Raw genomic sequence first — 115,343 nt, forward strand, 5'->3', positions numbered from 1 at the left:
TAGCTGATACCATCTGCGAGATGGTACTGCATTTGGAGAGCGTAGAGTCGTTGCCTTTTTTATTCTAAACTCGATTTAGAATTGTAAATCCTCAACATTCATTTGTTGAGGATTTTTTTTGCTCTGAATTGAAATAAAGCCCTTATAAATATTGACTTTATATATGCTGGAATTTAGAGAGCTCAAATTTATGCTCAAACCTCTGCTATATTTTAAAACCTAAGCTTTTATTGGAACTTTAGCTGAGTTAAAAGTACAAGGCTTTCTGAATATTTGGCTTTGTGAATCAAGAACCTTTGATTATGTTTTTTGATGCTAAAAATAAATGATAAGTTTTTTGCATTATAAAATATAATAAGGTCAGTCGTCAATTTTATCTACATGGAGCACAATCTTCCTTATGCTCATAATCATGAACAATTAAATTTTATCGAAGCAATTAAATCAATTAAACCTCAGGTGCTAATTGGAGCTACTGGAGCTCCGGGAACATTTACCAAAGATGTTATTCAGCAAATGGATATTATCAATGACCGACCGATAATATTTGCTTTATCTAATCCAACTTCAAGAGCAGAGTGTACAGCTGAGCAGGCATACAGATGGAGTAAAGGCAATGCCATTTTCGCAAGTGTAAGCCCTTTTGATAAGGTAAGCCTCAATGGTAAAAAATATTATCCAGGACAAGGTAATAATGCTTATGTTTTTCCAGGGATTGGATTGGGAGTTATAGCCACTAAAGCTCGAATTATTCCTGACGAATTTTTTTTAGTTGCTGCCAAAACCCTTGCCGAATTGGTTAAAGAAGATGATATCAATGTGGGTTCACTATATCCAAAATTGTCAGAAATTAGAAATTTATCGTTAGAAATTGCTGTTGCAGTGGCCGAAAAAGCCTTTGAGTTTGATTTAGCTCAAATAGATAAACATCAGGATTTAAGGCAATTGATTTCCGACTATATGTATGAACCACATTACTAAAAAAGATTAAGCTTAAACAAATAAACATATTCTTCGCAGGTAAAGTTGAGGCTACTAGATTAACTTTTAACTCTAACCAAATTGGGACATATGAAATTCATTATTTGTATGATTTTCTAAGAAAAGGGTAGGTATTTGATTTGACCATATTTAAGAGCATTGTGCTAAGGCACTAAAAAATACTGCCATAATTTGTTGGCTTGGCATAGATATAATGAGGTGCTAATAGGAACTGAGCTTATTAAGATGTTTCAAGTTTATCTGTAGTCTATAAAAAATGAGGGAGTTTTAATTTGGATTTTGTAGAATGATGTCAATTTTATATCTATTTAAGGTTAAATATTTTCAATAATCTGAAAACTTCAAACTGTATGCGTTTTTGTATATGCTTCTATAATTTTATGCCTTGTGAACCCAGTAAAAGTGTTAAAAATAACTTAAACACAAAACTTATACCCCTAAGACAACTGGTTCGAGTCCAGTTCCAGCTGCTAAAACTTCTTTTGAAATCAAGAGGTTTTATTTCCAAATCTAACATGTAAAACAATAAATCACTTCACAAACGCCTACCACATAAAAACCCCCGCCCTTGTTTTCGTTTTTTGGGTACGGGGCGTCAATTCAATAATCCAAAAAGAGAGTCTTTTTAAACCTAGAGTAAATTAGTTCCAAAGCTATCTTTACATAACGATCTGTTATAATACATTCATTCACTTTCTGTAATATCTAATATCAAAGATCAGTAAAAAACAGGCCTATTTAAGTGACGAAATTTTCGATGAACATATTAAAGACTATGAAAGTTAACTGTTTAGTGAAATTGAAAAAAACAAGGATGGAATTAATTTACATGAATCAATAATTGATAAAATATCAAAACTGGAGCTGGAATGTCAAAAAAGATATAAGAAAATTGCACATCTAAAAGGAGAAATTGAAGCTTTAGAAGCTGAGGTATTTGATTTAAAAAAAGAAATTGGAATTTATTATTAAAAAATACTAGACTTTTCCTGGTTTGTTCAAGAGGATAATAAAAAATTACTTTTAATCTAATCAGCACCCTAATTAACACCCTATAAAACAAAAAATCCCTTAAACATTAAAGTTTCGGGATTTTTTTGTGGTACCTCCAGGAATCGAACCAGGGACACAAGGATTTTCAGTCCTTTGCTCTACCAACTGAGCTAAGGTACCTCGCCAAAGCGGTTGCAAATATATATTCATTTTTGGTATTCGCCAAAATAAAAATACAAAAAATAAATGTTTTATATCAATAAGTCTTTAAAGAGGTATTCACACTATAATAATATAGAATAATTAATAATTAAATTGTTAGGTGTTTTGTAAATTTACAGCTTTAAGAAAATATGAATTTAATTATAGATGTAGGTAATTCTTTTGTAAAGCTAGCTGTTTTTAAAGGTGGAAAGCTTAAGTATAAAGAACGTGTTAAGTTAGAGGATGTTTTGGTTCATGTTAGAGCTTTAAATAAAAAACACGATTCTATTAAAAAGGCTATTATAGCATCTGTTGGACGTCTAAAAAGCGTTGATGTTAAGGCCATTTCCAAACTTTTTGATGTATTGGTTTTAGATTCTAAAACAAAGTTGCCTTTTAAGAATAAGTATAAAACACCTAAAACTTTAGGCGTGGATAGAATCGCTTTGGTTTGTGGTTCTATTAATCGGTTCCCTCATGAAAATGCACTCATTATTGATGCAGGAACCTGTATAACCTATGATTTTATAACGTCCAATAATGCGTATTTAGGTGGCGCTATTTCGCCGGGCTTAGGCATGCGTTACAAATCGTTAAATAATTTAACAGCTAACTTACCGTTATTAGAATCAGAAGTGCCAAATGATATCATTGGAAATTCCACAAATGACTCCATACATTCGGGGGTTGTTAATGGTATTTTAAAAGAAATAGATGGCGTAATAAACACATATAAAATCAAATATCCAGATTTAACAGTAATTTTAACAGGAGGCGATGCTAAATTCTTGTCTAAACAATTAAAAAGTAGCATATTTGCCAATTCTAATTTTCTTTTAGAGGGATTGAACTATATTTTACAATTTAACACAAACGCATGATAAAAAAACTTGTATTAGTTTTTATTGCAGTATTAGCAATTCACAGTTACGGTCAAGAAGGAACAGCTTCACCTTATTCTTTTTATGGAATAGGAAGTCTTAAGTTTAAAGGTACTGTAGAGAACAGAAGTATGGGGGGCTTAAGTATTTATACCGATAGTATTCATGTTAATTTACGTAATCCGGCTTCATATGCTGGTCAAAATTTAGCTGTTTGGGGTAATGAAAGCAGACCTGTTAAATTTACAGTAGGAGGCAGCTATACGAGTACAGAATTAGAAAGCAATATAAGTAAAGATGATGCATCATCTTCAACGTTTGATTATTTAGCGTTATCGATACCAGTGGGCAAATTCGGTTTTGGTTTTGGATTATTGCCATACACGGCGGTTGGTTATAAATTAGAGTCTTTAACTGATGATGGTGAAAATATTGAAAATAAGTTTAATGGAGAAGGCGGACTAAATAAAGTATTTCTTGGGTTAGGATATCAAGTGGCAGATGGTTTATCCATTGGCGTTGATTTTCAGTATAACTTTGGGAATATACAAAATAGTACGATTGAATATCAATATGATAATGGAGAACCAGTTTTTTATCAGTCTCGAGAAAACAATAGGTCAGATTTAAGTGGTTTAAATTTGAATATAGGTCTATCCTATAAAACCATGATAAATGATAAATTAGAATTAGTTTCTGGTGTAACATATACTCCACAAAGTAACCTAACATCAAAAAATGAAAGGTCTTTTTCTACCATACGAATATTTGCATCTGGTAACGAACTAGAATTAAATACAATAGAAACTAATTTAGAAGCTCTTGGTTTGTTGGAAACCGATTTGATTTTACCTTCAAAGTTTTCCATAGGAGCAGGTATAGGAAAACCAAGAAGCTGGTTTTTAGGTGCTGAATATGTATCTGAAAAAACCAGTAATTTTTCTAACGATTTATATAGTAGTGGTCTTGCTACTTACGAAGATGGTTCTATATTTTCATTAGGTGGATTTTATATACCTAAATACAACTCGTTTTCAGGCTACTTAAAACGAGCTGTTTATAGAGCTGGAATGCGTTTTGAAAAAACAGGATTAATTTTAAGTAATGAATCCATAAAAGAGTTTGGCATATCTTTTGGTGTAGGTTTACCAGTTGGGAATCTTTTCTCTAATGCAAATTTAGGTTTCGAGATAGGAAAACGCGGAACAACCAATAGCAATTTAGTACAGGAGAATTTTGTTAATTTCCAATTAAGCTTATCTTTGAACGATAGATGGTTCAATAAACGAAAGTATGACTAAAAGAACAGCATAAAATTATTATTATGAAAACAAAAATTACATTATTATTAACAGTATTATTTATAGGATTAAATGTTGGTTTTGCCCAGCAAGATGAGGAGTGTATGACCAAGCTTTCTATATTCCATGAATATACCAAAGCAAAAAATTACGATGCAGCTTACGAACCATGGATGGCTGTAAGAAATAAATGCCCAAAATTTAACAATGCTATATATGTTGATGGTGAGAAAATTTTAAAGCACAAAATCAAGAATGCTACAGGTGCAGATAAAGTGTCATTTATTGAAGATCTTTTAAAACTTTGGGATCAACGTGGTGAACATTTTGCAAGCAAAACTCCAAAAGGCGAATATTTAGCAAAAGGATGTCAATTAATATATGATAACAAAAAAGAATTAAATAAAACAAACGCAGAATTATACGAGTGTTTTGATCAAGCTTATCACTTTGATAAAGATACGTTTACAAACCCTAAAAGTTTATATACCTATTTTTCTTTAATGGTAGATTTGTATGATGCAGGAGAAAAACCAGCTAAAGATTTATTTAATAAATACGATGATGTTGTAGAGAAAGTAGAAGAAGAAGTTAAAAACTATTCAGGAAAACTTAATAAACTTATTGAAAAAGAAGATGGAGGTACTGCTTTAACAAAAAAAGAAGGCAGTTACAAAAGATTTTATGAAAGCTATTTAAAAGCTTATGATCAAATTTCAGGAAGTATTGACAGTAAATTAGGTGAACGAGCAAACTGTGAAAACCTTATTCCTTTATATACTAAGGATTATGAAGCGAATAAAACTAATGGAATTTGGTTAAAACGTGCAGTAAGTAGAATGTATTACAAAGAGTGTACTGATGACCCTTTATATGAAAAATTAGTAAAGTCTTATGATGAGGCTGTACCTTCTGCAGATACTAAATACTTTGTTGGAACCATTTTATTGAAAAATGGTAAAGAAAACGAAGCGATTGGTTATTTTAAAGAATCTTTTGATTTAGAAGAGGATACATTTAAAAAAGCAAAATTAGCTAATAGAATTGGGTTAATTCTTAAAAAGAAAGGAAGATACGGACAAGCGAGAGGCTATTTTAGAGATGCTTTAAAGTTAAATCCTTCAAATGGGCGCCCTTATTTATCAATAGCGGCTATGTATGCAGCTAGTGCAAATAAATGTGGAGATACTAACTTTAATAAAAGAGCCGTTTATTGGTTAGCAGCATCCGAAGCTCAAAAGGCTGCTAGAGTAGATCCAACGCAAAAGAAAAATGCAGCAAAATCCGTTGCTAATTATACAGCTAAAGCGCCTAATAAATCTGAAATTTTTACCTGCGGTTGTTCAGGGCAAGTCATAAAAATTGGGTGTTGGATTGGAGCATCGGTTACAGTGCCAAGTATTTAATGAAAACACAATTAATATATAATAATATACTAAACATAGTCACAGTAATTACTGTGACTATGTTTTTTTCATGCAACGACAGCTTTAAGCAAGTTCAGAAAATGGGCATATCAGAAAATGAGCCCATTGGTATAGATTATAATATTAATTTAAAATATACTGATTCCGGTAGAGTAACTGCAAATTTAATAAGTACTAAAGCTTTGGATTATTCCAATAGGGATTTTCCGTTTAATGAGTTTCTAGATGGCGTTACGTTATATGTATATGACAAAGACAATAAAAAAAGTACAGTAGTGGCAGATTACGCTATTGTTTATAGCAATACCGATTTGATTGATATGCAAAACAATGTCGTTATTACTACGTATGACAATAAGGTTCTAAAAACTGAACAACTATTTTATGATAAAAAGAAAGAATGGTTATATACCAACGAGCCAGTTTCTTTCAAAACAGAAACAGATATTATACATGGTAATGGTTTTGACTCGAATTCAAAATTCACAAATGCCGAAGTACTAGAAGTTACAGGGATTATCACTCTAGAAGATTAAAGAGTTTTACGAGGAGTTTTTTCGACGTGGTATCCTCTATAATGTATACTAATTATTAATTTGAAAAATAGTTTTAAATCTAACAGCTATAAGTTTGGTTTTATTTTAAGCACTCATCTAAAATGGATTCTCCAAAAACCAGATTTTAAATATGTTCACCTCTCTCTCAATTTTAAGTATCTTTGCTCTTAAATTATTTAATCATAAAACATCTGTGACTGAAAAACTAGTTACAAAAAAATGATAACAGGGATGTTGTACTTGACTATTGGAAGGTAGTTGTGTTCATAGAAAAATAACAAATATATACACATGAAATATTCTAAAATCTTTCTATACGCTTACATAATTTTTGCAGTCTATTTTGCTTACACAGCCATTACTAGATATACAAATACCGGTGTTATTGATTATCCATCAATATTACTTTCCGCAACCGCTATTTTTGTGTTTTTCTTTAGAAAAAACTTTATGAAAAAATTTGATAATAAAGATAATTCAAAGTAAATGAGCATTTATGTCATTATCATAATTGCATCATTAATCCTTTCGGCCTTTTTCTCGGGTATGGAGATTGCTTATGTGTCTTCAAACAAAATCCATATAGAAATTGAAAAAAAGCAAGAAGGTATTGTAGCCAAGGCATTAAGAAAGCTTACAGCAAAACCATCAAAATTTATAACCACTATGCTTATTGGTAACAATATAGCTTTAGTTGTTTATGGGTTTTTTATGGGTGATTTATTAGTAAATTGGTTTCAGTCATTAGTACCAACACCATACGGTTTTGTTGATTATGCACTTACCGATTTAAGTTTATTGTCACAAACCATTATATCTACGTTTGTTATTTTAATAACAGCAGAATTTTTGCCAAAAGTATTTTTCCAAATATATTCAAATACCTTGATTAAGGCATTAGCCATTCCCGCCTATATCTTTTATCTGCTATTTACTTTTGTTTCAGACTTTGTTATTTGGATCTCCGATTTTGTGTTGAAAGTTTTTTTTAAAACCGAAGGCGATCAAATTCAATTGGCGTTCACAAAAGTGGAACTTGGAAATTATATAAGTGAACAAATGGAATCTGTTGAAGCTCATGATGATGTAGATACCGAAATACAGATTTTTAAAAATGCACTAGAGTTTTCCGATGTTAAAGCTCGAGAAGTCATGGTGCCACGTACCGAGATCATTGCGGTAGAAATTACCGTTTCCGTAAAAGCCCTAAATACCCTTTTTACAGAAACAGGGCGTACCAAAATACTGGTTTATAATGATACTATTGATGATATTGTAGGTTATGTACACTCTTTTGAATTGTTCAAAAAAATGAAAAGTATTAAATCTATGATGATGCCTGTAGAATTTGTTCCAGAAACAGTACTTATTAAAGATGTGCTTAATGTACTCATAAAAAAAAGAAAAAGTATAGCTGTAGTTTTAGATGAATATGGAGGAACATCTGGAATTATGACCGTTGAAGATATTGTAGAAGAACTATTTGGGGAAATTGAAGACGAACATGATTCAATAGATTTAATAGAAGAGACCATTGAAGAAGATACCTATAAATTTTCAGCACGATTAGAGGTCGATTATATTAACGAAACATATAAAATTAATCTTCCAGATAGCGAAAACTATGAAACCCTGGGCGGACTGATTGTAAATCATACTGAAGAGATTCCTGCACAAAATGATATTGTAAAAATCGATGCCTTTCAATTTACAATTTTAGAAGTGTCAAATACTAAAATTGATATGGTAGAACTTAAAGTATTAGAGGAAGATTAAAATACGTCGTTCTACTTTTATTATTGAATAGAAAATGGTATTTTCGCGCACGATATTTTGGTCAATTATCATATATTGGCACTAACCTAAACAGCAAATCCAAACTAAACGGATTATTAAAAATTAAATTTACAGATGGCAGTTTTAAATAAGATAAGACAACGTTCACTATTCTTAATATTGATTATAGCATTAGCGCTATTTTCTTTTGTATTAGCAGATTTGTTTAAAAACAGTGATGCCCTTACATCAAAATCACAAAACATAGTTGCAACCATAAATGGTAAAGATATTACTCGAGAAGACTTTTTGCAAAAAGTAGAAGCGGCACAAAGGCAAATGGGACCTGGTGCGACCAATACACAAGTTATGAATAGAGTTTGGGATCAAGAAGTTAGGTTAGCCGTTATGGAAACCCAATATGAAGCTTTAGGAATCTCTGTTGAAAAAGATCAAATGCGAGATTTGCTTAAAACATCTTTAGCTACTAGTCCTGAGTTTTTAAACGAAGCTGGGTTGTTTGATGAAAACAAACTAAACGAATATATAGCTAATTTAAAAGAAACATCACCTCAAGGTTTTGAAGCTTGGGTAAATTATGAAAAACAAGTAGCCGCAAATGCTTTAAGCCAGAACTATTTTAATATGGTTAAAGCAGGTTTAACTGGTACATTGGCAGAAGGTGAATTAGAGCATAAATTAGAAGGTAATAAAGTAGATACTAAATACGTACAAGTAGCCTATACCTCAATTCCAGATAGTATAGTAGAAGTGTCCAAATCTGATATTTCAAGTTATATCAGCGCAAACAAAAAACAATACGAAGTGGATGCTTCTAGAGATATTCGTTTTGTAGAGTTTAAAGAAGTGGCTTCTATAGAAGATGAAAACGCTATAAAAACAGAACTCAATACCTATATTAATGGTCGATTGGTTGATGAAACAGGCAGAAAAGATACCATTATAGCATTTACTAAAGTTAAGAATAACGAAGACTATATAAATTCAATCGCAGCATCCGATGTTAAATTCGATAAGCGCTTTGTTTTCAAATCTAGCTTGCCAACAGAAGTAGCCGATGCTATTTATAACTTGAATGAAGGTGAGGTTTATGGGCCATATAAGGATAATGATGCTTTTAAAATTTCAAAAGTAATAGCTGTTAAACAAATTCCGGATTCAGCAAAAGTAAGACACATTTTAATTCCTTATATAGGTGCGCAAAGTGCAGCCCCAGAAGTAACTCAGACTGAAACAGAAGCTAAAGTGACAGCAGACAGCTTATTAACAATATTGAAATCCAACCGTTCAAAATTCCCAGAATTTGTAAAAGCATTTTCTTCAGATCAAGGAAGTGTTGCCAAAGAAGGACGTTACGATTGGCACCCATACAATACAATGGTAACTGAGTTTAATGATTTTGAATTTGAAGGAAAAATAGGGGATTTAGATGTTGTTAAAACTATTTTCGGATTTCACATTATAGAAATTGAAGGGCAAAAAAATAAAACAAAAGCCATTCAAATAGGTACCATAGCAAGAAAAATAGAGCCATCTGAAGCTACAAGCGATAAAGTATTTAGAGATGCCTCTAATTTTGAAATAAATGCTGGTAAAAGTGATTTTGATGCCATAGCTAAAGAAAATAATTATGTAGTGCGTCCTGTAAATGGAATTAAAGTTTTAGATGAAACTATTCCAGGTATAGGAAACCAAAGACCAATAGTACGTTGGGCTTTTGAAGACGATGCAGAAGTAGGCGATATAAAGCGTTTCAATACACCTGGCGGTTATGTTATAGCACAATTGGTAGCACAGCACGAAGAAGGATTAATGTCTGTTGAAGATGCCACTGCTAAAGTATTACCAATTATTAGAAAAGAAAAGAAAGCTAAACTTATAAGAGAGCGAGTATCTGCAAAAACTATAGAAGATTTAGCAGTAGCTGAAAAAACCACAGTAAGAACAGCCAATGGAATCAATATGAAAAACCCAACCATTTCAGGAGCAGGAAGAGAGCCTTTAGTTGTCGGTGCTGCTTTTGGTTTAAAGACTGGAGAAACATCAAAATTAATTGATGGTGATAAAGGTGTTTACATGATACAAGTTGTTAAAGAAATACCAGCTGTAGCATTGGATAATTATCAAGCTGCCGCTAATAGAGTAGAGCAACAAAAATCGAGTACAGTGACTTCAAAATTATATAACGCGTTAAAAGAAGCGGCAGATATTGAGGATAATAGAGCTAAAACACAAGTTCAATAAGAACAGTATGTATTATATAAAAAAAGCCTCGATAGTCGAGGCTTTTTTTATATAATTTAAAATTATTTTCTTATAGAAACTGTTGATAACTTAACTGTAAGTTCTCTAGCAAAAAACCTACTTTTGTTATGACAAAAAGATAATATTATGTCTGATACAATAGAAAAAATAAAATGCTTAATAATAGGTTCTGGACCTGCTGGTTATACAGCGGCAATATATGCAGCCAGAGCGAATATGAAACCGGTGTTGTACCAAGGAACACAACCTGGTGGACAATTAACAACCACAAATGAAGTTGAAAACTTCCCTGGGTACCCAGAAGGTGTTACGGGGCCAGAAATGATGATGCAACTGCAAGCTCAGGCGCAACGTTTTGAAACTGATGTTCGAGACGGTTGGATTACAAAAGTTGATTTCTCGGGAGATGTTCATAAAGTATGGGTTAACGATATTAAAGAAATTCATGCCGATACCATTATTATTTCTACAGGAGCTTCAGCAAAATACTTAGGTTTGGATTCTGAACAGAAGTATTTAAAACTAGGTGGAGGGGTATCTGCCTGTGCCGTATGTGATGGGTTTTTCTATAGAAATCAAGAAGTTGTTATTGTAGGTGCTGGCGATTCTGCTTGCGAAGAAGCACACTATCTATCCAAGCTTTGTAAAAAAGTAACTATGTTGGTTAGACGTGATGAATTTAGAGCGTCTAAAATTATGGCAGCAAGAGTTAAAAATACTGAAAATATAGAAATTTTGTTTAATACTGAAACAGATGAGGTTTTAGGCGATGGACAAGTGGTAACAGGTGTTCGTGTGTTCAATAATCAAACCAATGAAAAGCACGAGATTCCAGCTACAGGTTTTTTTGTAGCCATAGGACACAAACCCAACACCGATATTTTTAAAGGCTTTTTGGATTTAGATGAAACGGGATATATAATCAATGTACCTGGTACATCAAAAACAAATGTAGAAGGTGTTTTTGTATCTGGGGATGCCGCAGACCATGTGTATAGACAAGCAGTAACAGCAGCAGGCACAGGGTGTATGGCCGCTTTAGATGCGGAACGTTATTTAGCAGCAAAAGATTCCACTTTTGAAGTGTCTACATCTACTTATAATTAAAGTATAATAGTAAAATATAAAAGCCAAAGTTTAGTGCTTTGGCTTTTTTGCTTTGTAATTATTTAAAAATGTGTTTTCTTTGAAAACCGTTTTTAAAAACGGGATGTGGCGCAGTCCGGTTAGCGTACACGGCTGGGGGTCGTGTGGTCGCAGGTTCAAATCCTGTCATCCCGACTGAATGACAAGGTGGTTTCGCTTGTGTGAAACCACCTTGTCTGTTTCTAGAAGCACCAAAAACAAGGGGTTATTAGGGTTATGTAAATCTTGCCACCCCTGTAAAAGTTAACTAATTCAATGACAAAATTATAAACAGAAATATAAAACTAAAAAAGCCTAAGCTTTAGCTCGAGATCGCATCCCAAACAACAAAAACAAAACACCATCCATTTTATCGCCAACGGTTTTTCTTAAAATAGTAAATGCTTTTGTAATATGTGCCTCAACAGACTTTATGGAGACATCCAAGTATTCTGCAATCTCAATATTTGTTAGACCTTCTTGTTTACTTAGTAAAAATGTGCGTTTGCATTTAGGAGGCAAGTTTTCAATTTCTCTCTTTACAATAATTATGAGCTTACCTATAGAGCTTTCATCTTCTTCCTCTACAATATAATTCAATGCATCAATATATTTCTTTTCTATAGACAAAACAGCTTTCTTCTTTCTATACTAATCAATGAATTCATTATAAACAGATCTATGTAAATAATTCTTCACAGAAAAACTATCCTTTAGCTTTAACCTGTTCTTCCACAAATAAACAAAAATATTCTGAACGATATCTTCAGAAAGGTTATGGTCGTTAGTTAACCCTAACGCGTATATACATAATTTATGATGATTTTTTTAGTTATAGTAGTTAAAGGTTTTGACGCTCTATTAGATAGGTGCTATTTCGTTTTGTTATCTCTGACCCAATAGAGTTTTGTTTTTTTCACTACCTCGAGTGTAAACAAAATAAAAACAATTTTTAAAATGTGTACGCATGGTAGTTTTTTGGCAGGGAAGAAAGAGTGGTTTAAAAAACATGAAGTAAGCAAAAAGTTAAAAAAGAGACTGCTTTTTTAAAATAGTCTCTTTTTTGGTTAAAGGTTTTGTATTGGTGTTTTTATTGCTGTCTGATGCTTCCAGAAGAACTATCGCTTTTATCCACTTTTTCTGGATTTCCATAATATTTCACATCACCACCACTGGTTGCTCTAGCTGTTAAATCTTTAGAGGTGTTTACCGTAATATTTGCCCCACTCGTTGCTTTTACTTCACTAGATTCGGCAATTAAATCAGCAGCTATAATACCACTTCCGCTAGTGGCTTGAGCAATTAATTTAGATGTTTTTCCAGATAATCTTAAATGGCTACCGCTAGTTGATTGACAATGTAAGGCTTTTGTGTTTACATCTAGCTTCATATTGCTTCCACTAGTTGATTTTAACTCTAAATTTTCAACAGTAATAGTATTTGTAGAATGTACATTGCTGCCACTAGTCGATACAATACTTGAAATACCCTTAAAACTTACCATAACTTTTTTTGATGATGCTCTACCAATATTTTCTTTAGTGTGGATTTTTAATACACCACCTTCAATTTCAGTTAAAATAAGCTCGTGTAAATTTTCATCGGCTTCAACGCTTACTTGTTCTCTATCACTTAGTGTTATATAGACATCCAAACCTTCTGTAGCTTTTATGGTTGAAAAAGGTCTGTTAATAGTTCGCTCTTGGATTATTACGTCTCCGTTTCCTGTAACTCCAGAGTTCAGGTTCATATCAAAGTTGCAAGAAAAAAGCGTTAAGCTTAATATGGTTGCTACAATGAATTTAATTAGTGTTGTCATAATTGTTCGTTTTTTGATGATTAATTTATTGTTCAAATATCTTTTAAAATGTTGTTGATTAGCAACTTAAATATCTGAATTGTCATTTTATAATGATGAGCTGTTTTTATACCATTTACTAATTGATATTACTCCGATTCTATTTTTATACCTTCAGAATTTATGTTGACTTTTACATCATCCGACTCGGCTTTAAGACCATCCCTATCTATTTTTAAATGGGTTTCGTCGGCATTAATTTCCAAACCAGTATCATCGATTTTTAGTTCAGATGTGTTAACTTTAACTTTAAAGTCATCATCCTCTTCTTCAATAGGGCAGTCTAAACATTCAGCATTGTCATCAAGAATTTTTAAATAATGGTTGGTGTCATCCCTTGAAACAACATTTCCATTATATCTTCCATAGTGTAAATAGTCTTTTGTACTATTATTAAAATAAACAATGGTGTTTTCTGGTAGATATAAAATTACATCAACCTCTTGATCGCTAAACTTATTTTCAGGATTTGTAGTTAAATAAGAATCTAATAATAAGGTACGGTTTTTAAGTTCAAAATTATAGTTTATGCTTTTTGCACGTTCAATGGCTTTATCATAATCTCTTCCGTCAGCACTTCTTTCAATAGCAATTTTAGCTATAGAATCTGTTGTAGATTTAACGATAATATCAATATCGGATGAGTAGATGGTTTTATTGCCATTTGCATCATTGGCCAATTTAAAACCATGATGGCGTCGGTGCACATTGGAATTATAATTATCATTACTAACCATTTTAATGTTTAATGTATCTGTAGCTGTAATAGGTAATTCTGTTTTTTCAATATACGTTTCGTCAAAGGCATGCTCACTAGCTTGTCTAATACCAACAACTATTAAGGCTATGATTGACATTAACCATAATCCCAATAAGGTGAATTTAGCAATATTACCAATTGATTTTAAGTTGTTAATTAGAATCTTTAAACCCAAGTAGAATAGGAAAAAGAATGGAATGCCAATGGTGAAAAATGTTAATAAGGACACTAACCAAATCGGTGTGTTTCCAGCATTAACAATATCCACTAAATCTAATCCTGGAATGTGGACAAAATTAGCTACACCCAAAGAAAATAGACCAATAATTAGCCCTATTAAAGCAGAGGCACCAATAATAATAAGCAATACACCAATAAATTTGGCAAACACTTTAAAGAAAAACATAATAATATTTCCAATCGTATCAAAAAATGTTTTTGAAGATGATTTTATCGAATGGGTTTGCTTTTTTATATCTACATTTTTAGCAACATTTGAAACAGAATCAGAAACATTTTTAGCAACATCACTTACTGTTTCCGTTACGCTGTCTAATCCGTCTTTGATTTTTTTTTCGATGTTACTAATGTTAACTGGTTCACCCGTCATCATTATTTTTTCAGCAGTAGTTTTAGCTTCTGGAACTAAAATCCATAATAAAATGTAAAGTAGAATACCTGTACCTGCTCCAAAAATTAAAAGAATCCAAGCTAAGCGAATCCAAATTGCATCAATACCAAAATAATGACCTAATCCAGAAGATACACCACTTATATAGGAGTTGTCCGTATCTCTAAAGAATTTTCTAGAAGAAGAAGATGATTTTTTGCTATAAGATGCTTGTGGTTCATCTTCAAAAATTTCATCATCGACTAAGTAGTCTTCTGGTTGTCCCATAATAGATATAACGTCGTCTACCTCTTTAATTCTAATGACTTGCTTATCGTTTTGCACACGTTCATTAAAAAGTTCGGCAATACGAGCTTCAATATCTGATATGATTTCAGAACGTCCTTGAGAATCTGTAAATGAACGTTTTATAGCCTCAAGATAGCGCTGTAATTTTAAGTACGCATCTTCATCTATATGAAAAAATATACCTGCTAAATTTATGTTGACTGTTTTATTCATTTTTTTGTTGTTTTTTGGCTTGTTACTATAGTTACTGCATTGTGTAATTCGCTCCAAGTGGTGTCTAATTCCTTTAAAAAGAGTTTACCCGTTTCGGTTAAACCGTAATATTTTCTCGGAGGTCCAGAGGTTGATTCTTCCCATCTGTAATTTAAAAGTCCTGCGTTTTTAAGTCGTGTTAATAGCGGGTAAATTGTACCCTCTACTACCAGCAACTTGGCATCTTTCAAGGTGTCTAGAATTTCTGCAACATAGGCATCATCGTCTTTTAAGACTGAGAGTATGCAGAATTCTAATACGCCTTTACGCATTTGCGCTTTTGTGTTTTCTATCTTCATATTCTAAAGCATTTTAATATTATAAAACTGTTCATTTTTTGATTGATTAGATGGATGATTAGATGGATGAAATTATTTTAAAAAATTAATTGTAAATGGATAGTTGTATACTTGTCCATCACGAGCTTTTAAACTAGCAATAACAATTAAAGCCAGTTCAATAATAAAACCGATAACTGCTAAAGCCCCTAAAGCACCTCCTATATAAAGTAAAGGGGATGGTTTGCCAATATTTAAATGAAAATCATGAAACCCATGAAAATCTATAAAGTCAATACCGTTGAATATTTTAAAAATAAAAAACGGAATAGTTAGTGTTCCTAATATAATAGCATACAAAAAAATGCTAATTTGAAAATTAATGGCTTGCTTGCCGTGCGTATCTATAAATTCCGATTTGTCTTTATTAATACTCCATAATACAATGGGACCAATAAAGTTTCCAAACGGAATAAAGAATCTACTAAAGGTAGATAAATGGATAAAAGTGGCGATGTTTTTTTTATGATTGTCTAACATGATTTTAAAACATATAATAGTTTCTTATGCAAATATATGTCTAAAAACAGGTACTTTGTTACGCATAGTACTAAAAATTAACAAAATTTTAACATTTTTAAGTGTGAAATTATTTCATAACTTAGTGAAAAAATAATTTTTGATAATGACGTTAACACCAAGAAAACTAAATGCTTACACAATGTTCAAGTTGCCTGCAGCTTACTTATGTGGTGTAAGGACTAAATATATTGATAATGATAAGTCGGTAGTAGGCGTAACTTATAAATGGATAAACCAAAATCCGTTTAAATCTATGTTTTGGGCGGTACAAGGTATGGCTGCAGAGTTTTCAACAGGGGCTTTAATGATTGGAAAAATCCAAGAATCTGGTAAACGCATATCCATGTTGGTAACCTCTAATAATGCAACATTTACAAAAAAGGCAACAGGGAAAATTAAGTTTACATGTAAAGATGGAAAAACCATTGATGCCGTATTAAAAAGAGCTATTGAAACCGGAGAAGGTCAAACCATATGGATGCAATCTGTTGGTGTAAATCAAGATGGAGATGTCGTTTCTACTTTTAATTTTGAATGGAGTGTTAAGGTAAAATAGTAGATAGTAGGCATTAGGTGGTAAACAGTAAGCAGTAGACAGTTATCAGTTTGGAATTTACTTTTTGGAATTTTAGAATTGTTTGTAACAAAACCATAAACAAATCAACATATAAACGAATCAACAAAAAATAGTAAAAAATGACAGCTCACGAAATTGACTATAGAATCTACGGCGAAGAAATGCAATACGTAGAAATTGAATTAGATCCACAAGAAGGCGTTGTAGCCGAAGCGGGAAGCTTTATGATGATGGATGATGGTATTAAAATGGAAACCATTTTTGGAGATGGTTCACAAAAAGACACAGGCTTTTTAGGAAAGATATTAGGTGCAGGGAAACGAATTCTTACTGGTGAGAGCTTATTTATGACTGCTTTCTATAACGACTTAGTAGGAAAACGTAAGGTCTCTTTTGCATCACCATATCCTGGTAAAATCATACCAATAGATTTGACTGCATTTGGCGGTAAATTTATATGCCAAAAAGATGCTTTTCTTTGTGCGGCAAAAGGTGTAAGTGTTGGTATCGAGTTTTCTAAAAAACTTGGGCGCGGGCTTTTTGGAGGCGAGGGCTTTATTATGCAAAAATTAGAAGGCGATGGTATGGCCTTTGTCCATGCCGGAGGAACAATGGCTAAAAAGGAATTATTAGCAGGCGAAACTTTAAGGGTAGATACAGGATGTATTGTCGGGTTTGATCAAACGGTGGATTATGACATAGAGTTTATAGGTGGTATAAAAAATACCGTATTTGGAGGCGAAGGCTTGTTTTTTGCAAAACTTCAAGGACCAGGAACCGTATATATACAATCATTGCCATTTAGTAGGTTGGCAGGCCGTGTTTTAGCAAGTGCCCCAAGAGGTGGTGGTAAAGATAAAGGAGAGGGTAGTATCCTTGGTGGTTTAGGTGATTTATTGGATGGCGATAATCGATTTTAAATGTTAATTTCGCCTAAAAATATAGAAAATATATAATTTTTCATTATTTTTAGAGTTCATTTGTATATATTAACAGCCTATTAATCAAATCTACATTAATTTCACAAACCTAAAATCCTTAACAAAACTATGGCAAGAGCAATGCTAGAGTACACAAAAACTATACTTAACAAAGTTAGTTTTGATACCACGTTGTTTTGCAAAGAAGTACAAAAGGCATTAGCCCGTTTATTACCTTATGAGATTGAAGAGCTTAAAATTTTTATTCAATCTTTAGTACAGCAAAACCCTGATTTAAATCAATGTTTAATTTATTTAAAACCATAAAAAAAGCGACCATAAGGTCGCTTTTTTAATAGAATCAAATTTATCTAGGTTTCAAGATATTCTTTATTGGGTATTATTTTGGTAGCGGACTGATAATTTTTACATTCTGAAAAGCAATTGCACCTCTTATAATGCCAGAAATAACATCCTGTAAAGCTTCTATAATCTGCATTTTTAATTCGCTTTTATGATAAATGATACTAACCTCTCTTGCAGGAGATGGTTCATTAAAATAATGCAAGTTTTCTTTTTCTCTGTTATTAATATCTAAAGTATGCAAATAGGGTAGAAGTGTCATTCCCAAACCTTCATTGGAGAGTTTAATAAGTGTTTCAATACTACCGCTTTCAAGTTGAAATTGATCATCTGTATGACTTTTAAACACTTTACATAAATTAATGACACCATCACGAAAACAATGGCCATCCTCAAGCAATAACATATCATTAATATCTAAATCAGAAACATCAATTTTAGTATTGGTATGTAAACGATGTCCCTTGGGTATATAGCTTACAAAAGGTTCGAAATAAAGAACACGCTCTTTAATACTGTCATCTTCTAAAGGTGTAGCAGCAATAGCAGCATCTAAATGGCCATCTTTAATTCTAGTAATAATTTCTTCAGTTGTTAACTCCTCAATTTTTAATTTAATTTTTGGATGTTTTTTAATAAAGCTTTTCAAAAACATAGGCAACAACGTTGGCATAACCGTAGGTATGATGCCTAATTTAAATTCGCCACCAATAAAACCTTTTTGCTGATCTACAATATCTTGAATTCTATAGGATTCATTAACAATGTTTCTGGCTTGAGTTACAATTTTTCTGCCAACATCAGTGAGCTCAATAGGTTTTTTACTTCGGTCAAAAATCAATACATCCAATTGATCTTCAAGCTTTTGTATTTGCATGCTTAATGTCGGTTGTGTAACAAAACATTTTTCTGCAGCTTTTGTGAAATTTTGGTTTTCGGCAACAGCCAAAACATAATATAATTGGGTTATTGTCATCTTTATCAATTTAGACTATAAAAATATAAAAACTATCAATAAAATCTATATAAAAACAGGTTTATTATAAATTAAATTTGTTGTTAACTTACAAAAAGAGATAAAAAACAGTATGGTTTTAGGAACCAAAAAATAGTTTGGATGATAAAAGCTTGGTTAAACGACGATATATAGTTGGTTAAAAAAATAGTATGGTAAACACTAAAGGAAAATTTCGATTTACATATTTTACTGATAAATATAAAGAAACATACAATTTCTATAAGAACACATTAGAATTTGATTTAGGGCACTCTTGGGATAGAAATGATCATGATAAAGGTGCGCTTTTTAAAGCAGGCGAGGGCTTGATTGAAATACTGCACCGTCGAAACGATGAAGCATATAAAAACCCAGGTTTAGACTACCGAATACCACAGGGTGTTTTTATGTGCATTCAAGTATGGAATATTGATGCATTATATAAAACCTATAAATTAATGGCAATCCCATTCAAACAGGAGATAGTAGACCAATCATGGGGACATAGAAGTTTTTCTATTCTGGAACCGAATGGATTAGTGCTCTTTTTTTTTCAAGAGCAATTTTAAATAACTGTTTTATAATAAATCGTAAAAAACAATAAAAATGGAATTTAGAAACGCAAGACATACAAATGATTTAAAACCTATAATTGAATTTTATTCAAATATTCTTGGATTGGAGGTTTTGTTCTCCTTTGAGAATCATAATGACTACAGTGGCGTATTTTTAGGTAAACCAGATCACCAATGGCATTTAGAGTTTACAGCCTCAGTTGGTAAAGCTGAACATAGTTTTGATGATGACGATGTATTGGTGTTTTATCCAACCGAGCATCGTGAATATGATGAAATTGTTGAGAGAATCCACGAGAAAAAAATTGAAAAACTAAAAGCAAAAAATCCCTTTTGGAATGATAACGGTATTACAATTAAAGACCCAGATGGATTTCATGTTATAATAAGTAATATGAAAATAAAAGGTTAATTTATCCCGTTAATTAAGTTTTTTTTAAAGTAAGAATCATCTAAGGTTTTAAAAGTTGGTGTAACCAAAAATAAGGTTTTGGTGTGTCATATGTGGTTTTAAGTTAGCATATTTGTGAAAATAATGAGCTTATGAAAAGGATTTAATTTTAAATATTGGTATTACCTTTATGTTGAATTTAGTTCAGTATAAACGTTGGACTTTAGTCGGTCGTATTTTTTGTTGCATAAAAGCAGCTAACAACACTATTTTAAAAGAATAAAGAAACCATGTTCTACATCATAGATATTTTAGGAACTATAGCTTTTGCTATTTCAGGCGTACTAGTTGCCATTCACAAAAAAATGGATTTATTTGGAATATTAATCATTGCTTTTGTTACAGCAGTAGGAGGTGGTACCTTACGCGATTTACTTATTGGCGACACCCCAGTAAGTTGGATGAAAGACATTACCTATACATATATAATTTTAGCCACTGCCGTATTTGCTATTATTTTTAGAAGTAAGATTAATTATTTAAGAACCTCATTGTTTTTGTTCGATACCATTGGTATTGGATTATATACTTTGGTAGGTATCGAAAAAGGACTTCATGCAGAATTACACCCAATTATTTGTATAGCATTAGGGACTATGACAGCTAGTTTTGGAGGCGTTATTCGAGATATTTTATGTAATGAAATCCCCGTTATTTTTAGAAAAGAAATTTATGCTACAGCATGTATACTAGGTGGAATCACTTATTTTCTTTTAAGAGAATTTCCAATACAAAACAATGTTGTTTTTATAATAGCAGGAATAGTTGTTATCGCAATACGGTTGTTAGCAGTAAAATATAAAATAGCTTTACCAACGATTTATTCGGAAAAGAAGAGATAGTTTTTAGTCACAATCTCAGAGTTTAGTTATGTTTCTCTTTAAATTTGGACCTTTGCAAGAGAAAATATTAAACCCTATATAACTGAATTTTAAAATTGCAAATTTCTAACCTCTATTATTCAATAATCTCAACATTCTTTATGAAAATATTGACTAATGGCCAATCACCTTCCTCGGTTTCAACGGCTGCAATTTTATCAACGACATCCATACCTCGAATTACACGGCCAAAAATGGTGTAATCGCCATCTAAAAAATGAGCGCCACCCTTTTGGCAGACAATAAAAAACTCAAAAGGAGATGCTAATTTGTGAGGATTATCAATATCGCTACTGGGCATGGAAATTACGCCTCTATCATGCTTAAATCCACGTTTAGTATCCGCAGGCAATAAATATTTACCTATGTACGCCCGTTTTCTAGCCGTTTTTTTATCATCGCTATTACCAGCTTGGACTATAAAATTATCAATGACTCGATAAAACTGTGTATCATTAAAATACTTCTGTTTGGTTAAAAAAATAAAATTAGAACGATGGAATCTAGTTTCATTATATAGTAAAATATCAATCGCTCCAAAGTCTGTAGTAATACGTACTTTATTCTCTTTGTGGTGTTTGTCATATTCCAAAAAGAATTCCATAGCACTTTTAGAATTTAGCTTTGGGAATTCGCGTTTAGGCTCTTCATAGGTTACTTTAGAAGCTTCTTTTTTAGTTGATTTTTGTACTTCAAAATTAGGTATGGTTTTCTTCTTAGATTGTTTATCTTCACAATTCAAAAACAAGAGAAAGAAACACAAAAGCAATACAATACGCATATCAATGAATTTTGATGAATTTTTAAAATCGCTATCAAAAATAAAAAATATACCGCTTCCAGCCGAGACATCTCACTTTAAAATGGTGCCACCGTTTCGTCAAAAACTTTTAAACCAGCAACAAAAAGCCATAAAAAAAGCTAAGCATGCTGGTGTTTTGGCATTGTTTTACCCTGATAGTAACCAGCAAACCAAGTTTGTATTGATTCTTAGAAAAACCTATAAAGGTGTACATTCTGCACAAGTGGCTTTTCCTGGGGGCAAATTAGAAGCCCAAGATATTTCGCTAGAAGTAGCGGCATTAAGAGAAACTTTTGAGGAAGTTGGCGTGCCTATAAAGACTATTGAGGTTGTTAGAAAAATATCGCAAGTGTACATACCACCAAGTAATTTTTATGTGCAACCATTTGTTGGAATTGTAAAAAGTACACCAAAGTTTGTTAAGCAAGATGATGAGGTTGAAGCCATTATAGAAGTAAATTTGCATCATTTTTTAGACGACAAATCTCTAGTTGTTAAAAAGGTAAAAACATCATATAGTTCTGAGGTTGAGGTGCCTGCGTTTAAATTAAATGACCATGTCGTTTGGGGGGCAACAGCTATGATGCTAAGTGAAATTAAAGACTTGATAAAACAACTTGTGTAATTTATAGATTTATTACATTTGTAGCAACTAACCAATTTGACGCGTGATTTATGGGATTGTTTAAAAGAAATCCATTCGGACATATACTAATTGTAAAAAAATGGCTTATTAGGGTCTTTGGAGCCCTAACACATAGGCGTTTTAGAGGGTTTAATGAATTACAAATAGAAGGTTCTGAAATTATTAAAGATTTACCAGATACCCATGTGCTTTTTATATCGAATCACCAAACCTATTTTGCCGATGTGGTTTCTATGTTTCATGTATTTAATGCCAGTTTAAGCGGTCGTACAGATTCTATAAAAAATATAGGCTACTTATGGAATCCTAAGTTAAATATTTATTACGTTGCCGCTAAAGAAACCATGAAAGCAGGGTTATTGCCAAAAATACTGGCCTATATGGGCTCAATTAGTATAGAGCGTACATGGAGGTCTGAAGGGAAAGATGTAAACAGACAGGTTAAAATGAGCGATATATCCAGTATAGGAAAGGCTTTGGATGATGGCTGGGTCATTACATTCCCACAAGGAACCACCACACCATTTAAGCCTATTAGAAAAGGAACAGCACATATTATAAAACGTTATAAACCCATTGTAGTGCCAATAGTTATTGATGGTTTTCGTAGGTCGTTTGATAAAAAAGGACTGCGTATAAAAAAGAAAAATATTCTTCAATCCTTTGAAATAAAAGCGCCTTTAGAGATTGACTACGATAACGAAACTACAGAAGAGATTGTAAAAAGAATCGAGTATGCTATCGAACAACATCCATCGTTCTTAAAAGTTATTCCACAAAAAGAATTGGAAGCCTTGGAAGAGCTTAATAAAAAACGTGAGTGGTAATTATATACTAAGACCATTGTTAAGTTCCTCACCAAATTAATTGTATATTTATTCGAGTATACGAGATATATTATTGTATGTAGTGATGGGGCAAATTATAGCTTCCTTAGATGTGTCCTTTAAATGCCATCATATTGTATGTTATAAACAACAGATACAAAAAAACAAAAGATAAATGGAAAGTACATCAAAAAAAGACCTATTACCAAAATTGATATTCTTGGTTGTTCTCATTTGGGCTCTATCAGCAGTATTGATTATGGTTTTTCTATCGAATTGGTCGGATAGAGGAACCTTTGGGGATTTATTTGGTGCCGTAAACGCCTTGTTTTCGGCACTTGCATTTGCAGTTCTTATTTATACAATTGTACTTCAAAGGGATGAAATTAAACAGAACAGAGAAGAAATTGTTTTAAATAGAAAGGAGCTGGCTAAAGGGTCAAAACTACAGCAAAAGGCACAGCAGGTTTTGATTCAACAAGTTGAGCAAATGCATTTAAGCGCAAAAATGAATGCAATGCGAACCCTTGTGGACTATTATAATAATCAAATATCGAACCCAAAAAGTACCGAAGAAATAATTGAAAAAGCGAAACAAAAAAGAAAGCAAATTATAATTCAAATTGACGAACTAATTGATGGGTTAAATGATTCAAACGTTGACTAAAAGTCTCAAAGAAACATATGTCTGAACATTTAACGATCATATTTTTTATTTTTACTGTTGTCGACCCGATTGGTTTTATTCCTGTGTACCTTGAAGCAATAAAAGAGTTTGACTTAATTCACAAGAAAAAAATCGGAAACTAAGGAATTACAGCTATAAGTAAAATTATGGGATTGATTTTAGCTTCATATGCTGTACAAAGTATGTTAAGTGGAATTAGCCACTTTTTTGTAAATGGTTAAAAAAATCACACTTATTTTCTCTTTATAATCCGTTAATAACTCCTAGCAATTCCTAATTAAAAACCACAACAAAATTCCTATTTTGCGTTTTAAAATCTAAACGCATATAAGTGAAAGTCTGCATAGCTGAGAAACCAAGTGTTGCCCGCGAAATTGCTACAGTATTAGGAGCTAATACAAAACGTGATGGCTATTATGAAGGTAATGGTTATGCGGTAACCTACACATTTGGACATTTGTGCACGCTAAAAGAACCTAATGATTATAAACCCTATTGGAAAAGTTGGGATTTAAATAATTTACCTATGCTTCCAGAAAAGTTTGAAACTAAAGTGGTGGCAAATTCGGGCATTCAAAAACAATTTAATATTGTGAAAAGCTTATTTGATAAAGCCGATGTGGTTATAAACTGCGGGGATGCTGGGCAAGAAGGGGAGCTTATTCAGCGTTGGGTGATGAACGAGGCTAATTATAAGGGTAAAGTACAACGTTTATGGATATCCTCATTAACGACCGAAGCTATTAAAGAAGGTTTTCAAAATTTAAAACCGTCAAAAGATTACGATAATTTATACTATGCTGGCTTTTCAAGAGCTATTGGCGATTGGTTGTTAGGTATGAACGCGACCAGATTATACACCGTAAAGCATGGTGGTTACAAGCAAGTGTTATCTGTTGGTCGTGTGCAAACGCCAACTTTAGCTATGGTTGTAAATCGTTTTAAAAGCATAGAAAATTTTAAGCCACAACCGTATTGGGAACTCCAAACATTATATCGAGATACGCTTTTTAGTTATGAAGACGGTCGTTTTCTTAAAAAAGAAGATGGAGAAGCTTTAGCAAATAAAGTAAAGGAAAGTGATTTTGAAATAGAATCCATTACCAAAAAGAAAGGCAAGGAATATGCGCCAAAGTTATTTGATTTAACAGGCTTGCAAGTCTATTGTAATACCAAGTTTGGGTTTTCGGCAGATGAAACCTTAAAGATTGTTCAAAAATTATACGAACAAAAAGTAGTGACCTACCCGAGAGTAGATACCACATTTTTACCTAATGATGTGTATCCTAAAGTTTCTGGAATACTCCAAAAACTAACAAATTACTCAAAATTAACGCAGCCGCTTTTAGGAAAGAAAATAAAAAAATCGAGCAGGGTTTTTAACGATAAGAAAGTCACCGATCACCATGCTATTATTCCAACGGGTATTCAAATAAATTTGCAATACAATCAGCAACGCGTTTACGATATTATTGTAAAACGTTTTATAGCTGTATTTTATGATGATTGTGCAGTATCAAACACCACGGTTTTAGGAAGTGCGGCTAAAGTGGTTTTTAAAACTACAGGTAAAGAAATATTAGAAAAGGGCTGGCGTATTGTATTTGAAAACCCCAATGCCAAAGAAAAAGAATCAGGGATTTTGCTGACGTTTGAAAAAGGTGAAAAAGGCCCGCACGTACCTTCGTTTTTAGAAAAGGAAACCAAACCGCAAAATCAGTTTACTGAAGCATCGTTGTTGCGAGCAATGGAAACCGCAGGAAAGCAAGTTGATGATGAAGAATTACGCGATCTAATGAAGGAAAATGGTATTGGACGACCATCTACACGAGCCAATATTATAGAAACCCTTTTTAAACGAAAGTATATAAAACGTAATAAAAAACAAGTCTTGCCAACGGTAACAGGTGTGCAATTAATTGATACTATTCAAAATAATTTGCTAAAATCTGCAGAACTCACGGGATCTTGGGAAAAGCAGTTAAAAGATATTGAAAAAGGTGAATTCAGTGCGGGAGCATTTATAAAAAACATGAAACGTATGGTAGATGCTTTGGTGTACGAAGTACGAAGTGAAACCAAACGAGCTAACATATCGCAGGACACTGTCATTAAAAATAGAGAAGCAAAAGCAACAATAAAACAAGCTGGACTTACTGTTGAGGTTTGTCCAAAATGTAAAAAAGGTCACCTTATAAAAGGAAAAAGTGCTTTTGGCTGTAGTGTATTTAAATCCGGCTGCGATTTTGTGTTACCGTTTAAATTTAGTGGTAAAAAAATATCAGAAAAGCAGTTTGTTAGATTGCTTAAAAAAGGATCAACCGTTAATTTAAAGGGCTTTAAGACTGAAAAGGGAACAGTTGAAGGGTTTTTGCGTTTTGACGAAGGTTTTAAGCTCAAATTAGAGCCTAAAAACACATCTGCGACTGCCTCGTCTGCAGGCAGTAAAGCGACACTAGACACGTTAGTTTGCCCTAAATGTAAAAAAGGAACAGTTATAAAAGGAAAAGCGGCTTATGGATGTAGTGCTTACAAAACAGGTTGCGATTTTAAAATGACTTTTGATATGCTTCGATCTAAAATGAACGGACAAAAACCGACCAAGGCATTGGTATATCGTATTTTGAATGGAAGTATTTAAAACAGAGCATAGGCATTTTATAATCTACAAACCTTATGGGTATTTAAGTCAGTTTTATAGTAATTCCAAACAGCAAAAATCTAAATTTTTTTTAGGAACACTTTATGATTTCCCTCAGAGTATCATGGCGATAGGGCGATTAGACGAAAAATCAGAAGGGCTGTTATTGCTCACTACCGATGGTATGATGAGTAATTATATAAATAGTCAAAAAGTTGAAAAAGAATATTATGCGCAAGTGGATGGTGATATTTCCCTGAAAGCAATAGAGACCCTAAAAGCTGGTGTTGAAATTGGTTTTGAAGGTAAAAAGTACATAACAAAACCATGTAAGGTATTTAAATTAGGAGCTGTTCCAGATTTACCCGTTCGCCAACAAAAAATAAGGGATGATAGGCATGGTCCAACATCATGGGTTTCGATTGTTTTAAATGAGGGGAAGTTTCGTCAAGTTCGAAAAATGACTTCCGCAGTTGGGTATCCAACGTTACGCTTAGTTCGGGTTAGAGTAGGAGCTATTGAAATTGGAAGTATGAGAAGTGGTGATGTTATTGAGGTTGAGGAGTTTTTGGGTTGAATAGTAAAGTGTTTGTTGAATATTTATTGTTAGAGAATAATTGTTAAAATAATTTAAGCTTCTAGCTTTTTTAATTCTTTATAATTACGGTTTAAACGCCTTAAAAGTAAACCGTAAATAAGTCTATAAAACAACCATATTAAAACCATAAAAACCCCAATAATTACAATAGAAACCACTGTAAAAACAGTCAATTGTTTATCGTTAAAATTAGAGATATCAGCAAGCTTTGGGTCATGGTTAATGGCGTAAATCACAGCTAATGCTGAGGATATGAAGACCATAACAAGGTTGTAAATAACATAATACCTGATAATTTTTCTTGTGTTGATAATGCTTTGCATTAATTTTTTAGCATTATCGGTCACAGAAACCGTTTTGTAAGATTTAAAAAGAAGATAAATAAAAAGCAGAATAACAACATAGCTAAAAATGGTTAAACCAGTAAGCATATCTTCATTAAAAATGGAATTTAAGCGATCCCTGTATTCAGTGGAAGAGAAATAAGGAATGGTATTTATTAAAATCCAAAAAACAAGCTCAGCGATACTGATGTAAAACAATATTTTTACAATAGACGATGATTTCTTATGTAGCATGGGGTAAATGTCATTTACCGATAGCTTTTTGTTTTCTGGTTGCTTGTTCCAGTCTTTCTTTAATAAATCTAATTCATCCATAATGTTACGGATTTAGTATGGTTCTAAGTTTCGTTTTAATTCTATTCATTTTCACGCGAGCATTCACTTCACTAATTCCCAGGGTTTCACTAATTTCTCTATAGTCCTTGTCTTCTAAATATAAAAACACAAGAGCTTTTTCAATATCATTTAATTGATGCACCGCTTTGTATAGCATTTTCAATTGTTGTTCTTCAGTATCGTCATAATCTTCCGCTTTCATTTTAAAAGCAACGCCTTCAAAATCTTGTGTATTAATGGTTCGTTTAGATTTTCTGTATAAGGTAATTGCGGTATTTAAACCAACACGATACATCCATGTACTGAACTTGGCATCGCCTCTAAATTTTGGATAAGCGCGCCAAAGCTGAATGGTTATTTCTTGAAATAAATCGTTATGTGCATCGTAATTATTGGTATACAAACGGCAAACTTTGTGTACAATATTTTGATGCTTTTCTAGCAATTCAACAAAACGATGTTCTAGCTCTTTATTCAATGTGATGGTTTAGTTATAATGTAAGTAGCTTAATATTTTAAAACGTTACAAGAATGTGGAAATAATATTTAGAAACCAAAATATAAATGAAGAAGGTTGTTGTTGAAATTCATTTTATTTTGTTCCTTTTCTATAGATTAGTTAAAAATACGCCTAAAAATCTGTTCTGTTCTAATTGTTAAAGTTTTGGATTAATTGAAGTTTTTTATATTTTGATTATTAATTACTTAAACAGTCACTATAGATAATGTCTATGATGCTTTTTAGCTTAAAAAAAACCATTTAAACGCGTTTGTTTCCTCTAATATATAAAAAAATAAATTACTGAAGAATAGCAAAAATTAATTTGATTTTAATTCTATTTTGAATGCTTGCTCATTTGATTTTTACTGTTGTTTTAAGTCCGTTTATTTTGTTTGACTTGAATTTGTTTTTTGTTTTAAATTTTCAATTCATCATGTATATTTTACAGTTCGGTATTTAAGAATTTTTACAGCCACCCTTCTGTTGCAAATTTGCATCATCAATTAATTTATTATTAACTCATGTTGAAAAAAACACAAGAAAAATAAGCAAATGAAATATTTACTAGCCATTATTATCGTCCTCATTTCAATTCAAATTAATGCACAAACCACCATTAGCGGAAAAGTTTTTAATACAAAAAACACACCGATTGTTGGAGCAAATATTTATTTAGAAGGCACCTACGATGGAAGCACATCTGATGACAATGGAGCCTTTTCGTTTACAACTACAGAAACAGGAACGCAAACTTTAATAGTTTCTTATTTGTCATATGAAACATTTACTATGGTGGGTGATATATCATATATGAAAGATCTTGAAGTCAAAATGCGAGAAGATGTCAATACTTTAGATGCGGTAGTACTATCTGCAGGAACATTTTCTGCAGGCGATAATAGTAAAGTAAATGCATTAAAACCTCTAGATGTCGTTACAACGGCAAGTGCTTTGGGCGATTTTGTTGGGGCACTGCAAACCTTGCCAGGAACAACTACAGTTGCTGAAGATGGACGATTATTTGTACGTGGAGGAGATGCTAATGAAACACAAATCTTTATTGATGGTATTCGAGTGTTTACACCATATACACCAACAACCAATAATGCACCAACACGAGGACGTTACTCGCCATTCTTATTTGATGGTATTACCTTTTCAACAGGTGGGTATTCGGCAGAGTTTGGTCAGGCTTTGTCTAGTGTATTACTTTTAAATACTATTGATGAACCCGACCAGGAAAAAACTGATATTGGTATTATGAGTGTTGGTGCAACGCTTGGTAATACACAAAAATGGAAAAAAAGTTCATTAAGTGTTAACGCCTCTTACATTAATTTAGCGCCTTATAATGCGGTTTTTACTAATAGAAATGATTGGATAAAGCCTTTTGAAACCGCTTCTGGTGAAACGGTTTTCAGAAAAAAAACCGATTCGGGCTTATTTAAACTATATGGCGCGTTTGATACTACAAAGTTTGAGTTAACCCAAGAAGATATTAATAACCCTGAGGGCATGTATTTTAAACTGAATAACAATAACGTTTATGTGAATGGCTCATATCAAGGTGTTTTGAGTGATACTTGGAAGTTTTTTGGAGGATTAAGTTATACACATGCTAAAAACAAGCTTAACATAGCTGATAGCGCTATTAAAGGAACTGAAAACTCTATGCATGCCAAATTGAAGTTTAGAAACAGAATCAATAACCGTTTTAAACTGTATTTTGGAGCTGAATATTTTGTAACAAACTTTAAAGAGAATTATATTGATGATACTACAGATAATACCGATTATGGTTTCGATAATAATATAGCAGCCGTATTTGCTGAGGCTGATATTTTTATATCTAAAAGTTTGGCGTTTAAAACAGGCATGCGAGCGGAGTATAGCCAGTTGTTTAAAGATTTCACACTAGCACCTAGGATGTCTTTGGCTTATAAAACATCAAGTAAAAGCCAAGTATCATTAGCTTATGGTAATTTTTATCAAAACCCTTCTAGTAATATTTTAAAGTTCAATCAAGATTTAAAAGCTCAAAATACGTCGCACTATATTTTTAATTACCAGCATAATGGCGATCGAAGATTGTTTAGGGCAGAAGCTTACTATAAAAAATATGATGATTTGGTAAAGTATGATACAGATTTCGCAAACTTTGATAGTACGTATAACAGTAATGGAAATGGTTTTGCGAAAGGTGTTGATTTCTTTTGGCGTGATAGTAAGAGTATCAAGAATTTCGATTATTGGTTAAGCTATTCCTTGTTAGATACTGAGCGTGATTATAATAATTATGAAACTAAATCACAACCTGATTTTGCGAATACGCACAACCTGTCGGTTGTTGGTAAATACTGGATTAACGATTGGAGAAGTCAAGTAGGCTTTAGTTATGCCTTTGCATCTGGTAGAACGTATACTAATCCAAACGAACCTGGTTTTTTAAATAATAAAACCAAAAGTTTTAATAGTTTGAGCATCAATTGGGCATATTTAATAAGTCCACAAAAAATATTGTATGCTTCGGTAAATAATGTTTTAGGGTTTAAAAATATTAATGGTTATCAGTACGCTGATACACCAGATTTAAATGGAAGTTTTAATAGGCGTGCCCTGCAACCGGCAACGGACCAGTTCTTTTTTGTAGGGTTCTTTTGGACGATTAGCGAGGATAAAAAGAGTAATCAGTTGGATAATTTGTAGAAGTAATAATAAACACTTTTACTTAAACAAGAAACACCATAGAGGTTGAGACTACTATGGGGTTTCTTAAATAAAACTTTAATTATTTAAAAACAACATCATCAAAATAAATATCATGGTTAACACCGGAACCACTTGAGAAAACAACCAATCCAGAACGGATACAGCTCATATCTAATTTTTTAAGCTTAATGGTGTATTGCTTCCATTTAGTGGATAATTTAACTTCTATAGATTTTTTAGCGGTATCTGGATAAGGCTTGTTTTTGCCAATTAATCCAAAACCTATGGTGGCTGTGACGTTTTTAGCACTGGCTTTTGCCCAAAAACTAAAGGTTTCTGCACCTCTAATATCATAACCTCCTAAAGTTTCTCCCCAGTCATCTGCTGGGTCAACCAATCCAAGTCCATACCAATCATATACCTGATTATAGCTAATTTTTAAAGAAGCTTCACCCGAATATACATCGGTTTTACTTTTAGTGTCTACATCTAATTTTTTGTAATTACCCATATATGCTGATGGGAAATAGGGCATGTCTTTACCATCTTTATAAACATAAAAAGGTAACGTAGCCTTTGGTACTAAATATTTTTGCTTTTTCTCTGTGCCATTATCTATGGCTATAGATGTTGAAGCGATACCCACATTGTTATAAGTGTCTTTAGCATTCACATACACTTTTATGGCTGAATCTACATTTGGTAATTGAATTAGGTAATTACCGTTAGCATTAGTTCTAAAATTAAGTGGCGTTAGTTGGTCTCGGAGTTTACGGCTTCCCATACGTTGGTTGTAATAAAAACTAATGTCTGTTTTTTCATTTTCAATATCTGAGACCTTTAATGTTACTGGAACCCAAATACCACTTTTATACTTAGATTCTGGCAATTCAAAAGTTTCAATTACAGGTACGTGGTTTATTGGTTTTGCTCCAGTAAAAGCTTCTCTAATAGCCCAATATTGTGGGCGAGTTAAACCGTCATGATGGGTTAGTAACCAAGGTGAAACAAAATTGTTTTCATTCCCATAATGGAATACATAAACACCTAAACAAGCAGGTTTGTTTTTAATCCAATCATGATACCCTTTGGCTATGGCATCATATTTTTGTTGGTCGTTAGGTTCTACTTTTATGCCGTTCTTTTTAAAATCGATATCCCATTCACCAGTCACACCAAATTCAGTAATCATATAAGGTTTATCAATACCTCTTTTTTCTAATTCAGCATCTAATATCCTTGCGCCAGCACCATAACTGTTTAGTCCGTAAATATCAATAGAAGGTACTAATTTATGCCACCAGTCCATTCCAAAAGTCCATGCTTCTACAGAAGTTATAGGATGATTTGGGTCTAATGCTTTAATTTTACTACAAATACGTTCCAGAAGCTTAGAATAGGCTTCTTTTTCAGGGTCTGTAGCAATGTTTAAGTATACTTCGTTACCAACACCCCATGATAGTACTGCCGGATGGTTTTTGTGTTTTTCGACAACTTCAATAGCGCCATTATACATATCTTCCATGCCCTTAGTATCTTCAAGGTAATTAAAATTATCATCACCCTCCATACCAGGTCTGCCGTGTCGCATCCAAATGCCCATAAGTATTTTAATATTATACTTATGAGCAGCGTCTAGTAATTTCATTGTATTATCATTGGTGCCCCAAAGCCTAATGGTGTTAACACCTAAAAACTGTAAGTCTTTAAAATAGGCATCATAGTTTTCTATATCATTGTCATAGCCAAATGTGGCGCCTTTAACCTCAAAAGGCTTTCCTTCAACCATCAAGGTCCAGGCATTATTTATTTTTTGTACAGTTACCTGTGCTTGTGTGTTAATGGCTAATAACCCAAAAACTAGCAGTGTTAGGATACTTTGCTTTTTAATTGATTTCATGCTAAAAAGTTTTAATTTTTAAGGTTGAACTTGTATGGTTTGTATAGCATTGGAATGCTTAGTTTTGTTTTTATCATAATGGAGATATTTTAGTGGGTTGGTTTTATAACTCTGTTTCTTTGTAAACTCTAACATAATCAACTTCCATAGTTTGAGGGAAGTAGGTGTTGTGTGCTGGTGAGCCTACATAGTTGCCACCAATAGCAATGTTTAGGATAATAAAAAAAGGTTTATTAAATACCCATTCACCAACGTCGTTTGATGTTATGCGTTGATAAACTTCACCATCAACAAAATAGTCTATATAATCCTGTCCCCATTCTATGGCAAAGACATGGAAGTCTTTATCAAATCGATCCTGTTCTAAAGTAAAACTTCTTGACAATGGTGAACCTCCATAGTTCCCTGGGCCATGTAAACTTCCGTGAGCTACTTGAGGTTCTTGACCTCTTAGTTCCATAATGTCTATTTCGCCACATTGTGGCCAACCAACAGTTTCTATGTTTTCTCCCAAAAGCCAGAATGCAGGCCAAATACCTTTACCAAAAGGTGTTTTTATTCTAGCTTCAAAACGTCCGTAAGTCTGACTAAAAAGCCCCTGAGTTTTTATTCGGGCAGAAGTATAAGGACTATTTCTTGCTTTAAGTTTTAAAACACCATTTTCAACGATTGAGTTGTCAGAATTAGCAGTATAACTTTGTAATTCATTGTTGCCCCAACCTGGGATACCTTGATCGCTACCATCACCAATTTCATGAGTCCATTTGGTGTCATCTACAGCACCATCTAGATCAAATTCATCTGACCACACTAGGTTCCATTCTGTACCTCTTGCTTCTAAATCGTCAACCGATTCTTCACAAGAGTAAAAGCACCCAATACTTATGGCTAAAAGACTGTATAATGATGCGTTGTTTTTTATTTTTTGTAATGATTTCATTTTATTATTGCTTTTATACTAGCATAAAACGCAGATGGTAGTATTAAACTGCCATCTACGTTTTTATGAACTATTTAATTTGTATAAAAATATATATTGTCAATGAAAAGTGTTCCCGTAAAATCAGGAGTACTCGCACCATTTTGAATTATAATTCTACCTATATGGCTCCTTTCTGGCGACCCGTTAAAATCAGTCAATGGAATATCATAGCTTTTCCATTGGTTTTGTTCTAGACCTTCTAAAACAATAGAAGCTTCAGAAAAAGAAGATCCATCTGCGCCATAATCCTTTAAAGTAATCCTCATGTCGTTATCAACTGGAGACCAAACATCAATATGCATCATGTCTGCCATTGAAGCGTCTATAGTGTTTGGTGCAAATTCTTGCTCAATAAAGTTGAGGTTTAAGTATTTTAAAACATTATTGCTTGCTATATTTTCTATTGTTAAAGTAGCTCCAAGAGGTGTAAAGTTTAATGATTCATTAGGTATATCTGTATACGCATCACTAAAGATTGAAATTACATTATTTGTAACCTCGTCTTCAGTTGGTGCTTCAGGTGCATCTTCAGGCACTAGCTTAGGGCCAACTACACCGTTGTCATAAAAATAAATATTGTCTAAGTAAAAATTTTCTAATTGCGAGCCATTTGTGTTTTCATAAATAATCAATGCCATATTTCTTCTATCACCTAAAGTTATAGGAATTTCTAGTGTACTCCATGTATTAGCTTCAAAATCTGATGCCTTAAAGGATATTCGTTGTCTAGTATCATCACCTCCGCCATCAACGCCATCTGGGCCAAAATTTATAATTGAAATTAAAAAGTCTAAATTTGAAGGGACTTCTCCAGGAATGTACATATTAAGATGCAAATTAGAGTAATTAGTGGCATCTATACTTGGGTTTGCAAATTGTGTGCCTACAAAATTAAAATTGGTATAATTGAGTACATTATCACCATTAACTACAAAATCGGCAGATTCTGTGGTTTGCCAAGGTTGCCAATAACCGTTATAAAAATCTACTGGAGCATTTGTATAATGATCGCTATAAATAGAAATGACCTTGCTAGCATCTCTTGTTGGTGTTGGAGCATGTACAAAGTCCCCTGACGAATTGATTATTAATGACCCTTTTGCATCTATTCCATTAAGGGTAGCTGTTATGATAGTTGTGCCTGTTCCAATAACATTTATTTTACCAAACTCATTTACTGTTGCAATACTAGGGTTTGAAGATGTGAAATCATAATAACCAGGAGCTACATTTAGCGTTTGCTCGATTCCAGATGTTAGGTTAAATGCTACTTTTAAGCCTTTTACTTCAAGTTCTACTCCAATAAAGGTGTCGATAACAAGATCTTGGCCTTCTGATAAAAATGGTCTTGGTTGGGATATTGTTCCAAGTTTTTCAAATTTGATCTCATCAAACCAAAGGGTATATGCAAAACCTCCAGTGCCTTGTGTACCTGCAGAATACCAGAACACTCCAAGTTCTTCTATTAGTTTTGATGCAACTGGGATAGGGATTGTGTATTTTGCCCATGCTGTTCCAATGCTCAAATCATTAGCATTAGCTTGGTGTTTGTCTTGCAAAAAGTCTAAGCCAAATCCAACTGACACATCACCCACACCTTGAGAAGCTTTCGCCCAAAAGGTCAGTGCGTCATAATTGGATAAGTCTCTCGGAGAACCGTCTATACGTAATATGGCTCCTGCATAATTGCCTGTTGGGTCATCAACATTGGGCACGTCAACACGGTAAGATTTAGAACCTTTATAGCCTGTACTGGTGTCGACCGAAAACGCATCTAATTTTGAATTTGCAAAAGGAAGGTAAAAATCACTTCCCATATCTACAAAAGTATTATTTGCAAACACCTCTGCTGTAGTTGGGAAAGATGCAGGAATAGCATCTTCCGACAAGTCTCTTTCGCAACTAAAAACTGTTATAAAAACCATACTTAAAATCAGTAGGGCTTTATTGTGTAAATTATCTATATTTTTCATTTCTTTTTTATTTTCCTATGTTAATATGAATGTAGGTTCTTATTTCCCACTCATTTCCATTTCCGAAGCCTATAGCGTCAGGGTCTGGAACAAGTTCGCCAAATACTGTTTTGTATGTTGGGGCATATCGTGCTGAATTGCTGTCTAAGGTCCTGTAAGTTCCTCTAATACCAATTTTTGTGTCTGGTAAAATAAACCAATCCGGTTTGCCTAATGACGTTGAAACATCCAACATAAATTGTTCTGGGAAGGTTAAGTTAAAATCTCTGTGATAATCAAAAGGGCCCCAATCATTTATTTTGGCTTGTGCGGTAACTTTAATTTTGTTGTAAATCATTCTTATATCGGCTCCAAAACGTTTTATAACACGCTCATCGTTACCGTTAGCTTGCCCGTTACCATAATGGAAGCGTCCTATAAATCCAAAATTAGGACTGAATTTAGAAACCATTCTAGAATGAACTTCCCATAGATCTTCAGCTTTTACTGAAGTATCAAAGGCAAAAGGTGTACGGTCTGCTAAAAATCCAATTGAAGCATCCATGGTATTTGGATGATGACGATAAACAAAACCAAGATTCATTGCAAACTTAGCGTCTTCAGCTCTGTCATTATCCCATTCGTACATCCATGTACCAGGTGTTGGGTCATAGGTAAAAAGAATTTCACCGGCTGTAGTTTCTCTATTTCCTCTAACAGCAAACGGGTCATCTTGTATATTTCTTAAAGGAACAGATATAGTGCGCCCCTCATCATTAACATAGCTAAAGTTGTTTGGTATGGCGTCAACTATAGGTTTTTGCCACAAAAAGTTTGGAGCAATTTGAAAATCGCCAATATTCATTGAAAACCCAGATAAGAAATTGGTTTGGTTTCCACTTCCTGAATCTTTAAGTTTCCAGCCTGTAAAGGTTTGGGTTAAATCTGCACCACCATTAGCAGCTAAGCCTTGTATAGCACCTTGAGCATACCAATTAAAAAGTCCTTTTTGGAATGTTATTTTGGTTTTTCCGCCCCAGTTATCTTCAGATTTAATTCTGTCAATGTAACCTCTGTTATTTTCTACTACATTGAATGTTCTCCCATTTAACGGTTGGCCTCCCCAAATGCCCCCAATTTCAAATCCTAAAGCACCAAGTTTTCTTTTAAAGTGAAGTGTAGCTCTTCTTGTTTTTGGTAAAGGAATAGCAATAGAGGTGACAGCTTGCCCAATGTCATCGACATCTTCATGATAAACACCAGTAACATCCCAGTGTCCTAGTTTAGTAGAGTATTTTAAAAGAATTGCTGGATTTGCTCCCCACCATAGTTGTGGTCCAAAAGCGGCTTTTAATCCATTTAGAGTTCCTTTTCCATCTAGTTCTAAACCTAAAATCTCTCCGTTATATATGTCTAAGTTAGGGCCATAATTGGCTTCTGGGTATAAACCAAAGAAATCGCCTTCATATCCCCAATGGTAGTGCCCTTTTCTGTAAAAACCTCGCGCATCTGCTACTTTGCCTTTCCATTCAAATTCTGCATTATAAACTTGTACTCTATTAGGGTCGCTAAGGATTATTTCATCTTCTTGGCCATTAACGGTTACTGGACGACCGCGGTTTTCATAGAAAATTTCATTAATCGGGTTGCCTGCAATATTTCCTAATATGTTAAAATTAATATTAGCACTCATGTTTGGAGCTGGGTTAGCGCCTACGCCTATAAAGTAGGACTGCATGTGGTCAAAACCAAGTTGATTCGGAAAATCATTTTTATCTGGATCTGCTGTATTTGGTATATCAACATACTTGCCACCAGTATTAAAGGTTGTAAATTCTGCTCTTAAATTACTAAGGCTTAATTTTTCGGTACCTCCCATGGCTGCTTTGTCTCCTCTAGCTCTTAAGACGGCATCCATTAAATTTAGGTTTTTAAAATAGTTTTTAATAAAACCTTCATCGATACCTGTTTCATACGGATTAAGATTATGAACTTCTTTCAAAGCATAATAGGCTGCTCTTGGGTATGAGGTATAAAGTCCTCTTGAATTACTAGGGCCTTTTGCACAGATACCAAACCACTCTTCGTTCATGTTGTTTTGACCTGGTTTATAGTCTAGGTAATAGCCACCATTGCTCCAAGATGCATTGTTGTCGTGAACTTCTAGATTTTTTGTTTGACCATATTTCCACCAACCATCGCTAAACTGGAATGTAAAACCACCTATAGCATTTTCTGCTTTGCCCAAGCCAGCAGCATTTTCGTAAATATCTTTCCAGTTATTCACCATATAGAATGCTTGTGCTTTTTGATCTTCCTGATTTTCAATAGCATTAAAGGCGTCAGAGCCAAACTCTGTTAATATTATTGGTTTATTGTATTTTTCTTTTACTGTGTCAAATAAATCTGTGAATGTTACGCCTCGGTAGGCATTTATACCTAGGATATCAACATCTTTACATTCTTCAGCTATTAAATCAATAAATAGAACATCTCCGTTACAAATCGCAACAGGGTGTGATGAATCGATGCTTTTCATTTTTACAGCAGCATCATTCATTAAGCTATACATTGGTCTGCCACGTGACTCTCCTATAAAATTTCGTTTTTCGTCGTCGTCAGGAAAATCTTCAGTTTCGGCACCAGCCCAAAAAAGACCATAGTTGTTTTCGTTGCCTAATAAGTAAAGTAGCAAGCCTGGTGTGTCTTTGTAGTTCTCGGCTAGTTTTGTTGCTTCAGATAATAGTAATGTTTTGGTGTCTTCGCCTCTATAATCTGTAACTGGTACCCAAGCGCCGTTAATGGTTAAACCATAGCGTCCAAAGGAATGGTTTAGCATGGTGTAAATGCCATAATTTTCATAGATGTATTTTATCCACTTAGGTTGTACACCTGTATACATTCTAACGGTATTTACCCCCATGTTTTGTAGTAATCCCATTTCGGCATCTAGAGCAGATTTGATGACATCATCTGACTGATTCCATAGACTGTATGAGTAATTGGTTCCTATTGGAAAGTAGTCCCAATTCATACCATTAATCATAAAGTCATTATCATTAATAGTCAATTTCATGCCTTGATTGTCCTTTTTTACAGCAACCACATCAGACTGAGCTGATAATGTTATTGCACATAAAAAAAGAAAGAGCCTTAATAGTGCTTTTTTCATTTTTTTTTTGTCTTAAAAAGATAGTTAGTAGTAGTTATAAATTTTGAAAGACAAACCTAGAGCTAGAGGTTTTAATATTTGAAAAAAACATGCCTACAAATAGTCTACATGAAAAAAAAGATTGTTATATATGCTATACATTGAGTAACTTCGATACTTCTTGTAATTTAATACTTTTTATTTGTGCAGAATTTAATTTTAAGCAGTATGCGTAAGCTATTTTTTGTGTTATTTCTTCTAATGAGTTGGTCTTATACTTTTTCTCAAAAAGGTTTACCAAATGGTATTAATTATGATAAGAATGACTATGGTGCAGGAAGGCAGAATTGGGATATTGATATTGATGAAGATGGCATAGTTTATTTTGGAAATTCTAACGGGTTGCTTTATAATGTTTTTGGCGATTGGGGACTAAAAACGATGACCGAGCCTGGGGATGTTAGGGCAGTTTTTGTGCATAACGACACCATATGGTGTGGGGGTAATGAGATTGGTTATTTTACGAAATTAAATGGAGACTACAAGTTTACAAGTCTTGGAAAAACGACTGGAGGACCAGTTTGGAATATTGAAGCTCTTGAAGATCATATTGTTTATCAATGTGAAAATCAAATTATTTACTACAACACAAATAATCAATCATTACATTACGAAAACTATTCAAAAATAGGTTCTATAGCAAAATGGGATACTGTTATTTGGATGGTTTTGAATGACGGTATATTAGGTTATTTAGAAAATTTGAGGTTTATATCTATAGGCACATTTAGTGAACTTAAGAATAGAGAGGTTAGAAAAATGTTTATTTATAATGACCTCTTGTATTTTGTCATGCTAGATGGCGAATTACTTAATTTTAATGGAACAAACATAAATAATGTTTTGCTTTCTGAAACCTTGCGAGGTAAGAGCTTGTTTACTGGAAACATATATAGCGACTCTTCATTTTGTTTAGGAACAGTTGCTGATGGCTTTGTGCAGATTGATGATAATGGTACTATTTTAAAGCATATAAATTCTGAAGTGGGGTTATTAGATGACACTGTTTTATCTATGATGACTGACAAAGAGGGCAATATATGGTTGGGGTTAGATTACGGTATTGCTAAAATAGATATTGAAAGCCCCATAAATTCTATTTTTAATAGTGCAGCTACTTATGATTTAATAGATTATAAAAACCATACTTATTTAGCAACCAACAAAGGGCTTTTTGTTTCGTCTAAAGATGGATTTAAGTTTGTAGAGAATACTGGTGGACAAGTATGGAAATTAAGAGTGATTAATAATGATTTATATGTTTGTCATAATAATGGCCTGTTTAAATTAGAAAATGACCAACTTAAGCAAGTAGAGTTCTTTACTGGTTTTATTGATATAGCTCATTTTGAAGCTACAGATTATTACCTTTTTTCAACATATATTGGTCTCATTTTGGTTAAAAGAGAAGGCGATCAGTTTATTAGTTTAAGGAAACTTAATCTTTGGTATCCGAAATTAGTATATGATAAGACTAATAATTGTATATGGGCTGAGATAAAAGATGATAAAATTTATAAATTATCTTTAAAAGAGAATTTTGAAATACTTCAGCAAGATTTTCCAGATATAAAAAAGGTTTTTGATACTGATAAAGGCGTGTTTTTTAGCAATGACAAAGAGATTTTAAAATATAAAAACCATCAATTTTCAAAAGTAACACAAAGCTTATTAGATGAGGTTGAAGGAGTGATTAAAAGCTTGAATATCAGTACTGACGGGAGGGCGATAGCTTATGTGCAAAATGATAAAATTAGGCATCAGGTATTACTGTCAGATGGTAATGTTCATTCTTTTGATGCGTCTTTGGAAATATTAAGTGATAATTTAATTAAGAATTCAGAATTTATAAAAATTAAAAATGATAAGCTGTTTATTGCTGAGGATAGAGGTGTTAAAACTTTCGATTATAATTATAAATACAACTTCAAGAAAAATAATAATCCTATAATATCTACGGCTACCATACTTAATGATAGTAATAAAAAATACTATTTTCCGTACTCAAAAGGCGGTATTTTTTTAAATTCTGGAAACAAAGACATTAATTTTAATTTCAATATTAATAAAACTGCTTTTGATTATGTAGAATATCGTTATCGTTTATTGCCTAAAGAAGAAACATGGACAAAGTGGGATGCAAACGCGCAAAGTGCATTATACACACAGCTAAAAGGAGGGAGGTATACTTTGCAACTTCAAAGTCGTTTGAATGGTGGGGAAACTAAGGAAACATTTTTAAAATTTACAATAGAAAAACTTTGGCATCAAACGGGGTTAATTATTATCCCAATTGCTCTCATTGTCTTGGTTTGGCTATTTGGAGTTGTAATTATTATGTCTCGAATTAATCGTAAAAAGCTAATTAAACAAGAGCGTGTATATAAGCAACAAAATATGCAAAAAACATTAGCAATGAAAAATGAACAATTGCTACAGTATACAGAAATTATAAGTCATAAAAATGAGTTTTTAAATAGAATTAAATTAGGCTTAGAAAAGATAAACGACCCAAAAATTAAAAGGTGGGTTAATACAATATCTAAGGAAGTAAATAATGAAAAGAAAGAATTTTTGTTTCATAAATTGTTTTCAGAAGTCCATCAAGATTTTATCTCAAGAATAACTAAAACCTACCCTTCTATTACATCCAATGATGTGCGTATGTTATCTTATATACGTATTAATTTGGACAAAATAGAAATTTCTAATCTCATGAACATCTCTCCAAGGAGTATAGATATGAGTAGGTATCGAATTAGAAAGAAGTTAAAGCTAGCAAAAGGAACAGATTTAAATCAATTTGTTAGAGAGTTTTAAAGTATAAATAGCTGTAATTTTATATTTGGTAGTAAAGGCTTAATGTATCCTATGGATAATGGATATAGGTAAGTTGTGATCGATCTTTTGCTTTTCGTTATATATACTAACTATTCTCAATATTACTAATATGATACTCTAAAGCTTTAACCAAGATTTGATTTTCTTTTATTAAAAGGGCTAATGAAATAATCAATAAAATAAGTGCTAATCCAAAAATCTAATCGCGATGATGAGTTGTTGTGTATAAATTAACAACAACCCGTAAGTGTTTTAATTTCATGCTTATGAGCAGCATTTAGTAAATTCATAGTATTCTTAACATTGGTACCCCAAAACCTAATAGTGTTAACACTTGAAACTAAAATAGGTGTTATGGTTTTGTATATCATAATCATGTCCAAATGTCGCTACTTTAATCTCAAAGGGATTCCCATTCATTAGTAATGCCCAAGTATTATCTGTTTTTTTACAGTTATTTGCGCTTGTATACTAAGGTTAACAAAACCTAGATAAACAGGGTTTTTAATCTAATTGTTTTTTTTATTCTAAATTTCTATTTTCTTAATTTGTGTAAAAGTATATGTTGTCAACAAAAAGTGTTCCCGTAAAATCAGGAGTGCTAGCACCGTTTTCAATTATAATTCTACCTATATGGCTTCTCTGTGGCGCACCGTTAAAATCGGCCAATGGAATATCATAGCTCTTCCATTGGTTTTGTTCTAGACCTTCTAAAACAATAGAAGATTCAGCAAAAGTAGATCCATTTTCACCATAATCCTTTAAAGTAATTCTCATGTCATTATTAACAGGAGACCAAACATCGATATGCATCGTGTCTGCCATTGAAATGTCTAAAGTGTTAGGTGCAAATTCTTGTTCAATAAAGTTTAAATTTAAGTATTCTAAAACATTATTATCCGCTATGTTTTTTATGGTTAAAGTAGCGCCAAGAGGTGTAAAGTTTAATGATTCATTAGGTACATCTGTATACGCATCACTAAAAATTGAAATCACATTATTTGTAACTTCATCTTCAGTTGGTGCCTCAGGTGCATCTTCAGGCGCTGCTTTAGGGCCTTCTATGCCATTATCATAAAAATAAATATTGTCTAAGTAAAAATTTCCTAGTTGAGAATCATTTACGTTTTCATAAATAATCAATGCCATATTGCTTCTGTCACCTAGAGTTATAGGAATATCTAGTGTGCTCCATGTGTTAGCCTCAAAATCTGAAGCTTTAAAGAATGCTCGTTGTCTAGTGTCATCACCTCCTCCATTAACGCCATCTGGGCCAAAGCTTACGAGCGAAACTAAAAAATCTAAATTTGAAGGAATTTCACCAGGAATGAACATGTTAAAGTGTAAATTGGAGTAATTAGTGGCATCTATAGTTGGGTTTGCAAATTGATTCCCCACAAAATTGAAATTGGTGTAATTGAGGATATTGTCACCATTAACAGAAAAGTCATCAGATTCCGTTGTTTGCCAAGGTTCCCAATAGCCATTATAGAAATCTACTGGAGCATTTGTGTAATAATCGCTAAAAACAGAAATGACACTGTCTGGATCTCTTGTTGGAGTAGGGGCAAATAAGAAGTCGCCTTCAGCCTCAATAGTTAGAGATCCTTGAGCTTCAAAAGTTCCTAAAGATGCTGTAATCACAGCTGATCCTTCGCTATTTATGGTAGCTACACCAAGATCGTTAACAGAGGCAACAACATCATCCGAAGAACTGAATGTAAAATAAGCTGGCGTTAAGCCAATAGTTTGACTCGTTCCATTAGGAAGGCTATATGATGCTCCTAGTCCTGTAAGTGCTATTTCAACAGCATTAAACCCTGTAGTGGTTTCATCATTCCCATTTAATATTAAGGGTTGGCCATGAGCAATGGTTCCCAATTTTTCAAACTGCAGTTCATCTATCCAAAACGTATAACCCTCGCCTTCTTCAGCACCTTCAAAATAATAGAATAAACCTTGTTCCGCTGTTAATTTTGATGCGTCAGGAATAGGAATATAATATTTTTTCCAATTTGAATTAACGGCTACATTTTTTAACGATACTCTGTATACACTGCCTTGATCTGGGTTTAAACCAAAACCAACTTCATCAATTTCTGCTGATTGTGAAGCTTTAGCCCAAAATGTTAATGCGTCAAATCCAGATAAATCACGACCGCCAGCATAAAAAGAAGATCCATCAGCATTTTGCCCGCCAGTATAAAAGTTGCCACCAGCAAAACTACCAGTTTCACCTTCAGCAGGAACGGCAAACCTCATAGAGGCCGTTCCTTTATATGTAACCTGATTATCAACTTCAAAATTAAAAATATCTCCAAAAGCGTCGAATTGCATCCCGCCGCTAAAGCCATCAAGAAATACTTCTGATGTGGCAGGAAATGAAGCTGGCACTGCATCGTCTGAAATATCTCTTTCACAGCTTAAGACTATCATAAAACCGATACTTAACAAGCCTATCGTTTTTGCGTAATTATTTTTTATATTTTTCATTTTCCAATATTAATGTCAATAAAATTTTGAATAAAAATAGCCTTTTAAAAACTCCAAGTCAATATATGCACCTCAACAAAAAATATACAAGGCATAACGGTCTTGCTTGTTTTAAAAGTATTTGATTGTTAACTGGTATTAATAGTGATGTTTTTTTTTTATTAAGTTGGCCAAAAATTGAGCCTATTCATCTGCATTTAGTGGTATTGTATAGGTGGGAAAAGGGTGTTTTGTGTAAAAAAAATTAAAACCATCACAAGCAGTGTGTTTATTTTGGAAATTCTAATAAGTTACTTTATGGTGTTTACGAAGATTGGGGTTTTAAAGTATAATGTAAAAAACATTAATTGAGTTGTTAACAATAATTAGTTTTTTATGCTCAGAGAATTGCTTGTTGTTATACCTATTAGTTATTTTCAATATCACTAATATGATGCTCTAAAGCTTTTACAGAAATTTGTATTTCCCAAACTAATAATATTAAGGACATAATTAATAAAATAAGTGCTAAGCCAAATACCCAAACCGCAATGGCATGCTGTTCTATATAAATTAAAAACATCGTAAAAACACAGAGTAGCAAGCTGGAAATTCCAAAAACTTGCATGGAACGTGTTAGGTAAAGGCGTTGTTTAATGTTTTTTATTTGAGCAATTAAAACGCTATCTTTTTTTTGAAGATATTTGTCATGCAAATTTCTAATAACCGCCGCATAGGCCAAAAACCTATTGGTGTATGCTAGCATAATTAATGATATTGCTGAAAATAAAAGTGCTGGTGTTGTAAGGGTAAGTTCTTCCATGAAGTTTTATCTTTTAATTAGGCTAAATTATAAATTCTGTTTTGGAATTTGGTATTTTTAAATTGAAATTTTATCTTTCAGCTATGCAAGAAGACTTCCTACATTATATTTGGAAATATAAAAAATTTGAGATTGCTAATTTAAAAACAACAACAGGGCAGTCCATTTTGGTTAACCATGTTGGGCAACATAATTTTAATTCAGGACCAGATTTTTTTAATGCAAAGCTTAAAATAGAAGAACAGCTTTGGGCTGGAAACGTAGAAATTCATGTGAAAGCTTCTGATTGGTTTTTGCATAACCATGAACAAGATAAAGCTTATGATAACATCATTTTACATGTGGTTTGGGAACATGACACCGATGTTTTTAGAAAAAATAATACATCAATACCAACATTACAGCTTAAAGATTTTATAGAAGAGACACTTTTTAATAATTACGAAAAGTTGTTTTCTAAACAAAGCAAATGGATTAATTGCGAAAATGATTTTGCTTTAGTAGACAATTTTGTTTTAAGTAATTGGTTAGAACGCTTATATTTTGAGCGTTTAGAACGAAAATCGAAGACTATAGAAACGCTTTTACAAGAATCAAAAAACGATTGGGAAGCCGTTTTGTTTATAATGCTGGCTAAAAATTTTGGATTAAATGTAAATGGCGAATCCTTTTTTAGTTTAGCAAAATCCATCGATTTTTCAATCCTAAGAAAAACACAATCCGATCAGCAAATTTTAGAAGCTTTATTGTTTGGACAAGCAGGTTTCTTGGATCAAGATATAGAAGAAACATATTATCTAAGTTTAGTAAACGAGTATTCATTTTTAAAACAAAAATTCAAACTAGAAAACCATCAAGTGCTACCCATTCAGTTTTTTAGATTACGACCACCAAATTTTCCAACAATCAGATTATCGCAATTGGCGAGTTTATACTATGAGCACCAAAACCTGTTTTCAAGAGTTATTGAAACCAATGCCTTAGATGATTTTTATGAACTTTTCAAGGTGTCGACTTCAGCGTTTTGGAAAACACACTACACCTTTCAAAAGGAATCAAAGGCATCAGTAAAAACAACTACAAAACCATTTGTGGGCTTATTACTAATAAATACGATACTTCCTATAAAGTTTTGTTATGCCAAACAAAAAGGAGAAGATGTAAATATCGATATCATAAAATTAGCATACGCGATTCATTCAGAAAAAAACAGCATTATCAAAGCGTTTAATGATTTAAAGAAAGTGTCTAAATCGGCATTAGATTCGCAGGCGCTCATTCAACTAAAAACAGAATACTGTGATAAAAATAAATGCCTACAATGTACAATAGGTAATACCGTTCTAAACAAACAAATTATATAGTTTATTTTGAATGATTATTAGTATAAGCTTTTAAACTAAAAAAGGAAATGTTAAATTGCAACATGAAAACGATTTACAAGCCATTATTATTTTTTCAAAAACACGGGTATTATGTATGTCAGCGTATTGCCGATCGTTTAGGTATACGCGCTAAAGTGGTGCGTACATCGTTTATGTACTTAACGTTTGTAACCGTGGGTTTTGGTTTTGCACTATATCTGTTTTTGGCTTTCTGGATGCGTATAAAAGATTTGGTTTACACAAAACGCTCATCTGTTTTTGATTTATGAATCCATTAATAAAATTTTTTAGAACCAAAATTTATACAGCCGTTTTTCTGTTGGTTGTTATTATGCTTATTGGTGTTTCAGGGTATAAAATGATTGCTGGTTATTCATGGGTTGATGCCTTTTATATGACTGTTATTACTATGACAACAGTTGGTTTTGGTGAAGTGGTTCCGCTTGATGATCAATCTAAAATTTTCACCATATTTTTAATTTTGGCAAGTGTAGTTATTGTGGGTTACGCACTTTCTATAATAACAGAGTATATTTTAAGTAAAGACCATATTGAAGAATTAAAACATAAGAAGATGCAAAAACAAATAGATAGTTTTAAAGACCATATCGTTATTTGTGGTTATGGTAGAAATGGTAAGCAGGCGGTAAAAAAACTAATGGCTTACAATAAACAATTTGTTGTTATTGAGAAAAACAAAGAAATGGAAGAGCGTTTCCAGATTGATGGTGTACCGTATGTTATTGGAAATGCTAATGAAGATGAAACGCTAGTTCAAGCTGGTGTAGACCGTGCATCATGTTTTATTTCGGCATTACCAAATGACGCTGACAATTTATTCGTGGTGCTTTCTGCAAGACAATTAAGTAAATCAATTAATATTATTAGCCGTGCATCTCAAGAATCATCATATAAAAAATTAAAATTTGCTGGAGCCAACAATGTTATTTTGCCGGATAATATAGGTGGAGACCACATGGCATCTTTAGTAGTCGTTCCTGGGTTAATGGAATTTATAGATAATTTATCAATAGTTGGTAAATCAAATATCAATATTGAGGAAGTTGCTGTTGAAAAACTATTTAATACAAATAAAGGCAGGACTATTAAGGATTTAGATTTACGTAAAAAAACGGGCTGCTCGGTTATTGGTTATAAAAATGAAAATGGGGAATATCTTGTAAATCCAGGGGCAGAATTAGAGTTGGCACCAAATTCAAGAATCATTGTTTTGGGAAGACCAGAACAAATAGAAGCCTTAAATTCTGAATACGATATCGATTAAGTAATCTGCTATTTTAACAAGCTTTGTTTTAAAAAATCAATTATTTTTAGCATCTTGCTAGCTTTTAATACGAATCTTTCAACAAACACTAACCAATAGAATTTCTTATGAGGAAATATGTTCTTTCAATTTTAGCTTTAATAATGCCATTTTTAACTTTTGCTCAAGAAGCAGCAGAAATGGGAATCGATGAAAAAATAGATAAAGTTTTTGGAGATGCAACAGGATGGTTTGTAAGTGCTATTTTTTATCAAATACCATTTACAGACGAAATAAGTGTGTATTGGGTGCTGTTTCCCCTAATTATTGGAGCTACCTATTTTACATTTTATTTCAATCTTATAAATTTTAGAGGCTTTTGGACATCCATTAATATTGTTAGAGGAAAGTATGATGATTTGGAAGACAGAGTAGATCATAAAGTAGAGATTTCAAAATCAGAATTTACAGATGAAGAAGATAATCCAGATACCATAAGAATAGAAGGACATGAAGGGGAAGTTACGCATTTTCAGGCCTTAACAGCGGCTTTGTCTGCAACAGTTGGTTTAGGGAATATAGCAGGTGTTGCTATAGCGGTTTCTATAGGTGGAGCAGGCGCTACATTTTGGATGATTGTAGCCGGTCTTATAGGTATGGCGTCTAAATTTGTAGAATGTACTTTAGGTGTAAAATACAGAGATATTGAAGCAGATGGAACCGTTTACGGTGGCCCAATGTACTACTTAACAAAAGGGTTAAAGTCGAAAGGTTTAGAAGGGCTAGGGAAAATTTTAGCTGTTTTATTCGCCATTTTTGTTATTGGAGGTTCCTTTGGTGGAGGTAATATGTTTCAGGTAAATCAAGCCTTTCAATTGGTTGAGAATATAACAGGAGGATCAGAATCCTTTATACATGGAAAAGGCTGGCTATTTGGATTAGTAATGGCTATTCTGGTTGGTATTGTTATTATTGGCGGCATTAAAAAAATAGCTAAAGTTACAGATAAGATTGTGCCATTTATGGTTGTTATTTATGTTGCAGCTTCCTTATTCGTAATATTTGCAAATTACACAATGATTGGCGATGCGTTTGTTCAAATTTTTAATGGTGCATTTAGTCCAGAAGGTGTTGCAGGTGGAGCAATGGGAGTTTTGGTGCAAGGATTTAGGCGTGCGGCATTTTCGAATGAAGCAGGCGTTGGTTCAGCATCAATAGCACATTCGGCTGTAAAAACTAAATACGCTGCAAGTGAGGGTATGGTGGCATTATTAGAGCCATTCATTGATACGGTTGTGGTTTGTACTATGACAGCTTTAGTGCTTATTATTACTGGGAATGTTACTGCGGAAAACGCCTCTTTAAACGATGCACAAGCTATTTTATTAACATCTGGTGCTTTTGAATCGGTTATTTCCTGGTTTCCATATGTGCTTACAATTGCCGTAGTGCTATTTGCTTTTAGTACCATGATTTCTTGGTCATATTATGGTTTTCAAGGATGGGCATATTTATTTGGAAGAACTAAAAAAATGGAATACGCATACAAATTATTGTTCTGTATATTCGTAGTTATTGGTGCAGCGGCAAGTTTAGGCTCTGTTATTGGTTTTTCTGATGCCATGATATTTGCCATGATGGTTCCAAATATGATAGGATTGGTGTTATTAGCACCAAAAGTTAAAAAGGAACTAAAGAAGTATATGGATGCCATAAAAAGCCTTAAAGAATAAGAAAAAGTAATGAAAAATTTTAAATCCCATGTTACGTTTTCTACAGAACAACGACATGGGATTTTTTTATTATTGATATTGATTATTGTATGTCAATGTCTTTGTTTTTTTGTCGTCCCAATTGCTATTGGGACTTCTTCCGAAGATGTTCGAGTTAAAAAAAAAGACTTAGCAAAATTCACTAAAGAAATAGATTCACTTAAATTAGTTGAACTCGAGGCTAGAAAACCAAAAACATATCCTTTCAATCCAAATTATATAACAGATTTTAAAGGGGAGATATTAGGAATGACCAATGAAGAAATTGATAGGTTGTTAACTTATAGAAAACAAGGTAAATGGATTAATACCAGTAAACAATTTCAAGAGGTGACAAAAGTGTCAGATTCACTTTTAAATGTAATATCCCCTTATTTTAAATTCCCAGAATGGGAAACGCATTCAAAAACTAAAGAAATTTCAAGCTATTCATATATTAATGCGTCAAAGACAATTGAGCAAAAACAAGATTTAAACACAGCTACAGTAAAACAGCTTCAGGGTATAAATGGTATTGGTAAATACTATTCAGAGCGTATTGTAAAATTCAGAAACACATTTAAAGGGGGTTTTATTGCAGATGTTCAGCTTCAAGATGTATATGGTTTGACACCAGAAGTAATTGAAAAAATAACAAATGATTTCACGGTAAAAACGCCAAGAGTTATTCGAAAAATTAATATCAATACAGCTACGGTTGATGAGCTAGTAACCATCCAACACATAGACTACAATTTAGCCCATGATATTATTGAGAAACGACAATTGAGAGAGGGTTATAAATCTTTAGACGAATTAACAAAAGTAAAAGACTTTCCAGTAAATAAATTCAAGATAATTGAATTATATTTGTCACTCAATTGATATATCCTTAAATTTTGATTGATTTCAAGAAGATTAATTGAATAAATAAAGAGAAAAACGTTGCGTTTATGAATAATATGTACTTCACAGAAGAGCATAACCTTTTTAGAGAAAGCCTTCAAGATTTTTTAAAAAAAGAAGTAGTCCCACATATAGAAGAATGGGAGAAAAAAGGAAGCATTGATAGATTTATTTGGAAAAAATTTGGTGATATGGGTTTTTTCGGGATTAATTATCCAGAAGCTTATGGTGGATTAAATCTTGATCTTTTTTACACAGTTATATTGCAAGAAGAACTGCAAAAAATCAATTCAGGTGGATTTGCAGCGGCCATATGGGCGCATGTATATTTGTCAATGACACATCTTAATGCTGAAGGAAACGAAACCATTAAGCAAAACTATTTAGCGCCAAGTATTACTGGCGATAAAATAGGATGTTTGTGTATTACTGAGCCTTCAGGAGGTAGTGATGTTGCAAGTATGCGTACAACAGCTATTAAAAATGATGATGATTATTATATAATAAACGGATCTAAAACATTCATTACCAATGGGGTTTATAGTGATTATTTAGTAGTAGCTGCAAAAACAAATCCAGAATTGGGTAATAAAGGCATGAGTATTTTTGTAGTCGATCGCGATACGCCTGGTATTACAGCTACCAAATTAGATAAATTGGGGTGGCGTGCTTCAGATACCGCAGAGATAGCCTTTGATGATGTTAAAGTTCCTGTTACTAATCTTCTAGGAGAAGAAAACCAAGGATTTGCATATATTATGCAACACTTTTCGTTAGAGCGTTTAGTCATGGGAGTTAATGCCCATGCTAGAGCTGAATACGCTTTAGAGTATGCACTCAACTATATGTCCGAACGTTCCGCTTTTGGAAATGCTTTAGATAAATATCAAGCATTAAGACATAAGTTTGTAGACCTTTTTTCCGATATGGAAATTTGCAAGCAATTCAACTATTCAGTAGCATATCGGTTAAGTAAAGGTGAATATGTAGTGAAAGAGGCGTCCATATCTAAACTAAAGTCTACCAAAATGGCCGATGAGGTTATTTATGAATGTTTACAATTTTTAGGAGGCTATGGTTATATGGAAGATTATCCAATGGCTAGACTGTTACGCGATAGTAGGTTAGGACCTATTGGAGGCGGAACTTCAGAAATTCTTCGCGAAATACTTGCTAAAATGATTATAGATAAAAAAGAATATAAGCCAGCAACATAAGTTACATTTAAACATTTTAGATTTTACAATTAATTAGATGTATTTAATCACGTATTAAAAAAAACGTAAATCGTATTTGTAATTCCAAAATAGTATATATATTCGCATCCTGAAAATTCTAAAAGAGAGGAGGTTAAGATACTATGTTGATAATTCCAGTTAAAGAAGGAGAAAATATAGATAGAGCGTTAAAACGTTACAAACGTAAGTTTGTAAAAACTACAGTTAAAAACCAGTTGCAAGAACGTAAACAATATAACAAGCCTTCAGTTGTGCGTAGAGCAGAAGTTCAAAAAGCACAATATATCCAAACATTAAGAGATGCAGAAGAAGTATAGGTAATTACTTTTTTAAAATTCATACAATCCCGCTTTATGTACTGAACTTGTTTCAGTATCTAGCGGGTTTTTTATTTAGGAATTAGTTATAAATAGCGTTTTGTCATGTCGACAGAGCGAAGCATGAGCAACGAGACATCTAATAAAGATGAGATTCCTCTTCTTACCTCTTTCGGAAGGGCATAGTTCTTTCATCAAAATATTTTAAAATTTGTAACTTAGTACTCTCAAACCCAATTATGTCTTTTCAGCACTTTACAGATTACTTACTACTAGAAAAAAAATATTCAGTATTAACAGTAAAGGCCTATCAAAAGGACTTAGAGGCTTTTTTAGAATTTATTAAAAAAGAATACGAAACAAATTCAATTAATAAGGTTAACTATTCGCAAATAAGAAGCTGGATTGTTCTTTTAGTGGAAAGTGACATCTCAAACCGAAGTATAAATAGAAAAGTATCGGCATTAAATACCTATTATAAATTTCTTTTAAAAGTAGGTGATATTGATGTCAATCCTTTATCAAAACACAAGGCCTTAAAGATAAGTAAGAAAGTTCAAGTGCCATTTTCAGAAATAGAAATTAAAACAGTTTTAGATAATTTAAATTTTGGAGATGATTTCGAAAGTGTTCGAAATAAACTTATTATAGAACTGTTTTATTCAACAGGTATAAGAAGAATAGAACTTGTTGAGCTTAAACTAGCTAGTATTGATTTAGATAATAAAACCTTAAAAGTACTAGGTAAGAGAAATAAAGAGCGCATAGTTCCGTTGTTAGAAACCGTGTTGCAAACCATACGTAAGTATTTTAAAATAAGAGATAAATTAGAACCTGTTTTAGATACCGATTACCTCTTTTTGACGAAAAAAGGCGTTAAAATATACGAAACACTTGTTTACAGAATAATAAATGATTATTTTAGTTTGGCATCTACAAAAGTAAAGAAGAGTCCACATATACTTAGGCACTCTTTTGCAACACATTTGTTAAACCAAGGTGCCGATTTAAATGCTGTTAAAGAACTCCTAGGACATTCAAGTTTAGCTGCTACACAAGTTTATACACACAATAGTATAGCAGAATTAAAAAAAGTACATATAAGTGCACACCCCAGAAGTAAAAAATAGCATAAATTATTGTCTAACCAAAAAACAGAAGTATGAAAGTAAACACACAATCAGTTAATTTTAATGCCGATCAAAAGTTAATAGGTTTCATTCAGCAACGAATGGATAAATTAGATATGTTTTATGATAAAGTTATAAAATCTGATGTTTTTTTAAAAGTTGAAAATACAAGTAATAAAGAAAATAAAATATTTGAAGCAAGAGTGAGTGTTCCTGGAGATAGTTTCATTGTAAAAAAGCAATGTAAAAGTTTTGAAGAAGGAGTAGATATGGCCGTTGCATCATTAGAAAGACAGCTTAAAAAGAGAAAAGAAAAATTAAGAGCACATTTATAGTAAAATTTCTCAAAAAATGTTTTGAATAAAATAAAAAAACTATACATTTGCAGTCCGTTAGAAATAACGGGCTTTTTTTATGTGTCAAAAACATAGAAAAATGCCGATGTAGCTCAGCTGGCTAGAGCAGCTGATTTGTAATCAGCAGGTCGTGGGTTCGAGTCCCTCCATCGGCTCAAGTTCTTTAAAAAATTGAAATAAGTTAATTGGGGAGATACTCAAGCGGCCAACGAGGGCAGACTGTAAATCTGCTGACTACGTCTTCGCAGGTTCGAATCCTGCTCTCCCCACAAACTTTTTTAGTTTTTTTTAAAATATTGAAACCTTATTAAAAATGATAAATCACATTTTTTTTAATTCCATTTTTGGATTTAGAATTTGTTTTTTTGAAATTTTTAATAGAATTGCGAGAGTAGCTCAGTTGGTAGAGCGTCAGCCTTCCAAGCTGAATGTCGCCGGTTCGAACCCGGTCTCTCGCTCTAAAATAATTTACGAATTACGAATTTCGATTTGCGAATCGTAAATCAATTAATCGGCAATCGTAAATTAATTGCCGGTGTAGCTCAGGGGTAGAGCGTTTCCTTGGTAAGGAAGAGGTCACGAGTTCAAATCTCGTCATTGGCTCTATTTAGATACAACAAAAATTAGAATACACTAATATTATTATATAACTAAGATTAAAATTATTTAAAAACATGGCAAAGGCAACTTTCGATCGTTCAAAACCACACTTAAACATTGGTACAATTGGACACGTAGATCACGGTAAAACAACTTTAACTGCTGCTATTACTAAAGTATTAGCTGATGCAGGTTTATCTGAAGCAAGAGATTTCGATCAAATTGATAACGCTCCAGAAGAAAAAGAAAGAGGTATTACAATTAATACTTCACACGTAGAATATCAAACACAAAATCGTCACTATGCACACGTTGACTGTCCAGGTCACGCCGATTATGTAAAGAACATGGTAACTGGTGCAGCACAAATGGATGGTGCTATTTTAGTAGTTGCGGCTACAGATGGTCCAATGCCACAAACGCGTGAGCACATCTTATTAGGACGTCAGGTAGGTATTCCTCGTATCGTTGTATTCATGAACAAAGTGGATATGGTTGATGATGAAGAATTACTTGAATTAGTAGATATGGAAATCAGAGATTTATTATCTTTCTATGAGTACGATGGAGATAATGGACCTGTAATTGCTGGTTCTGCTTTAGGTGCACTTAACGGTGAGCAAAAGTGGGTTGATACAGTAATGGAATTAATGGAAGCATGTGATACTTGGATAGAAGAGCCATTAAGAGAAGTTGACAAAGATTTCTTAATGCCTATCGAGGATGTATTCTCTATTACAGGTCGTGGTACTGTAGCAACTGGTCGTATTGAAACTGGTATTGCTAACACAGGAGATCCTGTAGAGATTATTGGTATGGGTGCTGAGAAATTAACATCTACTATTACAGGTATTGAAATGTTCCGTCAAATATTAGATAGAGGTGAAGCTGGTGATAATGCTGGTATCTTATTAAGAGGTATTGAGAAATCTCAAATCTCTAGAGGTATGGTAATTTGTAAGCCAGGTTCTGTAACACCACATGCTAAATTTAAAGCTGAGGTTTATATCCTTAAAAAAGAAGAAGGTGGACGTCATACGCCATTCCATAATAACTACCGTCCACAGTTCTACGTTCGTACAACTGATGTAACTGGAAACATTGCGCTTCCTGATGGAGTAGAAATGGTTATGCCTGGTGATAACTTAACTATTACTGTTGAGTTAATTAACACTATTGCAATGAACGTAGGTTTACGTTTCGCTATCCGTGAAGGCGGTAGAACAGTAGGAGCAGGTCAGGTAACTGAGATATTAGACTAATATAGTTTAAATAAATAATAAGCTAAGGTATTTCGTTTTTTACGGAATACCTTGACTTATATTTACGGGTTTAGCTCAGTTGGTAGAGCACTGGTCTCCAAAACCAGGTGTCGGGAGTTCGAGTCTCTCAACCCGTGCAATACAAAATTGAGTGTCATTTAGATTTAAAAGAAAATAATAACATGGCTGGAATTGTAAATTATATAAAAGAATCATTCGGAGAACTAAAAAATAATGTGACATGGCCGACTTGGGCAGAAGCACAAAGTTTAACAGTTTTAGTTGCTGTATTTTCAATTATATTTTCCCTAGCTATCTGGGGAGTAGATACAGTATTCAGTAAAGTTATTGCGGCTTACTTTCAATGGATTAACGGTTAAAAAGAAATTTTATGTCTGAGGTAAGTGAAAAAAAATGGTATGTTGTTCGTGCTGTAAGTGGTCAAGAAAACAAAATCAAAGCCTATATAGAGAGAGAAATCGAACGACTAGGTTTACAAGATTATGTTGATCAAGTTTTAGTGCCAACAGAACGTGTCATACAAATCCGTAATGGAAAAAAGATACACAAAGAAAAAGTGTTTTTTCCAGGTTATATTATGGTTCAAGCCAATTTAACAGGTGAAGTTCCGCATATCATAAGATCAGTAACAAATGTTATTGGATTTTTAGGTGAAACTAAAGGCGGCGATCCTGTGCCATTAAGACAATCTGAAGTAAACAGAATGTTAGGTAAGGTTGATGAATTATCTGTAGAAGAAAGTGCCATAGTTGCAATTCCTTTTACTAAAGGAGAAACCGTTAAAGTAATTGATGGGCCTTTCAATGGATTTGATGGAACGATAGAAAAGATAAATGAAGAAAAGCGTAAACTTGAAGTTATGGTTAAGATTTTTGGAAGAAAAACACCATTAGAGTTAAGTTATATGCAAGTAGAAAAAGTATAATAGTGTTACATTAAGATAGATGAATCTTTCGCTTCCAAAAGAAAGATAACATCAAAATTAAATTATTAAAAATGGCAAAAGAATTAGGTAAAGTAGTTAAGTTACAAGTTCGGGGAGGTGCTGCGAATCCATCGCCACCGGTTGGACCCGCTTTAGGAGCTGCAGGTGTTAACATCATGGAGTTCTGTAAGCAATTCAATGCCAGAACCCAAGATAAACCAGGTAAAGTATTACCAGTGGTTATATCTGTTTACAAAGACAAATCATTTGACTTTGTAATCAAAACACCTCCAGCTGCAGTTCAATTATTGGAAGCAGCAAAGGTGAAGAAAGGGTCTGGAGAGCCAAACCGAAAAAAAGTAGCTAAAGTATCTTGGGATCAGGTTAAAACCATCGCAGAAGACAAAATGGTAGATTTAAATGCATTTACTACAGAGTCTGCTATGAGAATGGTTGCCGGTACAGCAAGATCGATGGGAATAACTGTAACAGGAAAATTTCCTTCTTAATCTATAAAAGACATTAGAAAATGGCAAGATTAACAAAAAAGCAAAAAGAGGCTTTAGCAAAAATTGAAAAAGGTAAAATTTATTCTGTTGATGAAGCATCAGCATTAATAAAAGAAATTACCAATACTAAGTTCGATTCATCAATTGATTTAGCAGTACGTTTAGGAGTAGATCCTCGTAAAGCTAATCAAATGGTAAGAGGTGTGGTTTCATTACCACATGGAACTGGTAAGGATATGAAAGTATTAGCATTAGTAACACCAGATAAAGAAGCCGAAGCAAAAGAAGCTGGAGCCGATTACGTAGGTTTAGACGAGTATCTTGATAAAATCAAGAGCGGATGGACAGATGTTGATGTTATTATTACAATGCCTAGTGTTATGGGTAAATTAGGTCCTTTAGGACGTGTATTAGGACCGAGAGGTTTAATGCCTAACCCAAAAACAGGTACGGTAACTATGGATGTTGCTAAAGCTGTAACAGAAGTAAAAGCTGGTAAAATTGACTTTAAAGTTGACAAAACCGGTATTGTACATGCTGCTATAGGAAAAGCATCATTTAGCGCTGATAAAATTGCAGGTAATGCAAATGAATTATTAACAACATTAATGAAACTAAAACCGACAACCGCTAAAGGTGTTTATGTAAAAAGCATATTTATGTCTTCTACAATGAGCCCAAGTTTAGCAATTGATCCTAAAATTGGTTAATTAAGTTAAAACTTTAAATTATGACAAGAGAAGAAAAATCACAAGTAATTGAGGACTTAACTGCAGAATTAGCTAATAATGCAAATATCTATTTAACAGATATTTCAGGATTAAATGCAGGAACTACCTCAGATTTACGTCGTGCTGCTTTTAAAGCAAACGTAAAAATGGCAGTTGTTAAAAATACATTACTTGAAAAAGCAATGGAAGCTTCAGATAGAGAATTTGGAGAGCTTCCTACAGTTTTAAAAGGAAATACATCTGTGATGTATTCTGAAACTGGTAATGTGCCAGCTAAGTTAATTAAAACCTTCCGTAAAAAATCTGAAAAGCCTTTATTAAAAGGAGCATTTATTGAGGAAGCCGTTTATATTGGCGATGAACAATTAGACATGTTAGTAGATATCAAATCTAAAGAAGAATTGATTGGAGAGATTGTTACGTTATTACAATCGCCTGCTAAAAATGTTATTTCAGCACTTAAATCAGGTGGTGGAACAATAGCTGGAATTATTAAAACACTATCCGAAAAAGAAGGATAGAATTAAATAGTACGCACTTTATTACAAATATATTATTACAAAATTATTAAAACGATAGAAAAATGGCAGATTTAAAAGATTTCGCAGAACAATTAGTTAACCTTACTGTAAAAGAAGTAAATGAGTTAGCAACTATATTAAAAGATGAGTACGGTATCGAGCCTGCTGCTGCTGCTGCAGTTGCTGTTGCTGGTCCTGCTGGTGGTGGAGAAGCTGAAGAAGCTCAAACTGAATTTGATGTTATCTTAAAAGCAGCAGGTGGTTCTAAATTAGCTGTTGTAAAATTAGTTAAAGAATTAACTGGTTTAGGTTTAAAAGAAGCTAAAGGTTTAGTTGATGATGCACCAAGTGCTATCAAAGAAGCTGTAACTAAAGATGAAGCTGAGGCTTTAAAAGCATCTTTAGAAGAAGCTGGAGCTGAGGTTGAGCTTAAGTAAGCTTTACTAATCAACAATACAAAGGTTTAGGTCTATCCCGCATTATGGCGGGATAACACCTAGACCATTTTGCGTATATAAACATATACACAAATAAATTGAAAAAACAGCATTCTAAATAGGTTAGAATTTCGCTGTTTACTAGTGTCCAAAGCACTATCAAAATATTTTTTAATCAAAATTCCGTCCATTGATGTTATCAACACAAGCTGAAAGATTAAATTTCTCGTCTATTGTAAATAAGACAGAATACCCAGATTTCTTGGATATTCAGATTAAATCCTTCCAGGATTTTTTCCAATTAGAAACAAAATCTGAAGAAAGAGGAGATGAAGGTTTATATAATACCTTTATGGAAAACTTTCCAATTACAGATTCACGTAATCAATTCGTTTTAGAGTTTTTAGATTACTTCGTCGATCCACCAAGATATGCTATTGAAGAGTGTATTGAAAGAGGATTAACTTATAGCGTTCCGCTAAAAGCAAGGTTAAAGTTATATTGTACAGACCCTGAACATGAGGATTTTGAAACCATTGTTCAAGATGTGTACTTAGGAACGATTCCTTACATGACACCTTCTGGTACATTTTGTATCAACGGTGCTGAGCGCGTTGTTGTTTCTCAATTACACCGTTCACCAGGAGTTTTCTTTGGTCAATCTTTTCATGCCAATGGAACAAAACTATATTCTGCTAGAGTAATTCCTTTTAAAGGATCTTGGATTGAGTTTGCTACAGACATCAATCAAGTGATGTATGCATACATTGATAGAAAAAAGAAGTTACCTGTAACAACCCTTTTCCGTGCTATTGGATTTGAACGTGATAAAGATATTTTAGAGATTTTTGACTTAGCTGAAGAAGTTAAAGTATCAAAATCTGGATTAAAAAAGTACTTAGGAAGAAAGTTAGCAGCACGTGTGTTAAATACATGGCATGAAGATTTTGTTGATGAAGATACTGGTGAGGTTGTATCTATTGAGCGTAATGAAATTGTGCTTGATCGTGATACGGTTTTAGATAAAGAAAATATAGAAGAAATTCTTGAAGTTGATGTTAAAACGATTCTTTTACATAAAGAAAGTACAGAGCAAGGCGATTACGCTATTATTCATAACACACTTCAAAAAGATCCAACAAACTCTGAGAAAGAGGCTGTTGAACATATATACAGACAATTACGTAATGCTGAGCCGCCAGATGAGGAAACAGCGCGTGGAATTATTGATAAATTATTCTTTAGTGACCAACGTTACTCTTTAGGAGAAGTTGGACGTTATAGAATGAACAAGAAATTACAGTTAGATATCGGAATGGATAAGCAAGTGCTTACCAAAGAAGATATCATTACTATCATAAAATATTTAATCGAGCTTATCAATTCAAAAGCAGAGATAGATGATATTGATCACTTATCTAACCGTCGTGTACGTACTGTTGGTGAACAATTGTCATCTCAATTTGGAGTTGGTTTAGCACGTATGGCACGTACCATTCGTGAGCGTATGAACGTTCGTGATAATGAGGTGTTTACACCAATAGATTTGATTAATGCAAAGACCTTATCGTCAGTTATTAATTCATTCTTTGGAACAAACCAGTTATCTCAATTTATGGATCAAACCAATCCATTAGCAGAAATTACGCATAAGCGTCGTTTATCTGCATTAGGACCTGGAGGTTTGTCAAGAGAAAGAGCTGGATTTGAGGTACGTGATGTTCACTATACACACTACGGACGTTTATGTCCTATTGAAACACCAGAAGGACCAAATATTGGTTTAATATCATCACTTTCCGTATTTGCTAAAGTGAATTCCATGGGATTCATCGAAACACCATACAGAAAAGTAACCGATGGTGTTGTTGATATTAAAAACGCACCAACCTATTTAAGTGCAGAAGAAGAGGAAGAAAAGTTAATTGCACAAGCAACGGTTGAAGTTGATGATAGTGGAAAGATTTTACATGATAAGGTAATTGCTAGAATGGAAGGCGACTTCCCTGTAATAGATCCTTCAGGATTACATTATACAGATGTAGCACCAAATCAAATATCATCTATATCAGCATCCTTAATTCCATTCTTAGAGCATGATGATGCCAATAGAGCCTTAATGGGATCAAATATGATGCGTCAAGCAGTTCCATTATTGTTGCCACAAGCACCAATTGTAGGTACAGGTTTAGAGCGTCAAGTTGCTTCAGATTCTCGTGTATTAATTAATGCAGAAGGCGATGGAGAAGTCTTATATGTTGATGCTAACGAAATAAAAATTAAGTACAAACGTACTGAAGATGAAGCAAAAGTAAGTTTTGATAGCGATATTAAAATCTATGAATTAGTAAAATTCAGAAAAACAAACCAAGGAACGTCTATTAATTTAAAGCCAATTGTGGTTAAAGGCGATAAAGTTGCTAAAGGTCAAGTTTTATGTGAAGGTTATGCCACTCAAAAAGGAGAACTTGCTTTAGGTAGAAATATGAAAGTAGCCTTTATGCCTTGGAAAGGATATAACTTTGAGGATGCGATTGTAATTTCTGAAAAAGTAGTTCGTGAAGATATTTTTACATCAATTCATATCGATGAATATTCTCTTGAAGTTAGAGATACAAAATTAGGTAATGAAGAATTAACTAACGACATCCCTAACGTTTCAGAAGAAGCTACTAAAGATTTAGATGAACACGGAATGATTCGTGTTGGTGCCGAGGTTAAGCCTGGCGATATCCTAATTGGTAAAATTACACCAAAAGGAGAATCTGACCCAACACCAGAAGAAAAATTATTACGTGCTATTTTCGGTGATAAAGCAGGAGATGTAAAAGATGCATCATTAAAAGCGTCGCCTTCATTACATGGTGTAGTTATCGAAAAGAAACTCTTTGCAAGAGCCGTAAAAGATAAACGTAAGAGAGCCCAAGATAAAGATGATATCTTACAATTAGAAGGAATCTATGATGCCAAGTTTGATGATTTAAAAGATGTTTTAATCGAAAAGCTTTTTGCTATAGTAAATGGAAAAACAGCTCAAGGTATTTTTAATGATTTAGGAGAAGAAGTTTTGCCAAAAGGTAAAAAATTCACACTTAAAATGTTAAATGCGGTTGATGATTATGCACATTTAGTTTCTGGAAAATGGACAACTGATAACCATACAAATCAACTTGTTGCTGATTTAATTCATAACTATAAAATTAAAGAAAACGATTTACAAGGCGCTTTACGTCGTGAAAAGTTCACCATTTCTGTAGGTGATGAGTTGCCATCAGGAATTATCAAACTAGCTAAAGTTTACATTGCTAAAAAGCGTAAACTTAAAGTAGGTGATAAAATGGCAGGACGTCACGGTAACAAAGGTATTGTTGCTAGAATCGTTCGTCAGGAAGATATGCCATTCTTAGAAGATGGAACGCCTGTAGATATTGTATTAAATCCACTTGGTGTACCATCTCGTATGAATATCGGTCAGATTTATGAAACTGTACTAGGATGGGCCGGACAAAAATTAGATCGTAAATATGCAACCCCTATTTTTGATGGTGCTACGATAGATCAAATTAACGGATTTACAGATGAAGCTGGAATTCCAAGATACGGACATACTTATTTATATGATGGTGGAACAGGTAAGCGTTTCGATCAACCAGCAACTGTTGGTGTGATTTATATGCTTAAACTAGGACACATGGTTGACGATAAAATGCATGCACGTTCTATTGGACCTTACTCATTAATCACACAACAACCTCTTGGTGGTAAAGCACAATTTGGTGGTCAGCGTTTTGGTGAGATGGAAGTATGGGCACTTGAAGCTTATGGAGCATCAAGTACTTTACGTGAGATTTTAACTGTAAAATCTGATGATGTTATTGGTAGAGCCAAAACTTACGAAGCAATCGTAAAAGGAGAACCAATGCCAGATCCAGGATTGCCAGAATCATTCAACGTACTTATGCACGAATTGAAAGGTTTAGGATTGGATATCAGATTAGAAGAGTAGTTAATTAATTAAAATCATTTCAACCATATATTATGGCAAGAAAACAAGATAAGTACACAGTAAAGAGGTTTAATAAAATCTCCATTGGTTTAGCATCTCCAGAATCTATTTTAGCAGAGTCAAGAGGTGAAGTATTAAAGCCAGAAACTATCAATTATCGAACACACAAACCAGAACGTGATGGCTTGTTCTGTGAGCGCATTTTTGGGCCTGTAAAGGATTATGAGTGTGCATGTGGTAAATATAAAAGAATCCGTTACAAAGGTATCGTTTGCGACCGTTGTGGAGTAGAAGTAACCGAAAAGAAAGTACGTCGTGATAGAGTAGGACACATTAACCTTGTTGTTCCAGTTGCTCATATTTGGTATTTCCGTTCGTTACCAAACAAAATTGGTTATTTATTAGGCTTACCATCTAAGAAATTAGATATGATTATTTACTACGAGCGTTACGTAGTTATTCAGCCTGGCAATGCCAAAAATGAAGAAGGCGAACCATTACAAAAAATGGATTTCCTTACGGAAGAAGAATATTTAAATATTCTTGAAACACTTCCTCAAGATAATCAGTATTTAGACGATGAAGATCCAAATAAGTTTTTAGCTAAAATGGGTGCTGAGTGTTTAATTGATTTATTAGCAAGAATTGATTTACAAGCATTGTCTTATGAATTACGTCATAAAGCAAATACAGAAACGTCTAAACAACGTAAAACTGAAGCTTTAAAGCGCTTACAAGTTGTTGAAGCCTTACGTGAATCTAACAATAACAGAGAGAATCGTCCAGAATGGATGATTATGAAAGTTGTGCCAATTATTCCACCAGAATTACGTCCTTTAGTACCGTTAGATGGTGGTCGTTTTGCAACGTCTGATTTAAATGATTTATACCGTCGTGTAATTATCCGTAACAACCGTCTTAAAAGGTTGGTTGAGATAAAAGCACCAGAAGTAATTTTACGTAACGAAAAACGTATGTTACAAGAATCAGTAGATTCATTATTTGATAACACACGTAAATCATCTGCAGTAAAAACAGATTCTAACAGACCGTTAAAATCGTTATCCGATTCACTTAAAGGTAAGCAAGGGCGTTTTCGTCAAAACTTACTTGGTAAGCGTGTTGACTATTCTGCACGATCTGTAATTGTTGTTGGGCCAGAATTGAAATTATTTGAATGTGGATTGCCAAAAAATATGGCAGCTGAGTTATATAAACCTTTCGTTATTAGAAAATTAATAGAAAGAGGTATTGTTAAAACAGTAAAATCTGCAAAAAAGATTATAGATAAAAGAGAACCAGTTGTTTGGGATATATTAGAGAATGTTTTAAAAGGACATCCAGTGCTTTTAAATCGTGCTCCTACGTTACACAGACTTGGTATTCAAGCATTCCAACCAAAATTAATTGAGGGGAAAGCAATTCAATTACACCCATTAGTGTGTACAGCATTTAATGCGGATTTTGATGGTGACCAAATGGCAGTACATTTGCCTTTAGGACCAGAAGCTATTTTAGAATGTCAATTATTAATGTTGGCGTCTCATAATATCTTAAACCCAGCAAACGGATCTCCAGTTACGGTACCTTCGCAAGATATGGTACTTGGTTTATATTATATGACCAAGCTACGTAAGTCTACTCCAGAAGTGCCAATTAAAGGAGAAGGTTTAACATTTTATTCTCCAGAAGAAGTAGAAATTGCTTTTAATGAGCAACGTGTAGATTTAAATGCAGGTATAAAAGTAAGAACAATCGATTTAAATGAAGATGGTAAGCTTGACAGAATGATTGTTGAAACTACTGTTGGTCGTGTGTTGTTTAATCAACATGTTCCTCAAGCAGCAGGGTTCATTAATCAAGTATTAACCAAAAAATCTTTAAGAGATATTATTGGAGATATTTTGAAAGTGACATCTGTACCTGAAACGGCTAATTTCCTTGATAGTATTAGAACTTTAGGGTTCAAGTTTGCATTCCAAGGCGGGTTATCATTTAGTTTAGGAGATATTATCATACCACCAGAAAAGCAAGGTATGATTGATAAAGCTAATGGTTTAGTTGATGGTATTACTGGTAACTATAATATGGGACTTATTACCAATAATGAGCGTTACAACCAAGTAATTGATATCTGGACTTCTACAAATGCTGAATTGACTGAATTGTCAATGAAACGTATTAGAGAAGACCAACAAGGGTTCAACTCGGTGTTTATGATGCTTGATTCTGGAGCTCGTGGATCTAAAGAACAGATTCGTCAGCTTACAGGTATGCGTGGATTAATGGCAAAACCAAAAAAATCGAATGCAGGTGGAGGAGAGATTATTGAAAACCCAATTCTTTCTAACTTTAAAGAAGGGCTTTCAATTTTAGAATACTTTATTTCTACACACGGTGCACGTAAAGGTCTTGCAGATACGGCCCTTAAAACAGCCGATGCAGGTTACTTAACACGTCGTTTAGTAGATGTGTCTCAAGATGTTATTATCAATACAGAAGATTGTGGTACATTAAGAGGGGTTGAAGTTGAGCCATTAAAGAAAAATGATGAAGTTGTTGAAACTTTAGAAGAAAGAATTGTTGGTCGTGTATCACTAAACGATGTACATAACCCACTAACAGATGAGTTACTAGTATCAGCAGGTCAGTTAATTGAAGATGGTATAGCAAAAGCTATTGGAGATTCACCTATCGAAAGCCTAGAAGTGCGTTCAGCATTAACATGTGAGGCCTTAAAAGGTATTTGTTCTAAATGTTACGGACGTAACTTAGCAACAGGTAAGATGGTACAACGTGGTGAAGCTGTAGGTGTAGTTGCTGCACAATCTATTGGTGAACCAGGTACACAGTTAACATTACGTACGTTCCACGTAGGAGGTATTGCTGGTAACATATCTGAAGATAATAAATTAGCTGTTAAATTTGATGGTATTGCAGAAATTGAAGATTTAAAAACAGTTAAGGGTCAAGATAATGACGGTAATAATATTGATATCGTTATTTCTAGAACATCTGAACTTAAACTTATAGATAAGAAAACGGGTATTGTTTTAAGTACCAATAATATACCTTATGGATCGACCATTAATGTAAAGAATGGTGACCAATTAAGTAAAGGTGATGTGGTTTGTACTTGGGATCCATATAATGGTGTTATTATTTCAGAATTTGCGGGTAAAGTAAAATATGAAAACATCGAACAAGGGGTTACTTACCAAGTAGAAATTGATGAGCAAACAGGTTTCCAAGAGAAAGTAATTTCTGAATCTAGAAACAAAAAGCTTATTCCAACACTTCATATTGAAGATGCTAAGGGTGAAACAATTCGTTCTTATAACTTGCCAGTAGGAGCTCATTTAATGATTGATGACGGTGAGAAAATTAGTGTTGGTAAGATCTTAGTTAAGATTCCTCGTAAATCTGCAAAAGCAGGTGATATTACAGGAGGTCTTCCTCGTGTAACCGAGTTGTTTGAAGCGCGTAACCCTTCTAACCCTGCAGTTGTAAGTGCTATTGATGGCGTGGTTTCTTTTGGAAAAATAAAAAGAGGTAACCGCGAGATTATAGTAGAATCTAAATTAGGTGATATTAAGAAATACTTAGTGAAATTATCTAATCAAATTCTTGTACAAGAAAATGATTATGTAAAAGCAGGTATGCCTTTATCAGATGGTTCTATTACGCCAAATGATATCTTAAATATAAAAGGACCTTCAGCAGTTCAACAATACTTAGTTAATGAGGTGCAAGAAGTATATCGTTTACAAGGTGTGAAGATTAATGATAAACACTTTGAGGTTGTTGTAAGACAAATGATGCGTAAAGTTAGAATTATTGATTCTGGTGATACTATTTTCTTAGAAGATCAATTGGCTCATAAAGCTGACTTTATTAAAGAAAATGATGATATTTTTGGAATGAAAGTCATTGAAGATGCTGGAGATTCTACGAATCTTAATGCAGGACAAATTATTTCGCCTCGCGATTTAAGAGATGAAAATTCTATTTTACGTCGTGAAGATAAAAAACTTGTAGTAGCTAGAGATGCTCAACCGGCAACAGCTACACCAATATTACAAGGTATTACAAGAGCATCACTTCAAACTAAGTCATTTATTTCTGCGGCATCGTTCCAAGAAACAACTAAAGTTCTTAATGAAGCAGCAGTAGCTGGTAAAGTAGACTCTTTAGAAGGCTTGAAAGAGAATGTAATTGTTGGACACAGAATTCCAGCAGGAACAGGTATGCGAAATTATACAGACATTATTGTTGGCTCTAAAGAAGAGTTTGATGAAATGATGCAAGTAAAACAAGAATTGAATTATAATTAAATAAGACACAAGTTTTACGAACCTAAGGGGGAGTAAAACTTGTAAGTCGAATTTATCCCAACGCAGGTTGGGATCTGTTTAAAGATAACGAAAAGTCCTGCTAAGCATATAGTAGGGCTTTTTATTTTAAAGTCGATTATTAATAAGACTTCCACCTTCGTGTAAGTTAAAAAATAAAATTTTCAATGGCAGACAAAAAAGATAATAAAAAACAAGGACAAATAAACATTGAATTAGATGAGAAAGTTGCAGAAGGAACATATTCTAACTTAGCTATTATAAATCATTCAGTTTCAGAATTTGTAGTTGATTTTGTAAACATTATGCCCGGAGTCCCAAAAAGTAAGGTGAAATCTAGAATAATTTTAACGCCGCAGCACGCCAAACGTTTATTAAAAGCTTTAACAGATAATGTTAATAGGTTTGAAAATGCTCATGGTGAAATTAAAGATTACGAGCAACCGCCTATTCCATTAAATTTTGGACCTACAGGTCAAGCATAATATAAAAAAGCCTTTAAAAATTATTTTCAAAGGCTTTTTTATATTATAGAAGTTAAGCTTATTAAGCAACATCTTTTTTTACGTTAAACTGTAATGCACCAGAAGGGCATCGTTTTACCTGCTCTATTATTTTTTTGGTTGAAGCACCATCTATATCTACCCAAGGAATAACGGAAGTTCTAAAAACATTGGAAAGTTCCTTTGCACAAGTTTCAGATTGAATACATACACAAGGATCGTAGGTTACTGTAATATCAGCGTTACTGAATTTTTTAGCGTTAATTTTCATAATTTAATCATTTTGGGGTTATGATTCTTAGTTAAATTTAAAAACAGAAAAGTTTAGTATTTAGAATAATCGTTAAAAAGCATTTTTCAAGTCATTAATAGACGAAATACACCTGGTTTTAATCAAACTCAGAAGTAAAATGAAGTTTAATGTTTGGGTACTTTTGCTGAGTCATCTGTAATGAGAATGCCGAATCTGCTAAAAATACAAGCTGATTTTGCTTGTCTTTAGCTAAAAAACGTTGTTTAACTCTAACAAATTCTTTGTATTCATCAGTTTTAGAATTTTTTGGATCTACCCAACATGCTTTATATACATTCAAGTTTTCATAAGTACATTTAGCACCATACTCATGTTCCAACCTGTATTGAATAACCTCATATTGTAAGGCGCCAACAGTACCAATTACTTTTCTACCATTAAGTTCTAAAGTAAATAATTGTGCCACACCTTCATCCATAAGTTGATCGATTCCTTTAAACAATTGTTTAGATTTTAAAGGATCTGCATTATTAATATATCTAAAATGTTCAGGAGAAAAGCTAGGAACACCTTTATAGTTTAATATTTCTCCTTCCGTTAAGGTGTCTCCAATTTTAAAAGTTCCAGTATCTTGTAAACCAACAATATCACCTGGGAATGATATATCAACAATTTCCTTTTTTTCAGCAAAAAAAGCATTTGGACTAGAAAACTTCACTTTTTTCTTATTCCTAACATGCAAATAAGGGGAGTTACGTTTAAATTCTCCAGAAACAATTTTAACAAAAGCCAATCTATTTCTGTGATTTGGATCCATATTAGCATGTATTTTAAATACAAACCCGCTAAAATTAGATTCATCGGGTTTTACTAATCGCTCTTCACTTTGTTTTGGTCTTGGTTTTGGAGCAATATCAACAAAACAGTCCAATAATTCCCTAACCCCAAAATTATTTAAAGCAGAACCAAAGAAAACAGGTTGCTGTTCGCCGTTAAGGTATTTTTCTTTATCAAATTCAGGATAAATACCTTCCACTAATTCAATTTCCTCTCTAAGGGTATTAGCAGCTGTATCGCCAACTAAACTATCTAATTCTGGAGATGATAAATCCGATATTTCTACAGTTTCTTCAATATCTTTTCTACTATCACCACTAAAAAGATTGATGTTTTTCTCCCAAATATTATAAATACCTTTAAAATCATAACCCATACCAATCGGGAAACTTAAAGGCACCACTTTTAAACCTAATTTTTGCTCAACTTCATCCAATAAATCAAAGGCATCCTTTCCTTCTCTATCCATTTTGTTAATGAATACAATCATAGGAATGTTTCGCATACGACAAACTTCTACTAGTTTTTCAGTTTGTTCCTCAACACCTTTTGCCACATCAATGACTACAATAACACTATCAACAGCAGTTAATGTCCTAAAGGTGTCTTCAGCAAAGTCTTTATGACCAGGCGTGTCAAGAATATTGATTTTTATACCATTATATTCAAAAGCCAAAACGGACGTTGCAACCGAAATACCACGTTGACGCTCAATTTCCATAAAGTCACTAGTAGCCCCTTTCTTAATTTTATTACTTTTTACAGCACCTGCTTCTTGAATGGCACCACCGAAAAGAAGTAATTTTTCTGTTAACGTGGTTTTACCAGCATCTGGATGTGATATAATACCAAAAGTTCGTCTGCGTTCTATTTCTTTTAAAAAACTCATATTTGTCTTTGCAAATGGGTTGCAAAGATAATATTTATAACGCCAATAAGAATAGAAGTTTAAGCCACTTTTTAAATTTCTAATTAGAAACATGTTTTTTAAAAATTTACTTGGTATTTTTGTTTAACTATGAAAGAAGAAAAAGTAATTCTTGTTAACGAAAATGATGAACAGATTGGTTTGATGGCTAAATTAGAAGCCCATGAAAAGGCCTTATTACACCGTGCATTTTCTGTTTTTATTTTTAATAATGATAATGAGTTGATGTTGCAACAACGCGCCTTAGATAAATATCACTCACCAGGGCTTTGGACCAATACGTGTTGTAGTCATCAGAGAGATGGGGAAACTAACATTGAAGCAGGTATGAGACGTTTACAAGAAGAAATGGGATTTGTTGTAAATTTGCAAGAATCTATTTCTTTTATATATAAAGCACCGTTTGATAATGGTTTAACCGAGCATGAATATGATCATGTACTACTTGGGAAATACAATGATGAACCCATTATTAATACTGATGAAGTTGCTAGTTGGAAATGGATGCCTTTAGAAGATGTAAAAGTTGATATATCCTTACAGCCTGAACTTTATACAGAATGGTTTAAAGTGATTTTTGATAAATTCTACGAACACATAAATATAGTATCTTAAATGAAAGTAACGGTTAGTAGAAAAGCCCATTTTAATGCAGCCCATAGGCTGTATAGAAAAGATTGGAGCTTCGAAAAAAATGATGGCATCTTTGGAAAATGTAATAACCCTAATTTTCATGGTCATAATTATGAACTTATTGTAAGTGTTACTGGGATTATTGATGAAGAAACAGGTTATGTTATTGATATGAAGATTTTAAAAGATATTATTAAGAGCGAAGTTGAAGATGCTTTTGATCATAAAAATTTAAATGTTGAAGTTCCAGAATTTAAAGATTTAAACCCTACAGCTGAAAATATAGCTGTTGTAATTTTTAATAAAATAAGGCCTAAATTAGATGCCGAATTAGAACTTGAAATTACACTTTTTGAAACCCCTCGTAACTTTGTAACGTATTCTGGAAAATAAAATGAATAACACTTTATACCCAATTAAATTCACGCCTATCTTAAAAGATAAAATTTGGGGTGGACAAAAACTAAAAACACTTCTTAATAAAAAATCGGATTTACCTAATATAGGCGAAAGTTGGGAAATTAGCGATGTTGAAGGCGATACTTCCATCGTTTCAAATGGTCATTTAAAAGGACAATCTTTAAAAGGTTTATTAGAAACTTTAAAAGCCGATCTAATAGGAAGTAAAAATTATAAAACCTTTGGAAATAAATTTCCGCTTTTAATTAAATTTATTGATGCTGAGAAAGATTTGTCAATTCAGTTGCATCCCAATGATGAGCTAGCGGCCAAGCGCCATAATTCTTTTGGAAAAACTGAAATGTGGTATACTTTGCAAGCTGATGATGATGCCAATTTAATTGTTGGATTTAATCAGGATATGACTCCAGAAAAATATTTAAGTCATTTAAAAGCTAAAACACTTACAGACATCGTAAATTTTGATAAAGTAAAAGTTGGCGACACTTATTTTATTGAAGTTGGTCGTATTCATGCTATTGGAGCTGGCGTTATGGTTGCCGAAATACAGCAAACTAGTGATATTACCTATCGTGTTTATGATTGGGATAGAGTAGATGATAAAGGCAATGAAAGAGAATTGCATAACGATTTGGCTATTGATGCTTTCGATTTTAACATGCCAGATAATTTTAGAGTCAATTACTCAAAAGAAGAAAACAAGTCAAACCAAATGGTGAGTTGTCCATATTTTACAACAAGCTACTTAGAGGTAACTAAAACACTTAAAAAAGAGAATAAACAGGATTCCTTTTTCATTTATATGTGTGTTGAAGGTGAAGCAGAAGTTTCTGCAAACGGTGTTACTGAATATGTAAAAAAAGGTGAAACTGTATTGTTGCCTGCAGCAATTAAAGATTATCAAATCACTTCTAAAAAGGCTACATTATTAGAAGTTTATGTATAATCAAAAAATGAATCTTTATTTGAATTAAATACTTATTTTTGTTAAAATTTAAAACACACAAGATGGCAAATGTTAGAGACCTAAAAAAAGACATTAATTATGTTTTAGGCGATATTATAGAGGCAGTTTACGTTTGGGAATATACAAATACAGACAAAGACACTAAAAAGAGCGAAGCAATTATTGACGAAGCAATTGAGACTTTTGATGAATTAATAGCAAAAGTAAACGCTAAGCATGTTGATAGTGCTAAGGCTCATTTTAAAGCTATTAATAATGAGTTGGAAACTAAAGGCAGAGCTTTAATCGAGAAGATTAATAAACTATAATAAAATTTTTAATGGGGTGTTGTAAATATCATTTTTGCTTTTATATTTGCGCCCGTTAAAAGCCGATGTAGCTCAGCTGGCTAGAGCAGCTGATTTGTAATCAGCAGGTCGTGGGTTCGAGTCCCTCCATCGGCTCAAAAACCTCAATTAGTATGAGGTTTTTTTATGCCAATATTTTGTTTAGAAGACTTAAAAATTTTAAATGAGTTTATTAATTGGTTTCCTCGACTTTCTTTATTTTTTCAATAAAAGACTCTAATTCTTTTCCGTATTTGGATGCTTTAACTTTTGGGGTTAGTGAATTATTTATGGTGTCTAATAGTTTTATCTGGGCATTGTATATTTCGGTAAGTGCTAGATAAGGCGCAACTTCACTGTCTTTATTATTTAATGCAAAATTCACAGTGTATAAGTATTTTCGTTTTAAAGCACCATCAGCTTCTTTTTGAATAGTATTAAGTTTAGCTGTATCACCTTCTTTTTGAGCGTCAAACAGTTCTTTAATTAAATCTAGGTTTCTATTATTCAATTTAGAAATAACAGCTTGATATGCTTCTAATATTTTTTGTTGTTCCGAACCTTCAATTTTTGCATCAAAAACAAAGTTTTTAAGTGTTGTATTGATTTCTGTAACACCTCTATCTGCAAAAAAAGCAATCCTATCTTTTTCACTACTATGCTTATCTAAATATAAATAAAACATTTCTGGAGAATCTATAGGACTATACAGTTCAAACATTGAATTTCCATTTATAACTAATGAATCAATAGTTATTAGTGTAGTATCTTTTACTTTTTTAAGATAAACAGTTCCTTTTTTTAATCCTTTTATATTAGTTTTTACAATTAAGTCGTGTTTTTTCTCTCCGCATGCCAATATTAAAAAAGCAATAAGTATGAATGAGATTTTTTTCATGAAGTGGTCTGTTTTTTGAGAAACAAATATCCTATAATTAAATATTAAATACTAATAGGTCTTAATTATTTTTATTCAATTAGTTTTTTGCACTTTTATGTTAAATAAATCACAAAAAAATAGCTGAATTTAGTTTGGCATAAGGATTGCTTTATAAATTACAATTACATTCAAGTAAAAAGTTTATTGAGTGGTTACTTTAAACTTATGAATTGTAATTCATATTTTTGGTTGGTTAGTTAGTAAAAAAGCACCCTTTTTTAGGGTGCTTTTTTTGTGTTTATAGATTTTTATTAAAACCTTTTAAACTAAAAAAAGTGTATTTCATCGATAAAATAAATAAAATCGATTAAAAATGTTAAAATTTAATGTATTTCATCGATTTTAAATGTATTTAATCGTTGACGTAAAATTTATAATTATATATTTGGAGTGTACTAAATAACACACTTTTTAGTTCAATGGATTAATTAATTAATATTTGCATTATGTTGTTAAAAGCGGAAACCCCAAATCTAGCATCATAATATAAAAAGCAAATTGAAGAAAAGCCGAGTTTGAGGGAACTCGGCTTTTTTATGCAATAATTCTAAATGTTAGATTGATTCGCTTCCCAATAGTTTTTCGTGTTTTAGGTATTTGATGTTGCCAGTATGTTTGTGTGCCTCCTTGCATTAATAAAAGGCTTCCATGCTGTAAAATAAGTTTTGTTTTTTGGGTTTTGTCTAACTTATGCTTAAAATGAAATAGACGTTCGGCACCAAAAGAAACGGATGCTATTATTGGGTTTTTACCTAATTCTTTTTCATCATCGGCATGCCAACCATTACTATCTAGTCCATCACGATATAAATTTGCTAAGCAACTGGTGAAATTGATATTTAATCTTGTTTCTATAGCGTTTTTGGTTTTAAGTAAATCACCACTAAAAGCATTTGGGTGCATAATAATGGTACTATATTTATAAGCACTGCTATTGTTGGCATAGAAAGCTGTTAAACGAGGTTGTAAATGTGTTTTTCCGTAAACAGTTATTTTATCTTGTTTCCAGTTTATTTGATTTAACAAACTTGCAAAAAAAGAATCCGCTATATCTCGACTAAAGAAATTTGGGTAATAAACAACATCAGCATCTTTCAGATTTAAATTTATGGGATTTTCAAAAAGCATGTTCTTTTATTTTCTAAATTAGCATAATTCGAAATGAAAATGAAGTATAGTTTGTTTTTTTTAATCTACGTAACCTATGCAAGCGCATTTGCTCAATTGCCTGAAGGTTTTGTTTATGTTGAGCATGCTATTCCAGATTTGAAAGTAGAATTGCGTTATTATACTTCAAATAATTTTGTAGGCTCACCTGTTAAAGGTTATGAGTCCAATAAATTAATATTGACAGAAGCAACTACCAAAGCTTTAAAATTGGTTCATGAAGCCTTACAAAAGCAAAATTTATGTTTAATGGTTTATGATGGTTACCGGCCACAGCAAGCGGTAAATCATTTTGTATTATGGGCTAGAAAATTAAATGATACGATTAACAAACATATATTTTATCCTAATGTTAAAAAACGAAATTTATTCAAAGCAGGTTATATTGCTTCAAAATCAGGGCATAGTCGAGGAAGCACTTTGGATTTAACGATAATAAATGCTAATACAGGCGAACCTTTAGATATGGGAAGTCCATATGATTTTTTTGGAGAAGCGTCTTGGGTTGATTTTGATAGGATTACTGATAAACAAAAAGCAAATAGACAATTATTGCAATCTATAATGCTCAAACATAATTTTAGAAACTACCCTAAGGAATGGTGGCATTTTACACTCAGAAGCGAACCATTTCCTGATACTTATTTTGATTTTCCAATAAAATAAAAAACCTGCCTTCTTAAAAGAAAACAGGTTTTAGTGTTTTTTGATTGATGAATTTAATTGGTGTTATTCCTTATCTAAATCTTTAGTCATTTTAAACCCAATAAATAAACCCACACCTGCCATAAAGAAAATTGTAGCAGGATAGACGGCATCTTCATCTAAACTTGTATAGCTGTCTAATAAAGAGGCCATGAATACACCAAGACCAATGCCCATTAATAAAAGTGCTAAATTTAAAATAAGTACTTTCCAAATAGGTGCTGTTTGACTTTTACCTCTCATAAAAATACTGGCATCTACTCCTTTTTCTATAAGCGCTAAACGTTCTTTGTTTCTTGTTGACAAGTATAAATATACCATTCCGAATACAGCGATAAAAAAAGTGATGGGGATTAAAATTGCTTCCATAATTGTTTGTTTTTAATTGATTATTTTTAATGTGTTCATAACTTATGACGATGCGTTTTTAAATTTGGTTACACTTTTTTTTGGTTTTTTTTTGGATTATGGTGTAACCTTAAATAAAGCATAGTCGTCTTACATTTAAAATGACCATCAACGACCAACATTATATCAATTTAATTATTGAAGGCGATACAAATGCATTTACTGTATTAGTAGAACGTTATCAGGATTTAGTTTTTACTTTAACGTTTAGAATGCTTAAGAATAGAGAAGAAGCCGAAGAAGTGTCGCAAGATACTTTTGTAAAGGTTTATAAATCTTTGAACAAATTTAAGGGTGATTCTAAATTTTCTACGTGGATTTATAGAATAGCGTATAATACAAGCTTAGATAGAATAAAGAAGAATAAAAAGTTTCTTAATGATGTAGCCATTGATGAGTTTACCGAGCACCAAGTAAAAGCTATTGATAATGCCTTAGATAGGTTGGAAAATAAAGAACGTAAACAAACCATTCAAGATTGTATAGCTTTATTACCGGGTGATGATAGTTTTTTGTTAACCTTATATTATTTTGAAGACTTATCATTAGAAGAGATATCAAAGACCATTGGATTGACAGCTAATAATGTAAAGGTGAAATTGTTTAGAAGCAGAAAAAAACTAGCAACCATTTTAAAGGATAAATTAGAACCGGAATTAATCGAATATTATGAAAGAGAACGCAGATAAATATTTAGACGATTTAACAAAAAAAGTGATTAATGAAAGCGCTATCGAAACGCCGTCTTTTAATTTTACCGATGCAGTAATGTCACAAATTGAAGAACTCAATACAAGCCATGTAACAGTATATAAACCTTTAATTTCTAAAACAACTTGGGTTTTAGTTTTTATAGGATTTTTAGCTGTCATACTATATGTTTTATTGACTGGAGCGTCATCTGAAGGCTCGATTTGGTTAAATGAAATGGGTTTTAATGTGCTTTCAAGCCATAGCTTAATAGCGACTTTTACAGGCTTTAAAATGTCAAAAACATTAATGTATGCTGTGCTGCTTTTAGGGATAATGCTGAGTGTTCAAATTTCATTTTTAAAACACCATTTTGATCAAAGACTTCGATAAAAATGATGAGTTAAACCCTAGTAAGTTTTGTTATGATAGTTTTATGTTGCGGGAACTTAGTTATTAATGAAGCTCTTTCAGGAAGTTCGAAATCTTTAAAATCAAACCCAGGAGATACAGTACATCCCACCAAACTATAATCATCAGCGTTTATAACTTCAGCTGCAAACCAATATTTTTTAGGTACCACATACTGCGGTAATTCGCCTTTTTCCAAATCATTACCAATAATGATGGTTGAGTAAACGCCTTCATCAGAAATAATATGAAGTTTTATAGCAGATCCTTTATGGAAATGCCAGATTTCATCTTGATTAATTCTATGAAAAGCAGAAAAAGTATCAGAAGTTAAAAGAAAATAAATAGCAGTTGTATAGTTTCTATTTCCTGAAAAGTTCGAGCCTAGGTGCTTTTCATCAATAACACCAGCGCTTCTGTAGGTTTCCTTAAAATAACCACCTTCAGGATGCGGTTGAAGGCTTAACTGCGATATGATGGTTTGTATTTCTGTTTTCATTTAGTACCAGCGTTTCTTTTTCTTTTTTGAAGCTTCACTTTTACGCCCTTTTCTATGCTTACTTCCAGTTTTTTTTGATTTATGAACAATAGGTTTTGCTTTTGGATCTAGCGGATAAGGGTGATCTTCAATAATATCCAATTGTAACTGAATAAGTTGTTGGATGGTTTGCACATAACTTTTCTCATCTGCAGAACAAAAAGAATAAGCTATACCCTTTTTGCCAGCTCTAGCTGTTCTACCTATTCTATGGACATAAGTTTCGGGTACGTTAGGTAAATCAAAATTAACTACCACATCCAAATCATTAATATCAATGCCTCGAGCAGCCACATCTGTAGCAATTAAAATATTGATCTCGCCTTTTCTAAATTTGTTTAAAGCATCTTGTCTTCCTGTCTGACTTTTGTCACCATGGATACTATCGACTTTATAACCATTTTTCAAGAGTGTTTTTTCAAGTTTATCCACACCAAATTTGGTCCTCCTAAAAATGAGGATATTTCCTTTAATAGTGTTCCGTAATAAATGTAAACACAGTTCTATTTTATTGCGTTTAGGAACATAATATAATAATTGAACAACTTGTTTTGAGGTAGAAGAATTCTGAGCCACTTCAACACGTTCAGGAGCATTTAAAATGGAATTAGCCAATTGTTCTACTTTATATGGAATGGTTGCCGAAAACAAAAGTATTTGTTTCTCTTTGGTGCACAAGCGTTCAATTTTTTTGACATCATCAATAAACCCCATGTCTAACATTAAATCAGCTTCATCTAAAACTAATGTTTCAACATAATCAAGATTGACGATATCCTGTTTGTGTAAATCCAATAAGCGTCCAGGAGTAGCTATTAAAATATCAATACCCTTAGTTAAAATCTCTTTTTGAGGTTCAATAGAAGTGCCTCCATAAACAACAGTTGTTCTAAGGTTTGTATAGCTACTATATGTTTTAAAATTTGCTTCAATTTGAATGGCTAATTCTCTAGTTGGGCTAACAATTAGAGCTTTAATTGTCTTTCCTTTTTTAGGAGCGTCCTGTCGGTCAAATAATAATTGTAAAATAGGAAGCGCAAAAGCTGCAGTTTTTCCGGTACCGGTTTGTGCCGAAACGATAATGTCCTTTTTGTCTAAAACTAAAGGGATGGTTTTTTCTTGAACCAATGTAGGGTTGTTGTATCCAGATTCAGCAATGGCTCTTAATAAAGGTCGGTTTAATTTTAGGTCTTTGAATGACATTTAGAATAATTTGCAACAAAGATATAACAAACCAAATCAAACTTGCTTTATATACTGTTTCAATTTATCCCGCTTTCTTTGAGGTAAAGCATCATTCATTATAGCTTTTTCTATAAGTTCACGATTTTTATTTTTAGCAAAAAGTAAATTAAAAAACTGAGCTGTAGTTAGACTGTTTTCCTTATGTTCAATAAGTTTTATAGTATCTCCGGTTTTTACGAACCCTTCTTCTAAAACACGGACATAAGTGCCTGAAAAACCATGATCAATGAATTCTTTTAAAACACGTTGTGAGCCAAATTTAACACCAAATTTAACGCAAGGTTCTCGAGGTTGAGTAACTTGTACTAAGGTCTCGCCAATTCTATAGATATCACCAATATAAATTTGGGTTTCATCTAAATCAGATACGGTTAGGTTTTCTCCAAACATGCCCCAATTCCAGTCTAAATTTGGGTAAAGGTATTTCCAATATTGATAATGTACTTCTGAAAATAAATAGCAGGCCTTAAATTTACCACCATGTATACTTCGATTTGAAACTTCATCACCTTTTACAGATTCAGTTCCTAAATAAATAGGGCTAGAGGTCGGTTTTTTGTAAATACCTGTAGTAATTTCCTGATCGTTCCAAGTTATGGTTGTTGGCTTTGCTATGTTTGTAGAGATTATCTTCAAGGGTTATTTAAACTATTGTTTTTTTTATTTCTTTTCCTGAAAAGAACTTATTTTAATGGCACGGCAACTTTTATAGCATCCCAAGCCATAGTTAAAAACAGATTGTCTGTAGAGTTATCAAAAGCAATAGTAAACTGCTCTACGGGACCATCTAATTTTTGTACAGGGACTTCAATATTTATAACATCATAGTTGGGGTCCCACATGGGTTTCATTTCGGCATTTACACCCCATGAATATTGTTTTGAGTTAAATATAACCGTCCAAACAGAATCTTTTGGCACCGTCCATAATGTGTATTTTCCAGCAACTAATGGCATACCTTTTACCTCAAGGGTTTTGTTGGTTTCAAAAGTAGTAGCTTCATTAGCGCCAGTACGCCATACTTGGTTAAAAGGGACTAGGGCTCCGAAAATTTCTCTATCTTTTTTGAATGGTCTATTATAAAAGACTTCAAGCTTTAAATCGTTGAGTTTAAATTCGACTGTGTCTTTTGGACTTAATCGTTTTGCAAAAATATTTTCTATAAAAACGGAATATAAAAATAGCCCTAGAGCTATAATGGATAAAAAAATTAAGATGCGTTTTAAAAAGGTATTCATACAGAGCAATTTAATAAGGCATAAAGATAATTTAAAAGGTATAATTACTAAAGTGCAAACGTAGATTTATTTAGCTTTGTTGCGTTGTGAGAAAATGACAGATGATGGATGATTGATTTAAACAGAGGCTGTTACTATAAATAAAACCTATCATTTTCGGACAGACCTGCGTTAGAGGCAGTGTTGTAAAACCCTAAGGAACAAGGACTTGTGACATGTAGTCTGACCCTTGGGTCGTGCCCAAAAAGTAATTATTTTAAAAAAATGTATTTTATTTGCAACACTCTATTTTTTTTACAGTCTTTTAAACGAACTAACTTAAACCAAAAGTAGAATCGGCATGTTTAAAGTTGACATTATTGAACAATGTAAACAGAACAATCGGAAAGCGCAATTGCAGTTATACAACCAGTACTGCGATGGTATGTATATTGTTGCGAAACGATTTTTAAAAGATGCTGCAGATGCTGAAGATGTAGTGCAAGAAGCTTTTGTCAAGGCTTTTACGAAGCTACATCAATACAAAGCGGAGGTTACTTTTGGGGCTTGGTTAAAACGTATTGTTGTTAATAAAAGTATTGACTTTTTAAAATCTAAAAAACATCAACTTGTTGAATTAGATGAGGTGCACCTGAAAGTAGTTGATACTGATAAAAACGACAAATGGTTAGTAGAAGACGCTATTACATTGAATGAAGTAAAAGACGCGATCAATAAATTACCAGATAAGTACCAATACGTGGTGATGTTGTATTTAATAGAAGGATATGATCATCAAGAAATTTCGGAAATTTTAAATATTTCAGAGGTAGCGTCACGTACACAATTATCAAGAGGTAAAGGAAAATTAAAAGAACTGTTAACACTTAGAAAAGATGGCACGAGATATTAGAGAGTTATTTAAGAATGACCAAATAGCGAATGAGAAGATGCCTAAAAATCATCAAGAACGTTTTCTTGATAAGCTGGATGAAGCATTGCCAGTAGCAAAACGCATAACTTTTAGTTGGATGCAAATTGCCGCCAGTGTTGTGTTGCTTCTAGGTTTGAGTCTTGGGGCTTTTAAATATTTTCAACCACAAGTAACAGACTTACCAGTAACGGTTGCAACGAATGATACTGTTGAAACAAAAACTTTGGGCGATGTTTCTCCCGGATTAAAAAAGGTAGAAGATTATTATTTGGCAAGTATCAATTTAGAATTATCTAAAATGAAATATACGCCAGAAACCAAAGATTTGTTTGATGGTTATTTAGCACAATTAGATGCGCTTGATAAGGAGTACAAACGCTTATCGGTTGAATTAACAGAATCTGGACCGTCTGAATTAACGGTTAATGCTCTTATTGATAATTTGAAATTTCGTTTAAATCTGTTATATCGTTTAAGAGCACAATTAAAACAATTAAATACTTCTGATGTTAATGCAGATGGAGTAACACAATCAATCTAAAAAATCAAAAAATGAACACGACAACTATAAAAATGAAATTATTGGCTTTATGCTTTCTTATATCAGGAAGCTTAATAGCACAACAAAAATTGACTAAAGTATTGCAATCCATTAAGGTGGATAAGGATGTGACTATAGATTTAAATACCAGTCATTGCAATATTGTATTTGATACTTGGAATAAAGATACTGTTGAAATAGAAGCGTATATAGAAGGCGAGCAATTAAGTAAAGTCGAACTTGAAAACACTTTAAAATCTTGGGGTGTAGATATTGATGCTTCTAGTGATAACGTTTCAATTAGAACAACAGGAAAGCATTCAAATATATGGACTTATAATATACCTGGTCATGGTGATGATGATGCCGTTCATGCCGTAATAAAAGAGTTGAAGTTTGAATTAGCAGATATGCCAGATATGCCAGAGATGGACTTTGATTTTCATGTTGAAATGCCCGAAATGCCAGAGATGCCTGAATTACCTGAGCTACCAGAAGGTGTTAACAATATTGAATTTGACTATGACGCTTATAAAAAAGATGGTGAAAAGTACTTAGAGAAATATACCGAAAAGTTTGAGTCGCTATATGGTGAAGACTATGCTAAGAAAATGGAAGCCTGGGCTGAAAAGTTTGAAGATAAATGGAATGAAGAGGACTATGTAAAAAAAATGGAAGCTTGGGGAGAGAAATTTGATGAAGAGTGGGGCGAAGAATTTGGAGAGCGCATGGCCGAATGGGGCGAGCATTTTGCTAAAAAAATGGAAGGTCAAGTTGCCCGTATTGAAGCACAGGCTGAACGTATGGCAGCTAAAGCAGAACATGAAAACGCTCGTAAAGCGCATGTTATAAAACATAAAGAGCATATAAAAGAACGTTCTAAACTCGTTGAAGAACGTCAAAAGAAAATTGAAGAATTAGTGCATGGTAAAACCAATTCTAATGTTAAAAAAACTATTAAAATTAAAATGCCTAAAAAGGCAAAATTAAAGGTTAATGTTAGATATGGCGAGATTGAGTTTGCTGCAAATATTGATAATTTAAAAGCAGATCTATCACATACAAAATTCACAGCATATAGCATTAATGGAAGTTCAACTTCCATTAATGCTTCATATTCGCCAGTTTTCGTGACACACTGGAATTTGGGCGAACTAAATTTAAATTATGTTAGAAATGCTGAATTAGAAAATGTATCTCATTTGGTTTTAAATGCGATATCTTCTGAGGTCGACATACAAAACTTAACAGGTAGCGCTGTGGTTGATGGTAATATTGGGGATATAGAAATTTATAAAATAGCAGATTCCTTTAACAATCTGAATATTATTCTTCAGAATAGTAATGCTGTTATTTCATTACCTAAAGTAGATTGTAATATGCAGTATAAAGGTATACGCTCACGTTTGTCCCATCCTAAAAAAGGGTCAAAAGAAAACCCTACTAATTTTTCAACAGGAAATTTAGCTAGTGGTAAAAGTATTGTTGTAAATGCTAAGTACAGCAATGTAGTGATGCAATAAAAATAGTTGTTTCCTTCGGTTCTCTTTAAATAAAGTATAAAGTAGTTTTAGCTACTGACCTTCCAATATTGCATTTCTCTTCTAATTGTAAACCCTAGTTTTTTGTACAAAGCTATGGGGCCCAAATTGTTTTCGTCTACGTGTAAAAAAGGGATTTTGCCATCATCAAATATACGGTTTGCTGTATGTGTTATTAATTGTCTAGCATAACCATTACCTAAAAAATTGGGATGGGTTACAACAGCACTTATTTCAATAAAATTATTGGTTTGCATACGCTCACCTGTTACTGCAACTAGTTTTTGATTTTTGTAAATGCCATAATAACGCCCTAAAGCATTTGTTTTTTCTTTAAAGAACTCTGGGTATACGAGTTTAACTAAAGTTGTTAAATCTTGATAATTCGCTTCATTAAGTTCTATAATAGTTTCTGTAATTGGGTGCTTTATTTTATCATAAATAATCATTTGTAAACCCACATGTTTTATTGGTGGTTTAAAAGAAGCAGGGACTTTAGGTTTGTTGCCAACAATAAAAAAGGCTTTGATTAATTGTGCATACTTTTCAATAGCAAAGGCGGTGTCTTGATTGTTAATAAAAGCTCCAAAAGGAGCATAATCTGTTTGATAAAATTTTACATTGCCATAATCTATACATTGGTCAGAATGAATGTCTGTTAGGGAAAACCAAACAGGATTATCGAGAGCATCTTCGTTTATTTTCATTTTTAAACATTTAAGTGAGGCAGAAGCTGACTAATAATTTTTTCAGATGGTGTTGAATAATCAAACCAAAGCGTGTCTTTATTCTTTTTAAACCAGGTTAGTTGACGTTTTGCAAAACGGCGGGTATTCTTTTTAATTTCTGAAATGGCAAAATCTAATTCCCATTCACTGTTTAAATAATGGAACAATTCTTTATAGCCAACAGTATTTAATGCGTTTAAATCCTTATTAGGAAGTAATGTTATAACTTCGTCTAATAAACCTTCTTGTACCATAATATCAACACGCTGGTTGATGCGCTCGTATATTAATGCCCTTTCGGCAGTTAGTCCAACGGTTATGGTTTTAAAAGGGCGGTTTTCTTTGTCTTTATTTAAAAATGAAGCGTAAGGTTTACCAGTACCAATGCAGATTTCTAAAGCTCGAATAACACGATGTGGATTATCTATGGCAATGGTGTTGTAAGAAACCAAATCTCGCTCTTTTAATAGGTTTTGCAAATATTTCAAGCCTTTAGTCTCTAAATCTTTGTTTAAAGATGCTCTTATACTTTTGTCTACTTTAGGGAAATGGTCAAGGCCTTTGGTAACAGCATCAACATATAAACCTGAACCACCAACCATGATAACAACATCATGGACTTTAAAAAGTGTATTTAAGCATTTTATAGCGTCTTTTTCAAAAGCACCAACATTGTAATGGTCTTTTATGGACTTATGATGAATAAAATGATGTTTAGCTGCTCGTAATTCTTCTGCACTAGGTGCGGCAGTTCCTATTTGCATCTCTTTAAAAAATTGACGAGAATCTGCTGATAGAATCTCAGTATTAAAATGCTGAGCTAGTTTAATACTGAAAGTGGTTTTCCCAATGGCAGTAGGCCCTATTATAGAAATGAGGTATTTAGTTTTTGAATTAATGAGTTGATTTATTTATTGAATTCAAATTTAGTTAAAAGGATGTATTTAATTTTAGCTTTTTGAAAATTTTAACCCGAATTTTAAAAAAATATGACGAATTTAAAGACTAAAAACCTATTGTGAGTGAAATATTAAAATTAACTATAAAGTTTTTCGCCACAGTTATAGCAGTAATCGGCTTTATCTTTATGGTTTTCGGCTAGACAATTTTCACAAGATTGCGAGTTTAGTGATATACTGTCATTAGGTTGAGAATTGTTGTTTTTCTTGTTTTGAGCCGTGTATTCTGCAGATACAATACCAGTTGGCACAGCTATAATCCCATAACCTAAAATCATAATTAGAGAAGCAATAAATTGCCCTAAGGGCGTTTGTGGTGCAATATCTCCAAAACCAACTGTAGTTAGTGTTACAATACACCAATATACACTTTTTGGGATGTTGGAGAATCCATTTTCTTCGCCTTCAACTAAATACATAATGGTGCCTAGGATAATGGCTATGATTATAACTGCAAATAGAAATACAGAAATTTTTGCGCGACTTGCTTTTAATGCCGTTACTAAGTTATTTGACGCACCAAGATACCGCGCCAGTTTTAGTATCCTGAAAATGCGTAACAAACGTAGGGCACGTAAAGCTGCAAGTGCATGTACGCCACCAAATATTAACGAGATATATTTTGGAATGGTTGACAGCAAATCTATAATACCATAAAAGCTTGTAATATACCTTATGGGTTTTTTTACGGTAATAATCCTGGCTATATACTCTATACTAAAAAGGATGGTAATTACCCATTCCGATATATTTAAAAAATTATGGTAATTTTTGTCTATGCTATTAACACTTTCCAGCATAACGAGTAGTATGCTAGCAATAATGACTATAAATAAAACAACATCAAAAAATTTTCCTGCTGGGGTGTCTGCTTCATAAATAATATCATGAAGTTTTGATTTCCAGTTTTTTTTTGATGGGCTGTTCATTTATTCAAAAGTAAGAAAAGATTAATTGTTTTTCCTGAGAAGTATAACTGAATTGGTTTGAATGTTAACAATTTTATTCATAAACTCTTTTAAGTACGGGTAGTACTCTGCATCATATATAGCTTTTTTAAAGTTGATTTTTAGCATGATATTAAGCGTGTTTCCAATTTTTTTAGATGAAAATAATAATCGACCTGATTCGTTTGGAAGACTTACGTTTAAATCTTGAGGCGTTTCAATTATAGTATAGTTGTCGTTAAGGGTTAGTTTAAAAGAATAGAAATAGGTGTCTTTATAACCAAAGTCTATAGGATAGGTTCTTTCTTGAAGTTTAAAAGGATTTTCTTTGAAGAACGTTACAAAAAACGGGTTTAAATACATGTTATTTCCAGCGCTATCATAATTGTATTCGATATTATATGATTCTCTAAAATCCAAACTGTTTATAGCATTACTGGCAACTTCAAAACCTGAAATTTCTAAATATGGATATCTGTTTTCTAACTTTTCCAAAAATTCATTCTCATTTTTGTGATACTTCTTTTTTCTGTTTATAGCATGATAACCAGTTCTTCTTGAATTTACAACCCCTGAAATTATATTGTTTTCATCTATTTGCAAGTCGGCTTTATAATAAATATTTGAGGGTTTACTTGGTTTTAAATTTATCCATTCACTTCCGTTTTTAAAATCTAACAACCTTCCATATTGATTAAGACATCTAAAAGGAATATCGCCAAAGTTTAGATAGCTATCAGTAGCATCCAATAAATATGATTTTTCATTTATTGTAGCTTGCACGATTAAATAATTGAAATCTGAAATAACAGGGAATATTTTAGTCGGAAAGCCATTGTTGCGTGTTGATACTAAAATAGGTTTAGCATTAATATTGCTTTCTTTTAAAAGGTTGTGTAATAAAATATTGATAGAAGAAACATTTCCAGATTTGTTTTTTAAAAGATTTTTTATAGAAACATCTTTAAAAATTCGATAACGATCATTCCAAGTATAAGTGTTTTGGACATACTTATAAATAGCTTGTGCTTTTTTAAAAAGATCTGTTTCATTAATAATATCTGAACTTAGAAGTGTTTCTATTTCTATTGATTTTTTAAGCTGCTTTCCAATTTCCTTATCAGTTCTAAACTCTTTATCAACATCTTTCCATGTTTTTGTATAGTGTTTTATGGTTCCGTCCATGTCTCTAAAGGTTTCTAACTCATATTCTATTCGAGCTAAATAGTTACTTTTGGTAGTCATGTAATCCTCTTCAATAAAAGCAGGGATATCTTTCATGGCAAAGATACTGTTGCCACAATCGGCTGATGCTCCATTGAACATTTGCAAGCACCCCTTTTTTATTTCATAATCATTTATTGTAAGCTTTTTTCCGCCAACAAGCTTAATATGGTATAGCCAGTTTGCAGGTATACTAGTTTTGTATTCACTGTATAGCTTTGGTATTTCATCTTGGAAATCCCATCCTTTGTATTTAAACATAAATGGAGAGATAAGTTTATAGCTATAGGTAATAACTGAGCCTTCTTTTATGTTTGGCAATGTAAATTTTACAAGTGTATAATTCTCGTTGTATTCTTCTCTAAAAATATTTTTTACTGTTAAATTACTTTTAGTAACCTTTCCGTTTACTTTGTTGTAGGTTGTAGCAATAATATCTTCTACTTTTTGTTTTCTGTCTTTTGATTTGTATAGGTATATGGTTACATTGGCATTATCAAAACCTTCTTTATTGAGTATTTTTATTTTATGCTTTATTTCGGTTCTTAGGTCGTATTTCTGTTTGTCTACATAGCTGTTTCCTTGTTCATAAATAACCAAAGCATTTGCCGTAGAGTCTTTTTTAAAAGTATTGGTTTCAATATCTCCTAGTGTCACATTATATGTTTCAGAATTATAATTTTCTTGTGAAAAGCTGGTTAAGGATATTATTAAAAAAAGGATAAGGATAATTTGCTTCATTTTTAGTCTAATTCAACTATTTTTAATCGGTTATTTCTACGGATATAACTTTGGATAATATGTTGGGTATCCCTATTATTTTGCATAGGTGTAATTATAGATTCTAAAACTTCAATAGTGTTTATTTGATAATTTAAGTTGAAGAAGCCTAAGCCTTTAAAAACACCATTTTCTATTAATATAGCGCTGCGTTCATCGACATCGCGACCTCTATCAATAATAACCATGTTTTTATTTGAATAGCTGTTTTTTGTTATTAAAGCTTCTACGCGTTTGTTGTACAATTCTGAAGGCTCTTTTTGTATACAAGCTCCTTCGCAGGTTTTTATATCATAATTAAAACAACTTGTTTTGGTTTTATAAAGCCCTGTTAGTTTTTGACATAAACCATAATCTTCAACCGCTTTGGTTATAAAGCTTTTGCCACTTTGGCGATTACTGAAGGTCGTAATTGGTTTTTTGCGTCCGTCTGTTATATCAATCTTTAAATTTAGATAACCTCCTTCGTCTGTAAAAGAGTATAGGGCATGTGTAAATATGGAACGACGCAAAGCTCTATTGAATATCGGTTTAATACGCTTTATTTCTTCGCTTTCTTTTAAAAGTGCTACAAGTTCACTTCCAGTAGCTTGGTATGTTACAGAAGTTACTTGTGCTTGAATTTTTTTTGACTTTTGATTGGTTCCAGTAAAATGCTGATTGATACGTTTTTTTATATTATTGCTCTTGCCTATATAGATAATCTCGCCATCGGCTTTATGAATATAATACACGCCAGTTATGGAGGGTAATTCAGCAATAATGTCAATATGTCTTGGTTCTAATTGATGTTTTGGATTTAACCTTATGGATTGTTGGATAATACTTTTTGAAGTGTCTTTATCTAACAACATTTTAAACAACTTTACTGTTGCCAAAGCATCACCTGAAGCACGATGCCTATCGGTTACAGGAATTCCAAGGGCACGTACCAATTTGCCCAAACTATATGAGAGTTGATCTGGTATTAAATCTTTTGAAAGTTCGACAGTGCAAAGCGATTTACGTTCAAACTCAAATCCTAGGCGCCTAAATTCCGTACACAAAATACGGTAATCAAATTGAGCGTTATGTGCTACTAAAATACAATCTTCTGTAATTTCAACAATACGTTTTGCTACCTCATAAAATTTAGGAGCGTTGCGCAGCATATTGCTGTTTATACCTGTTAGATTGACTACAAAGGGCTGGATTTCTCGCTCTGGATTTATCAGACTTATAAATTGATCGACAACCTCATGACCATCATATTTATAAATTGCAATTTCTGTAATGCCTTCTTCATTATACTTGCCTCCAGTAGTCTCTATGTCTAAAATTGCGTAAATAATATGCTCTTCTTAGTTTATTGATTTGAATAATTACGTGAACCAAATATACTACTTCCAACGCGAATCATAGTACTTCCACAATCAATTGCTAATGGGTAATCTCCACTCATGCCCATACTTACAGTTTGTAACTCACAGTTTGGGATTTTTAGTTTTTTTAAATCTTCAAAAGTTGATTTTAATAGTTTGAATTCTTGTTTTATTTGACTTTCGTTATCTGTAAAAGTTGCCATTCCCATAACACCAGTAATTCTTATATTCTGAAATTCTGAAAAATCTTTTGATTGAAGTATTTCTAAAGCTTCGTTTGGTGTCATTCCAAATTTTGAATCTTCTGAAGCTATTTTTATTTGAAGTAAGCAATCAATAATTCGATCATGCTTTTTTGCTTGTTTATTTATTTCACTTAATAATTTAAAATTATCAACACCATGAATTAAAGACACAAACCCAGCCATATATTTTACTTTATTGCGCTGTACATGGCCAATCATATGCCATTCAATATCTTTTGGCATAATGTCATGTTTATCTACCATTTCTTGGATTTTATTTTCTCCAAAAACACGTTGATCAGCATGGTAAGCTTCCATTAAATCGCTTACAGGTTTTGTTTTAGAAACGGCCACAAGTGTAACGTGCTCTGGTAATATGGATTTTATGTTGTTGAGGTTTTTTGAAATACTCATTAATAAGTTTATTTGTTTACGCGTTTATTTGTTTAGTTGAAAAGGTATAAACCACTTAACAAATCAACATATTTTCAAAATTCATAAATGGTTATACCGCTTCTTAATTTCGGTAAAATGTAAGTGCTTTTAGGAGGCATTTTTAAACCTTCATCAGCAATATGTTTCATTTGTTTAATATTTGCAGGGCACATTCCAAATCCAACTTTAAATTCACCACTATCTACACTGCTTTTAATGGTAATCATTTCATGCCTGCCATTTACATATTCAATGCGGTTATCGTCACGTAAGTCGTTGATACCCAAAATAGGCTGCAGAATGGTTTTATATAACAAATGCGCATCAAGTTCATCTAGTGCGGTGTTAAATGCATATCTTTTTTTTCTTAAATATAACGAGTAAAACTCGCCATCTAGGTACATACTAAAGTGATGCGGTTTTGATGGGTGATAAGGAATGTTTCCTCTATTTTCAATTCGGTATAAACTGTCTAATTGAATTAAAAAGGCTTCTTTGGTTAAACCATTTAAATCTTTTACTAAACGATTGAATTCGTGAATTACTAAATCTGATTCGGGTATAAGGTAAGACATGAAAAAATTGTACGGTTCACTACCATCATGATTTGCATTTTTAGTTTTTTCATCTGCATATAATAGGTGTGAGGACGCCGATCTGTGATGACCATCTGCTATGTAAATGGTTTCCATGTTATCAAACTCACTTTGAATTGTTGCTATGGTAGCTTCATCATCTACTTTCCATAAATAATGCGTGTCTTTATAGGTCATAGTAAACTCAAATTCAGCATGACTTTTTTGGGTGTCTTTTATTATTGATAAAATAACATCATTATCTGGATAAGTTAACAATACAGGTTCAGCGTTAAAGCCTACTGTTTGTAAATAGGTTTTAAATGTTTTTTCACGTTTTGCAATCGTGTTTTCGTGTTTTTTTATGATATCCTTTTCATAATCCTCGGCACTTGTTGCTGCAATAATACCATTGAATTCTTGACCAAACCGATTGACTATTTTATAGACATAGAATGACGGTTTTTTATCTTGTATGAAAACACCATCTTCTTTAAATTCTAAATAACGATTCCGAACCAGTTTATAACGTTCTTCACCAGTAATTACCTGATCGTATTTATACCCTGGATTTATGATATGAAGAAAGCTATAAGGGTTATAATCCATTCTGGATTCCCGTTCGTTTACGGTATAACTTTGGTATGGACGTGCAGCAACTAAACCAACAATAGCTCTAGTTGGTCTGACTGCTTTAAATGGAATTATTTTTGCCATGAATTAGACGTTAGGTGTTAGGTTTTAGACGCTAGATTTCTATCGGCTAAAGACTAACAACTATTTAAACTGTTTAGAAACTTTTTCAGCTTTTCTGCTTTCTGAGTAATCATAAAAGCCTTCTCCAGATTTAACACCTAGTTTGCCAGCTCTGACCATATTGACCAATAGCGGACATGGTGCGTATTTAGGGTATTTAAAACCGTCGTACATCACATTTAAAATAGATAAACAGACATCTAGCCCTATAAAATCTGCTAATTGTAATGGTCCCATAGGATGCGCCATACCTAGCATCATTACAGTATCGATTTCTTGAACACCAGCAACATCATTATAAAGCGTTTCAATAGATTCATTTATCATGGGCATTAAAATACGATTGGCAACAAACCCAGGATAATCATTAACTTCAACAGGTACTTTCCCTAAAGCTTTAGAAAGCTCCATGATTGTATGTGTAACATCATCTGTGGTATTGTAACCACGAATAATTTCCACTAATTTCATAATTGGAACGGGGTTCATAAAATGCATACCAATAACCTGATCTGGTCTTGAAGTAACAGCAGCAATTTGTGTTATGGATATGGAAGAAGTATTGGTTGCTAAAATAGTATTTTCATCACAAGCTTCATCTAATTGCTTAAAAATATTGAGTTTTAAATCAACGTTTTCTGTCGCTGCTTCAACGACTAAATCAACGTTTTTAACGCCATTATCAATAGATGTATGTGTGTTTATGTTTGCTAAAATTTTAGTTTTTTCTGCTTCAGAAATTTTTTCCTTAACAATCATTCTATCTAAATTTTTAGCAATAGTGGCTACACCACGACTAAGGGATGCTTCACTTATATCAATAAGTTGAACTTGGAATCCACTTTGAGCAAAGGTGTGAGCAATGCCATTTCCCATTGTACCTGCTCCTATAACTGCAATGTTTTTCATTTTAAAAACAATTTATTATTTGAGTAGCTACACGAAGTGCTTCAGTGCCATCATGCAATGTAACAACTGGTGTTGTATTGTTGTTTATTGCATCTGCAAAAGTTTCCAGTTCATCTAAAATAGAATTATTATCTGGTACAGGTGGATTGTCAAAATATATTTGTTTTTTAATACCCTCTGCATTTTGTAAAATCATATCAAAATCGCCAGGGTTTTCTGGGGCATTCTTCATTTTTACAACTTCACATTTTTTAGTTAAAAAGTCAACAGATATATAAGCGTCTTTTTGAAAGAAACGCGCTTTACGCATTTTTTTAAGTGAAATTCTACTAGCTGTTAAATTTGCTACACAGCCATTTTCAAATTCTAATCTGGCATTGGCAATATCCGGTGTGTCGCTAATAACTGCTACACCGCTAGCTGAAACATGTTTCACTTTTGATTTTACTGTACTTAAAACAATATCAATATCATGGATCATTAGATCTAGAATAACGGGTACATCCGTACCTCTTGGATTGAATTCTGCCAGACGATGGGTTTCAATAAACATAGGGGATTTAATATCCTCTTTAACTGCCAAAAATGCTGGGTTAAAACGTTCTACATGCCCTACCTGTCCACGTAAGTTGTTTTCTGCTAAAAGCTCTCTAATGTGTTCAGCTTCTTCTACCGTATTGGTAATCGGTTTTTCAATAAAAATATGTTTACCTTTTGCTATAGCTTGTTTAGCACAATTATAATGGGAAAGTGTTGGTGTTACAATATCAACCATATCCACAGCATCAATAAGCGCTTCAATTGAGTTGAAAAATTTATATCCGAATTCAGATTCAACGTTCTTACCATTAGTTTCGTCGGCATCATAAAATCCAACTAGATCATATTTTTCAGATTGATTTAGAAGTCTTAAATGAATTTTACCTAAGTGACCCGCACCAAGTACTCCAGCTTTTAGCATAATTTTTACATTTTTAACAAAAATAAGATAATTAAAACATGAAGTTAAGTAAATGATACTAAATTTTAGGATAAAGAATATGAAAAATAAATTCTGAATAAATTGTTTCAAGCTTAAAAATGTTTGCCTAATTTTAGCAAACTAAACGCTACCAAAATTGAAAGACACTTTTAAACACCAAGGATTAAGACAACAGCTTGTTAACATAATAAAAAACAAAGGCATAACGGATAATGCTGTTTTGAAAGCCATTGGAAAGATACCAAGACATTTATTTATGGATTCTAGTTTTTTAGACCATGCTTATCAAGACAAAGCATTCCCTATTGCTGCTAACCAAACCATTTCACAGCCATATACTGTGGCTTTTCAAACAGAACTATTGCAGATAAAAAAAGGAGATAAAATTCTTGAAATTGGTACGGGTAGTGGCTATCAAACCGCTGTTTTATGTGAATTAGGAGCCAAAGTTTATAGTATAGAACGCCAAAACGAATTGTTTAAAAAAACCAGTAAGTTTTTACCTAAGTTAGGGTATCGTGCTAAGAAACTTATTTTTGGTGATGGTTATATTGGTCTTGAAGAAGAAGCACCTTTTGATGGTATTATTGTCACTGCTGGTGCACCTTTTGTACCCAAACCTTTATTAAGCCAGTTGAAAATAGGAGGAAGGTTGGTCATTCCTGTTGGCGATGATGTGCAAGTCATGACTATGTTTACTAGAAAAGGACCAAAGTCCTTTGAACAGGAAGAATTTGGCGAGTTTAGGTTTGTGCCCTTGTTGGAGGATAAAAATTAGAGTATTAGTTGTTAGTTGGAAGATATGTTTTAGGAATTGGGTTTTCATCACTCTCTTGCGTCCAATAAATATTAATAATCCACCAACGTTTGCCGTCATTAAGTAATTGAATACTATTAATGCCTCGCATAAAAGGTTTTTCATCTGTTTCACTATGGAAGGATTCATAAGTACTGAATAGTTGTGTTATGTTTCCAAAAGTATCCACTTTTCGATTGATTTCTTTTTCAAAAAAACCATTTTCAACCAGCCATGATCCAGAGCTATTAATATAATCATCTGGAGACATATAACGTACTTGGTAAGTTCCATTTTTATCTTTGCCTGATGGAATTAGTTTAGCATTTGGTTTGAATAAATATCTAAACTGTGCCCAATTGCGTTCTTCTCCTTTTTCACCTGAAATAACAGCATATAAGGTTTTAATCGTACTATCTAACGTTAAAACCGAAGTGCTATCTGTTTTAAATTCAATAACTTCTTTGCTTTCCGCTTTTGGTATGTCTTGGGCTTGAACATTAAAAGAAAAGATACTAATAAATAAAAATGCAAATAGTTTTTTCATCATGGAAGTTTTAAAGTGGTAAATTATAGAATATCAATAAAATAAAGCGTTAAGGAATGCTTAAAGTTATTTATAGGCTTTCTTAATTCTGTCAAGGTCACGTTTATTATCCCTGTCTTTAATGGTTTCACGTTTATCATAAAGCTTTTTACCCTTAGCTAAAGCAATGTCTAGTTTGGCATAGCCTTTGTCATTAATAAACAAGCGTAACGGAATGATGGTCAATCCTGTATTCTGAACTTCTTTATTTAATTTTTTAAGCTCTCTTTTATTTAAAAGTAACTTTCTAGTAGCCTTTGGTTTGTGGTTGTAGTAATTCCCGAACGCATATTCTTGTATGGTCATATTGACTACAAAAAGTTCTCCATTTTCGCTAAATTCACAAAAACTTTCGGCAATTGAGGCTTTGCTACTTCTAATCGATTTTATTTCAGTACCAGTTAATACAATGCCAGCAGTATACTTATCTAAAATTTCGTATTGAAAGCGTGCTTTTTTGTTTTGTATGTTAATGTTCTTTTGCATAAAGCACAAAATTACATAATTTATTATGAGAATTTCATTTAGCGTTGCTTAAAAGTTAAAGAAAGACTAATCCGTTTTAGATTCAATGTAATTACTATTATTTTAGCCAATATGAAGAAACTATTTTGGGTTGTTATTATTTTAATACTGGTATCTTCTTGCCATAGTGTTAAAAAATATAATGAGCAGATTACGGCGTTGCATTCAGTTGAAGATTTACACCATGATATAGATGAATTATACAAGCAATTAAAACGTCATCATCCAAAACTGTATCAATATATTTCAAAATCCGATTTAGAATTTAAATTTGATAGTTTAAAAAAATCGATAACAAAGCCTGCTACTTCAAGAGAATTTTACAAAAAACTAGCTCCCGTGGTAACTAATGTAAAACAGGGTCATATATCTGTAGGTTCAGCAAACAAAGCATTTACAAAAAAAGAACACAAGCAACTTCTTAAAAAAAAATTTGAGTTTTATGATTTAGATTTTGAGTATTTAGAAAACAAGCTTTGGATTAAAAGTACACGAGGAAAGGATTCCACGATCATAGGAAGTGAAGTTGTGAGTATTGACGGAGAACCCGCTTCAAAACTAGTTAACACTTACAAAAAACGGTTTGCTTCTGACGGTTATAATACCACGCTCTATAATAGAGCAGTAGGAAAGGCATTTTCAAATCTATATTATAGAGATAAAGGGTATTTGGACAGTTTGGAAATTACTTTTAAAAATAAAGACTCCATATTTATTAAAACCTTCAGAAGAATTTCAAAAGAAGAAAAGAAAAATAAAGCAGATTCTGTTTCAGTAAAAAAAGCTGAACCTAAAAAGGTGTCAAAAGCTAAAAAAAAGGCGAATAAATTAGCAAAAAAGAAAAAGCGGAAGGCTAATAAAAAGTATGGATTCATATCAAAAAGAAAACATTACACGCGGAATTTTAGCTTTATCGGAAAGGACAGTGCCGTAGCTTTCATGAAGCTAAGAAGTTTTACTAACGGAAAATACAAGAAATTTTATAAAGAAAGTTTTGCAAAATTAGACGCAGTAAAAACCAATTATTTAGTCCTAGATTTAAGAGATAATGGCGGTGGGCGCATTGCTGAAATTGAAAAACTGTATTCCTATTTAACAAATATTGACTATCAGTTCATTACAGAAAGTGAAGTGAATAGCAGAATCCCTTTTTTAAAGTTTTTTATGAGTAATACCACACCTAATAGTTTAAAGGTTTTGGGAGGATTATTATCGCCATTTGTAATTGTCCAGAATGTATTAAAGGTTAAGAAAAAAGACAGGAAGTTTTATTATAAACTTAAAGAAGCTAAAATAAGGCAGCCTAATCCATTAAACTATCAAGGTAAACTATATGTTTTAATAAACGGGAATTCATTTTCGGCATCCTCATTACTTTCCACACATTTAAAAGCCACAAAAAGAGCCACTTTTGTTGGAGAAGAAACTGGTGGTGCTTTTAATGGTTGTGTTGCAGGAATATATAAAGTCTATCAATTACCAAGCTCTAAGCTAAAAATAAGAATGGGTTTAATGCAAATTGAAGCACCATATAGGCAAGAACCCGATGGTTATGGTATAAAACCAGATATAGAACTTGTACCAACAGTAAAAGATAGAAATGAAAATATAGATACCGAATTGGAATGGGTTTTAACTGATATAGATCAAACAAAATGATTTGTTTTAAAAAACTGGAATTCCTATAAACTTCATGAATCTAAATTTGTATTTTTGTTTTTCGATTTTTAAATAGAAAACTTCAAAATTATTATATGAATTCATACGATGTAGCCATTATTGGCTCAGGCCCTGGAGGATATGTGGCAGCTATCCGTTGCGCACAATTAGGCATGAAAACTGCCATTATAGAAAAATATGCCACGCTTGGAGGAACGTGTTTAAATGTAGGGTGTATACCGAGCAAAGCACTTTTAGATTCATCGCATCATTATGAAGATGCTGTAAAACATTTTGAAACCCATGGTATTGAAATCCCAGGTGATATTAAAGTGAATTTGGAGAAAATGATAGCTCGTAAACAATCTGTTGTCGATCAAACAACAGGCGGTATTGATTTTTTAATGAAGAAAAACAATATTGATGTGTATCAAGGCTTAGGAAGTTTTAAAGATGCCACACATATTACGATTGCAGGAGAAGAAACTATTGAAATTGAAGCAAAAAACACCATTATTGCTACTGGAAGTAAACCATCCAACTTACCATTTATTGAGCTTGATAAAGAGCGTATCATAACATCAACAGAAGCTTTGAAACTAAAGGAAATCCCTAAGCATATGATTGTTATTGGAGGTGGTGTTATAGGTTTGGAATTAGGGCAAGTTTATAGACGATTAGGTGCAGAAGTAACCGTTGTTGAGTATATGGATAGAATTATTCCAACAATGGATGCAGGCTTATCTAAAGAATTAAATAAGGTTTTTAAGAAAGCCAAGTTTAAAATGCAAGTGTCTCATAAGGTTAAATCTGTTGAGCGTGTTGGTAACGAGGTTATTGTAAAAGCCGATAATAAAAAAGGCGAAGAAGTAGAATTTAAAGGCGATTATTGTTTAGTGTCAGTGGGGCGTCGTCCATATACCGATGGATTAAATGCGGAGTCTGCCGGAGTAAAATTAGACAATAGAGGTCGAGTAGAAGTTAACGCCCATTTGCAGACATCTACAAGCAATATTTATGCGATTGGTGATGTGGTTAAAGGGGCTATGTTAGCACATAAAGCGGAAGAAGAAGGTGTTTTTGTAGCAGAAACTATAGCAGGACAAAAACCGCATATAGATTATAACTTAATACCAGGCGTGGTTTATACATGGCCAGAAGTTGCTGCTGTTGGTAAAACAGAAGAAGAACTTAAAGAAGCAGGTGTAGCTTATAAAACAGGATCTTTCCCAATGCGTGCATTAGGTAGAAGTAGAGCCAGTATGGATTTAGATGGGTTTGTTAAAATTCTAGCCGATAAAACCACAGATGAAATTTTAGGTGTGCACATGATTGGAGCACGTGCAGCAGATATGATTGCCGAAGCAGTTGTTGCTATGGAATATCGTGCCTCTGCGGAAGATGTATCCAGAATGTCTCATGCGCACCCAACATTTACAGAAGCTATTAAAGAAGCAGCTTTAGCAGCTACTGATGATAGGGCATTGCATATTTAAATTGGTTTATTATAAATCAGGAATCTAATCATATTAAAGCAGCCTAAAAAAGGTTGCTTTTTTTATTCCTGTTTTTAAAACATATAGAATATTCCCATTCCTGTAAGTAGTATTGCTTTAATAGTTTTTATAAGCATTATCATAAATAATGTTTAAATACTGGTTGAATTATTCAGGCTATATAATTAACACATTTAGTCAACCAGTCACTCAGAATCTTTTATTTTGTAGTTTTTGTCTTATTTTTTGTATTGTTTTTGCTGTTTTTTAATATTCCTTATAAGTATTACTGGTTTTATAACTATATTACAATACAACCGCCATCATGCTTAATCTAGTAATTGGATGACTTAAACAATTTTATGATAGAATCTAATTCTAGTTCTGAAGATTCAATTTCTGATCAGTTTCGCCAAAACATAACCAAAACACTTGAGAATTGTATAGTAGATAAAAAAAATTCAAGAGTATAAAAAATTTCCCATTAATACATAGTAAACAATCTATGTACATTATGGATTGGAAACAATCACGAATAACCTTTTCAAGTGGCGTATATGAAATGTTAGGATATAACTCCGAAGAGTTTAATATGTATGCTGCCTTAAGTTTTATTCATCCAGATGATATTAAAATAGTTAACAGAATCATTCAAGGTGTTATTAGCCATAGTGTAAATACAAGTTTGTTGAGTAACAAACAATATTTAAAAATAACCTTTAGAGCTCTAAAAAAAGACGGTACTTATATTAAAGTTTTGAGACAGTCTTCGCCATATCAAATGGATATAGACGGTAAGTTTATTAGCAATTTAACGTTTCTAACAGATATTTCATTTATAAAGTCTCATAGCAATAGGGTTGAATGGACTCTTTTTTCCGAGGATATGGATGTTTCAAAATTTAAAGAAAATATTTATAGAGAATTCATTGGTTTTTTTACATCAAGAGAACTGGAAATCGTATACCTTATCCATAATAATTTCACCAATAAAGAAATAGCATCCCAACTATTCATTAGCGCCCATACCGTGGTGGCTCATCGCAAAAACATTCTTAGAAAAAGTAACTGTCATAACAGTAGAGAGCTATTAGAGTTTTGTCAACTTAATGGTATTACTTATGATGATCAATTTTATTCAGCCTGTGGCCTGGCAACAGGAGGGACAACAGGAACAGCAGATTGTGGTGCTGAACCAGGAACACAATTTTTAAACGACACTTTTGAAAGTAATGGAGCAACATTATCAAATTCAAATTTTGAATTATTAGCAGGTGTAACTTTATATCCAAACCCTGCCAGAGAGGTTATATTCATATCTTCAGACCAAATAATTGAAAAGATAGAACTATATGATATTATAGGTAAACAGATATTAACAACTAAAGAAACCTTAGAAGTGAGAGTAAACTATTTACAAAAAGGTTTGTATTTACTAAAGTTATATTCAGGTAATACCAGTGTAACTAAAAAAATAACTATAGAATAAAAAAATATAAAAAAAATATCATAAGAAAAGCAACCTATCAGGTTGCTTTTTTGTTTTAAAATAACTCATTTAAAACTTTAGCCAAACGAATCCCCGCAATTTGTAACTGACTTCTAACCGTTTTAAAATGGTCATAAGAATAACGATATCTCAAATTCTCATCAGGCTCAGCAGACGCATATACCTTTTTAGTTAATTGATGTGTTTCATTTACCCAATCTATAATAGAACCTTCTCGGATAGATTTAATTTGTTTATTGCTTAAAACATCGGCGTTTTCTGCTAATTCATTGTAGCTCATATCAAACTCATTAATCATTTCTGTATCCCAAACTCTATGTAAATTAGAGTCTTTGTAAAACCATTGCACTTTAAAGTCATTGCCGCCTTTATCTTCTAGTAAGCCAATATGCATGGGCTGATGTAGGTCTCCAATAAGGTGAATTAAAAGCTTTAAATAAAAAGCTTTGTCTTCATCTGAAGCCTTTTTATCTGTTATAACACTTTTACAGTATTCAATTCCAGTAACTAAATCACCTTTACTGTTCTTTTTAGAATCCTCATAATTTTTATCCAAAGGCATATTAATGTAATGCCAACTATAATATTTGTTATAGCGTTTATCTGATTTTATTTCATCAGCAAACGTAGAAACAAAGGCTAATGATTTTCTGTTTAATAATCGTCTAACTTCTCTTTTAGCTTTGCCATATAAATAATTATCTGCTATTTTCCCAACAACACGATGTCCTGTTGCGCCCCAAAAATCATCAGTGGCATGACTTTGAAAAGGCATAATAAAAAGAATCGTAATCAGAAAGATGTATAGTGATTTCATAAATTTATTTTTTGCTAATTTATAAATAACATATGGAAGAATTGAAAATAACATTATGCTTAACAAAAGTTTAATGGTTTACTATATATCGTAATCGGCATAAGCCCAACTTTCAGAAATAAGTTCATCCATTTTGGTTGTATTTTTGGAGTCGTTTAACGCGGTGTAGGCTTGTTTTAAACCATGATGTGCCCATCCGTTATTTGGAAAATTTTTCAAATCTTCTAGATATAATTCAATGGCAACTCTGTTTTGACCATTCATCATAAGTATAGGCCCTAAATGATGCCGAACTGAAAAAAACCAATCTGGTGGCTCATTATAGTTTAATGCATCTTCCATAATAACAGCTTCTCTTAAAAGAGCAATACTAGCTTTGTAATTTTTTTCATGAGCTAAAATTTCAGCTTTTAAAACGTTTTTGGCTATGCCAACTAAATTGTAAACGGAGTTAATATCCCAGATGGTTACATTATTTAGGCTTTCATCTTTGGATAAAACCTCTAGAGCGGATAATTCTGTTTTAGCCTTATCAATAGAGCCTTTTCCTAAATACGCCATGCCCTCGGCATAATGACGAATAGCTTTAGGGTATTTTAAATCGTGAGTTTCTAGTTTCATGTCTAAAATAGCATCCCACATTTTGAACTTTACTGCCACATAATAAGGTATCGTATAATAGTGCTGTAAAGTCCCCCAACCTGGTTCTTTCATAATTTCTGGGTAAACGTATTTAGATACTTTATTGGCACCGATCATTGCCCAATGACTATTACCTTCAAGCGTTGCTGTAGCAGCCATAAAATGATAATTGTGAGGATAATAACCTAATGGATATGCACCCTGAGCATGACAATTGCTAACATAGGTACTGTCTGCTTTTACAGCGGCTATATTTGATAAAGTGCCTTTGTGATATTCACCCGTTCTGATGTAGGTATGTGAGGGCATATGTAACAAATGGCCTGAACCAGGAACCAAACCATCATCAAACACTTTTGCTGAAGCATCAGAACGTTCTGGTGTATTCGACATTTCAACAGCATGAATATAAAAATGATGAGCCCCTGGATGTTTAGGGTTCTTTTCAATCAGCGTTTCAAGTAAATTAACAATTTCTGGTGTCCAAGGTTTAGCATTGCCCACTTTATCAAATAAATCCCAAGGATGTAAATTCATCATAGACTCTACATAAAGCGCTGCTATTTCTGAGTCATCAGGATATTTATGGTTTAGAGTCTTTAAAGCTTTAGAATATGCTATGTCCAATTCACTTCTATCTTCTGGAGGTTTAGGGGCGTAACGTATAGCCATAGCTTCTATGAATTCCTTTTCTTTTTTGGTAGTGTTTGCCGAAAGTGCTTTGGCTTTTTGAATAGCATCATAGGCGCGTTCATAATTGTCAGGCTCCATACCAGCATTGTAGTTTGGGCCTAATACATAGGCGAACCCCCAAAAAGCCATAGCGCAACTAGGGTCTAATCTTGAAGCATAATGAAACGATCGAGCTGCTTCAGCATGATTAAAAGCATAAGCCAATGCCATACCTTGATTAAAATATTGCTGCACTAAACTGTTTTCAGTAGTTATAGGATAATTAATGACATCATAACCATCTAAAAGTGGTGCCATATTATCTTCTTTGTACCACTTAGCGTCAGTAACAGGAGGAACGCATGCATATTTAGAAGCAAACGTTTTAGTTAGAATAAGTTCCTCAGGTTGTTTGTTCGTTTTTTTACAAGAAAAAAATAGATTGAGGGCAATCAAAGTTAGAATTACATTTTTCATTTTGTAAAATTTTGATTGTTAAGACTTTATTGTGATACAATGTACTAATTTTTTAATTCTTTCAGGAAAAAGCGTATTTAAATTGTTATATATATGTGTACGAGCTTATGTCATTTTCAGTGTTTTAGATTTGCTTACAAAATATTAGATTCAATATCATTAAAGATTATAGATAGTTTGCGTAGTAAATGCGTATTAAACAGACATTATTTTAGTACAAAATAATATTATTTTTATTTTTTTTCAATTTACATGTGACCTTTTAAAAAAGCATGTGTCTTATAACACAATAACAATTAAATAGCGCAAGCTAAATTTGAAAACCCTAGACAATATTAATAAGCTATCTGATGAAGATCTGATTGAAGCTATTGTGAAAACCAATAACACATTGCTTTTTGAGATACTTTATGATAGGTATGCTATGTTAGTATATAATAAGTGTTTTGGTTTTGCAAAGGATGCCGATGAAGCTAAAGATTTAACACAAGATGTATTTTTAAAGTTGTTTGTTAAATTGGCTAGTTTTAAAGGAAAATCGAAATTTTCAACGTGGTTATATGCATTTACTTATAATCATTGCGTAAATTATGTGACTAGAAATACGGCTAAGAAATTTGAAAAACAGTCGGTAGATTATAAAGATATTGAAAACCTTTCAGAAAAGGAAGACGATAATAGTTTTCTAGATATGAAAGTTGATAAATTAAAAGTGGCATTGGAACTCATTTCTCCAGAAGAGAAAATGATATTGTTACTAAAATATCAAGATTTTCTTTCAATAAAGGAAATTGAAAGTGTTTTAGGAATTGGAGAAAGTGCTGTTAAAATGAGAATAAAACGTGCCAAGGATAAACTTGTAAGCGTTTATAATGATAACCTTAAGTAATGGAGAATCCGTTTAAACATATAAATCAGCCGCTTAAGGAAGTTCCACCGGAACTTAAGGCTAAGGTTATGAGTGATATTGCCATGGCAAAACTCATAATGGACTTGGCTGCTCTGTTTTCTTATAATTTTAGTCATGTAATAGAAACAGTTATTAGTAAAAGAGAAACGAATAACAAAAATTAGTAACCCGAAAAAACAACCAATTATAACCCGATAATTATGAATTTTTTAGAACAAATAAAGGAATCATTACAAAAAATATGGCTTGATATTGCTGCTGCTGCACCCAAAGTTTTAGGTGTCCTTGCATTAATTATTATTTTTTTAATCGTTACGAAGATAATTACGAGCGTATTGAAAAAAGTGCTTACAAAGGCGAATATTAACAAGTTAGGAGATAAGCTAAATGAAATTGAATTATCGGAAGGTAAGACACTTAATATTAATTTAGTAAACATTCTTGTAAAGACAGTTAAATGGCTACTATATGTTGTTTTAATTACCATTGTTGCTGATATTCTTGAGTTAACCATGGTATCTGAGGGCTTAAAAAGCTTTATAGGGTATTTGCCAAAGCTTTTTACTGCATTAGTTATAGTAACATTAGGTCTATTGTTTGCAACTTTTGTTAAAAAATCATTACATAGTTTATTTGAGTCTGTAGAGCTATCTGGAGGCAAATTAATAAGTCAGTTGGTGTTTATATTGTTAATGGTTTTAATAAGTGTTACCGCATTAAACCAAGCAGAAATAAATACGGATATTATTACGAGTAATATAAAAATGATACTCGCAGCATTTTTGTTAGCCTTTGCATTGGCCTTTGGCTTAGGAGCCCGAAATGTTATTGAAAAAGTATTAAACACCTTTTATACTAGAAAGTTATATGAGGTTGGAAAGGTAATTGAGTTTAATGGTATACGCGGTGAGATTGAATCTATAAACAGTATATCGGTTACAATGAAAACAAAAAAAGGAAAATTAGTAGTACCCATTAAAGATATTGTAGAGAGTCAAGTAAGTATACAGGATTAACTTTAAGTTAGGGTTAAAATTTGGTTGGTTACTTTTCTGTAAACCCAAAAACTCTCTACATGTTACAATCCCTTTTCATTCATTTGGAAAGGGATTTTTTTTAGAATTTTTCAAGAATTTGTAACACATCCTTTTTATAACTTCTACTAATGGTTAAAGCCGTGTTATTGATGATTATTTCCTCGTTAGTGAATGAAGTAATATGTTTTAAGGCTATAATGTACGAACGATGAATTCTTAAAAATCGTTTACTAGGTAGTTTTGCTTCAATGGCACTTATAGTTTCTCTGGTAACAATAGTTTCATTAGCTAAATGAATTTTAATATAGTCGCTATAGCTTTCAATATAAATGACAGCTTCAAAATCAATTTTAATCATGCGGCGGTCAGCTCTTACAAACATAAAATCGTTGTCGACATTATCTTGACTTTCGTAATGTTTTGTTTCAGCATGTATATCAAAATAAGTATTCACAGCTTTTAGTAATCTATCAAAAGAAATAGGTTTTAAACAAATCTAAAAATGCGATTTACTGCAACTTAATACTGATACTAAAACCTACTTCCTTTTATTCCGCTTATTATAATTCTTATCGCCTCGTGTTTTAGGCTTTTTATACTTGGCAGCAATTTTAAATTTATAGCTTCCGCCTAAATTTTCTTTTTGGTTCTTTTCGGATTTTTCATGAAATGCTGGACCAGGAGCATCTTCGTCTCTGCGCTTGTTAGGATTATTGCGCTCTTTTATTTGCGGACGTTCCTCTTCAATAAGTTCGGTAGAAATCTCAACAGCCTCAGGAATGTTTAAAACAGGAATGGTCATTTTCATTAAAGCTTCAATACCTTCGATAGCCTCTTGTTCCTTTTCAGTAGAAAACACAAGGGCTTCACCTTTACGCTCGGCACGACCCGTTCTACCAATTCGGTGCATGTAGTTTTCAGGAAAAGCAGGGGTGTCAAAATTAATAACGTGGGATACATTATCAATATCCAAACCACGTGCCATAACATCGGTGGCAATTAAAATACGGTTTTCACCGTTTCTAAATTGCTCAATACTGCGTAACCTGTAATTCTGTGTTTTATTAGAGTGAATGACGCATAATTCATCATGAAACTGTTCATCTAACTTTTCAAACAAGCGGTCAGCCATACGCTTAAAAGCCACAAAAATCAACACTCTATTAAAGCGTTCCGTATCATTCAGTAAATGTGTCAATACATTTACTTTCGTGTAAAAGTTAGGCACATTATAGCGTTGTTGTGATATATTTTCTAGCGGAGTACCCGAAACCGCTATAGAAACACGTTCTGGACTCTTAAAGAAATCGTTAATCAACAAATCCACATCTTGAGTCATGGTAGCCGAAAACATAATGTTTTGTCTACGTTCAGGTAGCATATCAAAAATGTTAATCAATTGGTGTCTAAACCCTAAATCGAGCATCACATCCACTTCATCAATCACTAATTTTTGTATGGATTTAAGCTGTAAAACACGGCTTAAAGCCAAATCATATAAACGTCCAGGTGTAGCTACTAAAATATCTAAACCTTCAGCTATAGCCTGCTTTTGGGTATTGATGTTAGTGCCGCCATAAACCCCTAAAACACGGTTGTTAATGTATTTGGATAGCTTTTCAATCTCATCAACCACTTGCACGACCAATTCGCGGGTAGGTACTAAAACTAAAACCCGAGGGTTTTCTTGTTCAGAATACTTCAAGTTTTTCAAAATAGGCAGCATATAGGCAAAGGTTTTTCCTGTACCTGTTTGCGCAATACCAACCACATCTTTTCCAGAAGCCACCACATTAAAAGCTTGCTCTTGAATGGGTGTAGGTGTTGTAAAGCCTAAATCGTCTAAGGCATTAAAAAGAGGCGTGTTTATATTTAAATCGGAAAACGTCAAAATGCTACTATTTTAGTGGCAAAGTTACACTTATTCTTGGCTTTAGACTAAATGCTTATGGTGTATTTCAATACTATAGGTCGCTTTAAACGATTTGTTAGCATCTAAACTCAAAATACCTTCCTTGTCTTTAAGGTTTTGGTTAGTCGCTTCACTATCAGCTATGCCCAGCCAAGGCTCAATACAAACGTAATTGCCGTTTGGTTTTGCCCAAATACCTAAATACGGAAAACCATCGTAATGCACAGAAAGAATCGAATCGTGTTCACTACTTTTTAACGTGATTTTCCTGGATTTTATATCTTTAAAAACAAGCGCATCTTCATTAAATAAATCGTGAGTTAACGGAAGTTTGTTAGCGTTATTAAAAACAGGTTCTGTTTTAGATGAAATAAGCCCATTATCCATATTAATTAAATGCCTTTTAGAGTTTTCTTTATGTTCAAATTCTAAAAAGTAATCCTCATAATTTTCATTATCATAAACAGGACATTTAAAAGCAGGGTGTCCGCCAACCGAAAAATACATGGTTTTAGTATCTATGTTTTTAATGGTGTGGCAAACTTCAATAGTGTTATCCGTTAAGGTGTAAGTCATAAAAAACTCAAACTTAAAAGGATAGATATTTAATAGACTTTCATTGTATGCTAACTTAAAAGTCAAACTATTTTCGGTTTGTTCATGTAAAACAACATTGTCATTATGTCGAACAAAACCATGTTTAGGGAGCTCGTAGGCTTCGTTATCAAAAGTATAGGTGTCCTCTTTTAAAGCGCCGATAATAGGAAATAAATTAGGCGCGTAACTTCCCCAAATAGTTGGGTCAGCATGCCACATAAAATCTGTTTTAGTTTTAACAGCAGTTATTTTACAGAGTTCAGCACCAGTTTTTTTTATAGATATTTCAAGTTTATCGTTTTTTAATGTATACATCATAATTCCTATTTAAACTTATGTGCAAAAATCTTAATTTTTTAAGGATTCTAACTAACTTTGCTGTAGAATAATTTTTTTTGAGGACAAAACACATTCATACTTTCGAGGATATCGAAAATTTTAAGAATCAGCTACTGAGTTGGGCACAGCAATTTGATGATGTGGTTTGGCTAGATTCAAATAATTACCATCAAAAATATTCTAGTTACGATGCCGTTTTAGCAGCAGATGCGTTTACATGCATTCAAACAGATTACAATCAGGGGTTTGAAAAACTTAAAGAATATCAAACTATTACTAAAGATTGGATTTTCGGTTATTTAGCTTATGATTTAAAGAACGATGTTGAGGATTTAAAATCTACTAATTATGATGCTTTAAGCTTTCCCGATTTATATTTTTTTCAACCTAAAAAGTTGTTTTTATTAAAAGGAAATCAAGTTGAAATTAAATATTTAAATTGTGTTGATGATGAATTAGAAACCGATTTAATTCAGATTAATAATTTAGAAGATGAGTCTCGCGATCATTTATGCAGTGCTATAAAAATAAAACTCCGCATTCATAAAGATGAATATTTTGATAAAGTAAATACCATGCTTGCTCATATTCATCGAGGCGATATTTATGAGGCTAATTTTTGCCAAGAGTTTTTTGCCGAAAACACCTGTATAAATCCTCTTGAAACCTATAAAAAGCTCAACACCATATCCAAACCACCATTAGCGTCTTTTGTTAAGTTACAAGACAAATATGTTTTGAGTGCTTCACCAGAGCGTTATATTAAAAAAGTGGGTAATACTATAATTTCGCAACCCATAAAAGGCACGGCAAAACGTTCGGAAAATAAGGCAGAAGATAATCAGCTAAAAACAGATTTATCAAAGGACCAAAAGGAGCGTAGCGAAAACATTATGATTGTTGATTTGGTACGTAATGATTTATCAAAAACGGCATTAAAAGGTAGTGTAAAGGTTGAAGAGTTATGTAAGGTTTACACCTTTGATCAAGTACATCAAATGATTTCTACGGTTACTTCAAAAGTAGAACCAGAAACACATGCGGTTGATATTATAAAAAGTACTTTCCCTATGGGTAGTATGACAGGCGCTCCAAAAATTTCAGCAATGAAAATTATTGAAGATTTAGAAGAAACAAAGCGTGGTGTGTATTCAGGAGCTATTGGCTATTTTTCTCCAGAAGGAGATTTTGATTTCAATGTTGTAATCAGGAGTATTCTCTATAACGAAAGCAATCAATATGTGTCTTATTCCGTTGGTGGTGCTATTACGGCCAAAAGTAATCCGTTAAAAGAGTACGAGGAGTGTTTGGTTAAAGCTAAAGCCATGCGAGAAGTTTTGGAGGGTTAGACTATTTCAGTAGTATGGTGTTCAGGAAAACTTTGTGTCTTTGCGGCTTTGCGAGATTAAAATAAAACTTAACTTTGAGCGTGCTTAAAATTCTAGAAAAACATATCAATAAAAAGCTGTCTTTTTTAAAAGAAAGCAAACTCCTCATCGCCATTTCCGGGGGCATTGATAGTGTGGTTTTAACATATTTATGCAAAGAATTAAAACTTGATATATCACTAGCCCATTGTAATTTTAGCTTACGAGGACAAGAAAGTGATGCCGACGAAGATTTTGTATTGCAATTAGCAGAAGATTTAGATTTAGAAGTTTTTGTACAACGTTTTGATACCGAGCAATATGCTGAAGGTAATAAGCAGTCTATCCAAATGGCAGCACGCGAATTACGATACAATTGGTTTAGTGATTTAGCAGAACAATTACAGTTTGATTATATCTTAACCGCGCATCATGCCGATGATAATTTGGAAACTTTTCTAATTAATTTTACTAGGGGAACTGGATTGGAAGGTTTAACAGGGATTCCAGAAGTTAATAGCGTTTTTGTACGCCCGTTATTACCATTTTCAAGTGAAGACATAGAAACTCATGCTAAAGAAAATAAGATTAAATGGCGAGATGATAGTAGTAACAAATCGGTCAAATACCTAAGGAATAAATTGCGTCATGAAGTCATTCCGATATTAAAAGAAATCAATCCAAGTTTGTTACAAAGCTTTCAATCTACTTTAAATAACTTAAACGATACCGCTGATATTGTTGAAGAAAGCACAAATGCCGTTTTAAAAAGAGCTATTGAAACTATAGATGATAACCATATAGCGTTTAAAATTTCTGAATTTAAAAAAGTAAACAACCCCAAAGCCTATTTATTTGAAGTTTTTAAAGACTACGGATTTACCGAATGGCAAGACGTTTTAAATTTATTGGATGCAGAAACAGGCAAACAAGTGTATTCATCAACACACCGTTTAATTAAAAATAGAGCACATTTACTTTTAAGTGAAATTAATTCAGGAGTAAATAAAACCATTTCTGTTTTAGAAGAAGAAAAGCAAGTTGAAACCCCTTTTGGGACGTTGTTTTTTGATGAAGCTGACGCTATTTTTGGAAACCGAAGCAACATTATTTTTGTTGATAAAATGCTATTGAAATTTCCATTAACCATTAGAAAATATAGCGAAGGCGATGTGCTTTATCCGTTAGGAATGACAGGGAAAAAGAAAGTGAGTAAATACTTTAAAGATGAAAAACTCTCGCTATTAGATAAAGAAAACACATGGTTATTATGCTCTGGAAATGATGTTGTTTGGGTGATTAATAGAAGAGCAGATAACCGTTTTAGAGTAACAGAAAACACGAAGCAAATCCTGAAAATTGAATTAAAATAAAACTGTCACACTGAGCAGGCAAGAATCCACTATATAGGGGATAACTTTAAATGAAAAAACGAATGTCACACTGAGCTTGTCGAAGTGTCTCATTAAGCGAGATTAAAATAACTTTGTCATTCCGCACGTGATGCGGAATCCACAAAAAACGAATAACACTGTCATGCTGAGCGTAGTCGAAGCATCTCATTAAACTTATAACTTGAAACTACAAGGTAACATAGTCGACATACAAAACAAACGCATTTATAAAGGCGAAATTACTTTTGAAAATGGTAAAATTCTATCCATTCAAGAGAAAACACATGATGTAAACCATTATATTCTTCCTGGTTTTGTAGATGCCCATATCCATATAGAAAGCTCGATGCTTGTTCCGAGTGAATTTGCAAGATTAGCAGTTAAGCATGGCACAGTTGCAACAGTTTCAGACCCGCATGAAATAGCCAACGTATTAGGAATAGAAGGTGTTGAGTTTATGATTCAAAACGGAAAAGAAGTACCGTTTAAATTCAATTTTGGAGCACCATCCTGTGTGCCAGCTACAAACTTTGAATCTGCAGGCGCTGTAATTGATTCAAAGGGAATAAAATCACTTCTAGAAAATCCAGATATCAAATATCTAGCAGAAATGATGAATTACCCGGGTGTACTTTTTGATGACGATGAGGTCATGAAAAAAATAGCTTGGGCAAAACACTATAACAAGCCTGTAGATGGTCATGCTCCAGGATTAAGAGGTGATGCTGTTTCAAGATACATTAATGCTGGAATCTCCACAGATCACGAATGTTTTACTTATGAAGAAGCTTTGGAGAAACTTCAAAAAGGCATGAAAATTCTAATTAGAGAAGGTAGTGCTGCCAAAAACTTTGAAGCGTTAATTGATTTGCTACCAGAACATTTTGAAAGCATGATGTTTTGTAGTGATGATAAACACCCAGATGATTTGATTGTCGGGCACATTAATCAGTTATGTGAAAGAGCGGTAGCAAAAGGAATTGATGTTTTTAAAGTATTACAGGTAGCTTGTATAAATCCAACAAACCATTATAATTTAGATGTTGGTTTATTACAAGAAGGTGATGCAGCAGATTTTATTATTGTTGAAGATTTAAAAGCATTTAAAACGCTTCAAACCTATATAAATGGCGAATTGGTTTTTGATAAAGGAACATCTTTAATAAAGCAAGTGCCTTTTGAGAACCTAAATAATTTCAATTGTAATAAAAAAGAAGCCTCAGATTTTAGAGTAACATCTTCAGTATCACAAATTAGAGTTATTGAAGCATTAGAAGGTCAGTTGGTTACAAACGAATTGATTGAAGCGGCAAAAATTGAAAACGGAAATCTCGTTTCGAATACAGAAACCGATATTTTGAAAATGACTGTGGTTAATCGCTATCATCCCGATAGCGATCGGGATCAAAAACCTGCTATAGCGTTTATTAAAAATTTTGGATTAAAAGAAGGTTCTATCGCATCATCAGTAGGTCACGATTCGCATAATATTATAGCAGTTGGTGTCTCGGACGACGCTATTTGTAAAGCTGTGAATCTAATCATAGAAAATAAAGGGGGTATTTGTGCAATTTCCAATTCAGAAGAAAAAATAGTGCCACTTCCCGTAGCTGGAATCATGAGCGATAAAGATGGACAAACCATAGGAAAACAATACGCAGAACTTGATAAAATAGCTAAAGCATTAGGGAGTAAATTGTATGCGCCCTATATGACACTATCGTTTATGGCTTTATTAGTTATCCCATCCCTTAAATTAAGTGATAAAGGATTGTTCGATGGCAATACATTTAAGTTTACACCTCTAGAGCTTGAGTGAGCCTGATAATTATTAACTAACAACTACTAACTGAATACATGCCAATAATAGAATCAACTTACAAACCACGTTTTTATTTTAAAAACGGATTCATATCAACCGTATATTCGGGTTTAGTAAGACGGGTTTCATTGAAACAAGAACGTGAACGCATCATATTAAAAGATGAAGATTTTTTAGATTTAGATTGGAGTTTTGCTAAGGTTAAAAGCGATAAGCTTATCATTTTATTGCATGGTTTGGAAGGAAACGGACAGCGACCTTATATGACGGGAACTGCAAAGCTATTTAATGAAAATGATATTGATGCCGTTTGTGTAAACTTTAGAGGTTGTAGTGGAGAAGATAACTTGAAGTATTACAGTTACCATTCAGGAGCTACAGGAGATTTAGAAGAAATAATTAATCATGTAGTTTCAAATAAAAAATATTCAAAAATTTATTTAAAAGGCATTAGTCTTGGCGCAAACATTATTCTCAAATACTTAGGAGAACGGCATATTGTTCCTGCTCAAATTAAAGCAGCAATTGCTGTTTCTGTACCGTGTTACCTAATGGGTTCAGCCAAGGAATTACATACGTTTAAAAACAAGTTATATCATGACAGATTTTTAAAACACTTAGTAAGTAAGTTAAAAGCAAAGCAAAAGCGTTTTCCAGAATTATTAAGTAATGAAAAACTAAATTCAATAAAAACCTTAACAAGTTTTGATAATATATATACCTCAAAAGCACATGGTTTTGAAGATGCTTTAGACTATTATTTTAGATGTAGTAGTTTGCAGTTTCTATCAAACATAAAAACACCAACCCTTATTATTAATGCTTTAAATGATTCATTTTTATCTCCAGAATGCTTTCCGGTAAAAGAAGCTAAAAGTAGTTCAAATTTACATTTAGAAATGCCTAACCATGGTGGGCATGCTGGCTTTATTGATAAAAAGAATGTGTACTATAATGAAAAACGCGCATTAGAGTTTATAAATAACGTGAGTTCGATATAAATTTTAATGAATGATTTGTATGTAGCGTAGAAAAACAGTCTTTTGTCATGTCGACAGAACAAAGTATGAGTGACCAGACATCTCAGAAAGATAAGATTCCTCCATGGTCCTGGTTTGGATGACAATTTTTCTTTGTTAAAAGAATTAAATGTTTGATAACTAGATGGTAACATGTCAAATTTACATTAAATAATAATGACTAGTTTTTCAAACTCTCAGGAAAGCCTTCAATAACAATATTCCACAATTCAGGAAGTACAAAATATACAAATAGTGTTAGAATTATTATCGAAATAATGTTCATAACAATCCCTTTACGTACCATATCAGGAATTCGTAAATATCCAGAGCCAAAAACAACAGCATTTGGAGGTGTAGCAACGGGTAACATAAAGGCACAAGAGGCAGCCACAGCAGCACCCACCATTAAAATAAAAGGATGAATGTCAATAGTTAAAGCCATTGGTGCTAAAACAGGTAAAAGCATGGCGGTTGTTGCTAAATTAGATGTTATTTCAGTTAAAAAATTAACCGCAGCAATCAGCAATAAAATTAAAATAATAGTGCTTACTCCAGCAAGCGTTGTCATTTGATTTCCAATCCATGATGCTAATCCACTAGACTCAAAACCTTTGGCTAGAGCCATGCCACCACCAAATAAAAGAATAATGCCCCAAGGCAAATTTGTAGTGTCCTGCCAAGAGATTATTTTTTTATGCTTTGTTTTGGATGGAATTAAAAATAAGATCAAAGCGAACAAAATAGCAATAATAGTATCATCAATTTGAGGAACTATTTTTTTCAATAAGAATGAACGTGTAATCCAGCAAAATGCTGTAGCAGCAAAAACAATAGCAACCGTTTTTTCTTCGTAAGTCATTTTTCCAAGGGCTTTTAACAAGCGTTTTATTTCTTGTTTACCGCCAGGGAATTCTTTTTGCTTAAAAGAAAATGCAAATGATGTCAAATATTTCCAGCATATAATCAATAGGATAATAGAAATCGGAAACCCAAAAATAAACCATTGTGAAAACGTAATTTCATAACCATACGTTTCAGATAGGATACCCGCTAAAACTAAATTTGGTGGTGTGCCGATTAAAGTTGAAATACCACCAATAGAAGCACTGTATGCTATGGCAAGCATCAAGGCTTTGCCGAAAATTAAATTCTCATCTTCGTCGGTTTTAGGATTGTCTTTGAGTTGCTTGATTATGGCAATACCAATAGGAAGCATCATAACTGAAGTGGCTGTGTTTGATATCCACATAGATAAAAACGCAGTAGCTACCATAAAACCTAAAATAATTTTTTGAACGTTAGAACCAATAATATTAATGATATTAAGAGCAATACGTTTATGTAAATTCCACTTTTCAATAGCTATGGCAATAATAAAACCACCCAAGTATAAAAACACAAATTTATGTCCAAAAGAAGCAGTGGTGGAGCCAATATTTAAACTTCCCGAAAGCGGAAATAAAACAATAGGCAATAATGCTGTTGCTGCTATGGGGATAGCCTCGGTAATCCACCAAACAGCTATCCAAGCAGTTGATGCTAAAATACCATTGGCTTCATCTGATAAGCCTTCAGGAGTAAAAAATAATCGAATTAATATAAATAGCAAAGGACCTAGTAATAATCCAATGCGTTTTGAATTGATCATGCAGCAATTTTAAAGTAGTTCAACCCTTAAAAATAGTTTTTTATTTCATTTTATGGACAAAATAAAAATTGTTTTATATCATTAAAAACATCCTTTTATTATCTTCTAAAAGGTTATTTTTATGCTAAATAAATGTAAGATTAAACTAATAAATGGGTAAATCATCAATAGATAAAGCATTAACTCCAGAAAAGTTTGAAAATTTAAAAACCAAAAAACCACCTAAAAACAGTGTGGGTTTTGGAGGGATTAAGGCTACGCTTAATCAAGTTTCAAAATACATGAATCCTGCCGATGCTTTAAAACTTTCTTTTAAAATAAATCAAAAAGGCGGTTTTGATTGCCCGGGCTGTGCATGGCCAGATCCTGATGATGAACGATCTTCGCTTGGAGAGTTTTGTGAAAACGGTATTAAAGCTATTGCCGAAGAAGCTCAAAACAAAACCATTGGAACTGATTTTTTTGCAAAATATGCTGTAGATGAATTAGCAAGTTGGACTGATTTTAAAATTGGTAAATCGGGCCGTTTGGCAGAGCCTATGTTTCTTCCAGAAGGCGCAACACATTATCAACCCATATCTTGGGAAGATGCTTTTAAAAAAGTAGGCAAACATTTAAACGCTTTAAATCATCCAGATGAAGCCGTGTTTTATACTTCAGGGAGAACGACAAATGAAGCTGCATTTCTATATCAATTGTTTGTTAGGGAGTTTGGTACAGCCAATTTACCCGATTGCTCAAACATGTGTCATGAAGCAAGCGGAAGTGCGCTATCTGAAACCTTAGGGATAGGCAAAGGCTCAGTAACATTAGATGATTTGTATAAAGCAGAGGTCGTTATGGTGGTGGGACAAAACCCCGCAACTAACCATCCTAGAATGCTCACTGCTTTAGAAAAAACTAAAAAGAACGGCGGTAAAATAATAGCAGTAAATCCACTACCAGAAGCGGGATTAATAAAGTTTACCAATCCACAAAATCCAATAAAATTAATAACAGGAGGCACGCAAATAGCAGATGTTTTTGTGCCAATAAATATTAATGGTGACGTTGCTTTTTTTAAAGCCATACTTTTAAAATTATTAGAGCAAGAAGAAATTCAAGGTAATGTATTAGATAAGGAGTTTATTGAAACACATACAAGTGGCTATGATGCCTTTATTTCAGATTTAAAAAGACATAGTTTTGATGAATGCCTTAAAGCTTCAGGTGTTTCAAAAGACATATTTAAGGAAGTGTTTGACTTAATTTTAAACAACAAAAAAATTATTATTTGTTGGGCCATGGGCTTAACGCAGCATGAAAACGCCGTTGATAATATTCGTGAATTAGTAAATCTACTATTACTAAAAGGAAGTATAGGAAAAGAAGGCGCAGGAACGTGTCCGGTGCGCGGGCATTCCAATGTACAAGGCGATAGAACAGTTGGTATTTGGGAATCAGCACCACAAGCTTTTTTAGATAAAATAGAAGCCAAATACGGTTTTAAGCCTACAACCAAACATGGCTATTCCGTTATAGACGCCATTAAGGCGATGTATGATAAAAAAGCGAAAGTGTTTTTTGGATTAGGCGGTAATTTTATTTCGGCAGTTCCAGATACGAGCTATTCGGCTCAAGCATTAGCAAATTGTAATTTAACAGTTCATGTAAGTACAAAATTAAACCGATCGCACTTGGTTACAGGAAAAGAAGCGTTGATTTTGCCATGTTTAGGACGAACCGAAAAAGACTATCAAAAAACAGGGTTACAAACTCAAAGCGTAGAAAACTCAATGGGTGTGATATCCTCAACCAAAGGGATTTTAGAACCCTGCTCAGAAAAATTATTAAGTGAGGTTGCTGTAGTTTGTGGTATAGCAAATGCGACTTTAAAAGCACGCTCTCGAGTTAATTGGTTGACTTATAGAAACGATTATAATTTAGTTCGCGATGATATTGAAGAAGTCGTTTCAGGATTTGAAAATTATAATAAACGGTTAAAGAATCCATCAGGTTTTTATTTGCCAAACGGTGCTCGAGTCAGAGAATTTAAAACCAAAACAGGAAAAGCGAATTTT

104 protein-coding genes, 8 tRNA genes and 1 pseudogene (1 of these 113 running past the window's edge) are annotated in these 115,343 nt (G+C 32.9%); 70 read left to right on the forward strand and 43 right to left on the reverse strand.

Going from position 1 to position 115,343, the window contains the following annotated elements:
• The first annotated feature begins 381 nt into the window (after positions 1-381).
• A complete protein-coding gene (locus ABD941_RS13255; RefSeq protein ID WP_345274629.1) occupies positions 382-981 on the forward strand; it encodes a malic enzyme-like NAD(P)-binding protein in 600 nt (199 codons plus the stop codon).
• Between the two features lie 1,121 nt (positions 982-2,102).
• Here ABD941_RS13255 and ABD941_RS13260 read toward each other — a convergent pair.
• Positions 2,103-2,175, reverse strand: a tRNA-Phe gene (locus ABD941_RS13260).
• A gap of 173 nt (positions 2,176-2,348) precedes the next feature.
• Between ABD941_RS13260 and ABD941_RS13265 the strand changes: the two genes are divergently transcribed.
• The 9 genes from ABD941_RS13265 (at position 2,349) to ABD941_RS13305 (ending at position 11,708) form a co-directional block, all read left to right on the forward strand.
• Positions 2,349-3,080, forward strand: coding sequence for a type III pantothenate kinase (locus ABD941_RS13265; protein ID WP_345274630.1), 732 nt, complete (start codon positions 2,349-2,351; stop codon positions 3,078-3,080).
• Complete coding sequence (bamG, locus tag ABD941_RS13270; RefSeq protein ID WP_345274631.1) at positions 3,077-4,381, forward strand: BamG family beta-barrel-assembly machinery protein; 1,305 nt, start codon at positions 3,077-3,079, stop codon at positions 4,379-4,381. The genes ABD941_RS13265 and bamG overlap by 4 nt, the downstream gene beginning before the upstream one ends.
• A gap of 23 nt (positions 4,382-4,404) precedes the next feature.
• Complete coding sequence (locus tag ABD941_RS13275; protein WP_345274632.1) at positions 4,405-5,787, forward strand: tetratricopeptide repeat protein; 1,383 nt, start codon at positions 4,405-4,407, stop codon at positions 5,785-5,787.
• A complete protein-coding gene (gene lptC / locus ABD941_RS13280; RefSeq protein WP_345274633.1) occupies positions 5,787-6,344 on the forward strand; it encodes an LPS export ABC transporter periplasmic protein LptC in 558 nt (185 codons plus the stop codon). The genes ABD941_RS13275 and lptC overlap by 1 nt, the downstream gene beginning before the upstream one ends.
• Positions 6,345-6,656: 312 nt before the next feature.
• Positions 6,657-6,851, forward strand: coding sequence for a hypothetical protein (locus ABD941_RS13285; protein WP_345274634.1), 195 nt, complete (start codon positions 6,657-6,659; stop codon positions 6,849-6,851).
• Entirely contained in the window at positions 6,852-8,141 is a 1,290-nt protein-coding gene (locus ABD941_RS13290) for a hemolysin family protein (protein WP_345274635.1), read from the forward strand.
• A gap of 135 nt (positions 8,142-8,276) precedes the next feature.
• On the forward strand, positions 8,277-10,406 hold the full coding sequence (locus ABD941_RS13295) for a peptidylprolyl isomerase (RefSeq protein ID WP_345274636.1): 2,130 nt from the start codon (positions 8,277-8,279) through the stop codon (positions 10,404-10,406).
• A gap of 147 nt (positions 10,407-10,553) precedes the next feature.
• Positions 10,554-11,534 (forward strand): thioredoxin-disulfide reductase, encoded by a 981-nt coding sequence (gene trxB, locus ABD941_RS13300; RefSeq protein ID WP_345274637.1) that lies wholly within the window; start codon positions 10,554-10,556, stop codon positions 11,532-11,534.
• Positions 11,535-11,633: 99 nt separating this feature from the next.
• Positions 11,634-11,708: transfer RNA gene (locus tag ABD941_RS13305), tRNA-Pro, on the forward strand.
• A 159-nt stretch (positions 11,709-11,867) separates the two neighbouring features.
• Here ABD941_RS13305 and ABD941_RS13310 read toward each other — a convergent pair.
• The 6 genes and pseudogenes from ABD941_RS13310 to ABD941_RS13335 form a co-directional block, all read right to left on the reverse strand.
• A complete protein-coding gene (locus tag ABD941_RS13310) occupies positions 11,868-12,182 on the reverse strand; it encodes a sigma factor-like helix-turn-helix DNA-binding protein (RefSeq protein ID WP_345274638.1) in 315 nt (104 codons plus the stop codon).
• A gap of 21 nt (positions 12,183-12,203) precedes the next feature.
• Positions 12,204-12,365: pseudogene (locus ABD941_RS13315) on the reverse strand (sigma factor); the annotation flags it as partial.
• Positions 12,366-12,642: 277 nt separating this feature from the next.
• On the reverse strand, positions 12,643-13,371 hold the full coding sequence (locus tag ABD941_RS13320; protein ID WP_345274639.1) for a head GIN domain-containing protein: 729 nt from the start codon (positions 13,369-13,371) through the stop codon (positions 12,643-12,645).
• Positions 13,372-13,499: 128 nt separating this feature from the next.
• The gene (locus tag ABD941_RS13325) at positions 13,500-15,302 is read right to left on the reverse strand and encodes a PspC domain-containing protein (protein ID WP_345274640.1); all 1,803 of its coding nucleotides are present in this window, start codon (positions 15,300-15,302) and stop codon (positions 13,500-13,502) included.
• A complete protein-coding gene (locus ABD941_RS13330; RefSeq protein ID WP_345274641.1) occupies positions 15,299-15,640 on the reverse strand; it encodes a PadR family transcriptional regulator in 342 nt (113 codons plus the stop codon). The genes ABD941_RS13325 and ABD941_RS13330 overlap by 4 nt, the downstream gene beginning before the upstream one ends.
• A 72-nt stretch (positions 15,641-15,712) precedes the next feature.
• Positions 15,713-16,159: a DUF4870 domain-containing protein gene (locus ABD941_RS13335; protein ID WP_345274642.1), complete on the reverse strand. Its 447-nt coding sequence runs from the start codon at positions 16,157-16,159 to the stop codon at positions 15,713-15,715.
• Between the two features lie 145 nt (positions 16,160-16,304).
• Here ABD941_RS13335 and ABD941_RS13340 point away from each other — a divergent pair, with 145 nt between their 5' ends.
• The 3 genes from ABD941_RS13340 (at position 16,305) to ABD941_RS13350 (ending at position 18,025) form a co-directional block, all read left to right on the forward strand.
• On the forward strand, positions 16,305-16,757 hold the full coding sequence (locus ABD941_RS13340; RefSeq protein ID WP_345274643.1) for a DUF4442 domain-containing protein: 453 nt from the start codon (positions 16,305-16,307) through the stop codon (positions 16,755-16,757).
• A gap of 140 nt (positions 16,758-16,897) precedes the next feature.
• A complete protein-coding gene (locus tag ABD941_RS13345) occupies positions 16,898-17,698 on the forward strand; it encodes a TIGR00266 family protein (protein WP_345274644.1) in 801 nt (266 codons plus the stop codon).
• Between the two features lie 129 nt (positions 17,699-17,827).
• Positions 17,828-18,025 (forward strand): hypothetical protein, encoded by a 198-nt coding sequence (locus ABD941_RS13350; protein ID WP_345274645.1) that lies wholly within the window; start codon positions 17,828-17,830, stop codon positions 18,023-18,025.
• Between the two features lie 73 nt (positions 18,026-18,098).
• Here ABD941_RS13350 and ABD941_RS13355 read toward each other — a convergent pair whose 3' ends face one another.
• Positions 18,099-19,037, reverse strand: a complete 939-nt coding sequence (locus ABD941_RS13355; RefSeq protein ID WP_345274646.1) for a hydrogen peroxide-inducible genes activator — start codon at positions 19,035-19,037, stop codon at positions 18,099-18,101.
• 191 nt (positions 19,038-19,228) lie between these two features.
• Here ABD941_RS13355 and ABD941_RS13360 point away from each other — a divergent pair, with 191 nt between their 5' ends.
• The 3 genes from ABD941_RS13360 (at position 19,229) to ABD941_RS13370 (ending at position 20,926) form a co-directional block, all read left to right on the forward strand.
• On the forward strand, positions 19,229-19,627 hold the full coding sequence (locus ABD941_RS13360; protein ID WP_345274647.1) for a VOC family protein: 399 nt from the start codon (positions 19,229-19,231) through the stop codon (positions 19,625-19,627).
• Positions 19,628-19,664: 37 nt separating this feature from the next.
• Complete coding sequence (locus ABD941_RS13365) at positions 19,665-20,045, forward strand: VOC family protein (RefSeq protein WP_345274648.1); 381 nt, start codon at positions 19,665-19,667, stop codon at positions 20,043-20,045.
• A gap of 269 nt (positions 20,046-20,314) precedes the next feature.
• Positions 20,315-20,926, forward strand: coding sequence for a trimeric intracellular cation channel family protein (locus ABD941_RS13370; protein ID WP_345274649.1), 612 nt, complete (start codon positions 20,315-20,317; stop codon positions 20,924-20,926).
• A gap of 115 nt (positions 20,927-21,041) precedes the next feature.
• Here the strand turns inward: ABD941_RS13370 and ABD941_RS13375 are convergent, their stop codons facing one another.
• Positions 21,042-21,746, reverse strand: coding sequence for a peptidylprolyl isomerase (locus ABD941_RS13375; RefSeq protein WP_345274650.1), 705 nt, complete (start codon positions 21,744-21,746; stop codon positions 21,042-21,044).
• A 4-nt stretch (positions 21,747-21,750) separates the two neighbouring features.
• Between ABD941_RS13375 and ABD941_RS13380 the strand changes: the two genes are divergently transcribed.
• The 5 genes from ABD941_RS13380 (at position 21,751) to ABD941_RS13400 (ending at position 27,146) form a co-directional block, all read left to right on the forward strand.
• Positions 21,751-22,392 (forward strand): NUDIX hydrolase, encoded by a 642-nt coding sequence (locus ABD941_RS13380; protein ID WP_345274651.1) that lies wholly within the window; start codon positions 21,751-21,753, stop codon positions 22,390-22,392.
• Positions 22,393-22,442: 50 nt separating this feature from the next.
• A complete protein-coding gene (locus ABD941_RS13385; RefSeq protein WP_345274652.1) occupies positions 22,443-23,240 on the forward strand; it encodes a lysophospholipid acyltransferase family protein in 798 nt (265 codons plus the stop codon).
• Positions 23,241-23,415: 175 nt separating this feature from the next.
• Entirely contained in the window at positions 23,416-23,907 is a 492-nt protein-coding gene (locus ABD941_RS13390; RefSeq protein WP_345274653.1) for a hypothetical protein, read from the forward strand.
• Between the two features lie 352 nt (positions 23,908-24,259).
• The gene (locus ABD941_RS13395) at positions 24,260-26,569 is read left to right on the forward strand and encodes a type IA DNA topoisomerase (RefSeq protein WP_345274654.1); all 2,310 of its coding nucleotides are present in this window, start codon (positions 24,260-24,262) and stop codon (positions 26,567-26,569) included.
• Positions 26,556-27,146, forward strand: a complete 591-nt coding sequence (locus tag ABD941_RS13400) for a pseudouridine synthase (protein ID WP_345274655.1) — start codon at positions 26,556-26,558, stop codon at positions 27,144-27,146. The genes ABD941_RS13395 and ABD941_RS13400 overlap by 14 nt, the downstream gene beginning before the upstream one ends.
• Before the next feature lie 53 nt (positions 27,147-27,199).
• Here the strand turns inward: ABD941_RS13400 and ABD941_RS13405 are convergent, their stop codons facing one another.
• Together ABD941_RS13405 and ABD941_RS13410 are read right to left on the reverse strand one after the other, a co-directional pair.
• Positions 27,200-27,826, reverse strand: coding sequence for a hypothetical protein (locus ABD941_RS13405; protein WP_345274656.1), 627 nt, complete (start codon positions 27,824-27,826; stop codon positions 27,200-27,202).
• Between the two features lie 4 nt (positions 27,827-27,830).
• On the reverse strand, positions 27,831-28,325 hold the full coding sequence (locus ABD941_RS13410; protein WP_345274657.1) for an RNA polymerase sigma factor: 495 nt from the start codon (positions 28,323-28,325) through the stop codon (positions 27,831-27,833).
• Between the two features lie 576 nt (positions 28,326-28,901).
• On the opposite strand from ABD941_RS13410, the gene ABD941_RS13415 reads away from it, so the two are divergent.
• The gene (locus tag ABD941_RS13415) at positions 28,902-31,055 is read left to right on the forward strand and encodes a TonB-dependent receptor (RefSeq protein WP_345274658.1); all 2,154 of its coding nucleotides are present in this window, start codon (positions 28,902-28,904) and stop codon (positions 31,053-31,055) included.
• Positions 31,056-31,137: 82 nt separating this feature from the next.
• On the opposite strand, the gene ABD941_RS13420 is transcribed toward ABD941_RS13415, so the two are convergent.
• The 4 genes from ABD941_RS13420 to ABD941_RS13435 form a co-directional block, all read right to left on the reverse strand.
• Entirely contained in the window at positions 31,138-32,958 is a 1,821-nt protein-coding gene (locus ABD941_RS13420; protein WP_345274659.1) for a glycoside hydrolase family 2 TIM barrel-domain containing protein, read from the reverse strand.
• A 103-nt stretch (positions 32,959-33,061) separates the two neighbouring features.
• Entirely contained in the window at positions 33,062-33,898 is an 837-nt protein-coding gene (locus ABD941_RS13425) for a glycoside hydrolase family 16 protein (RefSeq protein ID WP_345274660.1), read from the reverse strand.
• A 74-nt stretch (positions 33,899-33,972) separates the two neighbouring features.
• Positions 33,973-35,913 (reverse strand): glycosyl hydrolase family 16, encoded by a 1,941-nt coding sequence (locus tag ABD941_RS13430; RefSeq protein ID WP_345274661.1) that lies wholly within the window; start codon positions 35,911-35,913, stop codon positions 33,973-33,975.
• Positions 35,914-35,920: 7 nt separating this feature from the next.
• Positions 35,921-39,064, reverse strand: a complete 3,144-nt coding sequence (locus tag ABD941_RS13435) for a glycoside hydrolase 5 family protein (protein WP_345274662.1) — start codon at positions 39,062-39,064, stop codon at positions 35,921-35,923.
• A gap of 207 nt (positions 39,065-39,271) precedes the next feature.
• On the opposite strand from ABD941_RS13435, the gene ABD941_RS13440 reads away from it, so the two are divergent.
• A complete protein-coding gene (locus ABD941_RS13440) occupies positions 39,272-41,923 on the forward strand; it encodes a helix-turn-helix and ligand-binding sensor domain-containing protein (protein WP_345274663.1) in 2,652 nt (883 codons plus the stop codon).
• Between the two features lie 564 nt (positions 41,924-42,487).
• Here ABD941_RS13440 and ABD941_RS13445 read toward each other — a convergent pair.
• Positions 42,488-44,437 (reverse strand): glycosyl hydrolase family 16, encoded by a 1,950-nt coding sequence (locus tag ABD941_RS13445; RefSeq protein WP_345274664.1) that lies wholly within the window; start codon positions 44,435-44,437, stop codon positions 42,488-42,490.
• Between the two features lie 406 nt (positions 44,438-44,843).
• The gene (locus tag ABD941_RS13450; RefSeq protein ID WP_345274665.1) at positions 44,844-45,239 is read right to left on the reverse strand and encodes a DUF2721 domain-containing protein; all 396 of its coding nucleotides are present in this window, start codon (positions 45,237-45,239) and stop codon (positions 44,844-44,846) included.
• Positions 45,240-45,322: 83 nt separating this feature from the next.
• Here ABD941_RS13450 and ABD941_RS13455 point away from each other — a divergent pair, with 83 nt between their 5' ends.
• The 24 genes from ABD941_RS13455 to ABD941_RS13570 all read left to right on the forward strand — a co-directional run bounded on the left by ABD941_RS13455 (position 45,323) and on the right by ABD941_RS13570 (position 67,435).
• Positions 45,323-46,603 carry a DUF2851 family protein gene (locus ABD941_RS13455; RefSeq protein WP_345274666.1) on the forward strand — a complete coding sequence of 427 codons (1,281 nt, stop codon included), beginning with the start codon at positions 45,323-45,325 and terminating at the stop codon, positions 46,601-46,603.
• A gap of 62 nt (positions 46,604-46,665) precedes the next feature.
• A complete protein-coding gene (locus tag ABD941_RS13460) occupies positions 46,666-46,893 on the forward strand; it encodes a PspC domain-containing protein (protein WP_345274667.1) in 228 nt (75 codons plus the stop codon).
• The gene (locus tag ABD941_RS13465; RefSeq protein WP_345274668.1) at positions 46,890-47,909 is read left to right on the forward strand and encodes a potassium channel family protein; all 1,020 of its coding nucleotides are present in this window, start codon (positions 46,890-46,892) and stop codon (positions 47,907-47,909) included. The genes ABD941_RS13460 and ABD941_RS13465 overlap by 4 nt, the downstream gene beginning before the upstream one ends.
• A gap of 107 nt (positions 47,910-48,016) precedes the next feature.
• Positions 48,017-49,621 carry an alanine/glycine:cation symporter family protein gene (locus ABD941_RS13470; RefSeq protein ID WP_345274669.1) on the forward strand — a complete coding sequence of 535 codons (1,605 nt, stop codon included), beginning with the start codon at positions 48,017-48,019 and terminating at the stop codon, positions 49,619-49,621.
• 9 nt (positions 49,622-49,630) lie between these two features.
• Positions 49,631-50,524: a ComEA family DNA-binding protein gene (locus ABD941_RS13475; RefSeq protein ID WP_345274670.1), complete on the forward strand. Its 894-nt coding sequence runs from the start codon at positions 49,631-49,633 to the stop codon at positions 50,522-50,524.
• 68 nt (positions 50,525-50,592) lie between these two features.
• Complete coding sequence (locus tag ABD941_RS13480) at positions 50,593-51,762, forward strand: acyl-CoA dehydrogenase family protein (protein WP_345274671.1); 1,170 nt, start codon at positions 50,593-50,595, stop codon at positions 51,760-51,762.
• 143 nt (positions 51,763-51,905) lie between these two features.
• On the forward strand, positions 51,906-52,100 hold the full coding sequence (gene rpsU / locus ABD941_RS13485) for a 30S ribosomal protein S21 (protein ID WP_345274672.1): 195 nt from the start codon (positions 51,906-51,908) through the stop codon (positions 52,098-52,100).
• 239 nt (positions 52,101-52,339) lie between these two features.
• Positions 52,340-53,230 carry a tyrosine-type recombinase/integrase gene (locus tag ABD941_RS13490; protein WP_345274673.1) on the forward strand — a complete coding sequence of 297 codons (891 nt, stop codon included), beginning with the start codon at positions 52,340-52,342 and terminating at the stop codon, positions 53,228-53,230.
• Positions 53,231-53,262: 32 nt separating this feature from the next.
• Positions 53,263-53,565 carry a ribosome hibernation-promoting factor, HPF/YfiA family gene (gene hpf / locus ABD941_RS13495; protein WP_345274674.1) on the forward strand — a complete coding sequence of 101 codons (303 nt, stop codon included), beginning with the start codon at positions 53,263-53,265 and terminating at the stop codon, positions 53,563-53,565.
• 102 nt (positions 53,566-53,667) lie between these two features.
• Positions 53,668-53,741 (forward strand) — tRNA-Thr (locus ABD941_RS13500).
• A gap of 32 nt (positions 53,742-53,773) precedes the next feature.
• Positions 53,774-53,855, forward strand: a tRNA-Tyr gene (locus tag ABD941_RS13505).
• A gap of 116 nt (positions 53,856-53,971) precedes the next feature.
• A tRNA-Gly gene (locus tag ABD941_RS13510) sits at positions 53,972-54,044 on the forward strand.
• Between the two features lie 73 nt (positions 54,045-54,117).
• Positions 54,118-54,189: transfer RNA gene (locus ABD941_RS13515), tRNA-Thr, on the forward strand.
• Between the two features lie 71 nt (positions 54,190-54,260).
• The gene (tuf, locus tag ABD941_RS13520; RefSeq protein ID WP_345274675.1) at positions 54,261-55,448 is read left to right on the forward strand and encodes an elongation factor Tu; all 1,188 of its coding nucleotides are present in this window, start codon (positions 54,261-54,263) and stop codon (positions 55,446-55,448) included.
• A gap of 64 nt (positions 55,449-55,512) precedes the next feature.
• A tRNA-Trp gene (locus ABD941_RS13525) sits at positions 55,513-55,585 on the forward strand.
• Between the two features lie 45 nt (positions 55,586-55,630).
• On the forward strand, positions 55,631-55,828 hold the full coding sequence (gene secE, locus ABD941_RS13530; protein ID WP_298346448.1) for a preprotein translocase subunit SecE: 198 nt from the start codon (positions 55,631-55,633) through the stop codon (positions 55,826-55,828).
• Between the two features lie 11 nt (positions 55,829-55,839).
• Positions 55,840-56,394 carry a transcription termination/antitermination protein NusG gene (gene nusG, locus ABD941_RS13535; RefSeq protein ID WP_345274676.1) on the forward strand — a complete coding sequence of 185 codons (555 nt, stop codon included), beginning with the start codon at positions 55,840-55,842 and terminating at the stop codon, positions 56,392-56,394.
• 71 nt (positions 56,395-56,465) lie between these two features.
• The gene (rplK, locus tag ABD941_RS13540) at positions 56,466-56,903 is read left to right on the forward strand and encodes a 50S ribosomal protein L11 (protein ID WP_099562916.1); all 438 of its coding nucleotides are present in this window, start codon (positions 56,466-56,468) and stop codon (positions 56,901-56,903) included.
• Positions 56,904-56,923: 20 nt separating this feature from the next.
• On the forward strand, positions 56,924-57,613 hold the full coding sequence (gene rplA / locus ABD941_RS13545; protein ID WP_345274677.1) for a 50S ribosomal protein L1: 690 nt from the start codon (positions 56,924-56,926) through the stop codon (positions 57,611-57,613).
• A 20-nt stretch (positions 57,614-57,633) separates the two neighbouring features.
• The gene (rplJ, locus tag ABD941_RS13550) at positions 57,634-58,155 is read left to right on the forward strand and encodes a 50S ribosomal protein L10 (protein WP_345274678.1); all 522 of its coding nucleotides are present in this window, start codon (positions 57,634-57,636) and stop codon (positions 58,153-58,155) included.
• Between the two features lie 62 nt (positions 58,156-58,217).
• Positions 58,218-58,592, forward strand: a complete 375-nt coding sequence (rplL, locus tag ABD941_RS13555) for a 50S ribosomal protein L7/L12 (RefSeq protein ID WP_300248778.1) — start codon at positions 58,218-58,220, stop codon at positions 58,590-58,592.
• 193 nt (positions 58,593-58,785) lie between these two features.
• Positions 58,786-62,598 (forward strand): DNA-directed RNA polymerase subunit beta, encoded by a 3,813-nt coding sequence (gene rpoB / locus ABD941_RS13560; RefSeq protein ID WP_345274679.1) that lies wholly within the window; start codon positions 58,786-58,788, stop codon positions 62,596-62,598.
• Between the two features lie 32 nt (positions 62,599-62,630).
• On the forward strand, positions 62,631-66,932 hold the full coding sequence (gene rpoC, locus ABD941_RS13565) for a DNA-directed RNA polymerase subunit beta' (RefSeq protein WP_345274680.1): 4,302 nt from the start codon (positions 62,631-62,633) through the stop codon (positions 66,930-66,932).
• A gap of 185 nt (positions 66,933-67,117) precedes the next feature.
• On the forward strand, positions 67,118-67,435 hold the full coding sequence (locus ABD941_RS13570; RefSeq protein WP_345274681.1) for a DUF3467 domain-containing protein: 318 nt from the start codon (positions 67,118-67,120) through the stop codon (positions 67,433-67,435).
• A gap of 61 nt (positions 67,436-67,496) precedes the next feature.
• On the opposite strand, the gene ABD941_RS13575 is transcribed toward ABD941_RS13570, so the two are convergent.
• Both ABD941_RS13575 and ABD941_RS13580 read right to left on the reverse strand, forming a co-directional pair.
• A complete protein-coding gene (locus ABD941_RS13575) occupies positions 67,497-67,724 on the reverse strand; it encodes a (4Fe-4S)-binding protein (RefSeq protein WP_345274682.1) in 228 nt (75 codons plus the stop codon).
• Between the two features lie 118 nt (positions 67,725-67,842).
• The gene (locus ABD941_RS13580; RefSeq protein WP_345274683.1) at positions 67,843-69,432 is read right to left on the reverse strand and encodes a peptide chain release factor 3; all 1,590 of its coding nucleotides are present in this window, start codon (positions 69,430-69,432) and stop codon (positions 67,843-67,845) included.
• Between the two features lie 129 nt (positions 69,433-69,561).
• On the opposite strand from ABD941_RS13580, the gene idi reads away from it, so the two are divergent.
• From idi to ABD941_RS13605, 5 genes are all read left to right on the forward strand, one after another.
• The gene (gene idi, locus ABD941_RS13585) at positions 69,562-70,086 is read left to right on the forward strand and encodes an isopentenyl-diphosphate Delta-isomerase (RefSeq protein WP_345274684.1); all 525 of its coding nucleotides are present in this window, start codon (positions 69,562-69,564) and stop codon (positions 70,084-70,086) included.
• Positions 70,087-70,497 (forward strand): 6-pyruvoyl trahydropterin synthase family protein, encoded by a 411-nt coding sequence (locus tag ABD941_RS13590; protein ID WP_345274685.1) that lies wholly within the window; start codon positions 70,087-70,089, stop codon positions 70,495-70,497. It begins immediately after the preceding gene.
• Position 70,498: 1 nt separating this feature from the next.
• Entirely contained in the window at positions 70,499-71,470 is a 972-nt protein-coding gene (locus tag ABD941_RS13595) for a type I phosphomannose isomerase catalytic subunit (protein WP_345274686.1), read from the forward strand.
• A 62-nt stretch (positions 71,471-71,532) separates the two neighbouring features.
• Entirely contained in the window at positions 71,533-71,799 is a 267-nt protein-coding gene (locus tag ABD941_RS13600) for a hypothetical protein (protein ID WP_345274687.1), read from the forward strand.
• A 61-nt stretch (positions 71,800-71,860) separates the two neighbouring features.
• A tRNA-Thr gene (locus tag ABD941_RS13605) sits at positions 71,861-71,934 on the forward strand.
• 76 nt (positions 71,935-72,010) lie between these two features.
• On the opposite strand, the gene ABD941_RS13610 is transcribed toward ABD941_RS13605, so the two are convergent.
• A complete protein-coding gene (locus ABD941_RS13610; RefSeq protein ID WP_345274688.1) occupies positions 72,011-72,715 on the reverse strand; it encodes a DUF4369 domain-containing protein in 705 nt (234 codons plus the stop codon).
• A 576-nt stretch (positions 72,716-73,291) separates the two neighbouring features.
• On the reverse strand, positions 73,292-73,885 hold the full coding sequence (locus ABD941_RS13615) for an alpha-ketoglutarate-dependent dioxygenase AlkB family protein (RefSeq protein WP_345274689.1): 594 nt from the start codon (positions 73,883-73,885) through the stop codon (positions 73,292-73,294).
• A gap of 39 nt (positions 73,886-73,924) precedes the next feature.
• Here ABD941_RS13615 and ABD941_RS13620 point away from each other — a divergent pair, with 39 nt between their 5' ends.
• A complete protein-coding gene (locus tag ABD941_RS13620; protein ID WP_425557113.1) occupies positions 73,925-74,590 on the forward strand; it encodes a M15 family metallopeptidase in 666 nt (221 codons plus the stop codon).
• Between the two features lie 63 nt (positions 74,591-74,653).
• Here ABD941_RS13620 and ABD941_RS13625 read toward each other — a convergent pair whose 3' ends face one another.
• The gene (locus ABD941_RS13625; protein ID WP_345274691.1) at positions 74,654-74,998 is read right to left on the reverse strand and encodes a DUF6249 domain-containing protein; all 345 of its coding nucleotides are present in this window, start codon (positions 74,996-74,998) and stop codon (positions 74,654-74,656) included.
• A gap of 140 nt (positions 74,999-75,138) precedes the next feature.
• Between ABD941_RS13625 and ABD941_RS13630 the strand changes: the two genes are divergently transcribed.
• Complete coding sequence (locus ABD941_RS13630; protein WP_345274692.1) at positions 75,139-75,726, forward strand: RNA polymerase sigma factor; 588 nt, start codon at positions 75,139-75,141, stop codon at positions 75,724-75,726.
• Complete coding sequence (locus ABD941_RS13635) at positions 75,707-76,120, forward strand: hypothetical protein (RefSeq protein WP_345274693.1); 414 nt, start codon at positions 75,707-75,709, stop codon at positions 76,118-76,120. The genes ABD941_RS13630 and ABD941_RS13635 overlap by 20 nt, the downstream gene beginning before the upstream one ends.
• A 10-nt stretch (positions 76,121-76,130) precedes the next feature.
• Here the strand turns inward: ABD941_RS13635 and ABD941_RS13640 are convergent, their stop codons facing one another.
• From ABD941_RS13640 to ABD941_RS13655, 4 genes are read right to left on the reverse strand one after another with little or no spacing between them, the layout of a single operon-like run.
• Complete coding sequence (locus tag ABD941_RS13640; protein WP_345274694.1) at positions 76,131-76,637, reverse strand: cupin domain-containing protein; 507 nt, start codon at positions 76,635-76,637, stop codon at positions 76,131-76,133.
• Positions 76,638-77,879 (reverse strand): DEAD/DEAH box helicase, encoded by a 1,242-nt coding sequence (locus ABD941_RS13645; RefSeq protein ID WP_345274695.1) that lies wholly within the window; start codon positions 77,877-77,879, stop codon positions 76,638-76,640.
• Between the two features lie 36 nt (positions 77,880-77,915).
• Entirely contained in the window at positions 77,916-78,557 is a 642-nt protein-coding gene (locus tag ABD941_RS13650; protein WP_345274696.1) for an MOSC domain-containing protein, read from the reverse strand.
• A gap of 47 nt (positions 78,558-78,604) precedes the next feature.
• Complete coding sequence (locus tag ABD941_RS13655) at positions 78,605-79,159, reverse strand: DUF2911 domain-containing protein (RefSeq protein ID WP_345274697.1); 555 nt, start codon at positions 79,157-79,159, stop codon at positions 78,605-78,607.
• A 340-nt stretch (positions 79,160-79,499) separates the two neighbouring features.
• Between ABD941_RS13655 and ABD941_RS13660 the strand changes: the two genes are divergently transcribed.
• Genes ABD941_RS13660 through ABD941_RS13670 form a run of 3 tightly spaced genes read left to right on the forward strand, consistent with a single transcriptional unit; the run spans position 79,500 to position 82,136 of the window.
• Positions 79,500-80,051 (forward strand): RNA polymerase sigma factor, encoded by a 552-nt coding sequence (locus ABD941_RS13660; RefSeq protein WP_345274698.1) that lies wholly within the window; start codon positions 79,500-79,502, stop codon positions 80,049-80,051.
• The gene (locus ABD941_RS13665; protein ID WP_345274699.1) at positions 80,035-80,613 is read left to right on the forward strand and encodes a hypothetical protein; all 579 of its coding nucleotides are present in this window, start codon (positions 80,035-80,037) and stop codon (positions 80,611-80,613) included. The genes ABD941_RS13660 and ABD941_RS13665 overlap by 17 nt, the downstream gene beginning before the upstream one ends.
• An 11-nt stretch (positions 80,614-80,624) precedes the next feature.
• A complete protein-coding gene (locus tag ABD941_RS13670; protein ID WP_345274700.1) occupies positions 80,625-82,136 on the forward strand; it encodes a hypothetical protein in 1,512 nt (503 codons plus the stop codon).
• Between the two features lie 47 nt (positions 82,137-82,183).
• Here ABD941_RS13670 and ABD941_RS13675 read toward each other — a convergent pair whose 3' ends face one another.
• From ABD941_RS13675 to ABD941_RS13715, 9 genes are all read right to left on the reverse strand, one after another.
• Positions 82,184-82,861 carry a GNAT family N-acetyltransferase gene (locus ABD941_RS13675; protein WP_345274701.1) on the reverse strand — a complete coding sequence of 226 codons (678 nt, stop codon included), beginning with the start codon at positions 82,859-82,861 and terminating at the stop codon, positions 82,184-82,186.
• 2 nt (positions 82,862-82,863) lie between these two features.
• Positions 82,864-83,793, reverse strand: coding sequence for a tRNA (adenosine(37)-N6)-dimethylallyltransferase MiaA (gene miaA / locus ABD941_RS13680; RefSeq protein WP_425557114.1), 930 nt, complete (start codon positions 83,791-83,793; stop codon positions 82,864-82,866).
• Between the two features lie 125 nt (positions 83,794-83,918).
• Positions 83,919-84,770 carry an ion transporter gene (locus ABD941_RS13685; protein WP_345274702.1) on the reverse strand — a complete coding sequence of 284 codons (852 nt, stop codon included), beginning with the start codon at positions 84,768-84,770 and terminating at the stop codon, positions 83,919-83,921.
• A gap of 21 nt (positions 84,771-84,791) precedes the next feature.
• Positions 84,792-86,753: a transglutaminase domain-containing protein gene (locus ABD941_RS13690; protein WP_345274703.1), complete on the reverse strand. Its 1,962-nt coding sequence runs from the start codon at positions 86,751-86,753 to the stop codon at positions 84,792-84,794.
• Between the two features lie 2 nt (positions 86,754-86,755).
• Positions 86,756-88,120, reverse strand: coding sequence for an exonuclease domain-containing protein (locus ABD941_RS13695; protein WP_345274877.1), 1,365 nt, complete (start codon positions 88,118-88,120; stop codon positions 86,756-86,758).
• Positions 88,121-88,137: 17 nt separating this feature from the next.
• Positions 88,138-88,812, reverse strand: a complete 675-nt coding sequence (locus ABD941_RS13700) for a YggS family pyridoxal phosphate-dependent enzyme (protein WP_345274704.1) — start codon at positions 88,810-88,812, stop codon at positions 88,138-88,140.
• Positions 88,813-88,886: 74 nt separating this feature from the next.
• On the reverse strand, positions 88,887-90,125 hold the full coding sequence (locus ABD941_RS13705; protein ID WP_345274705.1) for a DUF1015 domain-containing protein: 1,239 nt from the start codon (positions 90,123-90,125) through the stop codon (positions 88,887-88,889).
• A gap of 60 nt (positions 90,126-90,185) precedes the next feature.
• A complete protein-coding gene (locus ABD941_RS13710; RefSeq protein WP_345274706.1) occupies positions 90,186-91,073 on the reverse strand; it encodes a 3-hydroxybutyryl-CoA dehydrogenase in 888 nt (295 codons plus the stop codon).
• Between the two features lies 1 nt (position 91,074).
• Positions 91,075-92,034 carry a Gfo/Idh/MocA family protein gene (locus ABD941_RS13715; protein ID WP_345274707.1) on the reverse strand — a complete coding sequence of 320 codons (960 nt, stop codon included), beginning with the start codon at positions 92,032-92,034 and terminating at the stop codon, positions 91,075-91,077.
• 157 nt (positions 92,035-92,191) lie between these two features.
• Between ABD941_RS13715 and ABD941_RS13720 the strand changes: the two genes are divergently transcribed.
• Positions 92,192-92,833, forward strand: coding sequence for a protein-L-isoaspartate(D-aspartate) O-methyltransferase (locus tag ABD941_RS13720; RefSeq protein WP_345274708.1), 642 nt, complete (start codon positions 92,192-92,194; stop codon positions 92,831-92,833).
• Between the two features lie 4 nt (positions 92,834-92,837).
• On the opposite strand, the gene ABD941_RS13725 is transcribed toward ABD941_RS13720, so the two are convergent.
• Both ABD941_RS13725 and smpB read right to left on the reverse strand, forming a co-directional pair.
• Positions 92,838-93,398, reverse strand: coding sequence for a hypothetical protein (locus ABD941_RS13725; RefSeq protein ID WP_345274709.1), 561 nt, complete (start codon positions 93,396-93,398; stop codon positions 92,838-92,840).
• A gap of 66 nt (positions 93,399-93,464) precedes the next feature.
• A complete protein-coding gene (gene smpB, locus ABD941_RS13730) occupies positions 93,465-93,923 on the reverse strand; it encodes an SsrA-binding protein SmpB (protein ID WP_345274710.1) in 459 nt (152 codons plus the stop codon).
• A 111-nt stretch (positions 93,924-94,034) separates the two neighbouring features.
• Here smpB and ABD941_RS13735 point away from each other — a divergent pair, with 111 nt between their 5' ends.
• The 3 genes from ABD941_RS13735 (at position 94,035) to ABD941_RS13745 (ending at position 98,606) form a co-directional block, all read left to right on the forward strand.
• Complete coding sequence (locus ABD941_RS13735; protein WP_345274711.1) at positions 94,035-95,621, forward strand: S41 family peptidase; 1,587 nt, start codon at positions 94,035-94,037, stop codon at positions 95,619-95,621.
• A gap of 95 nt (positions 95,622-95,716) precedes the next feature.
• A complete protein-coding gene (lpdA, locus tag ABD941_RS13740; RefSeq protein ID WP_345274712.1) occupies positions 95,717-97,117 on the forward strand; it encodes a dihydrolipoyl dehydrogenase in 1,401 nt (466 codons plus the stop codon).
• A 514-nt stretch (positions 97,118-97,631) separates the two neighbouring features.
• Positions 97,632-98,606, forward strand: a complete 975-nt coding sequence (locus tag ABD941_RS13745; protein WP_345274713.1) for a LuxR C-terminal-related transcriptional regulator — start codon at positions 97,632-97,634, stop codon at positions 98,604-98,606.
• A gap of 55 nt (positions 98,607-98,661) precedes the next feature.
• Here the strand turns inward: ABD941_RS13745 and ABD941_RS13750 are convergent, their stop codons facing one another.
• Positions 98,662-99,444: a S1/P1 nuclease gene (locus ABD941_RS13750; protein WP_345274714.1), complete on the reverse strand. Its 783-nt coding sequence runs from the start codon at positions 99,442-99,444 to the stop codon at positions 98,662-98,664.
• An 81-nt stretch (positions 99,445-99,525) separates the two neighbouring features.
• The gene (locus ABD941_RS13755) at positions 99,526-101,235 is read right to left on the reverse strand and encodes a hypothetical protein (protein ID WP_345274715.1); all 1,710 of its coding nucleotides are present in this window, start codon (positions 101,233-101,235) and stop codon (positions 99,526-99,528) included.
• Between the two features lie 316 nt (positions 101,236-101,551).
• On the opposite strand from ABD941_RS13755, the gene ABD941_RS13760 reads away from it, so the two are divergent.
• Genes ABD941_RS13760 through ABD941_RS13770 form a run of 3 tightly spaced genes read left to right on the forward strand, consistent with a single transcriptional unit; the run spans position 101,552 to position 103,161 of the window.
• A complete protein-coding gene (locus ABD941_RS13760; RefSeq protein WP_345274716.1) occupies positions 101,552-102,124 on the forward strand; it encodes an RNA polymerase sigma factor in 573 nt (190 codons plus the stop codon).
• Positions 102,124-102,309: a hypothetical protein gene (locus ABD941_RS13765; protein ID WP_345274717.1), complete on the forward strand. Its 186-nt coding sequence runs from the start codon at positions 102,124-102,126 to the stop codon at positions 102,307-102,309. Before ABD941_RS13760 ends, ABD941_RS13765 begins: the two co-directional genes overlap by 1 nt.
• A 36-nt stretch (positions 102,310-102,345) precedes the next feature.
• Positions 102,346-103,161, forward strand: coding sequence for a mechanosensitive ion channel family protein (locus tag ABD941_RS13770; RefSeq protein ID WP_345274718.1), 816 nt, complete (start codon positions 102,346-102,348; stop codon positions 103,159-103,161).
• A gap of 100 nt (positions 103,162-103,261) precedes the next feature.
• On the opposite strand, the gene ABD941_RS13775 is transcribed toward ABD941_RS13770, so the two are convergent.
• The 3 genes from ABD941_RS13775 to ABD941_RS13785 all read right to left on the reverse strand — a co-directional run bounded on the left by ABD941_RS13775 (position 103,262) and on the right by ABD941_RS13785 (position 106,009).
• Complete coding sequence (locus ABD941_RS13775; RefSeq protein ID WP_345274719.1) at positions 103,262-103,636, reverse strand: LytR/AlgR family response regulator transcription factor; 375 nt, start codon at positions 103,634-103,636, stop codon at positions 103,262-103,264.
• Between the two features lie 84 nt (positions 103,637-103,720).
• On the reverse strand, positions 103,721-105,073 hold the full coding sequence (locus tag ABD941_RS13780; RefSeq protein ID WP_345274720.1) for a DEAD/DEAH box helicase: 1,353 nt from the start codon (positions 105,071-105,073) through the stop codon (positions 103,721-103,723).
• A 42-nt stretch (positions 105,074-105,115) separates the two neighbouring features.
• Positions 105,116-106,009 (reverse strand): aldose 1-epimerase family protein, encoded by an 894-nt coding sequence (locus ABD941_RS13785; protein ID WP_345274721.1) that lies wholly within the window; start codon positions 106,007-106,009, stop codon positions 105,116-105,118.
• 77 nt (positions 106,010-106,086) lie between these two features.
• Between ABD941_RS13785 and pabB the strand changes: the two genes are divergently transcribed.
• The 4 genes from pabB to ABD941_RS13805 all read left to right on the forward strand — a co-directional run bounded on the left by pabB (position 106,087) and on the right by ABD941_RS13805 (position 111,614).
• Complete coding sequence (pabB, locus tag ABD941_RS13790; RefSeq protein WP_345274722.1) at positions 106,087-107,379, forward strand: aminodeoxychorismate synthase component I; 1,293 nt, start codon at positions 106,087-106,089, stop codon at positions 107,377-107,379.
• Between the two features lie 80 nt (positions 107,380-107,459).
• Positions 107,460-108,770: a tRNA lysidine(34) synthetase TilS gene (gene tilS / locus ABD941_RS13795; protein WP_345274878.1), complete on the forward strand. Its 1,311-nt coding sequence runs from the start codon at positions 107,460-107,462 to the stop codon at positions 108,768-108,770.
• Between the two features lie 202 nt (positions 108,771-108,972).
• Positions 108,973-110,610, forward strand: coding sequence for an adenine deaminase (gene ade / locus ABD941_RS13800; RefSeq protein ID WP_345274723.1), 1,638 nt, complete (start codon positions 108,973-108,975; stop codon positions 110,608-110,610).
• Positions 110,611-110,648: 38 nt separating this feature from the next.
• A complete protein-coding gene (locus ABD941_RS13805; protein WP_345274724.1) occupies positions 110,649-111,614 on the forward strand; it encodes a YheT family hydrolase in 966 nt (321 codons plus the stop codon).
• A gap of 199 nt (positions 111,615-111,813) precedes the next feature.
• On the opposite strand, the gene ABD941_RS13810 is transcribed toward ABD941_RS13805, so the two are convergent.
• A complete protein-coding gene (locus tag ABD941_RS13810) occupies positions 111,814-113,283 on the reverse strand; it encodes an SLC13 family permease (protein ID WP_345274725.1) in 1,470 nt (489 codons plus the stop codon).
• A 152-nt stretch (positions 113,284-113,435) separates the two neighbouring features.
• On the opposite strand from ABD941_RS13810, the gene ABD941_RS13815 reads away from it, so the two are divergent.
• Positions 113,436-115,343, forward strand: the 5' portion of a protein-coding gene (locus ABD941_RS13815) for an FdhF/YdeP family oxidoreductase (RefSeq protein ID WP_345274726.1). It continues 387 nt past the right edge of the window; 1,908 of the gene's 2,295 nt are visible here — the first part of the coding sequence; it begins with the start codon at positions 113,436-113,438; its stop codon lies off the right edge, out of view.

Source organism: Flaviramulus aquimarinus (assembly GCF_039543205.1).
GTDB lineage: Bacteria > Bacteroidota > Bacteroidia > Flavobacteriales > Flavobacteriaceae > Flaviramulus_B > Flaviramulus_B aquimarinus.

What these genes read in the sequence shown, in the direction of transcription:
- ABD941_RS13255 (WP_345274629.1), top strand. Translation starts at nt 382, where the DNA reads ATGGAGCACAATCTTCCTTATGCTCATAATCATGAACAATTAAATTTT.
- ABD941_RS13265 (WP_345274630.1), top strand. Translation starts at nt 2,349, where the DNA reads ATGAATTTAATTATAGATGTAGGTAATTCTTTTGTAAAGCTAGCTGTT.
- bamG (WP_345274631.1), top strand. Translation starts at nt 3,077, where the DNA reads ATGATAAAAAAACTTGTATTAGTTTTTATTGCAGTATTAGCAATTCAC.
- ABD941_RS13275 (WP_345274632.1), top strand. Translation starts at nt 4,405, where the DNA reads ATGAAAACAAAAATTACATTATTATTAACAGTATTATTTATAGGATTA.
- lptC (WP_345274633.1), top strand. Translation starts at nt 5,787, where the DNA reads ATGAAAACACAATTAATATATAATAATATACTAAACATAGTCACAGTA.
- ABD941_RS13285 (WP_345274634.1), top strand. Translation starts at nt 6,657, where the DNA reads ATGAAATATTCTAAAATCTTTCTATACGCTTACATAATTTTTGCAGTC.
- ABD941_RS13290 (WP_345274635.1), top strand. Translation starts at nt 6,852, where the DNA reads ATGAGCATTTATGTCATTATCATAATTGCATCATTAATCCTTTCGGCC.
- ABD941_RS13295 (WP_345274636.1), top strand. Translation starts at nt 8,277, where the DNA reads ATGGCAGTTTTAAATAAGATAAGACAACGTTCACTATTCTTAATATTG.
- trxB (WP_345274637.1), top strand. Translation starts at nt 10,554, where the DNA reads ATGTCTGATACAATAGAAAAAATAAAATGCTTAATAATAGGTTCTGGA.
- ABD941_RS13320 (WP_345274639.1), bottom strand. Translation starts at nt 13,371, where the DNA reads ATGACAACACTAATTAAATTCATTGTAGCAACCATATTAAGCTTAACG.
- ABD941_RS13325 (WP_345274640.1), bottom strand. Translation starts at nt 15,302, where the DNA reads ATGAATAAAACAGTCAACATAAATTTAGCAGGTATATTTTTTCATATA.
- ABD941_RS13330 (WP_345274641.1), bottom strand. Translation starts at nt 15,640, where the DNA reads ATGAAGATAGAAAACACAAAAGCGCAAATGCGTAAAGGCGTATTAGAA.
- ABD941_RS13335 (WP_345274642.1), bottom strand. Translation starts at nt 16,159, where the DNA reads ATGTTAGACAATCATAAAAAAAACATCGCCACTTTTATCCATTTATCT.
- ABD941_RS13340 (WP_345274643.1), top strand. Translation starts at nt 16,305, where the DNA reads ATGACGTTAACACCAAGAAAACTAAATGCTTACACAATGTTCAAGTTG.
- ABD941_RS13345 (WP_345274644.1), top strand. Translation starts at nt 16,898, where the DNA reads ATGACAGCTCACGAAATTGACTATAGAATCTACGGCGAAGAAATGCAA.
- ABD941_RS13350 (WP_345274645.1), top strand. Translation starts at nt 17,828, where the DNA reads ATGGCAAGAGCAATGCTAGAGTACACAAAAACTATACTTAACAAAGTT.
- ABD941_RS13355 (WP_345274646.1), bottom strand. Translation starts at nt 19,037, where the DNA reads ATGACAATAACCCAATTATATTATGTTTTGGCTGTTGCCGAAAACCAA.
- ABD941_RS13360 (WP_345274647.1), top strand. Translation starts at nt 19,229, where the DNA reads ATGGTAAACACTAAAGGAAAATTTCGATTTACATATTTTACTGATAAA.
- ABD941_RS13365 (WP_345274648.1), top strand. Translation starts at nt 19,665, where the DNA reads ATGGAATTTAGAAACGCAAGACATACAAATGATTTAAAACCTATAATT.
- ABD941_RS13370 (WP_345274649.1), top strand. Translation starts at nt 20,315, where the DNA reads ATGTTCTACATCATAGATATTTTAGGAACTATAGCTTTTGCTATTTCA.
- ABD941_RS13375 (WP_345274650.1), bottom strand. Translation starts at nt 21,746, where the DNA reads ATGCGTATTGTATTGCTTTTGTGTTTCTTTCTCTTGTTTTTGAATTGT.
- ABD941_RS13380 (WP_345274651.1), top strand. Translation starts at nt 21,751, where the DNA reads ATGAATTTTGATGAATTTTTAAAATCGCTATCAAAAATAAAAAATATA.
- ABD941_RS13385 (WP_345274652.1), top strand. Translation starts at nt 22,443, where the DNA reads ATGGGATTGTTTAAAAGAAATCCATTCGGACATATACTAATTGTAAAA.
- ABD941_RS13390 (WP_345274653.1), top strand. Translation starts at nt 23,416, where the DNA reads ATGGAAAGTACATCAAAAAAAGACCTATTACCAAAATTGATATTCTTG.
- ABD941_RS13400 (WP_345274655.1), top strand. Translation starts at nt 26,556, where the DNA reads ATGGAAGTATTTAAAACAGAGCATAGGCATTTTATAATCTACAAACCT.
- ABD941_RS13405 (WP_345274656.1), bottom strand. Translation starts at nt 27,826, where the DNA reads ATGGATGAATTAGATTTATTAAAGAAAGACTGGAACAAGCAACCAGAA.
- ABD941_RS13415 (WP_345274658.1), top strand. Translation starts at nt 28,902, where the DNA reads ATGAAATATTTACTAGCCATTATTATCGTCCTCATTTCAATTCAAATT.
- ABD941_RS13420 (WP_345274659.1), bottom strand. Translation starts at nt 32,958, where the DNA reads ATGAAATCAATTAAAAAGCAAAGTATCCTAACACTGCTAGTTTTTGGG.
- ABD941_RS13425 (WP_345274660.1), bottom strand. Translation starts at nt 33,898, where the DNA reads ATGAAATCATTACAAAAAATAAAAAACAACGCATCATTATACAGTCTT.
- ABD941_RS13430 (WP_345274661.1), bottom strand. Translation starts at nt 35,913, where the DNA reads ATGAAAAATATAGATAATTTACACAATAAAGCCCTACTGATTTTAAGT.
- ABD941_RS13435 (WP_345274662.1), bottom strand. Translation starts at nt 39,064, where the DNA reads ATGAAAAAAGCACTATTAAGGCTCTTTCTTTTTTTATGTGCAATAACA.
- ABD941_RS13440 (WP_345274663.1), top strand. Translation starts at nt 39,272, where the DNA reads ATGCGTAAGCTATTTTTTGTGTTATTTCTTCTAATGAGTTGGTCTTAT.
- ABD941_RS13445 (WP_345274664.1), bottom strand. Translation starts at nt 44,437, where the DNA reads ATGAAAAATATAAAAAATAATTACGCAAAAACGATAGGCTTGTTAAGT.
- ABD941_RS13450 (WP_345274665.1), bottom strand. Translation starts at nt 45,239, where the DNA reads ATGGAAGAACTTACCCTTACAACACCAGCACTTTTATTTTCAGCAATA.
- ABD941_RS13455 (WP_345274666.1), top strand. Translation starts at nt 45,323, where the DNA reads ATGCAAGAAGACTTCCTACATTATATTTGGAAATATAAAAAATTTGAG.
- ABD941_RS13460 (WP_345274667.1), top strand. Translation starts at nt 46,666, where the DNA reads ATGAAAACGATTTACAAGCCATTATTATTTTTTCAAAAACACGGGTAT.
- ABD941_RS13465 (WP_345274668.1), top strand. Translation starts at nt 46,890, where the DNA reads ATGAATCCATTAATAAAATTTTTTAGAACCAAAATTTATACAGCCGTT.
- ABD941_RS13470 (WP_345274669.1), top strand. Translation starts at nt 48,017, where the DNA reads ATGAGGAAATATGTTCTTTCAATTTTAGCTTTAATAATGCCATTTTTA.
- ABD941_RS13475 (WP_345274670.1), top strand. Translation starts at nt 49,631, where the DNA reads ATGAAAAATTTTAAATCCCATGTTACGTTTTCTACAGAACAACGACAT.
- ABD941_RS13480 (WP_345274671.1), top strand. Translation starts at nt 50,593, where the DNA reads ATGAATAATATGTACTTCACAGAAGAGCATAACCTTTTTAGAGAAAGC.
- rpsU (WP_345274672.1), top strand. Translation starts at nt 51,906, where the DNA reads ATGTTGATAATTCCAGTTAAAGAAGGAGAAAATATAGATAGAGCGTTA.
- ABD941_RS13490 (WP_345274673.1), top strand. Translation starts at nt 52,340, where the DNA reads ATGTCTTTTCAGCACTTTACAGATTACTTACTACTAGAAAAAAAATAT.
- hpf (WP_345274674.1), top strand. Translation starts at nt 53,263, where the DNA reads ATGAAAGTAAACACACAATCAGTTAATTTTAATGCCGATCAAAAGTTA.
- tuf (WP_345274675.1), top strand. Translation starts at nt 54,261, where the DNA reads ATGGCAAAGGCAACTTTCGATCGTTCAAAACCACACTTAAACATTGGT.
- secE (WP_298346448.1), top strand. Translation starts at nt 55,631, where the DNA reads ATGGCTGGAATTGTAAATTATATAAAAGAATCATTCGGAGAACTAAAA.
- nusG (WP_345274676.1), top strand. Translation starts at nt 55,840, where the DNA reads ATGTCTGAGGTAAGTGAAAAAAAATGGTATGTTGTTCGTGCTGTAAGT.
- rplK (WP_099562916.1), top strand. Translation starts at nt 56,466, where the DNA reads ATGGCAAAAGAATTAGGTAAAGTAGTTAAGTTACAAGTTCGGGGAGGT.
- rplA (WP_345274677.1), top strand. Translation starts at nt 56,924, where the DNA reads ATGGCAAGATTAACAAAAAAGCAAAAAGAGGCTTTAGCAAAAATTGAA.
- rplJ (WP_345274678.1), top strand. Translation starts at nt 57,634, where the DNA reads ATGACAAGAGAAGAAAAATCACAAGTAATTGAGGACTTAACTGCAGAA.
- rplL (WP_300248778.1), top strand. Translation starts at nt 58,218, where the DNA reads ATGGCAGATTTAAAAGATTTCGCAGAACAATTAGTTAACCTTACTGTA.
- rpoB (WP_345274679.1), top strand. Translation starts at nt 58,786, where the DNA reads ATGTTATCAACACAAGCTGAAAGATTAAATTTCTCGTCTATTGTAAAT.
- rpoC (WP_345274680.1), top strand. Translation starts at nt 62,631, where the DNA reads ATGGCAAGAAAACAAGATAAGTACACAGTAAAGAGGTTTAATAAAATC.
- ABD941_RS13570 (WP_345274681.1), top strand. Translation starts at nt 67,118, where the DNA reads ATGGCAGACAAAAAAGATAATAAAAAACAAGGACAAATAAACATTGAA.
- ABD941_RS13575 (WP_345274682.1), bottom strand. Translation starts at nt 67,724, where the DNA reads ATGAAAATTAACGCTAAAAAATTCAGTAACGCTGATATTACAGTAACC.
- ABD941_RS13580 (WP_345274683.1), bottom strand. Translation starts at nt 69,432, where the DNA reads ATGAGTTTTTTAAAAGAAATAGAACGCAGACGAACTTTTGGTATTATA.
- idi (WP_345274684.1), top strand. Translation starts at nt 69,562, where the DNA reads ATGAAAGAAGAAAAAGTAATTCTTGTTAACGAAAATGATGAACAGATT.
- ABD941_RS13590 (WP_345274685.1), top strand. Translation starts at nt 70,087, where the DNA reads ATGAAAGTAACGGTTAGTAGAAAAGCCCATTTTAATGCAGCCCATAGG.
- ABD941_RS13595 (WP_345274686.1), top strand. Translation starts at nt 70,499, where the DNA reads ATGAATAACACTTTATACCCAATTAAATTCACGCCTATCTTAAAAGAT.
- ABD941_RS13600 (WP_345274687.1), top strand. Translation starts at nt 71,533, where the DNA reads ATGGCAAATGTTAGAGACCTAAAAAAAGACATTAATTATGTTTTAGGC.
- ABD941_RS13610 (WP_345274688.1), bottom strand. Translation starts at nt 72,715, where the DNA reads ATGAAAAAAATCTCATTCATACTTATTGCTTTTTTAATATTGGCATGC.
- ABD941_RS13615 (WP_345274689.1), bottom strand. Translation starts at nt 73,885, where the DNA reads ATGCTTTTTGAAAATCCCATAAATTTAAATCTGAAAGATGCTGATGTT.
- ABD941_RS13620 (WP_425557113.1), top strand. Translation starts at nt 73,925, where the DNA reads ATGAAGTATAGTTTGTTTTTTTTAATCTACGTAACCTATGCAAGCGCA.
- ABD941_RS13625 (WP_345274691.1), bottom strand. Translation starts at nt 74,998, where the DNA reads ATGGAAGCAATTTTAATCCCCATCACTTTTTTTATCGCTGTATTCGGA.
- ABD941_RS13630 (WP_345274692.1), top strand. Translation starts at nt 75,139, where the DNA reads ATGACCATCAACGACCAACATTATATCAATTTAATTATTGAAGGCGAT.
- ABD941_RS13635 (WP_345274693.1), top strand. Translation starts at nt 75,707, where the DNA reads ATGAAAGAGAACGCAGATAAATATTTAGACGATTTAACAAAAAAAGTG.
- ABD941_RS13640 (WP_345274694.1), bottom strand. Translation starts at nt 76,637, where the DNA reads ATGAAAACAGAAATACAAACCATCATATCGCAGTTAAGCCTTCAACCG.
- ABD941_RS13645 (WP_345274695.1), bottom strand. Translation starts at nt 77,879, where the DNA reads ATGTCATTCAAAGACCTAAAATTAAACCGACCTTTATTAAGAGCCATT.
- ABD941_RS13655 (WP_345274697.1), bottom strand. Translation starts at nt 79,159, where the DNA reads ATGAATACCTTTTTAAAACGCATCTTAATTTTTTTATCCATTATAGCT.
- ABD941_RS13660 (WP_345274698.1), top strand. Translation starts at nt 79,500, where the DNA reads ATGTTTAAAGTTGACATTATTGAACAATGTAAACAGAACAATCGGAAA.
- ABD941_RS13665 (WP_345274699.1), top strand. Translation starts at nt 80,035, where the DNA reads ATGGCACGAGATATTAGAGAGTTATTTAAGAATGACCAAATAGCGAAT.
- ABD941_RS13670 (WP_345274700.1), top strand. Translation starts at nt 80,625, where the DNA reads ATGAACACGACAACTATAAAAATGAAATTATTGGCTTTATGCTTTCTT.
- ABD941_RS13675 (WP_345274701.1), bottom strand. Translation starts at nt 82,861, where the DNA reads ATGAAAATAAACGAAGATGCTCTCGATAATCCTGTTTGGTTTTCCCTA.
- ABD941_RS13685 (WP_345274702.1), bottom strand. Translation starts at nt 84,770, where the DNA reads ATGAACAGCCCATCAAAAAAAAACTGGAAATCAAAACTTCATGATATT.
- ABD941_RS13690 (WP_345274703.1), bottom strand. Translation starts at nt 86,753, where the DNA reads ATGAAGCAAATTATCCTTATCCTTTTTTTAATAATATCCTTAACCAGC.
- ABD941_RS13700 (WP_345274704.1), bottom strand. Translation starts at nt 88,812, where the DNA reads ATGAGTATTTCAAAAAACCTCAACAACATAAAATCCATATTACCAGAG.
- ABD941_RS13705 (WP_345274705.1), bottom strand. Translation starts at nt 90,125, where the DNA reads ATGGCAAAAATAATTCCATTTAAAGCAGTCAGACCAACTAGAGCTATT.
- ABD941_RS13710 (WP_345274706.1), bottom strand. Translation starts at nt 91,073, where the DNA reads ATGAAAAACATTGCAGTTATAGGAGCAGGTACAATGGGAAATGGCATT.
- ABD941_RS13715 (WP_345274707.1), bottom strand. Translation starts at nt 92,034, where the DNA reads ATGCTAAAAGCTGGAGTACTTGGTGCGGGTCACTTAGGTAAAATTCAT.
- ABD941_RS13725 (WP_345274709.1), bottom strand. Translation starts at nt 93,398, where the DNA reads ATGAAAAAACTATTTGCATTTTTATTTATTAGTATCTTTTCTTTTAAT.
- smpB (WP_345274710.1), bottom strand. Translation starts at nt 93,923, where the DNA reads ATGCAAAAGAACATTAACATACAAAACAAAAAAGCACGCTTTCAATAC.
- ABD941_RS13735 (WP_345274711.1), top strand. Translation starts at nt 94,035, where the DNA reads ATGAAGAAACTATTTTGGGTTGTTATTATTTTAATACTGGTATCTTCT.
- lpdA (WP_345274712.1), top strand. Translation starts at nt 95,717, where the DNA reads ATGAATTCATACGATGTAGCCATTATTGGCTCAGGCCCTGGAGGATAT.
- ABD941_RS13745 (WP_345274713.1), top strand. Translation starts at nt 97,632, where the DNA reads ATGGATTGGAAACAATCACGAATAACCTTTTCAAGTGGCGTATATGAA.
- ABD941_RS13750 (WP_345274714.1), bottom strand. Translation starts at nt 99,444, where the DNA reads ATGAAATCACTATACATCTTTCTGATTACGATTCTTTTTATTATGCCT.
- ABD941_RS13755 (WP_345274715.1), bottom strand. Translation starts at nt 101,235, where the DNA reads ATGAAAAATGTAATTCTAACTTTGATTGCCCTCAATCTATTTTTTTCT.
- ABD941_RS13765 (WP_345274717.1), top strand. Translation starts at nt 102,124, where the DNA reads ATGGAGAATCCGTTTAAACATATAAATCAGCCGCTTAAGGAAGTTCCA.
- ABD941_RS13770 (WP_345274718.1), top strand. Translation starts at nt 102,346, where the DNA reads ATGAATTTTTTAGAACAAATAAAGGAATCATTACAAAAAATATGGCTT.
- ABD941_RS13785 (WP_345274721.1), bottom strand. Translation starts at nt 106,009, where the DNA reads ATGATGTATACATTAAAAAACGATAAACTTGAAATATCTATAAAAAAA.
- ABD941_RS13805 (WP_345274724.1), top strand. Translation starts at nt 110,649, where the DNA reads ATGCCAATAATAGAATCAACTTACAAACCACGTTTTTATTTTAAAAAC.
- ABD941_RS13810 (WP_345274725.1), bottom strand. Translation starts at nt 113,283, where the DNA reads ATGATCAATTCAAAACGCATTGGATTATTACTAGGTCCTTTGCTATTT.